Origin of the sequence: Butyricicoccus sp. AM32-19, from assembly GCF_003480365.1 — a bacterium.
In the GTDB taxonomy this organism is placed as follows: Bacteria; Bacillota; Clostridia; order Oscillospirales; family Butyricicoccaceae; genus Agathobaculum; species Agathobaculum butyriciproducens.
Genome location: NZ_QUIX01000003.1, coordinates 1 through 115,343, shown reverse-complemented (window position 1 = coordinate 115,343; position 115,343 = coordinate 1). Strand labels below are relative to the sequence as shown.

Sequence of the window (115,343 nt, the reverse complement as noted above, 5' to 3'; positions counted from 1 at the left end):
TTTTACTGGCTGATGGTCTGACGCAGCGCGTCGATCGAGGTGTTGACACCTGCATCAACGGTCATGGTCAGGTCCTCCATCTCGAGGGAAACGTCTCCGTCGTAGCCCATCATGTGGCAAACGGAGAAGAATTCCTTCCACCACTGCAAATCCTTGCCGCAGCCGACTGCAACGTAGTTCCAAACGCGGTCAGCGGACTCGGTAACGGGGCGAGGCTCGAGCAGACCGTCGGTGTCAGCCAGACCGCGCTCGATGCGGGCATCCTTGCCGTGAACGTGGAAAATGCAGCCCTTGAGAGCACGAGCAGCCGCGATCGGGTCCGCACCCAGAACCATCATGTGGGACGGGTCAAGGTTGATGCCAAGCATCGGGTCGGTAGCCTCACGCAGCTTGAGCAGGGTAGAAGCCGACCATACCATTGTACCCGGAAATTCTTCGATTGCAATATGTTCAATGCCGCATTTCTTGCAGTGCACAATAAACTCGTTCCAGAACTCAATAGTCACCTTCCACTGGTACTCGTAAGCCGGAGCCATGAAATCCGGCCAAGAAACGGTAGAGGTGATCCAGTTCGGGGTCGTGTCGGTCTCGCTGCCTGCCGGCAGACCTGCCATCGCTACGATCTTCTTAACGCCTAGCAGACCGGCCAGCGTTGCGCAGTCGTACATGGACTTCTTGTATTCCTCGCCGGTCTTGGACGGCCAAAGCGGGTTGCACGAGGTGTTCAGTGCAGAAATGCGCATGCCGCGCTTCTCGAGTTCGCCCATGAACTCCTTGCGCTTGCCCTCGTCCGCGAGCAGCTCGGCGGTGTTGCAGTGCTTGCGCGCACCCCAGCCGCCGGCGGTCATCTCGACCGCGTCGATACCGAGGGACTTTACCTTGTCAAGCATGTCCGTGTAGGACAGATCAGCGAATACGTCAGTGCAAATTGCGAGTTTCATCTATAAAACCTCCGTTGTTTTGAATGATTGAGGCAGGTGCTGGGTATCAGGCGCCTGCCTCGGAGAAGAAATGAGGGATATTGGAGAGATTCAGCGTTACTTCTTATAGAAATCCGGCATTTCGTCGTACTCGACCGGAACGATGGTCTGCGTCTCGCGTGCCTTGGAAGCGGCAGCCGCTGCAACCTGACAGCAGTAGCCATCCCAAGCGGTCGGGCCGTCAACATAGCCTGCCTTGGAAGCGTTGATCCAGGTCTGAATCTCCGCGTTGTATGCATCTGCAAAGCGCTGGAAGCAGTCGGTGTACATTGCCTGACCGGTGGTTGCGTTCGCGTTGACCGAGATGTAATTCGGCTTGGGCATATTCAGTACCGCGCCGTCACATACGATTTCGCACTTGATGTCGTAGTCGTTCTTGTTGTTTACGAAGGATTCAACGTCGATGCGTACGCCGGACTTGGTGGTCAGAATCATAATCTGCGGATCGTGCAGATCCTTCGGACCGTTGTTGGTGGACTTGCCGTAACGAACCTCAGCGGTTGCGTAGTCCTCGCCAAGCAGCCAGCGCAGAACGTCAATTTCGTGAACCATGGAGTTCTCAACCGCCATGGAGTTGTCCCAGTCAGCCGGAACGGACGGGTTGCGGTGTGCACAGTGCAGCAGGAGCGCTTCGCCGTACTTGCCGCTGTCAACCGCTGCCTTGAGCTGCTTGTAGCCTTCATCATAACGGCGCATGAAGCCAACCTGAACCAGCTTCTTGCCAGCCTTCATCTCAGCCTCTACGATGCGCTTGCAGGCATCAGCCTTGGGAGCCAGCGGCTTTTCGCAGAACACATACTTGCCGGCTGCGATGGAAGCCAGAACGTATTCTTCGTGATACGGATCAGCGGTGGTACACATGACAGCGTCAATCTCAGGATCGTTGATCATGTCGATCGGGTTCTCGAAGCCCTTAATGCCGTACTTCTCTGCAACCGACAGACCGAATGCGCCTACCGGATCCGCGCAGGCTACAACCTTGCCGCCCTGCAGGGTGTTGTTGATGCGTTCAATGTGGGTGCGGCCGATACCGCCGGTGCCTACAAGACCAATTCTCAGTTCGCTCATTTTTATACCTTCCTTTTGTACTTTTCAAGTTACGATACCGGTATCGTAACTTTCTAAAAAATTTCCCGCCAGAGGCGGTTTTCTTGCGTTAGATGAATATAATGTTTCTACGATACCGGAATCGCTGTTTACGATACCGGTATCTCTTGTTTGCAAAATGATTATATCATTGTAAATCTGAATTTGTAAACAGGAATACCGCACATACTTTTTACAAATTTTTTATGCACCCTTCACAAAACAGGGCAGACGAAAAAAGCGGACACTACGAGAAGTGTCCGCTGGGGCTGCCGAAAAATTTACGCATTTTCCGCAATGATGATTTCGTTTTTGGTGTAGACCGTGCTGCATTCGGGCGTGCGGTCATAGATGATATATTCAAATAGGAAGCGCATGGCAAGCCGTCCCTGCTCCTGCAAATCACCGCTGATGGTGCAGGCGATTTTGCCCTGACGGAGCAGTTCTATAATTTCGGGATAGCGCTCAAAACACACGATGGACGGCTGAACTGGCAGCGCTGCATCTCGCACCGCACGGCATACATCAATCACACAGCCGCAGGTGATGAACAGCGCGTTTAGGTTGGCATGGCGCCTGAGCATGGCCTGTGTCTGCGCATACGCGACATCGGGCGATTCCTGCGTATCAATGGTATCTGCGATTGTCAGTTCCGGATAATTGGAAATATAGTCGGCAAATGCCTGTTCACGCAGTTCGACCGAGTGCAGCCTGTTGCGGCTGGTGACAACGCCGACCTTGCCGCTGTCGGTCAGCAGGTGCAGCATACGCGCCGCGACCTGACCGGCCTGCTGCATATCCTGTCCGACAAAGCACAGGCAGGGTGCGTTTCCCAAATCGGAATGAACCACGACCACCGGAATCTGCGCATCGTGCAGGGAATTCAGTTCGGACAGAACGGCTTCGCTTTCCATCGGGCTGACTACTACGCCGGCGACACCGGCCGCACGGAATTCCCTTAAACACTGCGCTTGCTCATCTGCATTAGGGTAGTCGATTTCGCGGTAGTCAATCTCAATATTGAAGCTGTTGAAGTCCTGCCGCACGATTTCAATACCGCGCCGCAGATCGGGTGTTGCATTGACGCGCGGCAGTGCAACGCCGATTGTCATTTTCTTTTTCTGATAATTGAGCGCTTTCGCCAGCGGATTGGATTCGTAGCCGTATTCCTTGAGCAGCGCGCGAATCTGCTGGCGTTTGGCGTCACTGACGCCCGGACGGTTGTGGATCACCTTATCCACGGTTGATTTATGCACACCCGCCATATCCGCAATCTGTTTAAGCGTAATTCCCATAACGATAATTCCTCGATGTGACAAATTTTATGATACGATACCGGTATCCATTTCTATTATCCATGCTTTTTAATGGTTTTGCAAGAGAAATTTGCGCGATAACGTAAACAGAACGTCGCCCGAAGGCTTGTTCAGCCAATCAAGCGGCGTTTCCGCAGTTTGTTTTCACAACAGGGGAAAGAGAGAAGGAACGAGAGCAAAACATTGGAGCGTATCAGCTATTTGAGGAAAGAGAGGTTCTGAGCGGGCGGCGGACGCGAGAGAACCTGTTTTTTGCTGCTCAAACGCGGTTTTCGCGCAGCAGACGGGCGGTTTTGCCCAGTGCTTCCATCGTATCCATGGTGTAGTCCTCGTGCTCGATGGAGAGTACGCCGTCGTAACCCATCATCTTGAGTGTGACGAGAAATTCGCGCCACCAGCGTTCATCGTGGCCGTAGCCGGGGATTACGAAATTCCACGAGCGCTTGGCAAATTCGAGCACGCCCTTGCCGTCGAGCAGGGTATTGACCGCCGCCGGCTTTTCTACGCGCACATCCTTGACATGAACATGGTAAATCGCGTCACCGAGCGCACGCGCGACCGCGACCGGGTCCGCGCCCATCCAGAACAGGTGAGAGGGATCGAGGTTGAAGCCGATGGTCTTGTCGCCGCCACATGCGTCGCGCAGTTTCTCAAAGTTCTCCACATCGTGCACGAGCTGACAACCGTGCGGCTCAAGCGCCAGCTTGGTCACGCCGTGCGCCTTTGCGACTTCTTTCAGCTCCTTCCAGTACGGAATGGCGACGGTGCTCCACTGATAATCCAGAATTTCCTGCGTTTCCGGCGGCCACGAGGTCACGACCCAGTTCGGGTATCTGTCCTCCGGACCGCCGCCCGGCAGACCGGACATCATGACAACTTTATCGAGGTCGAAATATTCGGACAGCTTGAAGCACTTGTGCGTCACCTCGTCTTCGCGCTTTCCCCAGTCGCCCGGGGCGAGCGGATTGCCCGAGCAGTTGAACGCCGAAATGCTCAGGCCGTGGTCCTTCAGCTTGCCCTTCATTTCATCGCGCTTGGCTTCGCTCTCCAACAGACCGTCCAGATCAACATGCGGCGCACTTGACCAGTTGCCCACGCCGAGCTCGACCTGTTCGATGCCGAGTTTTACGCACGAGTCGAGCAGCTCGTCGAACGACTGACCGCCGAGGCAGTCGGATACCAGACCGATTTTCATGGCAGGGACCTCCTTACTTGACCGTTACCCACTGACGGGTCTCGGCAGACTCCAGAACTGCGTCAATGACCTGCATGACCTTCATGCCGAAGCGGAAGTCGATCTCGTACGGCTTATGCTCCGCAACACACTGGAGGGTATGGTAGACCTCGATGGTTTTCTGGTCTGCGTAGCCGAGACAGATGCCGGCGCCGCCGTAGAACTTGTCATACTCGCCGTGACCCGGTGCGATAAGTACGGTCTTGAAGCCGCGCTCGGTCTTGGGATCATCGTGACGATAGATCTGCACCTGATTCTGATTTTCCTGATTGTATACGATACAGCCGTTCGTCATCTGGATCTCATAGCCGAGCGACATCTTGCGGCCCGCAGCCAGACGGTTGGAGAAGATCGTGCCGCACGCGCCGTTCGCAAAGTTGAACATGAACTGTACAACGTCGTCGTTTTCGACCGGCAGCATGCGGGAGGAGTCCTTCGGGTCGGGGCGCTCGGGCACAATGATCTTTGTCATGCCGCAGACCTCGGCAATATCGCCGATGAGGTACTGCGACAGGGAAAGCGTGTGGCTTGCCAGATCACCCAGCGCACCGGACGCGGACGCGGACTTGAACATGCGCCACTCGTGCTTCTGATCCGGATCGTTGTAGTAGTCCTGATCGTACATGCCGCGGAAGTTGACGACCTCGCCAAGCTCGCCAGACGCGATCAGCTCCTTGACATACTGCTGGATTGGGTTGCGGACGTAATTGAAGCCGACAGAAGTCACAATGCCGGCGTCCTCGACTACCTTGGTCGCATTAACCGCCTCCTGCGCGGTCATGGACAGCGGTTTTTCGCAGTAGACGTTCTTGCCGTGCTTTGCTGCCTCGACCGCAATCGGGCAGTGCGAAGCGTTCGGCGTGGTGATGTCCACCAGTTCAACTTCGGGGTCCGAAACGACCTCGTGCCAGTCGGTCGTCCAGCGCTTGAAGCCGTATTTCTCCGCAAGCGCCTTCGCGTTATCGCTGTTCACATCGGCTACAACGACCAGCTCCGGTACATAATCATCGCCGAAAATGTTGTTTACCGACTTGTATGCGGTGGAATGGGTGCGGCCCATGAAGCCTGCGCCGATCAGTCCGATCTTGATCTTCTTCATAACTATTTCAGCCTTTCTTCTTCATATTGTATCGTTTGTTGTGAAAAGAGGACCAGCATATGGCTGGTCCTCGGTCATTATGAACTCAGCCCTTCCACTCAGCGAGTTTCGCAAGGAAGTCGTCTACATTGGAGCTGTCGATGATGGTCGGGTCGGAGGGATAGAACGAATCAATGGTCTTGCCCTCGATGGCGTCGAGTGCGCGTGCTACACAGTCATAGCCCATCTGGTAAGCGCCGATATCGACCGTTGCGGTGATCGAGCCTTCCTTGACCGGCGTTGCACCCGAGATACCGCCGAAGCCGCAGACAACAACATCATCCTGCTTGCCCATGGACTGCAGCGCCTGCGCTGCGCCCATTGCAACGTCATCGGAGTGGCATACAACGGCGTCGATCTGATCCGGATACTGCTGCATTAAGCCTTCCAGCGTGGTAACTGCCTTGTCTGCTACCGCGTCGGTGTACTGCATATCCAGCACCGTGCAGCCGCCTGCTTCAATGCCTTCGGTCCAGCCCTTTACACGATCCTCAGAGGTGGTGTCACCCTGCACGCCAGCAAGAATGACAACATTGCCTGTGCCGCCCAGCTTTTCGGCAACATACTCGCCGCCGCTCTTGGCTGCGTCCTCGTTGGAGACACCAACGTAGCTGACCAGCTTATCCGAGGTAAAGGTGGTATCAACCGAAAGCACCGGAATGGTTGCATTTGCAACAGCGGTGGTCGCTACATCGGGCTGCAGCGGCGCCAGCACCAGTGCCTCTGCGTCGCTCGAGCCGAGCGTCGTTTCGATCATGTTGAGTTGCTCGTCGTAGGAGGTCTCGCTCGGAGGACCCTGCAGGTCAACGGTCACGCCAAGGTCATCGGCTGCCTGATTGATACCTGCGGAAACCGCCTGCCAGTATTCTGAATTCAGCGTCTTGAGGATGACCGAAATTTTGTGATTGCCGCCGGCTGCGTCCGAACCGGTGTCAGCCGTGCTGTCACTGCCGGATTGGGAAGCGGAGCCGCCGCAGGCGGTCATTGTCAGTGCCATTGCACTTGCCATCAACATTGCTAAGATTTTCTTTTTCATAATGAAATTGCTCCTCTCATTACGTGCCTTTTCGATATGGCAACTTCTTTTTTCTCTTCCGGGGTGTTCCCAGTTTCCATGGTTCAATTATACCTGCCTGCAACCTGCGATTCCATTCGCAAACAAAACGAACCGCAGTTTTCGTGAAATCAGTCCAAAACCGCTGCGGAAGATTGTGGTATTTCACAAGCAAACACGTGCACGCAGCAGAAAAAGCGGAAAGAAAAAAGCGTGCCTAAAAAGGCACGCTTTGAAAACACGGTTTCTATCGGCGTTTTTACCGATAGAATTGTAAAGGCACGTAGAAGGCACGGAAAGGAAAACCTAAACCTCACATGGTTTTCGCCAAGGCTTCGATGTTCTCATCAATGCCGATCAGCTGCGGCAGTTCGATGAACGCGGCAGGCTGCTTGCCCTGTGTCAGGTACGCTGTCATGGCATTCATCGCAGAAAAGCCCTGCTGATACGGCGCAAGACCGATCGCGAAATCCACAATGCCGCGCTTGACCAGCGCTACAATGTCCGGTGTCATGTTGTAACACACCATTTTAATGTGCTGCGCCTGCTGATCAATCAGTGCCTGCCCAATATCGCCGGTGCAGCCTACTGCGTTAAAGATACCGCGCAAATGCGGATATTGTCGCAACAGATATCGTGTTTTCTCATATGCAATAACACTCTGGTCACGAGAATTGATTTTCTCAACGATACATATTTTAGGAAAGCGCTCACGCATGACCTGCTCGAACCCCTGTACACGTGCACGATGTGTCGACATATCAGGCAGGCCGCTGATGATCGCCACTTCGCCCTCCTCACCAATGCTTTTCGCTAGCAGCGAGGCCGCGACACGGCTGGATGCACCGCTGTTTTCTCCGACAAAACACAGCCGTTTGGAGCCGGGAACATCCGAGTCGAACAACACGATCGGAATGCCTTTTTCCGTCAAGTGATTGATGCGGTCACACAGGCGCTGATTGCGCGTACCGCGGAGCAGAATGCCGTCAATGCCGTGCTCCTCCAGGTAATATAAAATAGAAAGCTGTTCGTTGACGTTTTCACTGTCGCAATGAAAATACTCTGCATGGACTGACTGCGCGCTTTCGCTCATCAATGCATCCTGCATGCCGCGAATGACTTTTTCAAAGAATGGATTAGTCAGCCGGGGCGAAAGCACTGCCACACGATAACTCCGTTCTGGCTCAACTTGCTGTATAATCTCTTTCGGTTTACGTGTGGGTAGCTTATAGCCGAATTCATCGATGATCTTCTGCACATGTGTACGCACTTCGTTGCTTACACCTTCACGGTCGTGTACTACTTTGTCTACCGTTCCGCGCGATACGCCTGATAGCTCTGCGATTTTACGTATGGTCATCTTCATGGCTGTGTTCCTCCGCGTTTGCTTTCCTTTCGTTTATCATATCATAAAGAAGAAAAGGAGGAAAGAGGGGACACACCCATGCAGACAGAAGAATGGCTCAGCCGAGAGAGTACAGCCGCGCCAAGATGAGAGAGAGAATAGGTATGTTCAAAAATAGAGAATGTGTAGATGAACTGCACCCCATTTGTTAGACAGTATGATATACTATCTAACAGATGGGGTGCTGTTCAGACGGCTGTGCCTTTTCTTTACTCTAATTGAGTGTTACAGACAATGAAAAAATGAAAAAAGAAACATCATTCTTCATTTTCCATCCTCAATTCTCAATTCAGAATCTTTTCCATTTCAGAGATCATTTCATCAAACAGCTTTGTTGCGTCCTCGATCGGCTTCGGGCTTGCCATATCCACGCCTGCGCCGCGCAGCAGCGTGATCGGGTCGGCAGAGCAGCCGCCGGACAGGAAGCCGAGGTAATCCTTCACCGCCGGTTCACCCTCCCGCAGAATGCGGCGCGACAGTGCGATGGCAGCGGCGTAGCCGGTCGCGTACTGGTAAACGTAGTAATCGTAGTAGAAGTGCGGGATGCGCGCCCATTCGAGCGAAATCTCCTCGTCTACGTTCATTTCCGGTCCGAAATACTGCTCGTTCAGCTTTTTGTACATCGCGCAGAGCGCTTCGGCGGTCGTGCCCTCGCCGCGCTGCGTCATCTCGTTGGCGGTCAGCTCGAACTCAGCGAACATGGTCTGACGGTACAGCGTGCCGCGGAACTGCTCGAGGAAGTGGTTGATGAGGTACGCGCGCTCCTTTTTATCGGTCGTGACGGACAGCAGGTATTCCATCAGCAGGGCCTCGTTGCAGGTGGATGCAACCTCGGCAACAAAGATAACGTAATCCTGATACGCGGTCGGCTGGGTCTTGTTGGACAGGTACGAGTGGATAGAGTGGCCCATCTCATGCACAAGCGTGAACACGTCGTCGAGCGTGCCCTTGAAGTTGAGCAGTACATACGGGTGTACGCGCGCGCCTGCCGAGTATGCGCCCGAGCGCTTGCCCTCGTTCTCGTACACATCGATCCAGCCGTTGGCAAAGCCTTCGCGGAGCAGATTCAGGTAGTCCTCGCCGAGCGGCGCAAGCGCCTTCAGTGCGATCTCCTTGGCCTCCTCGAACGTGAATTTCATCTCCACGCCGTCCACGACCGGCACATACAGGTCGTACATGTGCAGCTCGTCCACGCCGAGCAGCTTCTTTCTCAGCGCAACATAGCGGTACATGGGCGCAAACGAGCGGTGCACCGCGTCGATCAGGTTGCGGTAAATCTCGGTCGGCACCTCGTTGCCGTCGAGCGCGGCATCCAGTGTCGAGGGATATTTTCTCACGTTTGCGAAAAACAGTAGCTGCTTGAGCTGCGCGGACAGCGTTGCCGCCGAGGTGTTGCGGAACTGGCCGTACACCGAGTACAGCGAATCGAACGCGGACTTTCGCAGCACACGGTCGTAGGACTGCATCAGCGGGATGAACGTGCCGTGCGTGACCGGATGCGCGATGCCGTCCTTGTCCACTGCGTCCGGGAATTTGAGGTCAGCGTCGTTGAGCATGGAGTAAATGTCATCCGGGCTGGCGGCCATTTCGCCTGCAGCGGCGAGGATTGCCTCCTCCTTGTCGGACAGCACATGCTCTCGGCGGCGGCGAATGCGGTCGATATTCAGGCGGTACAGCTCCAGCTCGGGTGCTTCGGCGTACAGACGGTTCATGTCCTCATCGCTGATGGCGAGCAGCTCAGGGGTCTCAAACGCGGCGGCAGACTGAATTTCGACCGCGAAGCGCGTCACCTGGCTGACCATCTCCTGATAGGCGGCGACGCGGGTGTCCTCATCGCTGCGGCGCTGGGCGTAGTGTACGAGCGCGTCAAATGCAAGGCTGATTTCATCATCCAGACGGAAAAAAGACAGCAGAACAGCGCCGCTTTCGGCCAGTCTGCCGCGGAATGCAGTGATGCGCGGAATGAACTCCTTGGCCTTCGCTAACGCGGCACGCCAGTCATCGTCGGTCGCAAACAGATCCTGAATCGCCCATTTGTCCTTTGCGGGCACATCTGCGCGGGCGGGAATTTTATTGGTTTCCATGGAAATACTTCCTTTCTGGTAGAGTTTTTCTCTGATTATTATGATACCGCAACAGCAGGTTTCATGCAAGCGGATTTACGGCTAAAAAACAGACATCCCTCTCACATTTCCGTAAGAGGGATGGAGTCTATTCTTCCTCCGGCAGCGAATTGCCGTAGGTTTCGAGTGCGCGCTTGATATCATTCCACGCAAAACCGCGACGCTGGAGTGCCGCAACGGCTTTTTCGACCTCTTTTCGGTCGGAAACGTCACCGCGCAGGCGTTTTTCGAGCAGAGCCAGCATTTGCGCCTCATCCGGAGAGAAGGTCTGCATAGCCGCTTCTGCGGTGTCGCGGTCTATGCCGCGGCGGGTCAGCTCCTGCCGGATGCGTGCCGCGCCGTAGCCCTTGCGCGTGTAGCCGCGCACAACGCTTTCCGCGAAAAGCTCGTCATTGAGCATACTGCGTTCGATCAGCCACGCAAGCGCGTAATCGGCGGCTTCCTCATCGTGTCCTTTGGCAAGCAGCTTGTCGCGCAGCATTTTCGCACTCAGCGCCCGGTAAGACAGCTGTTTTACCGCCATATCGAGGGCTGCGCGGTATTTATCCTCGCTCATTATTCTTCGTCGAGGTCGTCAAAATCGTCCGCGTCGATGGAGACCGCCTTGGAGGACGACGGACGCGGTGCCTTATCCGCAGGCTTTTCGGCCTTCTCGGTCGGCACAGCGGCGGAAGGACGTGCCGCATGGCTCTGCGCCAGCTTGCTGCGCTCCTCGGCTACCTTTTCCATGATCTGCTTCTGTACGTCATCCGCGATGTCCGGATGATCCTTGAAATACTGCTTGGCAGCATCGCGGCCCTGACCCAGACGGGTATCGCCCATGGAGAACCACGCGCCGGATTTGTTGAGGATGCCGAATTCCACGCCGAGATCGACCAGCTCGCTCGTGCGGGAAATGCCTTCGCCGTACATAATATCGAACTCAGCCTGCTTGAACGGGGGAGCGACCTTGTTTTTTACAACCTTTACGCGGGTGTGGCTGCCGATCAGCTCGGTGCCGTTTTTCAGATGCTCCACGCGGCGAACCTCCATGCGGACAGACGCATAGAACTTGAGCGCACGGCCGCCGGTGGTGACCTCCGGATTGCCGTAAATGACGCCGACCTTCTCACGCAGCTGGTTGATAAAGATGGCTACGCACTGGCTCTTGGCGATCGAGCCGGCCAGCTTGCGCATCGCCTGACTCATCATGCGGGCATGCAGACCGACGAAGGAATCGCCCATTTCGCCTTCGATTTCGGCGCGCGGTGTCAGCGCGGCAACCGAGTCGATAACCACGATGTCGATCGCGCCCGAGCGTACGAGCGCCTCCGCAATGTCCAGACCCTGCTCACCGGTGTCCGGCTGGGAGACCAGCAGGCTGTCAATGTCAACGCCGAGTGCCTTGGCGTAAACCGGGTCGAGCGCGTGCTCGGCATCGATAAACGCAGCCGTGCCGCCCAGCTTCTGTGCCTCTGCAACGCTGTGCAGCGCAACCGTGGTCTTACCGGAGGATTCCGGTCCGTAGATCTCAATGATTCGGCCGCGCGGCAGACCGCCGATGCCGAGCGCGAGATCCAGACCGATCGAGCCGGTCGGGATGTGTTCGATATTCATGCCGGTGTTTTCGCCCAGACGCATAACCGAGCCTTTGCCGAACTGCTTTTCGATCTGACCGAGCGCAGCGGCAAGTGCTTTCTTCTTATCAGTCGCAGGAGCGACCGGTTCCAACTGCTTTTTGGTAGCCATGATAGCATTTCCTCCTGAAAAAGTTACAAATATGCAAGCCGCAGAGCGGCGGTGTATTCGGATTCGATACACCCATTATAACAGGGTGCTGATTTGAATGCAATGATTTTATCGAAAATTTGTTCGATAAAATTTGATATAAAAAATCCTGCCTTTTCAGGCAGGATTTTCAACGGGTCTTATTTACCCTGTGCGTCGATATACGCCTTCGCATGCTGCTTGAGCTTGTCGAAGGTTTCCTCGCTCAGCACATGCTCGATGCGGCACGCATCCTCAGCGGCGGTCTCAGCGTCCACGCCGAGAGCGGTGAGGAACGCGGTGAGCACGGTGTGGCGCTCGTAAATGCTGGTGGCGATCTGCATGCCGGATTCGGTCAGTCCCAGCAGACCGTTCTGGTCGATGGAAACGTAACCGTTATCGCGCAGCAGGCCAACGGCACGGCTGATGCTCGGCTTGGAAAAGCCGGTGTAGTGCGCAACGTCGATCGAGCGCACCTGTCCATTTTTCTGCGTCAGAACCAGGATGGCTTCCAGGTAGTTTTCCGCGCTTTCCTGAATTTTCAATGCACGGACCTCCTTTTTCTAAGATACACTTTTCTGTAGGGCAGCACATGGGTTGGTCCTGCCGCGAAATTCTATGATAGTATATCTATTTTATCATGACTTGCGTGTTTTTGCAATCTGCGTTGAACAAATTTCAAGCGGAAACAGCGGCTTGTGTTACGGCTGATCGGGCGGGAGCGGATTTTCCGGTGTATTCTGCGGCTCGGGCTGCGGTGCGGGAGCCGGCTGCTCGAACGGCTGCGGCTCGGGCATTTTGCGGTCAATGCTGCGCAGGGTGCGGTGCATGCTGAACAGCATCATAATAAATTCATAGCCGAGCCGTGCAGCAATATTTCCGACAATAAACAGCAGGATCGCCCAGAAAAAGTGGAAAAACAGCAGAATAACACTGTAAACAGCCAGCGCAGCGACCGTCATGCAGTACAGGATTTTCAGCAGACCCTCGGTGTATGCGTGCCGGAAATTGAGAAAATCATGCAGCTTTGCCGCTGTACCGTGGTAGTGATTCGGTTTGCGGACAAACAGCGTGTACAGCGCGATGCCACCCGCAAGAATCAGTAAAAGTGCCAGAATCGGCAGAATCATTGTGAAAAGCGGTGTGTATGTATAGGTGTAAGCGTAATTCATGGTATGCACCTCTCCTTTGGAAATGGGTTGATACATTTTTAGTGTACCATATTCTGCGGGGTTGATAAAGGGAAAGTTGAATAATTGAGAATGGAAAATGGAGAATGGAGAATGCAGGTGAGGGGAAAATCGGTGTATTTATCAGGTGAGAATGGCGTTATCATTAAGAAACGGCGGCAATCGTGGAATCGCAGGGGCGGCCGGCGACCGCCCGCATACCGTTCAATATTACGTTCATTTTCCATTCTCCATTCTCAATTTTTCATTTCAAACCGCCTACGACCATTGCAAATTCAATCAAAATGTTGTACTCTTGATGTACCACCGAACAGGAGAGATACCATGAAAATTTTGCACACCACACCCGCGCAGGACGGGTTTTATATGCCTGCGGAGTTTGCACCGCATGAGGGCTGCCTGATGATCTGGCCGGAACGCGCCGACAGCTGGCAGTACGGCGCCTATGCGGCCCGGAAAGCCTTTCTGCGTGTGATCGAGACGATTTCCGAAAGCGAAAGCATGACCGTGCTCTGCTCGGAAGGGCAGTATGACAACGCGCGTGCGCAGCTGCCCGACCGCGTTCGTCTGGTCGTGATGGAGACTGACGATGCGTGGGCGCGTGACGTTGGCCCGACCTTTGTTATCAACGGCAGGGGAGAGCGCCGCGGCATCGACTGGGGGTTTAACGCGTGGGGCGGCGATGTGGACGGCCTGTATCCCTCGTGGGAGAAGGACAACCGCGTGGCGCGCAAGTTCTGCGACCTGGTCAGCAACGACGTATACGACAAACGCGATTTCATTTGCGAGGGCGGCTCCATCCACTCGGACGGCGAGGGCACCGCGCTCGTCACCGAAGCCTGCCTGCTGAGCGCGGGACGCAATCCCGATCTCACAAAGACTCAAATTGAGCAGGTTTTGTGCGATTATATGGGCGTTTCCAAGGTGATCTGGCTGCCGCGCGGCATTTATAACGACGAAACCAACGAGCACGTTGACAATGTGTGCGCCTTCACGGCTCCGGGCGAGGTGGTTCTCGCGTGGACGGACGACGAGACCGACCCGCAGTATGCGCTTTCCAAGGCCAGTCTGGATGCACTGGAAGCTGCGACCGATGCCAAGGGCCGCAGGATCAAGGTGCACAAGCTGCCGCTGCCCAAGCCGGTGACCATCACCGCAGAGGAGTGCGACGGCCTTGACCTGTGTGACGGCGAGCCGACCCGTACCCCGGGAGAGCGTCTGGCGGCAAGCTACGTCAACTTCTACATTGCGAACGAGGCTGTTGTCATGCCCGCCTTCGGCGACCCGATGGATGAAAAGGCGCAGGCCATCCTGCAGGAGCTTTTCCCGACCCGTAAGGTGGTTGCGATTGCTGCCCGCGATATTCTGATTGGCGGCGGCAATATCCACTGCGTGACCCAACAAATCCCGAAAGTGTAAAAATAGAGGACGAACCAAGCGGTTCGTCCTTTATTTTGCTATTTTTACTTGAGCAGGGCGTTATCGGTGAAATAGTCGATCTTCATCGCGTGACGGACTCGATCGAGCGTACCCTGAGCGGTCTCAGCGGCGATTTCGCTGCCCTTCTTGAGAATCTCGTAGACTTCAGGCAGGCGACCCTCCCACTGCGCACGGCGCTCACGCATGGGCGACAGCAGAGACTGCATGACGTTGTTCAGGAACTTCTTTACCTTCACATCGCCGAGTCCGCCGCGCTGGTAGTGTGCTTTCAGCTCGTCGAGGCTCTGGTAGTCCGGCAGGAATTCTGCGAAGTGCTCCGGCTGGCAGAACGCATCCAGATAGGTGAATACGGTATTGCCCTCCAGCTTGCCGGGATCCTGCACGCGGATATGGTCCGGATCGGTGTACATGGACATGATCTTGTCACGAACGACCTCCTCCGGATCTGCAAGGTAGATGCAGTTACCGAGCGACTTGCTCATCTTCGCCTTGCCGTCCGTGCCGGGCAGACGCATGCAGGCGTTGTTGGACGGAAGAACAATCTGCGGCATCGTCAGCGTTTCACCGTAAATCGTGTTGAACTTGTGCACGATTTCGCGGCACTGCTCGAGCATCGGCTCCTGGTCCTCGCCGACCGGAACAGCCGTAGCGTTGAATGCGGTGATGTCCGCCGCCTGACTGATCGGATAGCAGAAAAAACCGACCGGAATGCTGGCTTCAAAGTTGCGCATCTGGATCTCTGCCTTAACGGTAGGGTTGCGCTGTACACGGGACACGGTGACAAGGTTCATATAGTAGAACGTCAGCTCGGTCAGCTGCGGCACCATGGACTGGATGAAGATATTCGTCTTTTCCGGGTCAATGCCGACCGCAAGATAGTCCAGCGCGACCTTCATAATGTTCTGGCGCACGCGCTCCGGGTGCTCGGCGTTGTCGGTCAGCGCCTGCGCGTCCGCAATCATGATGTAAATTTCGTCATATTTTCCGGAATTCTGCAGCTTCACGCGCTCGGCCAGTGAGCCGACGTAGTGGCCGACATGCAGGTTGCCGGTCGGGCGGTCGCCCGTGAGAATGATCTGTTTCATATCGTAAACGCTCCTTAAAATTCGTTTTTCAGACAGGTTTTCCAGTTTTCGGGCAGTTCCACGTTGGAGGAAATCCACATGGCGAACATGCCGTTGAGCATCGTCCAGTAGCGCAGAAGCCGCCATCGTGTCTCATCCTGCGGAATGCCTTGCTTTTCCGCGATAGCGACAGCCACACGGCGGAAAACGGAAAACGGCGGGTAGTTGCCCTCGATCGGCTCAAGCGAGAACGTCAGCTTCTGGGATGCGTTGCGGAAATACGCGCTGAAATACGTCGGGTTGCGCATGTAAAAATCCAGATAGGCGGTGCCGAGCTGCTCCATGGTCTGCGGCAGGCTTTCGTCCAGACCGCTGAGCGTCAGCTCGAGTGTGCGCGTCAGCTCCTGCATGACGTAGGCACGGCAGGCGTCGATCAGGCGCTCCTTGCTGTCAAAGTGGCGGTAGATGGCGTTGTGACTCACGCCGCACTGCGTTGCCAGCCGCCGGAGAGAAAGATTTTCGAGGCCGTCCTGCGAGATCAGCGTGACCGCTTCCTCCAACAGCTTGCTTTTGAGATTTCCGTGATGATACTGATCGGCCATTTTCTCACCTCGTTGTTTGTTGTGATGGGTTTATTATAGTCCTTGATGTTGTCGGTGTCAACATTAAAATGTCACAACGATAATCAATCGCATTTGCGAAAAATGCGTATAAAATGACGAATTCATTATCATGGTGAGAATTTATCGTTGCGGTGCAAGACAGGATGTTGATGATGTACACACTGTTTTGCGGCAAAAAAACACCGATACTCTCCGGAAAAACGGAGAATATCGGTGTTTGCAGCTGCGGTTTAGTAGATTACGACAGTCGAACCAATCGGTACGTTGTTGTAAATCCAGTTGATGTCGTTGTGCTTCATGCGTACACAGCCGTGCGAAACCGGATAGCCGCTGCTGAAGTCGTATTCGGTATCGGTGCCGGGATAGCACAGGCGGGAGTGGAACGCGTAGCCGGTGCCCGGGTAGAAGCCTACAACCGGACGAACCGTGTAAGTACCGGTGGTCCAGCCTGCCTTCAGCTTGTAGCTGACGGTGGTCACGCCGACCGGAGTCGGGGTGGAGGCAGCGCCGGTGCCGACGATAAAGCTCTTGGTCAGCTTCCAGTTGCCCTTGGAGCCGGTGAATACGTTTACATGCTGGTATGCGCGGTTGATCCAGACCAGATAATTGGTGTTGCTGGAGTAGCCCTTGGCGTTGATCCAGACCTCCTTGGTGGTGGTGGAGTAGTCGTTGTTAGCCGCGTAGGACGTGGTGTAGTTGCCGCGGTAAACCGAGGATACCTGCTTGAGGATAGCGGCAGCATCGCGCTGTGCATACCACTCGGCAGAGTAATTCTCGATCGGAACGGTCTTCTGGGCGTAAACCTGCTCGGTCTCGCCGGTGGACGGGTTGTCGTAGAGCAGCTTAAAGCCAATCGCCGTGCTGGTCTTCATATTCTTGGTGAAGGTGAAAGTGCTGGTGTGGCTGGAGGTCTTGTCGTTGGTCAGCTCGAAGCTGTTGTTCGTGCAGCCCTTGATCGCGGAGCCGTCCTGATACCAGATTGCAGTGCAGGTAACGCCTTCCTTTACGCCGGAGAAGCTGACCTTGGCAGTCAGCGAGCCGCCGGCCTTAACCTTATCCGGAACGGTCATCGTGATTTGAACGCCATCCAGACCGGGATCGATGTTGTCGATCGTGTGGTCGGCCTTAGCCGTTACCGTGCAGCCGACCATGCGGGTGTCTACGGTGCCGATCTTGCCGGTGCCGTCAACCGTGGTGTTCTTGCCGGCCAGAACCATCGTGCCGACCGTGCCGGACAGCGTGATGCGGTTGCCGGAGCCGCGCAGTACGGAAACGGTATCCGCGTCGCCCTTGAGCAGGATGGTGTTGTTGCTGCCGGTAATGGTGATGGCATCCGAGGTCATGCCTTCGAGCACGATGGTGCGGCCGGAAGCGGTGATCTCGATGTTGGAGACTGCGCCGCTGTAGCCAACGGAGCCGCCCTTGCCCGCGATAACGAGCGTGTTTATGGACGAAGTGTTGTCCATCTTCACATCAGCCGTGCCTGCCGGGTCAACAGCAAGCGTGGAAATGCTGGTCTGCTTGGTGCCGTTCAGTACAGCGCGCTCTTCGCCCTTGAGGACAATGCGGTGCGAGCTGCTGACGGAATCAAGCGAAATTTCATTCGTGGGAGCGGCAAAGATCCAGTCGCCGTCTGCGACTGCGCCGGTCAGAGCGATGCTCGGATTGGTGAGTACGGTGCCGCCGGCCAGCTCGGTCGGTGCGCTGTCTGCGTTGGTGGCAGCGGCAATGCGCACGATCATGGTGACGAACTGTGCACGGGTCAGCTTGTTCGATGGAGACAGCTTGGTAGCAGAGGTACCGTTTACAACGCCCTTGCTGATCAGAGCGGCAGCTGCCTGCTTCTGCTCGGTGGTCATAGAGGAGGTGTCGGTGAAGCTGCTCAGCTCATCGGCAGCGGTCTCTGCGCGGTCGTATGCGAACGCACGAGCCATCAGCACGAAAGCCTCAGCACGGGTAGCTGCAGTGTCAAAGTTGCGGTTGTCGTTTGCGGTAATCAGGCCGAGGTGGATGGCCTTGCCCAGATCCTTGCTGTACCATGCGGACTGCTGGCTGGCAGCCAGACCGGATACACTGTCGGCCTGCGCTGCGCCAAGTGCGCGGTTGAGGATAACGATAGCTTCAGAACGCTTGACCGAGTTATTCGGCATAATTTTGCCGTTGATGCCCTTCAGAAGACCCAGCTCAACACCCTTGCGCAGCGAAGCGGCAGCCCAGTGGCCGTCGATGTCCGGGAAATCCGTGGTTGCCGGATCGGAAGGTGTGGTCGGGTCAGTCGGAGTCGTGGGTTCGGTGGGAGTGGTTGGAGTCGTCGGCTCGGTGGTCGTCGGAACGGCGGTCTGCTCCATTGCAAACGGGAGCGGATCGAGCATCAGATACTGCGGCATGTACTTGGACGCACCGGCACGCAGCGGATCGGAATCGCCGCCGATCACCAGCTTGCTGTCGGAGAAGCTGTTGTCCACCAGCATGCGGAAGGTGGTGGTGCCCCAGTGGAAGGTGAGCCACTGCGCCTTGTCAGCGTCGTTCTTGCTGTCCGCGAGGTATGCCTTTACCTTGTTGTGGGCCTCGGTCAGCTTGGTCTTGCCGGAGTCGGTCAGGGCGATCTCAACGGCTTCTTTGCCGTTTTCGGTGGTCGCCTTGGCAGAGGCAAAATCTGCACGGTCAAACTGCCACTCCTCGTTCAGAAAGTCGGTTACACTGCACAGACGGCGGTCGCCCAGACGAGCGGCCCAGTAAGCGGCAGTGCTGCCGGTAGCTGTTTTCGGAATGGAAACGGTGATCACATCGCCGGAAACGGCGGCAGACGCGCCGGTCAGACCCTCAAGCTGCATGCGCTGCGAGATGGTCTTCTGCGCTGCTGCCAGATCGGTCTGGAGAGCGGTGCTGTCGTACTCGCTGCCGGTGATCGGCTTGAGTGCAAACGTCAGCGCGTTTGCAGCCGTGGTTGTCGCCGAATCATTTACGGCAAAAGCAGTGGTGAACAGCATCATGGCGGCCAGCAGACCGCTGAAAATGCGTTTTGTCAACTTCAAAATACTATCCCCTTTTTGACAGTTGCAGAATGCGGACATTCTGCCTTACCTTATTACCTATATTTTACGTTCCGGACCAGAGCTTGTCAAGACGAGTAAGGTTTCAGTTCCGAAACATTTCGCTGCCCGCTGGGGGCGGCGTACCCACGCCGAGAGGGCAAGAGGGTAGGCAAGCTTCCCTCGCTTCGCAAGCGGCAATCCCAATAACGGGAACAGCCATCCACGCTTTACAATCTGAATATAGCATGTTATACTATAAAATAATCACAAAAATGACCCTTTTTCAAAGGAGGAAATCACCCATGCTTTGCAAAAACTGCGGCAAGGAGCTGCCGATCGCCGGCAAATTCTGCCCCTTCTGCGGCGCAGCTGTCGAGCAGACCGGTGTCAACGACGAAACCGCTGTATTTACCACCCTGCCGGATGATATGAAGGACCCTGTCGAGACCGGTCCGATTGACACCAGCGCGTTTGACGCGGCTATGCGGGATGAAAAGCAGCAGCTTCCGGTGGACGACACGGTTGCCGATCCGCTGGCAGACACCAATCCCAATATCCCGAATTTGAACATTCCCACGCAGGATACCATGCGCCCGATCGACACGCCGCCGGTCCGCCGTACTGCGGGCACGCCCGAGCGCCGCACGACCTACTACAACGGTGAGGCCGATCCGAAGGACAGCGTTTACAAAAAGCCGTCCAAGGGAAAACGCGGCCTGATCATTGCGCTGGTGGTCATCATCGTGGCGGCTTTGATCGGCGGCGGTGTGTGGTATTTTGCAAATTCGCACAAGACCGACGAAAACCTCATCATGGCCGAAAAATACATGGATCACGGTGACTTCGACAAGGCGCTTACGTATTACCAGAAGGCGCAGGAGGAGGCCAAGGATCCGGCTGCTCTGGATGCGACCATTCAGCTGATTAAGGACTATCAGTCCGCTGAGGATTATGTGGGCAACGGCCAGTACACCGAGGCCATTGCGGCGCTCAAGCAGCTGCAGAACCGTGTCACCGACCCGGATTCCGCGATGTACAAGGCCATCGAGGATTTGCTCGATAAGGCGCAGTCTGCTCAGTCGGACGATCAGTTCAACTCCGATTTGGACGAGGCGCAGAGCTATCTGGACGATAAAAAGTACGATGCCGCCAGCGGCAAGCTGGATTCTCTGGCAAATGATGATTCGCTGACCGCTGACCAGAAAAAGCAGGTCAAGGAGCTGCAGAAGCAGCTTTCCGATGCACAGCAGCAGGAAAAGCAGCAGGAAGAGAACAGCCAGAAAAAGGCCGAGCAGCGCGATGCATTCAGCAAAAAGATGGATGAGCTGGAAAGTGACGATCTGAAAATTTCGTCGGCAGCCAACCAGGAGGATGAGCTGGCCATGACCGCAAGCTCGTTTGAGCAATGGGATAACCTGTTGGGGGAGATGTACGACTACCTTGCAACCGTGCTCAACGCCGATCAGTACGCTTCTGAGGAAGCAAGCTACAAGCAGTGGGTGCAGGAGCGGGATTCCGGTGCGGAAAATGCCGCAAAGGAGACCGAGGATGATACCGCAAAGCAGCTTGCATCCTACAGCTTTAAGCAGAGCTACACCAAAACACGCTGCTATAAGCTGCTCGATCTGATGAACTGAACACGGGAATAACGAAAAAAGGACGCATAACGCGTCCTTTTTGTTTGCTGCAAACGAGAAACAAGGGTGCAAAAAAGCGCCGCTTTCTTGCGAAAACGACGCTTTGCGTATCCTTGATTATAAAAAACGAATTGCTTACTCTGCGGTGTAGGGCAGAAGAGCAATGTGACGTGCACGCTTGATAGCCTCGGTCAGCTGACGCTGATGAGCAGCGCAGGTACCGGTCATGCGGCGGGGCAGGATCTTGCCGCGCTCGGACATGTACTTCTTCAGCTTGCCGGCATCTTTATAGTCAACGTGTGCAACCTTATCTACGCAGAATGCGCATACCTTGCGACGGCGACGGCCGCGCTGCGGGCGCTCTGCACGCTCCGGACGGGGAGTAAATTCCTTCTTGGTTTCTTCCATGATCACGTAACCTCCTTCAGTTTAGAATGGGACATCGCCGTCGTCATCAGCAAGCTCCTGAAAATCCGAATCTCCTGCGGGGAGATCGAAAGCCGGAGCAACCTGGGACGCGGCAGGCTCGGGCCGCATCTGCGATCCGTTGTCATAGCCGCCAAAACCGCCCTGATTGCCTGCATTGTAGGCATCGCGGGATTTCTTCGTTTCACCGAAGGAAACCTCGTCGCAATTTACTTCGATTGCAGTGCGGTTGTTGCCGTTCTGATCCTGCCAGCGGCGGGACTGGATACGGCCGACTACGATTGCCATAGAACCCTTCGTGAACCACTGTGCAACGAACTCTGCCTGACGGCCCCATGCGACACAGTCGATGAAGTCGGTCTGGCGTTCGCCGTTCTGATCCTTGCGACCACGGTCGATCGCAAGCGAGAACGAGCACACAGCCATGTTGGACTGGGTATGGCGCAATTCGGGATCGCGGGTCAAACGACCCATCAGAATCGCCTTATTGAGCATTGGTGTTCACCGCCTTAGTCGTCCAGGCAGACGATGATGGAACGCATGATGCCGTCCGTGATCTTGTAGATACGGTCCAGCTCAGCCGGGAAATCGGGCTTGGACTCAAAACGAACCAGCGTGTAAACGCCCTCCGTCTGATCCTCGATCGGGTACGCCAGACGGCGCTTGCCCCAGTCCTCGACCTCTACGTTCGTGCCGTTCGCCTCAACGAGAGACTTGAACTTGTCCACAACAGCGGTAGCCGCTGCCTCTTCCAGCTTGGGGTTAACGATGAAGATAGTCTCGTACTTGCCAGAAATCTTTGCCATATTCTTAGCACCTCCTTTTGGACTTTTGGCCCACATCCTTTGATGTGAGCAAGGATACTATACCATTATAACGGATACACGGAGAATGTCAAGAAAAATTTCAAAAAAATATTGACGAACTTTCAAAAGCATGATATACTGAAAACACTGTGAACGAGGCAGAGATTCGTCGCAGGACGCATAAGTGCTTGTGTGGCTCAGTTGGTAGAGCAGCGCATTCGTAATGCGCAGGTCGCCGGTTCGAGTCCGGCCACAAGCTCCAAAACCCTTCCGATTTTCGGAAGGGTTTTTGCTTTATCCGGATATCGGCGTCTGCTTTCTATATAATGGGATAGCGGTATGCCAAAACTTATTATTGACATATGCCGAAAACGTGATAGACTATAAGTAACGTTATTGGCATATGCCAGAAATGATTCGGAGGAAATGGTTATGAAGATCGCAGTTACCTATGAAAACAGAGAGGTTTTCCAGCATTTTGGCCACACGGAGCAGTTTAAGCTGTACGAGGTATCCGGCGGTAAGCTGCTGCATGCGCAGGTGGTGGATACGAACGGCAGCGGTCACGGTGCGCTGGCCGGCCTGCTGGCACAGCTTGGTGTGGATACGCTGATCTGCGGCGGCATTGGCGGCGGCGCACAGGCAGCGCTTGCGGAGGCCAATATCCGTCTGATCGGCGGCGTGCAGGGCAACGCAGATGAGGCGGTACAGGCTTTTCTGAACGGTACGCTGGCGTTTGATCCCAATGTGCACTGCGCGCACCATGATCACGGCGAAGACCATTCCTGCGGCAGCCACGGCTGCGGCGGTCACTGCCACGAATAATCCATGCCGAGACCGAGAAAGTGCCGCAGAATCTGCGGTATGCCGCCGTTCAGCGAGTTTTCTCCGCAGGAAAGTACGACAGAGTGCGTGCAAATGACGCTGGACGAATATGAAGCTATCCGTCTGCTGGATCTGGAGAATCTGCAGCAGGAGCAGGCTGCCGCGCAGATGGGGGTAGCCCGCACAACGGTGCAGCTGATCTACAACAACGCCCGCCGCAAGCTGGCGGATTGCCTTGTAAACGGCAAACGGCTGGTGATCGAGGGCGGCGATGTTGCGCTGTGCGAACGTCATGCGCAGTGCCCCGGACGCGGACATTGCTGCCGCAGCGGCTGCCCGAAACATCAAAAATAAGTGCAGAAAACGAAAAAACCGTTGCCAAAGCAACGGTTTTTTCGTTATTCTTCGTGATCGAGCACATAGCGGTACAGCGCGTTTTTCTTTACGCCGGTTTCGGCGGAAACTGCCTTGACCGCGTCCTTCTGGGTCTGGCCCTGCTCCATGCGGCGGCGGACCGCCTCGGCGGCAGAGGCAAGACGTTCGGCCTCGTCCTGCTCGGTCTCCGGCTCGTCCGGCGCACCCTCGAGGATGAGCACGAACTCGCCGCGCGGCGCGTTGGCGTCAAAGTAGGCAACCGCCTCGTCGAGCGTCATGCGGAGCGTCTGCTCATGCAGCTTGGTCAGCTCGCGCGAGAGTGACAGCCGGCGGTCGCCGCCGAAGGCGTCGCGCAAGTCGCGCAGCGTTGCACACAGCTTGTGCGGTGCTTCGTAGAAGATCATCGTGCGTTTTTCGCCCTGTAGAGTGTCCAAGTGCTCTCTGCGGGCCTTTTTGTTGACCGACAGGAAGCCTTCAAAGCACCAGCGTCCGGTCGGCAGACCGGATGCCGCCAGCGCGCAGACCGCCGCACAGCAGCCCGGAATCGGGATAACGGGCACATCGTGCTCGGCGCACAGCGCGACCAGATCCTCACCCGGATCGGAAACCGCAGGCGTGCCCGCATCGGTTACGAGCGCACAGGTCTCACCGGCGAGCAGCTTCTCCAAAACCGCTTCACCGCGTGCGCGGCGGTTGTGTTCGTAGTACGAGATCATCGGCTTTTTGGGCAATTCGCAGGCGTTAAGCAGCTTTTGCGTCACGCGGGTGTCCTCTGCCGCGATGAAATCCACTGTGCTGAGAACCTCGCGTGCCCGCGGCGATAAATCACTCAGGTTGCCGATCGGCGTTGCGACTAAGTATAATGTAGACAATTCAATCCCTCCGGAATTTCTTAAATGGAGAATGGATAATGGAAAATGAAGGTGCGGCTAAATCATCGCGCATTGCGCGTCTCAGCGCAGCGCGGACGGGACTCGCGCAAGGATAGCGCTAATTCTCAATTCCGTAAATACGGAAATATTCATCACTCTCAACGATCAGCGGCGGCTCAACAACAAGTCCTTCCGCACTGCCGCCTTTTCGGCACTCGACCATGACGACGCTTGGCGCCGCCTGCACGCTCTGGTGCACGAACCGCATTCTTTTCGGCACGAGCCGCACGCGCGAGAGCGCTTCGAGCAGTACCCACAGCCGTTCCGGCCGGAATACGAACGCGGCTTTGCCGCCGGTATGCAGCACGAACGAGGCCGCAACCGCCAGTTCCTCGACCGAGCAGGTCGCGTCCTGCCTTGCGGTGCGCTTTTCGGCGGTCGGCGCATTCGCGCCTGCGTTGCGGTCGAAATACGGCGGGTTGCAGATGACGTAATCCATACTGCCGTGCGGCAGCAGCGTACGCATCTGCCGGAGGTCGCCCTGCAGAGCGGTTACGTTTTCCAGCTCGTTTGCTGTGATGGACTGCCGGAACAGGTCGAGCGGGCCGTCCTGCAGTTCCAGTCCGGTGATCTTGAGGTCGGGCCGCCATACGAGCAGCGCCAGAGTGCCTGTGCCGCAGCCGAGGTCGAGCAGTTTGGCATTGCGTCTCGGCTTGGCGAACGCGCTGAGCAGCACGCTGTCCTGTCCGAGCTTAAAAAACCGGTCGTCCTGTAATAATTGCAGTCCGTTAGGGAGTATTTCAGTGCTTTGCGCCATGATTTCTCTCTCCTTAATAACCCTTTTCTACCGCAGCCTGCAGCACCTGCGAAGCCACCGTACCGGCAACCGACGAGCCGCCGCCGCCGTTCTCGACGAGAACGATGAAAGCATACGGCGTGGCCTCGTCGCGCAGGAAGCCGGTGAACCATGCGTTCGGTGACTTATCCGCGCCGACCTCGGCGGTGCCCGACTTGGCACAGATATCCATGCCTGGGAAACGATCCTGACCGTAGGTCTCTATGACGTTGTTGTGCATCATATCCGCAATGGTACCCGCGGTCTTTTCGTCGATCAGCTGCGCCGACTTGTGCGGATAGTAAATGCCGGTCGGCAGGCCGTAATCTGTGGTGGATTTTTCGATCAGACGCGGCACGGCAGCCTTGCCGCCGTTGGCGATCGCGCCCATATACTGGAGCATGTTGATCGGACACAGGGTATCCTGACCCTGACCGACACCCGACCATGCCAGCTGATTGTCATTGCCCGAGAAATCAAACTTGCCGACCGAGGACTGGATGCCGTCCACCTTGATGGACTTGGTCAGTCCTGCCGCATCCGCGTATTTCTGCATGGTTTCGCCGCCGAGTTCGACGGCCAGCTGACCGAACACACCGTTGCACGAGTTGGCGAGCGCTTCCTCGATGTCCTGTTCGCCGTGAGCGTGCGGGCAGGTGACTTCCTCGCCGCCGATGTTGACCGAGCCGGTGCACGTCCACTTGCGCTGGAACAGGTCAGGGATGTTCTCGATAGCGGCGTTGATGGTCACAACCTTGAAGATAGAGCCCGGAATCGAGTTCGCGGACAGCAAGCGGTTGACGTAAACGCCGTCCCACGCGGGATCGTCCGCCGCAATGTCCGGCGGATTAGCCGGATCAAACGTCGGTGTGGACACCATGCACAAAATTTCACCGGTTTTATAGTTATAAACGCCAACCGTTCCGTTCATTCCGTTCAAAGCCTGATAGGCGACATTGTTCAAATAGGCATCAATCGTCAGATACAGGCTGTTGCCGGTGCCGAGCGGAGAATATACGCCAGTGAGCAGATTGTAGCCAGACAGCTTATCCGCGAACGAGGTGAGCGCACCCGCGCCGATGTTGCCGTTTTTGTCGCCGACGGCGTGCAGTGTGGCGCGCCGGACGGCTGCGTCATCGTTGTAGATGCGGTTGCCGTCCTCATCGAGCGTGGACAGCATATCGCCGTCCCGGTCGAGGATGGTGCCGCCTTTCAGCTGACCGGAGTTGTTATAGAGATGACGGTTGTACGGGTAGGAGGCCCAGTCGCCGCCGTCTACGACAAACTGGAAGCAGAAGAACGCCAGACCCAGACCGAGCAGTGCAGCAAGGATCAGACAGAAAATACTGCGTTTTTCGATTTTCCGCATGGTTACTCCTCCCCTCTAAGCTCGCGGCGGCTGGGCAGACGAACCGCGAACGATGCATTCTGTCGGGTGTCGGTCGCCTTCAAAAAGGCGAGCATACCCCATGCCGACAGCATGGACGAACCGCCGTTGGATACGAACGGCAGCGTAACGCCGGTGAACGGCAGAATATCGACCGCACCGAATACGTTCAGACAGGTCTGGAACACCAGCAGACTGGTGGCCGCGCATGCGGCGATGGTGTAAAAGCTGGAGCGTCCGGCACGGCAGGCGCGGACAGCGAACACGGCCAGCGTAATGATGCACAGGATGGTCAGCACGGCAATGACGAGACCCCATTCCTCACACAGCATACCGAACACGATATCGGTATCCGCGGCAGGGAGATTCGAGAGCCAGCCCTTGCCGGCACCGACGCCGATCATGCCGCCGGAGGCGGCTGCGGTCAGCGTATGCGTCTGCTGGAAGCCCTTGTCGTACACGTCCTCCCAGATATGTCCCCAGGAGGCAAATCGTGCGGCAACGTGCGGCTTGATGGTCAGCATGACCATGCCCGCGCCGAAGCAGCCGGCGCACACAAGGCCGATGGTGGCGAAATCGCCTGAACGCAGGTACGCGATAACAAGGAACGTCACAAAGAACACAAGTGCGGTGCCGAAGTCGTTCTGCAGCGCGAGACAGCCTCCGCAGATAGCGGTCAGGCCGATGAACATCCACAGGTTGCGCTTGTTGAACAGGCGGTCGAGCGTTGCTGCGCCGGCAAAAATATAGCAGATTTTCGCAATTTCCGAGGTCTGCAGAGACAGAGGACCGAGACGCAGCCATGCCTTCGCGCCGCCCTGCGACGAGCCGATCAGCAGTGTAATAGCCAGCAGTCCGACTGCCGTTGCGCTCATGAACCAGCGCACCTTCTGCGCCCGGGTCAGGTCGCGCAGGAAGAAGCCGAGCACGATAAAGATGGCAAGACCCATCAAAATCGCAATCAGCTGCTTGGGCAGCTCATCCGGCACGGTCGAGCCGGTGACGGCGAGTGACAGCGTACATAGGAAGAACGCTATCGTCTCCATTTCAAAGCCGATGCGGCGGAACAGGCGCATGACGATGAAATACGCCCAGCAGATTACCGTAAAGACAAAAAAGGTGAGCGGAATGGTGGTGGTCGCCTTGTCGCCCTGCGCGATAATGAGCTGCAGACCGGTGAGGATCTGGAACAGCGTCAGCAGTACGAGCGAACCCCACATGCCGGCCGGCTTGCCCTCAATGCGGCGTTCGACCATCTGTGTGCGCTTCTCCTCAGCGGTAATGGGCTCCATGATAGCGGGAATACCCGCAAAGGTGACCGTGTCGCCGTCTTCGACGAGTGCATACTCGTCCACCGGCAGGTCGTTTACCTTGATGCCGCCCTTGGAACCGAGGTCGTATATCGTCCAGCTGCCGTCATCCTCGCGGATGAGCGCGGCGTGCTGACGCGATACCGACGGATATTCCAGCTGCACATCGCAGCTGGGGGCGCGTCCGATGATGTTCTCCCAGTGGGTGATGGGCAGGCGCACGCCGTTGCGCAGCACCAGATAGCCCCAGACCTCATCCGGGTGCTTGACCTTCCACAGCGAGCGGATCGCACCGACAAGGATCATCAGCGCCAGCAGCGGGAACACAAAGCGCACAACGGTCGTGTACCACGCCCCGATGAGCGGTTTTTCCGCCAGCAGAGCCGTCAGCCTGTCGAGAAGCTGCTGCAAAGCATCATTCATGTAAATTTCCTCCTTTCGAGGGATGCTGTTGATTACTTGGATTTACCAATAATACTACCAGTATAGCCTATCTATTATAGCATAGGTTGTCAAGAAATTTGCTGTTTTTCACAAACTTTCACGAATATCTTGATTGACATTGACAGAATGTTGTCACGGTGTTACACTGAATCCATAAACTACATACGCGACAAACGAAGTTTGCAGGAAAAAGCCGCGCGGGCAACTGCCCATGGCTTGCCGAAGGAGCAAAACTCTCAGGTGTCCGGTTTTCCGGATGAGGACTGTAAATGGATGTGGCTCTGGAGAACGTTCCTCAAGGGGACTGCCGAAGGTGCAACGCGCGCAAAGAGGTTTGCGTGCCAATCTCTCAGGCAAAAGGACAGAGATGAACCTGTTTTTATAGACGTTAGGATATAAAAATAAGTTCCGCGGAACCACAGCAAATGTTTTCTCACGGTGCAGGGTGTACCGTCTGTTTGCTGTCTTTCCGTTTCTTTGGAGCCGTAACCCGATGCTGATTGGGTTCGGCTTTTTGTTTGCCGCAAAACAAAGAAGGGGTATGTAAAATGACAATGGAAGTATTGGCAGACTGGGTAAGCAAGGTCAGCAACGTCGTATGGAACGGCCTGCTGCTGTACCTGCTGGTTGGCACCGGCATCGTGTTTACCATCCGCACGCGCTTCGTTCAGGTGCGTAAGTTCGGCGCAGGCTGGAAGCACCTGTTCGGCCATTTCTCGCTCAACGGTGAGAAGGCGGGCAAGGACGGCATGAGTCCGTTCCAGGCGCTTACCACCGCAATCGCGGCGCAGGTCGGCACCGGCAACATTGCAGGCGCGGCTACCGCACTGTATTCCGGCGGCCCGGGTGCGATTTTCTGGATGTGGCTGAGTGCGTTCTTCGGCATGTCCACCATCTACGGCGAGGCGGTTCTCGCGCAGAAGTACAAGACCACGGACGATAAGGGCCACGTTACCGGCGGTCCGATCTACTACATCCGCGCACGCTTTACCGGTAAATTCGGCAAGTTCCTCGCCGGCTTCTTCTCGGTTGCAATTATTTTCGCGCTGGGCTTCACCGGCAACATGGTACAGGCAAACTCGATCAGCGTAGCGTTCAACACCGCGTTCGGCGCACCGATGATCGTTGTCGGCATCATCTGCGCGATTATTGCAGCGTTTATCTTCCTTGGCGGCGTTGGCCGTATTGCGGCTGTTACCGAAAAGGTCGTTCCGATCATGGCGCTGTTCTACATGGCTGGCTGCGTTGTTATCCTGTGCATCAACCACGCGGCAATCATTCCGGCGTTCAAGTCCATCTTTGTTGCAGCATTTGACCCGCAGGCTATCCTCGGCGGCGCTGCAGGCATCACGGTTCGTCAGGCAATGCGCTACGGCGTTGCACGCGGTCTGTTCTCGAACGAGGCCGGCATGGGCTCCACCCCGCACGCACACGCACTGGCTAAGGTAAAGCGTCCGCAGGATCAGGGCGAAATTGCTATCGTTTCCGTATTCATCGATACCTTTGTTGTACTGACGCTGACCGCTATGGTCATCCTGACCTCGGGTATGCTCAATCCGGGCGCACCGGACGGTCTGCAGGGCACCGAGCTGGCACAGGCAGCCTTCAAGGCTTCCCTCGGCTCGGCGGGCATGATCTTTGTTGCGATCTGCATGCTGTTCTTTGCGTTCTCTACCATCATCGGCTGGTATTTCTTCGGTGAGCAGAACGTAAAGGCAATGTTCGGCAGCAAGGCAGTCAAGGTATATGCCGCTATCGTTGTTGTCTGCATCGTGATCGGCTCCGCACTGCATGTTGATCTGGTCTGGAACCTGTCCGACCTGTTCAACGGCCTGATGGTATTCCCGAACCTGATCGCGCTGTTGGCGCTGTCCGGTCTGGTTGCCAAAGCGGCCCACGATAAGGACATTATGAAGTAAGCTGTCGCGGAACGACACGGTTTGTGCAGAAATCGGTTCCGCACTGTATCGTTTGATAGAAAATGCACCGCAGTTTTGCGGTGCATTTTTTTGCAGACACCGAAAAAACACTGGTTTTCGCGTTCGCAGTACCGTATAATAGGGGAGTACCGCGGGAATGTTTGCTATTCCACCTGTTTAGAATATTAAAAAGGAGAATTTCACATGAAAAAACGTACATTTTTGCTTTTTGGCCTGTTGGCGATGCTGGTTCTGACCGCCTGCGGCGGCAAAACGGGCGCGCAGACCTCGACGGATGATGCCACCGACACGAGCGATAACTCGCAGCAGACGACCGCTGAGGAGACCGCACAGCCCATCGGTCAGCACCATGCACAAATCACCATCAAGGACCACGGCACGATTGACATCGAGCTGGACGGCGATGCAGCGCCTATCTCAGTTCAGAATTTTATGGACCTTGCAAACGACGGCTTTTATGACGGACTGACCTTTCACCGCATTATTACCGGCTTTATGATGCAGGGCGGCGACCCGCTGGGCAACGGCACCGGCGGCTCGGAGAACACCATCAAGGGCGAGTTTTCGGATAACGGTGTGGAGAACAAGCTGTCGCACACGCGCGGTGCGGTTTCGATGGCACGCTCAAGCAATCCGGACAGCGCATCCTCGCAGTTCTTCATCGTTCAGCAGGACAGCACCTATCTCGACGGCCAGTACGCCTGCTTCGGCTATGTGACCAAGGGCATGGATGTTGTGGATGAAATCTGCGATAATACGCCGGTCGAGGACGATAACGGCACGGTTAAGACGGAAAATCAGCCGGTTATTGAGAGTATTAAGATTATCGACTGACCGTGCAAAGCGTAAAGAGTTGAGGGTAAGTTTCGGTTTTCCTCTTAACATAATAAAGCACCCCCTCTGTCAGACAGTATGATATACGGTCTGACAGAGGGGGTGCAGTTCAATCCCGGACTGTACACAGGATTCGGGATGTTTTTTTTACTTCGCTGTTAATATTTCAGATGCCGTTCCGAAGGATTTCATCTTTTCGGTAAACTGGAATTTACCGAGATAACACCACTTTTTTCAGTCGGCCAGGATTTTCTGAGAGCCGTATAGGAAATCAGGAAGTTGGCAAGCCAGCCTGCCGGCACGGCAAGCCAGACAAATGCAATACCAAAACGCGGTGCACAGATCAACGCCACGGACAAGCGAATCGCAAGGTTTACCATATTGGCAATGAGGAACGGCCGCATGATTCCGAGTCCGCGAAGAACGCCATCGGTCGCCATTTTGATGCCCATAAAGACAAAGAAGAAACCAAGCCATCTCATATAATCCCCGGACACCTGATAAGCCAGGGCGGTTCCGTCTTTTCCAAGGAACAGCGAGGAAATCTGCGTGTGCAGCGTTTCAATGACAAGGAAGGCAAGAACAGCAAAACATACATCCAGCACCAATGCTGCGCGGTAGCCTTTTTTGATGCGCTGGGTTTTGTTTGCGCCAAGGTTCTGGGAAACATACGGCGAAACCGCATTGCCGATGGACACAAAAATCAGAGAAAAGACGTTCTCCACCCGCATCGTTGCCGCGTATCCTGCGAGTGCCTGTGTGCCGAAGGGATTTACCACCGCCTGTACGATCATCATACCAATAGATACGGTAGATTGCTGAAGAACCGATGGAACAGCAATCTGAAGCATCGAACGCAGCTCCTGCCCGTCAAACCAGACAAAGCTGCTCTTATACCGCCGCATCCGATAAAAGAAAATCAAAAGTGAAAACACAGCCGAAATGCCCTGCGCAATCAGCGTTGCAAGTGCCGCACCGAACACGCCAAGTCTCAGACCGGCTACCATCCAAAGATCCAGCACAATATTCAGGATTGATGAAAAGATCAGCAGTCCCAGCGGAATTTTTGATTCACCAATGGAAGTGAACATGGTAGAAAGAATATTGTACATGAACAAAAACGGAAAACCTACGAAATAGACTCGCAGATACAGTACTGCCTCCTTCAGAATATCAGCAGGGGTCTGTAATCCGCTCATCATCGCATGGGAAAAACAAAAGCCAAAGACGCCAAGGATGATACTCAGAAGTAAAAAGCTGATCAGGGAGGTAGATACAATGGTTTTCATTTTGCCATACTCTCTGGCGCCGAAATAACGGCTTACGAGTACGCCGGCACCGACACCTGCACCCAGCGCCACACAAATGAAAACATTGGTCAGGGCAGCGCAGGCGCCGACCGCCGCCAGTGCGGAGGAGCCGACAAACTGACCGACGATAATGGAGTCAGCCATATTGTATACCTGCTGAAAAAAGCTGCCGAGAATCATCGGCATAGCAAAAACCGTCAGCGCTTTCAGCGGCGCATCGGTAATCAAATACTCATCTTTTGACATGATCATTTTCCTCCACAATTTCTGGCTTTTTATTAGAAAGTACGAGCATAGCAGGTGCGATCAGTACAATGATTAGATCTGTAATCGAAAGCACCGCAGGAATTTCTCTAAACAAGAAAAAGCCAAATACCATTGCTGCAGCCGGTTCACAGGAACACAGAATGGATGCCTTTCCCGCCTCCATATAATCCGGTGTTGCCTTAAGGAATCCGCTTTGTCCGTTTTGATCTTGCGGATAGAACCGCCGTGTACCGGTCGGTTCGCACGGTGGTGTGCGAGGTCGGCTTTCTATGCAGGAGAGCCTCCTGCCCGATTGGCTATATCAAACCGGACAGCACGGCTGTCATCCAATCCGATAATACCTTTTCATAAAATCCAGAAAGTGAATAGCCTGCTCGGACATACGCCGTATGGACGGATACACAATGTACAGCCGGCGCAGGAACGCTGACCGTCCGAGGGGGAACAGCAGCAGTCGTCCCTGCTGTGCATCGGTCTGCACAGTTGCGCGCGACAGAATGGAAATGCCCATGCCAAGTGCGATGCAACGCTTGAGCGCTGCCGCGTCATCCATGACGGCGATGACATTCAGTTCATCAAGCGACAGACCGTGATTTTGAAGGAAATACAGTGTTTCCTGCTTGGTGCCCGAGTTGTCCTCGCGCAGCAGGAACGGTTCGCGCAGGAGCGCTGTCAGCGGGTCCGGCTGGCTTTGATAGGCACGGAAATGCGGTGTGTTCGGTGCGGCGATTACCAGCTCGTCCGAGGTGACCGGCAGAAATTCGCAGTTGGCCTCCGCGGTCTTTGTGCCGACCAGACCGATATCGCAGGTGCTGTCTGCGACCTTGTTTATCACATCCAGACTGTCCGAGCAGCTGGTGCGAAACCGGATCTCCGGGGCCTTCTCGTGGTACGCTGCCAGCAGCTCGGGCAGCAGATACAGCGACGGCACGGACGATACGCCGATATGCAGCATGGTTTCCTGCTCGTTGGACAGCTCCAGAATGGCTTTGTGCCGCAAATCGAGGATTTCTGCGGCATAATTATACAGCGTCTGACCGGCCGGTGTCACCGAGAGCGTTTTTGTCGTGCGCTTGAGCAACTGCGTGTGCAGCTCCTTTTCCAGATTGCAGATGTGTGCGCTGACGGTCGGCTGTGACAGGTACAGCTTCTGTGCAGCAAGTGAAAAACTGCGGTACTTCACGGTATAGACATAGGCTTCCAGCTGACGAATATCCATGGGCGGCATTCCTTTCTTTTTCTCCATTATAGCTGTATTTATAGATTATATCAATAGATTCAATCAGATTATCAATAGAATCGATTTCACATTGAAAACACCGCATGATATACTGAATACAGCATAAAATTCCCTCATTTCACAAAAAGGAGAAAATCATGAAACTGTTTGACAAGACATGGAAGCTGGCAGTGTCCGGTGCGGTAATCGGACTGCTGGTCATGCTTCTGGCAATTTACGGCAACCCTGCCAACATGGCGATCTGCGTTGCCTGCTTCATCCGCGATACAGCGGGTGCGCTCAAGCTGCACACTGCGGCTCCGGTGCAGTATTTCCGCCCGGAGGTCGTCGGCTTTGTCTGCGGCTCGTTCCTGCTGGCGCTGCTGACCAAGGAGTATAAGTCCACCGCCGGTTCCTCGCCGATGGTGCGTTTTATTCTGGGCGCTGCGATGATGATCGGCGCCCTCGTGTTCCTCGGCTGTCCGCTCCGCATGGTACTTCGCATGGCCGCCGGTGACTTGAATGCGTGGGTCGCGCTTATCGGCTTTGCAGGCGGTGTGGCGACCGGCTCGTTCTTCCTTAAGAAGGGTTTCTCGCTCGGCCGTGCGTATGAGGCCAAGCCGGTCGGCGGCGCCGTTCTGCTGGTTCTGCTGGCGGCGCTGCTCGTAATCGGCGTGGCGACCGGCGCTTATGCGGTCAGCACCGAGGGCCCAGGCAGCAAGCATGCGCCGATCATTCTTTCTCTGGTCGTTGCGCTCATCATCGGTGCGCTCGCGCAGAAGAGCCGTATGTGCTTTGCGGGCAGCATCCGCGACATCATTCTGATGAAGAATTTCGACCTGATCAGCATTATCGCGGCTCTGTTTGCCGTGATGGCAGTCTACAATGCGGCAACCGGCAGCTTCCACCTCGGTTTTTCCGGTCAGCCGATCGCGCATTCCCAGCACCTGTGGAACATTCTTGGTATGTATGTTGTAGGATTTGCGGCTGTGCTGGCTGGCGGCTGCCCGCTGCGTCAGCTTATTCTGGCCGGCCAGGGCTCGTCTGACAGTGCGGTTACCTTCCTCGGCATGCTGATCGGCGCGGCATTCGCGCATAACTTCGGTCTGGTCGGTGTGGCTGCCAAGGCGGCAACCGAAACCGAGCCTGCAGTTGCCGGCGGCCCGGCGGCAGCCGGCAAAATCGCCGTGATCGTCTGCATTGTCGTGCTGTTTGTCATTGCGGGCACCAATCTGCGCCGCAAAAAGACGGCAAAGTAAGTCGGAAAAGGAGAATGTGCAATGGCTGAATATGTTGAAGTAGATGTTCGCGGTCTGTCCTGTCCGGAGCCGGTTCTGTTGGCGATGGACGCGATGCAGGATCACCCGGGGAAGCTGATCCGTGTGCTCGGTGACGAGGCGCACACCCGCAAGAATATCGAGAAAATGCTCGAGTATGAGAACAAGTCCGGTCAGACGACCGTGCGTCCGGACGGGTGCTTCGAGATCGTTTTTCAGGCGTAATGCGAGAGAAAAAGCCGTATCAGGTGCTCACCTTCCACACCACCGATGCCGCCATGGAGATGGAGTCATTCTGCAAGCAGAACGGTATTGCCGGCCGGCTGGTGCCGGTGCCGCGCAGATTGTCCGCCGGATGCGGCATCGCGTGGCGCATGGAAGCCGAAGTTTACGCGCAGTATCAGACGGTTATCGCGGACTGCGGGATTGAGATCGAGCAGAGCGAGGCGTTTGTGTTTTAAGTAACCATAAAGCGGCATGACTTTGATGCAAGTCATGCCGCTTTTCTGTTTATTTGTTTTCGGTTTTCACGATTTTCTTTATAAAATGACATTGAGGAAATCCTGTGCAGCCCCAGAATTTTTCGCCGACATGCGCACCGCGTCTGGCCTCCCGCATGACAAGCGGCTTGCCGCACTTCGGACAGCATTTCCCCTCCGACGGCGCAGGTGCAGGCCGCTCGGCGGCAGGCTGGTCTTCCAGCTCCTCCTGCTTGAATTTTTCGATATAGGTGATTGGCTTTTCAATGTGCATTTTGTTCAGATAATACTCACCATCTTCTTTCAAATCCTTCATGGAAGATTTCAGTTCACTTGATTCTCTGTTCATCCGCTTAATCGTTTCCACCAACTGATCCGCACGGATAACCTGTTTTTTTACTTCCTGTGGAGCATCTTGGTCATTGATAATCGTTTTAGGATTAGAAAGCACGACCAATCCCTTGAAAAAGTTACTAAACCAGTGATTTCGAAGTGCTGCCATCACCTTACCATGATTTTCGTTTCGACATTCATTCAGCACCTGCAAATGCCGCTGATTCTGCGTAATCGGCGAATAAATTCCCTCTTTATAGTACCGACCGCCGCAGCGAATTGTGCGGATAAAATCGCCCTTGCTGTTGATCTCGATATTGCCGAACAGATTTTTGCACTCCAACACAAAGTTAATCTTTGGAGTCAGTACCAGAAAGTCAATCTGTGCCGAGGCACCGGACACGCTTTCAATATACAAATCGTGCAGCACAACCATATCCATACCGCTGTTTTTCAGCTCAAACAGAATATTATCCTCACCGATAATACCGGCTTTCACCACGGCAATCTCTTTTGCGATTTTTTTCGCGTTTTCTCCGGCTGCCTTTTCCGCCAGCTCCTCCAGCTGGCGCAGATACTCCTTTGCGTTGCTGGATTCCTTCGCAATCACAACCTCCGGTTTTGAAAACAGTCCCATGTTTATCCCTCGTGTTTCTCTTTTTCCTGAGATTTTCGCTTGTATAATTTTAGTATACCATATAGGAGAAACAAGGAAAAGTTCCGTCCTCAAATTTATCCACAGGTTTGTGCATATCTTCGTGGATATTTCTGCAGGCGCGTAGAAGCCGCAGACTTTCGTCTGCGGCTTCGTTTACGTTTACCTGGCCCTGCTAATCTCCGTTGCCTTTCTCGGCACAATCTGCGCTGTGTATATTTATGATGCAGATTGCAGCGGCAATCACACTCGGGTATTATTTTCCGTCGTTTGCAATCGCGGTGTCAATATTCTCCTGCAGCTGCTTCATGCTGTTTTCGTTCGTGATGCCGCCGAGTACTGGTTCACCGACGATTTTTCCGTTCCGGTCGATAACATAGGTGGTCGGGAATGACATGATGTTCAGTGCAAACTGGCCTGCCTCGCTGCCGGATGCAAAGGTAATGTTGCGGTAGGATGCCCCCTTGGTCTGCAGAATCTGTTTAGCGGTAGCAATGGCATCCGCATTGTCATCGAGCGTTTCCGTATTGATACCAATAACCTCGCCGCCCTGAGCCTTGACGGTCTGGTTCAGCTTGTCCAGATCACCAAGTTCAGCCACGCACGGCTTGCAGCCGCTGAACCAGAAATTCACGACCGTAAACGCGTTGTCAGCGAACAAGCTGCTGTCCACAGCGTTGCCGTCCAGGTCTTTGCCTTCGAAAGCGGGGAACGCGTCGCTAGCGGGTGTGGTGGTGCCTTCCTCGGGCGGAAGTGCCTGCAGCTGGTCCTCCAGCTTGCGGACCTTGGCGGCATCGTCGGTCAGCGTCTTGTAGTCCTCGTCCGAGAGCTGGTCCTTGACGTTTTTAATCGCAAGATCGAGTACATCAGCGTAGTTGGTGCTCTGGGTGCTCTGCGACAGATTGTCCTTGTCGAGCGAATTCAGAGCCGTTGTCCACAGTTCCTGGTGCTGGTCGAGGATGGCGTTTTCCTCCGCTATCAGTTCGGAGACGGTTTTTGCCGGTTTGCCGCAGGCGGATGCGCCGAGCAGCAGGCTTATGGACAGGGCAAATGCGATCAGTCGATTTCGTTTCATTAGATGGTCTCTCCTTTGTCAGTCGTTTGGGTTTTATCGCCCAGACCGTAGCGGTAGCAGATAGCACCGGTCGGGCAGGCTTTCATGCACATACCGCAGCGGATGCACTCGGCATGATCGGGATTTTTCGTAATATCCACATCCATTTTGCAGGCTTTGGCGCATGCGCCGCACGATACACATTTGTGCGTATCCACCTGCATCCGGAACAGCGAAACGCGGTTCAGCAGCGCATAAAACGCGCCGAGCGGGCACAGCCACTTGCAGAACGGACGGTAAAACAGCACGCTGCACACGATAACGGTCAGCAGAACGGCTGCTTTCCAGGTAAACAGTGCGCCGAGCGCGGCGCGGATGCCGGAGTTGACCGCCGCCAGCGGCAGCGCACCCTCGAGCACGCCCTGCGGGCACAGGTACTTGCAGAAGAACGGGTCGCCCATGCCGAGCTCGTTTGTGACAAGTACGGGCAGCAGCACCACCATGATCAGCAGCACCGCATATTTCACATAGCGGAGCGGCTTCAGCCTTTTGGTGGACAGCTTAGGCGAGGGGATTTTGTGCAGCAGCTCCTGAAACCAGCCGAACGGGCACAGAAAGCCGCAGATAAACCGTCCGAGCAGCACGCCGAGCAGGATCAAGATACCGGTGATGTAATACGAAAACCGGAATTTCGACGAGCCGACGACCGCCTGAAATGCGCCGATCGGGCACGCGCCCGCCGCGCCGGGACAGGAATAGCAGTTCAGGCCGGGCACGCAGACCGCCTTGCCGCCGCCCTGATATAATTTGCCCTGCAAAAAATTCGGCAGGTGGATATTGGTCAGCAGAGCCGCTGCTGCCTGTATCCAGCCGCGAAAGCGGGCTAAAACCGGAATATTTCTCTTATCCAATCCCAACACACTCCATACACAGGCGGATCGCCTTTGATAATACCGTATCGGCTTCGCCTCTCCACAGGCCGAACCCGATCATTGCAATGCCGACTGCCAGCAGGAAAAGCTGGGCGGCGGTTCTGTGCTTCAGCATTGTTATGCCCCTTTCGAAGTTGTTGGCACTAGTATACTGCACGGGAGATAAAATCTGTGTTAAGGTGCTAAAAAAACAAAAATTTTTTGCAACAGATTTCGTTAACACAAATTTTATCCCTGTCTGGTATAATAAAGGTATGAAAATGCAAAGGAGGAAAGCTCATGCGTCTTTTGGTGATAGAGGATGAGCGCGATCTGTGTGAGGACATTGCAAAAAAACTGCGTCTGTCCGGCTATGAGGCGGATATCTGCTTTGACGGAGAAGCGGCGCTGGAGCTGCTGGCGGTAGAAAAATACGATCTGGTGCTGCTCGACCTGAATCTGCCTAAGGTGGACGGTATGACGGTGCTGCGAACCCTGCGGGAGCATGATCAGGAGACCGGCGTGCTCATCCTGTCGGCACGCAGTGAAATATCCGACAAGGTTGACGGACTGGATGCCGGCGCGAACGATTATCTGTCCAAACCGTTCCATTTAGAGGAACTGGAAGCGCGTGTGCGCAGTCTGACGCGCCGCCGATTTGTGCAGCAGGATGTATGCCTGCGGTGCGGCGGGCTGACGTTTGATACCCGCAGCCGCACGGCTACGGCAGACGGACAAACGCTTTCGCTCACGCGCAAGGAGAGCGGCATTCTGGAATATCTGCTGCTTAACCGCGGCAGACCCATCAGCCAGGAAGAACTCATCGAGCATGTGTGGGACAGCAGCGTGGACAGCTTCAGCAACTCCATCCGTGTGCATATCTCCATGCTGCGAAAAAAACTGCGTGCAGCACTGGGATACGACCCGATCCGCAACAAGATCGGTCAGGGCTACGAGATAGGAGCGGACGAATGAGCAAACGAATTTCTGTCCAGTGGCGCATTACGATATTGACCGCGCTGCTTATCGCGGCGGCGTGTGTGAGCCTGAATTTACTGCTGTTTTACTCAGGCTCGGGCAGCATGGATGCGCTGAACGGCTTTGTGGTGGAATACAAGACGGAAAACCAGCAGGAAATGACCATTCAGATACCCAAAGAGAATATGCAGGCATTTTTCAGTGACTTTTCGCAGCAGGTCAATGAAGAAAAGGTGCGTTTTGAGCGCATAGGCTGGTACATCACCGCGCTGGTGACACTGCTGAGTGCCATTATCGCGTATTTCTTCAGCGGAAAGGCTTTGAAGCCGCTGAAGGATTTTGCACAGCAGACCGAACAGATCAATGAAGAAAGCCTGACGGACACCCGTCTGCCGGAGGATACGACTGCCGAGTTCCGGCAGCTGAGCGAGTCGGTGAACAGTATGCTGGACCGGCTGGCGCAGGCGTTCGATGCACAGCGGCAGTTTACGGGAAACGCCGCCCATGAGCTGCGGACACCGCTGGCGCTGATGCAGACAAGGCTGGAGCTCTTTGCGGCGGAACATCGGCAGATGAGCGAAGAAACCGCGAAATTGCTGCATTTTCAGCAGGAGCAGGTCGAGCGCCTGAGTGCGCTTGTGCGCACCCTGCTTGAGATGAGCGACCTGCGATCGGTGCCGCGCACCGACCGTATCGACCTTGCACCGATGGTCGAGGAGGTGCTGGTCGATCTGACACCGCTGGCACAGAAAAACGGTATTACACTGACGCAGGCAGGCGAAAACGTGCAGCTTGTCGGCAGTGATGTGCTGCTGTACCGGCTGCTGTTCAATTTGACAGAGAACGCGATCAAGTATAACCGCACGGGCGGCTCGGTGGAAGTGTCTGTCGAGCGGGAAGGAGGTCAGGCGGCAATCCGCGTGCGGGATACCGGTCCGGGCATTGCCGAGGAGTACCGGGACAGCATCTTTCAGCCGTTTTTCCGCGTGGATAAGTCGCGCAGCCGCGCAATGGGCGGCGTGGGACTGGGACTGGCGCTCGTGCAGGAGATTGTCCGCCTGCATGGCGGCACAGTGCGCGTTGAACAGAGCGCGGATACGGGAACGACTATTCTGGTAACACTGCCGGTTGGAAAAGCGGCTTGACGCTCAAATTGAGGGCATATATACGCACGGCTGTTCAGCATGCTCTGCTGGCGGTACGCTGCTGCACCGTATATTTAAGGTATAAAAGCATCAGCTGCAGGGGAGCTGCCGGAAGGCGGCTCCCTTATTTATGCACGCTGCCTTAACAGCATACACGGTTTACACCCGCTCTGAAATCCCGTATAATTTAGACAGTATAACGGACAGGAGAGCACATTACAGTATTCGGAGGTGCGCCATGCCAAAACCGAAATGGAATCTGAACACGATCTACATATCCGAGCGACTGCAGGAGAGCCTGCGGCCAATCTCGCGCTGTGCCATGACGACCGTGGTTGCACCCATGGGCTACGGCAAAACGACGGCGGTGGAGTGGTATCTCGCGGAACGTGCCAGAGCCGAAGCGCCGTACATTGTGCGCATCAGTGTGTACTCGGGCAATCTTGCGATTTTCTGGAAAAGTGTGCAGGACGCCTTTGCGCGTGCAGGCTTTGCCTTTCTGCGGGAGTACGACTGTCCGACCGACGGAGCCAGCGGCGGACTTCTGATCGACGATCTGTGTCATGCGCTGACCGGTGAGAAGTCCTGCTATATTTTTATTGACGATTTTCACCTGCTGACCGACAAGCGCGCACCGGGATTCCTGTGTGCGCTGGCCGGACGGCTGCCGCCCAATGTTCATCTGATTTTAGCCAGCCGCGACCTGTTCCTGCCGGCGGCAGAGCTTGTCCGGCTGGGTGGAAAGGTGTACCAGATCGGCACGGCGCAGCTTCGGCTTAACCATACCGAGCTGGCGGTCTATACCAAGCGGTGCGGAACCGCGCTTTCCGATGAGCAGATAGATACGCTGTTGTATTACAGCGAGGGCTGGTTTTCGGCGGTTTATCTGAATCTGCGGATGTTTTCCGAGCACGGTGTGCTGCCGGACCCGAATTCGGATATTTCATCCATCTTTACGGCTGCGATGATTGATCCGCTGCCCGAAAAGCAGCGGGAATTCCTTGCGGTGATGGGACTTGCCGACGAATTTACGGTCGAAATGGCGCAGTTCGTCATGGCAGACGCGCATGCCGAGGACCTGCTTGCCGCGCTGACCGGGCAGAATGCGTTTGTCAAGCGTCTGCCGGACGGCGTGACCTACCGGTTTCATCACATGATGAAGGAATGCGCGCTGCACACCTTCCTGTCCATGCCGAAGGAGCGGCAGACCGTCTACCGCGGGCGGCTCGGCATCTGGTATGAGGATCATCGGCTGTATCTGCATGCCATGATCGAGTACCGGCAAAACGGCGATTACGATGCGATGCTGCGCACGCTGCAGAAGGATGCAGGCATTCTGCTTTCCTCGCTGCACCCGAAGGCAGTGCTGGCAGCACTGGACGAATGCCCGGCAGCGGTGCTCGCAAGCCATCCGCTGGCGATTCTGGTGCTTATGCGGAGTATGTTCAACTGGCGCAATATCCCGAAAATGCTGGAGCTGAAGGAGCTGCTGCTGACGGCGATTTCCGAAAATACAGCGCTTTCCGCACAGGAAAAAGGCGATTTGCGGGGAGAATGCGACCTGATCATGAGTTTTCTCTGCTACAACGATATCAGCGCCATGAGCCGCCTGCACCGGAGTGCCAGCGCGCAGATGTCGCGGAAGGCGATCAGCATCCAGTCCGGCGGCGGCTGGACCTTCGGCTCGCCGTCTGTGCTGATGATGTTTTACCGCGCACCGGGTGAGCTGCAGAGCGAGCTTGCCGAGATGGATGAGTGCATGCCGCACTATTATAAAATCACCGGCAATCACGGTCAGGGTGCCGAGACCATCATGCGTGCCGAGGCGGCGTTCCTGCAGGGACGCTTGACGGATGCACATATCGAACTCGAAAGCGCGTGCGCCCGGATTCAGGACAACGGGCAGGCCAATATGGCGCTGTGCTGTGATTTTCTGGCGTGGCGGCTGTCGCTGTTTGCGGAGATGAAGTATCACTGCACGCTTGCCGAGCGGCACGCGGAGCTGCTGCGGCATCACAATGCTTCCTGGCTGAACCTGTGGAACGCGATTGCGGCGTATTATTACGCTTTGCTTGGAAAAACCGATAAAATTCCGGAGGTTTTTCGTGCGCACAGGCTTTCAACTGTGCATACACTGGCACCGGGCAAGCCGATGATCGAGATGATCGAAAATCAGGTCGGTCTGGCACAGGGTGACTACGCCCGTGTCGTCGGCCGGAGCGAAAGGATGCTCGCTGTGTGCGAAGGCATGCACTACGCACTGGTCGCGCTGCATATCCGTATCCAGACGGCAGCGGCATATGAAATGCTGGGTAAGCACGCGGAGGCACAGGCGCAGCTCGATCGGGCACTGACCGACGCGGAACCGGACGGCTTTGTCATCCCGTTTGCGGAGAATTATCGCTATCTCAAGCCATTGCTGGCAGAGCGGCTGCAAACCGGAACGGTTGCACAGATCATCGAACTGGGAGAAGCCGCAGAGCGGCGAAAGGCCGGATTTGACCGTCCGGAAGCCCTGTCTGCGCTGACCGAGCGGGAATATGAGATTGTCCGGCTGATGGCACAGCGGCTGAACAACCGTGAGATCGCGGAAAAGCTGTATCTGTCCGAGGGCAGTATCCGGCAGTATGTGAATCAAATTTACACCAAACTGCAAATAGCAGGAGAGCCGCGCGCGAAGCGCAAGCTGCTGCTCGACCTGCTTGCGGATAAAAACTAACAACTTGTGAATGGTTTTTTTGAAAGGTTCACCGTATCCTATAGGTACGGTGAACCTTTCATTTTGTGTAAGCGAGAGGAGGTACGCATTTGGACCGGAAATACATTCAGTCAGTCAAACCGCTGACCGACCACGTTCTGCAGGTCGATTTTATCTCCGGCAGCCGCCTGCTGCTGGATATGAAGCCCTATCTGGATAAATTCCGATTCCGGTCACTTTCTGACCCGCAGGTGTGGAACAGCGCGGTGACAAACGGCATTTTTGTCCGCTTCGGCGATGTGGAGATGAGCCATAACGAGCTGTTTTCCATGGCCGAGCAGGAGCACTGAAACAGAAAAGAAGGAGAATGGCATGAGTAAAAAGCAGATAATACGACGGCGAGGGTTGTGCGGCCTGCTGGCGGTGGTGATGTGTATAGGGGTGCTGCCCCCAACAGCCGGGGCAGCCGTGACGGCAGAAAACGACTGGGAGATCTTTGATGCCTCGGACACCTACAATCTGCCGGGCACACAGGAGCAGATTTTGCAGGAGATGATCAAGAGCCCCGAATTTGCGGAGCAGTGGGCGGGCATTGCAAACAATGTTTTGCCAAAAACGTACTATAATGACAACAATGAACACGGCTATCATGAGCCGTATACCGCTCTGACTGCGGCAGATTACGCAAAGGTACAGTATACATCCAAGGGCCTGCGGGATGCTGTCAGCAGCGTCGTTGACCAGAGTGCGATTTTGAGCGGCTCGGGTGTTTTGAACAGCCTTCCGGAAGGAGAAACCCCGGTTTATTATGTCTCTACCAGAGCGGAGAAGGAACGCGATGACCATCACTCTTATGTAAGTACCGGCTACGGCTACTATGTGCAGGCGTTCTACGACTTTGAAATTCAGGGTATTGCGAATCGGTTTGAAACGCCTTCTATCGAGACGGATGACACAACGGCATCGCTCGAACAGAAGGGCTACCGGTTTAATCTGGGCGGCAGCTCGGACAGCTACAAGGTAACGGCGGAAAACCGCAACGACTTTGAAAATACGGTCGAAAAAAGCTATACCTATGAAAAGAGCACCACTACCTCGACCACGGTCTCCAATACCTATTCGCAGAACTGGACCGAGGAGACCACGGTAGGAGTTGAATTCAGCGTGCCCGTGCTGGCCGCGCTTTCGCCCACTGCCAAGGTAGAGCAGAGCTTTTCCTACTCCTACGGCATGGAAAAGACCTACGAGAGCAGCAAGGAGGAGTCCTACGCGCAGTCCATTACGGATACCATCTCCGTACCGCTGCCGGCACATACGGGCATTGACATCAATGTCGATGTGACCGACCTGCAAACGACCATCCCCTATACCGGCGCGGTGTACATCAAGTATAAGACCATGCTCCTCTCGGTTACCGGTTATCATCGAACCAAGGGGTCAATAGACAGTTGGAAGGGCCGGGAGTTCAGGCAGTATACCTTCGGTCGGAACGGCAGAAGTGCAATCGAGGATCTGGATGCACGCATCCAGAACCGGGATGTCTCCGGCTACGACCCCGATGGTCTGGATATGAACACCCTGTATCAGGGCGCATTCAAGACGGCCGCCGATCAGCTGCGCTCCGGTCAGCCGGTCGCGCCGTACTTCGGTTCGTTCCACTACACCTCCAAGAACACCGTCATCACCCCGCAGAAGGTGTATCCGATCTATGCGCTCGATCGTCTGGCGCCTGATACCGAACAGGTCTCGCTGTACGAGCAGCAAAGCCTGCGTCTGGACAGCATCAAGGTTGCGGCGAAGAATGAATACGATGTGGACTGGTACGGTTTCAATCCACGCCTGAGCGGCGAATGGACGGTTGTGGACGAAGGTTTGAACGACGCTTCGGAGTATGCCGAGGTCACGACAAACCGCAACGGCTACCCTGTTCTCAAGGCGCTCAAGCCGAATGACGGAGCACAGCTGTTCCTGCGCTATCAGCCGAAGGATACGATCGAAACAACGGATGATTTCAACAGCGATCGGATTGAACTGACCATCCTGCCCGTTGTGCTTTCCTCGGTTACGGTAGAGGGCAGCTTTGAGCCGTTCTACTTCAACGACGGCAGCAACACCGCCGACGTTAAGGGTCTGACCGTGGCCGCTAAGGACGAGGACGGCAACGATTTTGATGTAACCGGCAAGGTCAAGTGGTATGCAGAAGCAAACGATGACATTACGGTTGACGAAACCACGGGCAGCATCAGGTTTACCGCACCGGGAACCTATCAGATCTATGCCGTAGTGAACGGCACGGAATCCAACCGTGTACCGCTGCAGGTTCTGCCCGAGCGGCAGCTCGATACGCTGACCGTGAACGGCACGATTCCCGATCTGATCTATAACGACGATACGGCGAACACCTTTGACCTGAGCACGCTCGATGTGGAGGCCAAGGATCAGTACGGCGAGGACATGACGCTCCAAAATGACCGGTTCGAGTGGCGGCTTGCCTCGGATAAGGGCTATGCCGCAATCAGCGGCAGCACAATTACCGGCCTTGTAGTCGGCACGGATACGGTTACCCTGTATTATCCGGTCGGACAGGACGAGCAGGGCGAAAAGGTCTATCGGACGGCACAGCCGCTGCCCGTACAGGTGACGGCAAAGCCGTATCTGAATGAGCTGTATTATAATGACGGCGCTCCCGCCGCAGTAGAGGGCGCAGAGTATGATCTGTCCCGCATTCCGCTGCTGGCGCGCGATCAGCACGGCAATCCCTGTGGAATTCCGTCGGACATCGAGTGGACGCTGGCAGACACCAATCAGACCAATGCCACGATTGAAAACGGAAAACTGCTCGTTGCGGTTGGCAGTGTCCCGGATGCCTCCTATGCGGATGTGATTCTGGAAGCCTCCTCTGCCTCTGCCGGCAAGACTGCAAAGAATGTCGTTGTTAAGGTCGAGCAGCAGCCGATCCTCAAGACAATTCGCGCCGACATGAAGGACGGTTTTGTCCTGCGGCTGGATGAAAATGCGGTTCTTGCAGATCAGTTTACCGCTGCCGGCTACGATCAGTATGGCAGAGAAATGACCGGCGGCAGCTTTGAATGGGTTAGCTCCAAGCCGGATGTGGTTTCACTCGAAAACGGAACACTCAAGGCACTGAAAGAAGATTCTACCGAGATCTATGCCCGTTCCGGCGACATCGAGAGTAACCACATTACGCTGACGGTCAATGCCCCGAGACGGCTGACTGCAATCACCGCAGACGGAATTCCGTCGTCCGTTCGGAAAAACACGACGCTGGATCTGTCTGCAGTTAAGGCAACGACGCTCGATCAGTTCGGCAAGGCCTTTACTCCGGAAGAGCTGGCGGCCTATCCGGCTTCTGTACGATGGACGCTGGAAAAGAATGATACGCATGCCGTTATCAGCGGAAATACACTCAGCTTTGGTGATCAGGATGGCACGATGACCCTGATCTGTGCTGCGGTCAACGCAGACACCAATGTGATCGTGGAAAAGAAGATTATCATTCGCATCACAGACTCTACCTCCGGCGGCGGCTCGTCCGGCGGCGGTGGTGGCGGCGGAGGCGGCGGCTTCTCAGCACCCAGCTATTCGGTATCTGTAGATGATGTAAAGCACGGCACTGTCACCGTATCTCCCAAATCCGCATCCAAGGGCGACACTGTGACCATCACGGCAACCCCCGACAAGGGCTACGTCCTCGAAAGCCTGACCGTGCTGGACAAGGACGGCAAGGCGCTTGCGCTGACCGACAAGGGCAGCGGCAAGTACACCTTCGTCATGCCTGCGGGCAAGGTCACGGTGAAGGCAGTCTTTATGGACGACAACACCATGCTCAACTTCTTCACCGATGTGCACGCGGAGGATTATTACTATGACGCAGTCCTCTGGGCGGCGCAGAAGGGCATTACCGGCGGCATGAGCGACACGCTGTTCGCTCCAAACGCTGCCTGCACCAGAGCGCAGATTGTAACCTTCCTGTGGCGTACGGCGGGCTCGCCTGAACCGAGTGCATTGAGCAGCTTTAACGATGTGCCTTCTGACAAGTATTACGCTAAGGCAGTCGCGTGGGCAGTCGAGAATGGCATCACGGTAGGCACTACAGCTGCTACGTTCAGCCCGGATGACATCTGCACCCGTGCTCACGGCGTTACCTTCCTGTATCGTGCGGCCAAGGCGACGGCTTCGGTCGGTGCATCGGCATTTACCGATGTGACCGACAGCGCCTACTACGCCGATGCGGTCAAGTGGGCAACCGAGCAGGGCATTACCAAGGGCATCAGCAGCACGCTGTTTGGTCCGGATGAGACCTGCACTCGTGCACAGATTGTCACGTTCCTGTACAGACTGTACGGCAGAAAATAAGCAAATCAACCGATAGAAAGCGGCGGCAGGGGAATCCCCCTGCCGCCGTCTGTTTACCGATTTTTTGCCGCCATCTCACGCTTTGGAGCGAGCTGCATTCCCGGACAAACCGCTGCAATATGAGCGAAAGAGACGGAAAAATGTCATAGTTTCGGTAACTCTGCGGCAATGTGTCATAATTTTTCTTTTTTTGTAAAACCCTGTTGACAAAACACGACAGATGCGCTATAGTGTGGATAAAAGAAGATGATGCAGTCGCTTTGACCGCATCTCAAACGATAATGGCAAACCCACCGAAAGGTGGCGACGCAAAGCTATAGGGCCTTACCCCTCATCGAGAGGGCTGGCAGCCAGTTACCGAAAGGAGATCGCCGGATATGAAGCGGCTTTTTCGTATTGCATGCGCAGTTTTTGCAGCAGCTGCCCTCTCGATGGGCGTTACCGCAGCAGCAGTAAATGATGTTGTGGATATGAGTAATTCCACTCACGGTTATGTTACCGTAAACTACTCCTCGAGTGCAAGGCTCAAGGTTGGTATTCAGTACAACGGCGGCAAGACTGTATTCTATGATTGCCCGAGCGGCAAGGATGCTTCCTTCTCTCTCGATAAGGGCAACGGCAAGTACACCGTAACGCTGTACCGCAACGTTTCTGGTACGTCCTATCAGCAGGTCGAGTCCAAGTCCATGAACGTAACCGTTAAGGACAGCTACACTCCGTATCTGGTCTCCACTTCCGAGGTTCAGTTCTCCAAGGGTGATACGGTATCCGCTAAGGCTGCTGAGCTCTGCAGGAACGCCAAGACCGATGAGGCTAAGGTTATCGCCATCTACAACTATATGGCAAGCCGTTATACTTATGATAACAAGCTGGCGAATGAGATCACCAGCGGCACGATCACCAAGTACATCCCGGATACCGCCGCTACCCTGAAGGGCACCACCGGTATCTGCTACGATTTTTCCTCGCTGTTTGCAGCAATGTGCCGCAGCCAGGGCATCCCGTGTGCACTGACCAAGGGTTACGCCGGCTCTAGCTACCACGCTTGGAACAAGGTAAACCTGAATGGCAAGTGGTATCAGATTGACCTGACCTACGCGGTTACCCGCAGCGTGAAGAACGCAAAAACCCTGCATGACTGTGTATCTCCGCTGACCTACACCAGCACTAGCGATGCGCTTGCAGTAGCTGCGGCTTAACACTTTTTCATTTCATTTTGTATGCAAATGGTCCTGATGGGATATGTTTATGCCCAATCAGCGGCGATTTCTTGCATAAAAAACGATTCCGGATTGAAACTCTTCTTCGTTTTTACAGTATTTGCTTGTTGTTCGCGGGCATTTATGGTATACTAAAGAAGAGGATCCGGAGGATTTCTGTCCTGCGCAGGCAAAGGGCTGTGTATGCAGTCCGGCGTGTCTGCCGACAGAAAAGATCGTAAAATTCTGTGCATGACTTCCGTAAAGGGGTACAGGTACAGACAAAGGCACAGCCGGTGAAAACCGGTGTCGCAAAGCTAAATGGGCCTAAACGGAAGACTTTCTTCCGCATGGCAGCCGGCTGCCAAAGGTGCTTTATACCCCCTTGCAGAGCTATGCGCGCTGTAAAGGGGGTATTTTATTTGGAGGTTGAAACTGCATTGCATTCTGAGATTATCGCAAACCCACAAACACATGATCTGTGCGGCTCGTTGAGGAGCAAGTTGTACAGACAAAGGCACCATCGGTGAAAGCCGGTCTCGCAAAGCCAGGGGCCTAAACGGAAAGTCTCTTTCCGCATGGCAGCCGGTTGCCAGAAATACATTTGCAATCCCTCTCGATCAGCATGCACGCTGACCAAGGAGGTATTCCTATGTTAAAAAAGAATATGCGTAAACGTCTGCTCGCAGGAGCACTTGCGACTATCATGGCGCTGACCATGTGCCCGACCTGGGCGCTGGCCGGCGATGAAGGCATCACCACCCTTCCGTCACCGGAAGACCAGATGCCGGTTGTTGACAGTACTCCCGCAGAAGACACCATTCAAAAAACTCCCGATGCTGAGACCCAAGGACAGACTGAGCCTCAGGATACTGCACAGGCAGGACAGATTGAGAATCCGGATCCTGCACAGGCACCGTCCGGCGGTACGGACATCGAGGAGACTGGCAATAATAGCAGTTCCAATGAAAATGATTCTCAGAATAATGATGCAGTAAGCAATTCTCCGGCAAATGAAATTGCAACGACGAGCGGTAATAGCGATAACGCAGTTGATGTTTATGCCAATAAGGTTCAGACCATCGAGGCTGAATATTGGCTGACCAACCGTCGGGCAGTCGGTGACGATGGCAACTCGATGACCATCAACGAAGCTGTTGTCGGCAATGGCAAGGCTGTTACCGACCTCGCACCCGCTGAGCGCGAAGCAACTGCAGACGCGGCCTACAACACCGTTTTCTGGCAGGCTCGTGTGCATGCCAGCAACAAAAAGCAGACTGACTAGGGTGGCGATGACAAGACCGCTAAGGGTACCGAAATCACCAATATTCGCTACAACGACGGTCAGCTTGAGTATCAGGCAAAGAATTCGCCTAAGTGGACTGCATTTGCTGAAGGCTCTCAGCTTGTATTCTACTATCTGATTCGCACTGAGTATTCTCAGATGGTTCAGATTGACGTGTCCGACTGGACTGTTAATGCTGAACCGAACTGGATACAGTATCCTGAACGCCGCAGCGTAACTTATCAGGTTATTATTAAGGATGGTCTCGATGCTGGTAAAGAGCTCCGCAGTGAGACGTTCTGGTACAATTCGGCCGTTAATGTTTCTGCGGTACGTGTTCGTCAGACGGAGACTGCGGATTACATGATTGATAGTGTAGTACTTGACCCGGAGGGTCTCGGAAAGCCTGAGAAGGTAAATGGTGAGTATCAGTTTAGCCTTGATCTTGCTAAGGTTACGAATGACGAGCGCAATGCTACCGTTAAGATTTATGTTTCCGCAACTTCTCATAATTTGACTTATGATGCGAACGGCGGTACGCTTGCTGACGGCAGCTACAGCAAGGATAAGGTTTACCCCAAGATGGAGCTGACGCTTCCGACTGATGCAGAAATTACTCGTGAAGGCTATAGGTTCGACGGTTGGTACGATGAAGCAAACAATAAGCCGTACCAGACTGGCGATCGGATGCCGAATGCAGACCTGACTCTGTACGCAAAGTGGACGCCGAAGTCCTACAAGGTAATCTACCAGAATGAAGATGAAACCACGTATGAAGAAGAGTCTCACGATGTTAATTCTGAGGTATCTGTAAAGAAAGACTATCCTGAAAAGGACGGCTTCACCTTTACTGGTTGGACGCTTGAGACGGAGGGTGTAAAGATTACTGACGGCAAGTTCACCATGCCTGCACATGATGTTATCTTTACTCCGAACTACGTGAAGAATCCGGATCCGGAGTATAAGTACACCATTAACCAGCATTTCTACGATGAAAATGGTGACGAGATTGCCGACATGGCTTTCTCGAAGAAGGGTACTGCTGTTAAGGGTACGTCGATTGCGTCTCTCTACGCGGACTATGCGAAGAACCAGCAGAACTACGTTTATGTTCCGTCTATGACCACGATTACCCCTGCTTCGCAGGACGGTAGGCTGGTAGAAGTTGTAACCATTAACCTCCACTACTACCTTGACGCCAAGGGCGACCGGGAGAAGCCGGAAGAGAAGGGTGACGGCATCCCGGACGCATGGGAATACCGTCTGACCTTCAAGGTTGTAAACGGCAACTGGAACAATGACACTAACGCTGGCGTTATCGTTTACGTTCCGTTCAATGACGCAAACGGCAACGCAATCGAAAAAGTCGTTATTCCGGACGGTATTCCGACTGCTGGCGAAAAGCCGGCTGCTGGTTACTGCGAAGGCAAATGGGATACGACCCCTGTTGTTGGTGCGACGGTTGCAAACGACACCGTATTCACCTACACCTACGCTACTGTACCGAAGTACGCGTACGCCATCGAGCACTACAAGTACAATCCGACGACTGAGAGATATGAAATTGTCGAAGCTGATACCGAAACCGGTACTGCAGCATTGAATGAGACCATTACTGCCAAGTCGAAGGGTTACACTGGTTATGTGCTGAATCTGCATGCAGATGGTTACCTTGCAAGCGGTACGGTGACTAAAAATGCAGATGGCACTGTTCCGAAGCTGACGCTCAAGCTGTTCTATGATCCTGACACCAAGGGCGATTCCAAGGATCCCGAAAACAAGGGTGACGGCATTCCCGATCGTTACCAGTACAAGGTAACCGAAAAGGTAGTAAACGGCAAGTGGGACAGCCACACGAAGGATAACAAGGACATTATCTTCTACGTTTCCACGATTAACATGGAAACTGGCAAAACGGTTCAGCCGAAGCTGGTTGAATCCAACATCGCACAGGCAGGCAATACCCCGGACGCTGACTATCGTGCTGGCAGCTGGAATGTTGAGCCGAAGGTTGACATGGAAATCAAGGCTGACACCGTCTTTACCTACACCTACGCAAGAAGATCTTCTTCCGGCGGCGGTGGCGGCGGCGGCCGCAAGCCCACCGTTACCATTCCGGATGATGTACCGACCGGTCTGAACGGCGATGACCACTATGCTTACATCGTAGGCTATCCGGACAGCACCGTTCGTCCTCAGAACGGCATTACCCGTGCTGAGGTAGCAACCATCTTCTTCCGTTTGCTCACCGATGAGACCCGCAATGCAAACTCCACCAAGTCCAACAGCTACTCCGATGTAGCAGCCGGCGCATGGTACAACCACGCTGTTTCTACGCTGAGCGCTATGGGCATCGTGAAGGGCGACAGCCAGGGCAAGTTCAATCCGAATGCGCCGATCACCCGTGCGGAGTTCGCTGCGATCGCAGCTCGTTTTGACGACAAGGCCAACACGACCGCTGTTGACTTCAGCGACATTGCATCCCACTGGGCAAAGAACGAAATCAGCGCCGCTGCCAACAACGGCTGGATCAACGGTTATACCGACGGCACCTTCCGTCCGAATAACAAGATCACCCGTGCTGAGGCGATGATGCTCGTAAACCGCGTCCTCAAGCGCCTTCCGGAGACTGCAAAGGATCTGCACAACGACATGATCAAGTGGAGCGACAACTCCGATACTTCCGCATGGTATTACCTGGCCGTACAGGAGGCTACGAACAGCCACTATTACGACATCAAGGGAAACAAGCACGAGAAGTGGAGCAAGCTGCGCGAAACTCGTGATTGGACCGAACTGGAAAAGTAAATACTTTCCTATAAGGGCGAACGAATCCCCCGGCCATTGGTCGGGGGATTTTATTGCGCTGATAGTTTTTTCTAAAGGAAACAAATTTCGGCAAATTTTTCTTGTTAAAATTATAACATATTGTCCTTGTGGTTTTTATATCATAGGTTCATAATAGGGATTGCCGAAAGGGAAAAAGAGGAATTCCAAAAGTAGGCTTTTCGGTGATTTTTATGCGAAAGTCATGCTTTCGCAGCCGGTATAGAGGAGGAGATAATATGATCAGCTTTATCGTATGCTTATTATTATTGATCACCGGCTATCTTACTTATGGTAAAATTGTGGACAAAACCTTTGGCCCGGATGACCGGGAAACGCCGGCAGTTCGCATTAACGATGGCGTTGACTACGTTGTCATGCCGCAGTGGAAGCTGTTTCTGGTACAGCTGCTGAACATCGCCGGCCTTGGCCCGATCTTCGGTGCCCTGCAGGGCGCCCTCTGGGGCCCGGTCGTATTCCTGTGGATCACATTCGGTACCATTTTTGCCGGCGGCGTACACGATTACTTCTCCGGCATGATCAGTGAGCGAAACGACGGTGCCTCCATCGCAGAGGTTACCGGCAAGTACCTCGGTCACACCATGCAGAATATCATGCGTGTGTTCTCAGTTGTACTGTTGATCATGGTCGGTACGGTATTTGCAGTCGGCCCGGCCGGTCTGATCGTTACGCTGTGCAAGAGCAACGGTGTGTCCGGTGTGCTTTCGACCACGCTGTTCTGGCTGATCCTCATCCTGGTTTACTATTTTATTGCAACTTTTATTTCGATCGATAAGATCATCGGTAAGGTATACCCGCTGTTCGGCATGTGCCTGATCATCATGGCGGTCGGTGTTATCATCGGTATCTTCACCAACCCGAATTACACCATTCCGGAGATTTGGTCTCACCTGTACAATATGCACCCGTCCGGCACGCCGATTTGGAGCTTTATGTTCATCACGGTTGCATGCGGTGCAATTTCCGGCTTCCATTCCACGCAGTCGCCGCTGATGGCGCGCTGCATGAAGAACGAGAAGCAGGGTCACTTCGTATTCTACGGCGCAATGGTAGCCGAAGGCATTATCGCACTGATCTGGGCGGCAGCCGGCTGTGCTCTGTATGAGGTCACCGGCGGTCTCAACACCGGTCTGGCGGAAGCGCTGGCAGGCGGTCAGTCCGCAGCGATCTATGATGTATGCTCCAAGACTATGGGCGGCGTTGGTATTGCTCTGGCCATGATCGGCGTTGTTATCTGCCCGATCACTTCCGGTGATACCGCATTCCGTTCCGCTCGTCTGACGCTGTCCGACTGGTTCCACATGGATCAGAGTTCGTACGCAAACCGCCTGAAGCTGTGCATCCCGGTACTCGGTATCGGCGCTATCCTCGGCATCGGCAATGCAACCGGTCTGATCGACTACACGGTTATCTGGCGTTACTTCAGCTGGACCAACCAGACGCTCGCTATGATCGTTCTGTGGGCAGCAGCTATGTACCTGTTTACCGAAAAGAAGAACTTCTGGATTGCAGCTGTTCCGGCTACGTTCATGAGTGCAGTTTCCTGCACCTACTTCATCCTCGCACCGGAGTGCCTCGGCAGCCTGTTGAACAGCAAGACAGCGGACGGCACGGTAATTTACAATACCGCAGTGGCGTACCCGATCGGTATTGTATTCGCGGCACTGCTGCTCGCACTGTTCATCCGTGCGACCAAGAAGCGCGGCGCAAAGAAATCTGCTTGAATATAATAGCATTGCTGCAGCCGGCCGTTCCTTTGTGCGGTCGGCTGCGGCCATCCATAACGATAATTGCGGGGTGACGGAAAATGTTGAAACCTTATCCGCTCAGCGCGGGACGTATTGATGACGCGTCGCTTGCCGAGGATAAAAAAACCTGTCGGAAAATCGGTCCGTGCGGCATCGGCAGGCATGCCCTCTATTTGAACAGCTTTTTTATTGACCGGCGGTATTATGTTCCGTTTTCCATGGTAACGCGTGTGTACAAGCGCGTTGCGATGAGCAAGGGCGGCTTTTCCGGCAAGGGCATTTTCGCCACGCTGTCCTATCTGGTCGTGGAGTTCGACGGCGGACAGAAGGTGTGCAATTTCAAGTACGAGCAGCAGGTCGATGATTTCCTGAGCGTTATCCGAGCTGAGCACCCGTCTATTCCGTGTGTCAGCGCGGCGGCCGAGCGGCGCATTACCGAGGAGAAGACCCGCCGGGAGGAAGAGGAGCGCAATCGTCCGCCGATGAGCGCACAGGCGGAGGAAACCGTGCAGGCACTCAATAACGCAATCGACTATCTGGAGCGCCGTCCTGAGCTGACCGAACGACTGAGCGCAGCCGCAAAACGCCGCCGGAACTTTCAGTGCACGAACGGCAGCTACCGCTGGGCCGCTATGGCGATCACACTGCTTGGATTTGCGGCGCTGGCTTACGGTATCGTTTCCTTCGTGCGTCACGGCTCGTTTTCGATTTATTTTACGCTGTTCGGCCTTGCCGCGATATTTACGTTTGCAGGCTTCAGCGTCCTGCCGACAGCACGCAACAACCGTACCTCCATCATGCAAAATGATGCACAGGCACAGGAGAAAATGCAGGCTTACCTTGCGGACTATCTGAATTTCCCGCTGCCGGCCCGCTATGCACATCCGGTTGTGCTGCGCCGCATGCAGCGTGCCGTCATGGATGGCCGCGCAGTGACCGCTGCGCAGGCGCTCGACGTTGTGAAGGTTGACCTGAAGGCGCTGAATGCGGATGTCACCGTCTCGCAGGAGGAATACGATGAGGTTGTCGCCATCAAGTCCATGTTCCTCAATGCGGAGTATCAGTAACAATCAGATGATACAACTATCCCTCCCGGTTACTGCCCGGGAGGGATAGTTCGATTTGGGCGGTTCTGCTTTCATGATAAGAGCTTATTCTGTAAGCGAAAAGGACATTCCCGAGGGGTGGGAATGTCCTGCGAAAAAGAGTATCGATATGATCTGATTTACGAGCACAGTCCGCATTTTGCACATGCAGACGGTGTGGCAGCGCAGCCGCCGAGGGCTGTCTCGCGCAGCTCGATGGGGATGCGGCGGCCGACCGCATACATGGTATCGAGCATTTCATCGAACGGGATAAACTGGTGAATGCCCGCGAGCGAGAGCTCAGCGGCAACGAGTGCGTTGGCTACACCTGCCGCGTTGCGGTTCTGGCACGGATACTCGACCAGTCCGCCGACCGGGTCGCAGACCAGACCGAGCATGTTCATCAGCACGGTGGAGGCCGCGTCAAGGCACTGTTCAGGCTTGCCGCCCATGAGCTCGACAGCTGCGCTGGCCGCCATTGCGGAAGCGATGCCGACCTCAGCCTGACAGCCGCCGACCGCGCCTGCAACGGTTGCGTTGCGCATGGCGAGGTAGCCGATCGCACCGGCGTTGAACAGGGCGTCAATCAGCCGTTCGTCCGAGATGTTGTAGCGGTCCTGCAGGGCAAACAGCATACCCGGCAGAACACCGGCGCTGCCTGCGGTCGGTGCTGCGACAATCAGACCCATAGAAGCATTTACCTCAAGTACTGCCATCGCGTACTGCGCCGCTTTGTGCAGCACATCCCCGCAGATGGAGCGGCCTTTGGCCGCGTGCTGCGCCAGTTTTTTTGCTTCGCCGCCAATCAGGCCGCCCATGGACTTGACCGGCGTTTTGAGCGGTGTCAGCGCGGATGAGCGCATGATTTCAAGCGCCCTCTTCATACGGTGCGTGACCTCATCACGCGTGGTTTCGCCCAGCTGGCACTCGCGGCGGCGCATGATCTCGGAGATGGGGAGCTGCTGCTGCGTGCAGAGTGCAAGCAGCTCGGATGCGTTTTTGAAATCCATAATCTGCTCTCCTCCTTACGGTTCGATGATCATGACGTCGTGGACGTTGGGATTGTTTTTGAGCGGTTCCTCAATGCCCTCGGGGAAATGACCGTCCGACTCGACGATGGTGTAGGCGGTGTTGCCCTTGGACTCGCGGAACAGGCGCATGAATGCAATGTTTACACCCTTGTCGCTGAGCACCTTGGTGATGTGCGCCACGACGCCCGGCTTGTCCTGCTGAACGACGATGACCGTGCTGTATTCACCGGTAAAGTCAACCTCAACGCCGTTAATGCGCGCGATGCGGCACTTGCCGCCGCCGAGCGACTCACCGCGGATGGTCATTACCTGACCAGCGGCATTCTCCATGCGGATGTCCACGGTGTTCGGATGAACATCGGTCTCGGTCTCACACGGCGTGAATGAGTAGGACAGACCGCGCTCGGTCGCAATCGAAAACGAATTGCGGATGCGGGTGTCATCGGTCGAAAAGCCCATGATGCCGCCGAGCAGTGCGCGGTCAGTGCCGTGGCCGTGGTAGGTCTTGGCGAACGAGCCGTACAGGGTGAAATCCACCTTTTTAAGCGGCGGCGCGATCATCTTATGCGCCAGATACGCGATAACGGCGGCACCGGCGGTATGCGAGCTGGAGGGGCCGATCATATTCGGTCCCAGCACATCAAAAACACTGATAAAGGACATAGGGGATTCTCCTTACTGAGCGGAGGATTTGCAGATAAACCGGCGGTAGATGGTCTCTACGATCACACCGATCGCGTTGTCGCCGGAAACATTGCAGGCGGTGCCGAACGAGTCCTGCGTGATGTACAGTGCAACCATGATGGCGCAGATCGGGCCGCTCGGGTCGCCGGCCTCGGTGCCGAAGATCATGTACAGGAAAGGCAGGGCGGTCATAATGGAGCCGCCCGGCGCACCGGGAGACGCCACCATGGCAATGCCGAGCGTCATGATGAACGGGATAACGGTGCCGATGGAGATGGGCAGCTGGTTCATCAGGCAGACTGCGGTAGCGCAGGCGGTAATGGTGATCATCGAGCCTGCCATGTGGATGTTCGCGCACAGCGGAACCGTAAAGTTGCGGATTTCCGAGGAAACGCCGTCTGCCTCAGCGCACTGCAGGTTGACCGGAATGGTAGCCGCAGAGGACTGGGTGCCCAGTGCGGTTGCGTAGCCCGGAATCTGGTTGCGGATGAGCGTGAACGGGTTCTTGTGGCTGACCAGACCTGCAATTACGAACTGGATGCAGATGCAGATCAGGTGCATGATGATAACAACGATGAATACCTTCCACAGAATACCGAGGATAGCAAAGGTCTTGCCGGACTTGGTCATATCGGTGAACGTGCCGCAGATGTAAAGCGGCAGCAGCGGAATGATGACCTTGTGCAGTACGCAGTCAATGATGCCGGAGAAGTCGGAAACGCCGTTGTACAGCGTGTCACCGATGGTCTTGCCGCGCAGGCTGGACATGCACAGACCGAGCACAAACGCCGTAACAACAGCGGACAGCGTGTTCATCAGCGCCGGGATTTCCAGGCTGAAGTACGGCTCCAGCGAGTTGCCTGCGGTTGCGGCGATCTTGTCGAGCGCATCTGCACTCATGAAGTGCGGGAACAGGGTGTCGGCTACAAAGAACGAAGCCGAGCCTGCGATCAGGGTCGAGCAGTAGGCGATGGCAACCGTGATGAGCAGCAGCTTGCCCGCGCCGCTCTTGAGGTTAGCAATGCCCATGGTAACATACGCGAGGATCATCAGCGGGATGATAAACGACAGGAACTGGCTGAAGAACGACGAGAGCGTTACCACAAAGCGGCAGAAGCCTTCCGGCAGGAACTGGCCGAACAGGATGCCGACAATAATGGCGATGATGAGCTTGGGCAGTAATCCGAGTTTGAATTTTTTCTTTTCTTCCATTTCTTTTTCCTCCTTTTTGGCGGGCAGCACCAAACAATTTGAACTGCGGCACTTTGCGGAAAGCGCACTTGTTCGGTTATGCGGTGTCACCCTTTGCGGCGCAGACCGTTTGTTTGCCCCTCTGTGGTCTGCTGCCGTGGAAGTCTGCCGAGATTTTTGCCTCCGGACACAAAAAGAACCGCCTATTTTAGGCGAAATGCAGTAAAATAGGACGCGGTTTTTGTGTAAAAAGGATAAATAAAAAATCTGTGGTAAACCTCCAATTTCTTTCTTGACCTCTTTGCAGATTTAGTATATTCTGTTTAATGGGTTAAGTCAAATTCATATATTTTATCATTTCGATTCAAAATATTGATAATATAGGGGAGAGAGGGAAATCCATGGAGCTTCGGCAGCTTGCAACCTTTATTCGAGTAGCACAGTTTAAGAGTTTTTCACGCGCAGCAGAGAGCCTCGGCTACTCACAGTCGGCGGTAACGGTGCAGATACGCCAGCTGGAGGAGGAACTGGACACGCGTCTGTTCGACCGCATGGGAAAGCGTATCGCGCTGACCGACACAGGCGAGCGTTTTCTCAGCCACGCGTGCGATGTGATGAATCAGGTCAATCAGGCGCGTATGTCGGTCACATCCACGGCAGAGCTGCGCGGTTCGCTGCATATCGGCACGATTGAGTCGCTTGCATGTCTTAAGCTGCCGACGGTGCTGCATCTGTACCGTAAATTCAACCCGAAAGTGTCTATCCGTATCACGGTCGGTGAGCCGGAAGAATTGATTGAGCATATGGAACGCGGCGAGCTGGACATGATCTATGTGCTTGATGAGCCGCTGTACAGCAACAACTGGAACAAGCTGATGGAGCAGCGCGAGGAGATCGTATTTGTGGCGTCTGCATCGCTGCGCGAGAAGCTGGGCGGAAAAGAACTGACGATTGAGGAACTGCTTACGCAGCCGTTTTTCCTCACCGAGCAGGATAACTATCGCCGTGTACTCAACCGCCGTCTTGCCGCGCGGCGGACCATCCTTACACCGTCGCTCGAGTGCGGCGATACCTCGCTGCTCATTCGCATGCTCGAGATTGACCGCGGTGTATCCTTTCTGCCGTGGTACGCGGTCGAGAACAGCGTAAAAGAGGGAAGGCTGATCCGTTTATCGGTCGAGGACTGCTATATTTCGCTCTACCGCCAGATTTTCAGCCACAAGGAAAAATGGCGCACACGCGAAATGGATGAATTTGTCCGCGTGGCAAAGCTGGCGGACGAGGAAGAATAAGGGCATATAACAACATCCCACTTGCTGAAGCACAGCAAGCGGGATGCTTTTTTATTCCATGACCGCCTGCACTACCCAGCGGGTTGCGTGCCCGTTGCCGGTGCAGGTGGAAAGTGTGAGGATATGGTCGTTTACGGTCGGTACTGCGCCGGTACGGATCACCGACAGGGAAACGCCTTCGTCAATGAAGGTTTTTTTGATCGTTTCGTCGGAAAACGCACTGTAATACGCGGTTCCGTCAAGCGATGCCTCATAGGCCGCGTAGATTCTGTACGCATGGGTTCCGCTTGCATTGGTCACATATACCTGCGGATGTGCCTGCAGGAAATCTTGCTTTTTGTAGTGCTTCAGCGCGGCAAACATCGAGCCGTTGTTCATCCGGTGACCGTACACGATGGTGTTAAAGCCGCTGAAATCGGCAGAGCAGCGGCAGTCCATGAAAATCGCGCCGACTGCGCTGCTGTTTTGGTTCCAGGTGTGTGTCAGATAATAGTCGTTGTCCGTGCCCTGCACCAGCGGATAGGAAATCTCGGTGCCCGGAATGGCAATCCAGCCGATGACATCACTGTTGACCTGCTGCAGAGCAGGCAGGTCCATCTGCTCCAGCGCCTGCGCATACGGGTCGGCAGACGGAGCGGGTTCGGGTTCGGTCTGCGTTTCCTGCTGCGGCTGTTCGGTTGGCTGCTGAACGGTTTCCGTTTCCAGCACTTCGGGTATCGCGGCAATCTCGGAAGCCTCGGCGTAGGCTTCATCACCTGCACGGTAGCTCGCCATCTGGCGCACCAGCATGAATGCGCTGACGGCAAACACCGCTGTCAGAAAAAACAGTATCATAGTCTGTATTTTGGGCTTCATGTGCTCACCTCGTTTTTTGCATAATATTATAGTATATCTGATTTAAGTTGTAAAATTGGATATATTTTATTGATTAACAGAAAAAATTATATCTGTCAGACGCATCGATACTGGATATTTCGTGCAGATTTTGATTGTTTTTACACGCCTGACCGCGCGTTTCAGCACATTGTACAATCGCATATCAATAATTTCTACGTTTTGTCGATATAGTATTGAAGGCTTTCTGCCAAAATGTATCCTTTTTTCGTACCCTCTGTATGGTAAGCTATACCATACAGAGAGAACACCTCGCCTGTCGCGGATACGGACCACCGGCGAGGAGGATATATTTCCTGATTTCATGATAAAGGACTGAGTAGTATGAGCAAAAAGTTTACAAGGCTGATGGCCATTCTGCTGTCGCTTAATCTGACGTTCAGTACGGGTACTTTTGCCGCATTTGCGGCTGAAGCGGAAGACGGCAGCACCGACACCGGTTACTCCGAGAGCGGCGATCCCGCAGCATCCGCTCCGGAAGCGGAGAACGGCGGTACAGAAAGCACACCGGACACGAGCAGCCCCGCTCCGACAGAGGGCACCGGCGAGAACGCCGAGCCGTCTGCACCGAGCGAGCCGTCTGCACCGGGCGAGTCTGCATCGCCGAGTACATCTGCATCGCCGACCGAGGCGGCACCGTCCGTACCGGCACCGTCCGCACCGGCTGAGAAAGCGCCTGCGGCTGAGATTCCGGCAGAGGAGAAGCCTGCTGAAGAAAAGCTGGTTGCGACCTATGCAGTCACCGCGTTTACGCAGGACAGCATCCGGTATGATGTTTCCTCGGGCGATGCCGTTGTTACCGGCTGCGCAGACAGCGTGACCAAGCTGGTTATTCCGGAAACCGTAACCTATGACGATAAGGAATACAAGGTTGTCGGCATTCAGGATCATGCGTTTGACTGGGCAAATCACCGCAGTCTCGCACTGGAAACCGTTGATCTGGGCGGTCTGCCGCTGGAAATCGGCGAGTATGCCTTCCGCGGTCAGAAGTCGCTGACGACTGTTGTCGGCATGGATAATATTACCGCAATCGGCAACTATATGTTCACGGCATGCTCGGCGCTGACTTCGGTCGCTGATCTGTCCAAAGTTACTTCTGTCGGTATTCAGGCATTTATGAACTGTTCTTCGCTGACTACGCTGGAAGGCCTGAATTTCTCCGCACTGACGAGCATTAGACAGGAAGCCTTCAATAATATGAAGTCCTTCTCGCTGGAGCTGGGGGAGCATACCTTTGATGCGCTCGAGTCTCTGGGTGTCCGCGCATTCGCTAACATGACGGATATTACTGGTAAGGTTGTTCTGCCGGAACGCATTACCGAAATTCCGGAAGGTGCATTTTTGAACACCGGAATTACCGGCGTTGACTGGTCTCATATCACGGCCATCGGCACGAGTGCGTTCAGCAACTGTAAGGGTCTGACCGAGCTGCATTTGCCGGATTCTGTTACGTCGATTGGAGAACGCGCATTCGATGGCAGCGGTCTGACCGGAGAATTACAGCTTCCGAATTCGGTCACTTCGATTGGAAATTATGCGTTTAGGGATGTCAAGATTGAGGGCAATCTGGTTCTGCCGAATGCGCTGACTTTTCTGGGTATCTATGCATTTCGCGGCACGGCCATCAGCAGTGTTACGTTCCCAAGCACGCTGAAAAATATTGGCAACTACGCATTTTACAGTTGCTCGAATCTTTCCGGCACGCTGATCATCCCCGAAGGGGTTGTTTCCATCGGTACGGCAGCGTTTACGGGAACCGGTATCGAAAAACTGGAGCTTGCCGATAGCGTACAGACCATCTCGGCCGGTGCATTCAGCACCTGCACCAAGCTGAATTCTGTGCAGATTGGCGAACAGGGCAAGGGCAAAAGCCAGCTGCAGACCATCGACAGAAAGGCATTTAACAACGATACCAATATCACCTACTTCTATATTGAAGCATGCTCGGCAGATGTTGCGATTGACTCGAATCCGCTGACGATTCCTGCCGGTGTTGCTGTAAAGTTTGCGGTCACTGTCGATGGCGCAAATATCCGCGAAGGCGAAGAAAGCACGCTGCAGCAGGCCGTTGACGCGGCAGAGGGAAACACCACCATTACCGCAAACAAGAGCTTCATTGTAGACAGCACGGTTACGATTCCGTCCGGCAAGACCATCACGCTGACCGATGAAGGCAAGGGCCTTTCGGTTGTGTTCAAGAACGGCTTCGCCGGTCCGGCTTTCCGCGTGGAGCAAGGCGCGGCGCTGATTCTGGACGGCAGCTTCAATTTCTCATGCTTCCGCATCGCTAACGGCTCGTTTGCCGAGGTAAACGGCGCAATGACGCTGAACGGCGGCACGATCACCCGTATGAGCCTGAGCGGCTCGAACATGGGTGCGATTACGGTGGACGGCGGCTCCTTCACCATGGGGAACGGCGAGCTCAGCAGCATTTCCGCTTCGTCCGCAAACTGCGGCGCGGTTTATGTGAAGAACGGCGGCAAATTTGCCATGAACGGCGGCAAAATCACCGGATGTATGTTCAAGAACCAGTATTCCGGCGCGGTTGCCCTCGCAGACAGCACCATGACGATGACCGAGGGCACGATTTCGGGCAATACCGCATCGGAGTATAACGCGGCAGGCGGTGTACTCGTAAACGGCACTTCGTCTCTTGCCATGAGCGGCGGCACGATTGCAGACAACACGGCAAAGCGCGGCGGCGGTGTATGCGTGCGTGAGAACGGCAAGTTCACCATGTCCGGCGGTACGATTTCCGGCAACAGCACGGCAGTCGATTCCGCTACAATTCAGCAGCCGAATGCAGGCGGCGGCGGTGTCTTCGTAGAGGACAACGCATCGTTTGAAATGACAAACGGCACGATTACCGGCAACAAGACCAACGGCATGGGCGGCGGCGTTGCAACGGCCGTTCTGAGCGAGAATGACACGGTTGGCGGCGGCTGGTTCCACATGACCGACGGCACGATTTCGGACAATACGGCATCCTGCGGCGGCGGTGTATACAGCTGGTCCGGCAGAAACCGCGTTGTACTCGAAGGCGGCAATATCGTGAACAATACGGCGTATCGACAGGGCGGCGGCGTTTACGTCAGCCATGCACCGTGGTCGATCACGATTAAGAATGCGCTGATTACCGCAAACAAGGCAGCCATTCAGGGCGGCGGCATTTGGTCCTGCCCGGTGGGCACGGTAAGCCTTGGCACGGATGCAGCTGTATTCGGCAATACGGCAGGCAAATCTGCTGATGATGCGGCATTCCTGCTTAAGTGGGACAAGACGTTTTCCACCAGCTTCAGCGGCAAGATGTACGGCGGCGGACTGGTAACCTGGTACCGCGATACCTCAATCGCCGCGGGTGATCCAAACTACGGCGCTTTCGGAGGCGACCGCTATGATGCAGCGAACCCGGGTGCCCCGGTTAAGCCGGCTTCCGGTGCGACCAATGGCTACGGTCTCAAGGCTGTTGTTTCCGCAGAGAGCAAGGCACTGGCTGAAACCGCACCGCTCAAGATTATGGGCAATACCGCAGAACGCGGCGGTGGTGTCGGCACAAACGGCGAAGTGATCATTCCGGGTGAGGACACCTTGGAAAATCCGGTTTCCCTCACCGTACACAAGGTTTGGAGCGGCGCAAGCGCGTATCCGACCGCTGTTACCGTAAACCTTATCCGCATTGCGAAGGACGGCACGCGAACCGCAATCGGTACGGTGCTTCTGAGCGAAAGATCCACCGACAAGGACGGCAAGACCTGGTCGTACACCTTTGCAAATCTGGACGGCGCTTACACCTATACCGTCGAAGAGGAGGCCGTTGACGGCTTTAATACCTCGATTTCCGGCAGCATGGCAGATGGCTTTACCATCACCAACAGCAAGAGATCCGGCGGCGGCGGTGGCGGCGGCGGTCACCACAAGCCGGACCCGAAACCGACTCCCGATCCCGATCCGAAGCCTCCGGTTGACATTCCGGATCAGCCTACACCGCTTGATCCGCTGAAGCCGACGGAGAACATCCCGGACGGCAAGGTTCCGACGACCAAGCCGGAAACACAGACCAAGACGCCGGATAAAACGAAGACAGTGAACATTCCCGACAGCAAGACTCCGACGTCCAGCGTTCCGAAAACCGGCGATATCGGCGGTCTGTGGGCGGCTCTGTGCGGTCTGTCCGCAATGGGACTGGCGTACTTCGGTATCCGCAGAAAGCATGATTAAAAGCAAAAACAGATAGCAAACACCCTCTATATCATCCGATATAGAGGGTGTTTTTTCGCTCAAACAATGTGCAAAAGCTGAATCAGCAGCAGCCATGCCAGACCGTAATAGGTTACAACGGCAACCAGATCGTTGATTGTCGTAATCAGCGGACCGGACGCAACCGCCAGGTCTATCTTGATTTTATGGAACAGGATCGGCACGAGCGTACCGACCAGACTGGAAATCACGATCGCCACAAGCAGTGATATGCCGACGCAGCCGGAGATCAGGAACGCATGTCCGACGGCATAACCCTTGAACAGCGCTATGTATGCACCGAGAAAGACAAGTGCCATAATGCCGAGCAGCGCGCCGTTGCAGGTGCCGACCTTCATTTCCTTGAAGGTGAGGTGCAGCTTGTCCTTAGCACTCAGTTTTTCATCCATCAGCACACGAATCGTAACCGCCAGCGACTGCGTACCGACGTTGCCGGCCATATCGAGAATCAGCGACTGGAAGCAGATAACGACCGGCAGCACGGCTACAACGCCTTCAAATGCACCGACAACGGTCGAAACGCCCATGCCGAGGAACAGCAGGATGATCAGCCACGGCAGGCGCTTTTTCATGCTTTCCCTGGTGGTTTCGTTGAGATCCTCCTCGGCGGACAGACCGGCGAGCTTTGCATAGTCCTCGCCGAGCTCGTCATCCACGGCCTCGACAACGTCCTGTGCGGTGATGATACCGATGATCTTTCTATCCTTATTCAGCACCGGCAGGGAGTCTTCGGCATAATCTTTGATCTTCTCGATGCTCTCTGAGATTTTCTCGTGGTCGAGCAGATACGGATACGCGTAGCTGATGATGGAATCCAGCGGAACATTCTCTCGGGCAACGATAAGATCCTTCAGATCGATTGCACCGCAGAAGCGGTTTTTATCATCGACCACATAAATCGTTCCGATGTTGTCATTTTCACCGGCCTGCTTTACCAGCTCGTGCATGGCCTGCCGAATAGTCAGGTTCTGCTTGATGCAGATGTAGTTGGTCGTGATCAGGCTGCCGACTTCGCTGTCGTCATAGGAATTGATAAGCAGGATGGCTGACTTGGTTTCGTCATCGATCATCGGGCGCAGCTTTACTTTTACGCTTTCGTCGATGTTCTCCCACAGATCGACCGCGTCGTCCGCGTCCATTTCGTTCAGAATTTCGGCCAGCTTATCAATGCCGATTTCATCAATGTATTCTGCCGGATCATCCAGATAGGAGATGATCTCCGCCAGCCATTCCGCATCAAGTGCGCTGTACAGCAGATTGCGTTCCGCGCGGTTTAGGAATTGCAGACTTTGTGCGATATCGTTGTCGTGATAATCCTGCAGCTGTTCCCGCATCTCATTGATCGAAGGGGAGGTGCGGATGATCTCAACGATTTTTTCGGCAAAAGATGTTTTTTTCCATGTTGCTTTTTTCATAATCAGCCTCCTTCTGTGCCCGGAAAAGGGCACAAAAAATCCACCGTAACAGATACAGTGACACAAACATCAGTTGTGGACTTGTTCATCACGATGGAGCAAGGCTCAGCGCTTATTTCAAAAGAGGATGCTTACGGACACTCGAAACAGCAGTATAGTCTGTATCCATCGTCATATGTACATTTCGTCTGTCACAACTGTCCATAGGGCTTGCCTCCTTTTTATTTTTTCGCAATGATTATAGCACTTTTTGTGTGGAATATGCAAGGCATTTTTCGCAGTTTTAACAATATGGATGAAATTTGAGGATAGTATCGCGCACGGGGAGACAAAAGGCTGACGATACAGGAATGGGATTGTCTTGGTGTACGAATGATTTTGGAAGATTACCCAAACCGATCTCACTGAAACGCTTCGGTGGGTAGAGCAGACGCCTTGCCGTCGAGTGCCGGCTCACTGAGCAGGATACCAACGATGTCATCTCGGATACGGCGATAGCCTTTGTCCGGATGCTGCATAGGTAGCTGTTCCACCTTCTCTGCAATCTGCAGGTTCTCCTTGTCACGTCTGCTGTACTTGCCAGACGCTCCTTTCTTTCTATTTCCTTCAATTTTTTGCAGGTAGTTTTCCATTTCTGCCATGCTCGCGGAACGAGAGTGGTACGGTATAAGCCCCCTGGGAAACTGCAGACTGCGTATTTCTGCGCGGAATAACAAAGCAAACGAGACTGGCGAAAAGCAATCCCGTGTCGATTAACGGCAGGGTTTTCGTATATTAAGGTGGCATATTGAAAGCCGGTGTGATATAGTTAGGATGAACTAACTGACGATTGACACTGGAATCCCGCAAAAGCAAAGAGATGAAGAAATTATGCAAAGCAAACAGCAAAAGCAAATTAAGGAGTTTCTGGTACAGACCTTCGGCGGGAGCAGGGGCGGCTTGCTGTTTTCACGGCAGGAAAAAACGTTGGATATGTTAATCAAAATCGCAGCAAGCAGGTCCAAAAGCCAGATGAAAGCACTGGTGCAGACCATTCTGCCGCGCATTGCGCTGTACAAGGTGCTGCAGGCAGAGCTGCCTGCAGAGGAAACCTTTGCGCATATGCGGACGTACATGATGGACTGGGTGGCGGCAGAAAAGCACGCTTTCACGGCGAAAATGGAGCTTGTGCCGGGATTTTATCGGATTTACAGCTATTGTTTTCTCAAAGTCATGCGCACCTCCGACTTGTGGGAGAGTACACAGGAACACGACAAAACGCACTTTTCCGCGTCGATTACCAAGTGTCTCTGGCACACGGCGTGCCAGGAAAACGGCTGTCCGGAGCTGTGTCCGCTGTTTTGCGACGTGGATGACGTGACCTACGGCGGACTGCGCAAGCTCGGCTTTTCGCGCACAAAAACGCTGGGCTGCGGCGGTGACTGCTGCGATTTTCGGTTTTTCAAAAGGTAGGCGAGCAGACGGAGAAGCGGACTTCGGCAGGATTTTCGGTGCAGCGGCGGAATCCGTACGGTCAGCTCCATCGCATACGCAATGCGGTTGCAGATGGTTTGGGGTTGGATTCCTCTTCCGTACCTTGCTATTTCCCCGGTTAAATGATACAATCAAACCACAAGGTTTCATTCCATCAAACGGATTCCGAAGGGGAGCCATCCCTTATCACATAAAGGAGCATCAGTGCATGAACCCAGTTTTTGTTATCGGACATCGCAATCCGGATACGGATTCCATTTGCTCTGCAATCTGCTATGCGCACCTCAAGCGCAGACTGACCGGCGGAGAATACATAGCCTGCCGCGCGGGTCACGTTAATGCGGAGACCAAATTTGTGCTCGAGCGCTTCGGCGTGGAGCCGCCGCGCTACATCAAGTCGTTTGAGCCGCGCCTGAGCGATGTGCAGTACCGCGAGGTGTCGGGCATCAGCGAGGAGCTGTCGCTGCGCCGTGCATGGGATTACATGAACGAAAATGACATTCAGACGCTGGCCGTTGTCGATGAGGATCGCCATCTGAAGGGTCTGCTGACGCTGGGCGACATCGCGCGCTTCTACATCGAGGATCAGGACGCCAATGCGCTGGCGGAGGCCAAGACCAGCTATCGCAATCTGGTCGATGTGCTTGACGGCACGCTCGAGGTTGGCGACATTGACCAGCGGTTTGAGCAGGGCAGTGTGGTCGTTGCGGCGGCTAATCCGGACGTGCTCGAGGACTACATCGGCAAAAATGATATGGTCATTCTCGGCAACCGTTACGAAAGCCAGCTGTGCGCCATTGAGATGAGCGCGGGCTGCATGGTCATCGGTCTCGGCTCCAAGGTTTCGCGCACCATCCGAAAGCTGGCCTCGGAAAACGGCGTTTCCATCATCGCCACCCCGTATGATACCTATACCTGTGTCAAGGTTATCGGTCAGGCGGTTCCGGTGCGGCATGTGATGCGGAAAAAGAGACTTATCACCTTCGAGCCGGAGGAAACGGTTGAGGATGTAAAGCGCACGGTTTCCAAGAAGCGTATCCGCTATTACCCGTTGATGGATGAACAGGGACGATATGTCGGTATGTTCTCACAGCGCAACCTGTTGGATCTGGAGCGTCCGTCGGTCATTCTGGTTGATCACAACGAGCGCGATCAGGCCGCCGAAGGCATTCGTTCGACCAATATTGTTGAAATCATCGACCACCACCGCATTGACTCGGTGGAAACCAGCGGACCGATCTACTTCCGCAATCAGCCGCTCGGCTGCACCGCGACCATCATCACGCAGATGTACCATGAGCACAACGTGGAGATCGAGCCGAAAATCGCGGGTCTGCTGTGCTCGGCAATCCTGTCGGACACGCTGATGTTCCGCTCGCCGACGTGTACGCCGCTTGACCGCATGGCTGCAGAAGAGTTGGCGAAAATCGCCGGTCTGGACATCAAGCAGTATGCAACAGAAATGTTCCGTTCCAGCTCGCGTCTGCTCGATCGCTCGATGGATGAGCTGTTCCACATGGATTTCAAGTATTTTCAGGTGCAGAATCAGAAGATTGCGATTTCGCAGGTGACGAGTGTCAGTGAGAACGAGCTGTCCGGCATCCGTGATAAAATGCTCGAGTACATGGAAAGCTGCCTGGCATCGAGCGGTCTGTCCATGCTGTTCGCTATGCTGACCAACATTATCGAGGAAAAGACAGAGCTGCTCTACGTCGGCAAGGGCGCGCAGCAGCTGGTTCGTGCGGCCTTCAAGACCGACTGCGGCGAGCATTCGGTCGTCCTGCCCGGCGTCGTCAGCCGCAAGAAGCAGATGGTAGCGCCGCTTGTCGGAGCGATGGAGCACGATGAGGAAATAGAGTAAGATTTGCAGAGTAAAAGCGGAAGAAACCTTGGTTTCTTCCGCTTTTTGTATTTAATTCAGCTTTTTCAGCTGCTCAGAGATGGTTCGTTTCATCGTCTCGGCATCAAGCGGCTTAGACAGATGCGCGTTCATGCCTGCGGCGAGACACTTCTCGCGGTCCTCCTTGAAGACGTTGGCTGTCATGGCGATAATCGGAATGGTTTTCGCGTCCGGCCGGTCGAGTGCCCGGATAGCTTTTGCAGCCTCCAGACCGTCCATCTCGGGCATCATCACGTCCATGAGAATGGCATCAAAGCTGCCCGGCTCGGAATCCCGGAAGGCTGCAAGCGCCTGCCTGCCGTTCTGCACCGGCACGGTCTGCACACCGCTGTCGTGCAGCAGGAAGATTGCAATCTCCATGTTGAGCTCATTATCCTCGGCAACGATCAGCCGCGCGCCGGAAATATCTGACGGTGTCTGCGGCGAAGCTGCTGCTGCGGTCGCGTCACAATCGAGTTCAAAAGGCAGTACGACGGTAAACCGGCTGCCTTCACCGAGTTTGCTTTCCACCGAAATGGTGCCGCCCATTTGCTCGATGAGCTGATGCACGATAGACATGCCGAGTCCGGTACCCATATAGCTTGAGCGGGGGGACTCGTCCGCCTGCTCAAACGGATTGAACAGATGGTTTTTGATGAAATCCTCGGACATGCCCAGACCGGTGTCCTCGATGATGAATTGACAGGTGATCTTCGCATCCGTCCGTTCGAGCATGTGCATCTGCATATGCTCGAACGGACGGGCTTGTTGTATTTCACGCAGTTGGTGAACAGATTCATCAGGATTTTTTTCAGATGCAGCGCACTGCTGCGGACGTAAATACCGGAAAAATCGTCATGCTCACCGATGACGGTAAGACCGGCGGCTTCCGCCTGAAACAGCACCGAATTGGTAATGCTGCCGCAGACTTCATCCAGATTCATGGATTCGCTCCGCAGAACAACGGTGCCGTTTTCCAGCTGAGCCATATCCAGAACATCGTTCACCAGAGACAGAAGCAGCTGAGAGGACAGCTCGATTTTATGCAGACAATCGCGTATGCGCGCGTGGTCGTCCTTATTTTTGCGAATGATAGTCAGCATGCCGATGATGCCGTTGATGGGTGTGCGGATATCGTGCGACATGTTGTTCAGGAACGTTGTTTTGGCGGCATTGGCAGCCTTGGCCTGCGTGAGCGCCTCCTGCAGCTCTGTCTGGCTCTGCTGCAGCTTGAGGTTCAGCTCCTGCGCCTGTTTGGCGGACTGCCGGGCCTTGCGGAACAGACCGAACAGCAGCAGAGAGAGCAGGATGAACACAGCAGAGGCAGTGGTCAGATTGTCCTTGACAAAGTCCGCAGCGGTGACCTTTTCGGGCGCACTGTCGTACATGGCAAGTGCACCGGTCAGCAGGGAAGAAGGCATGGTTTTGAGCGTTTTGTTCAGGATGGACAGCAAAGCCGTATCGCCCTGCCGTACGGCGAACGAGGTCTTGCTCGGCTGTGTGAGGAACACGCGGTACAGCGTTTTGTCCTTCATATAGCGCGGCAGCTGACCGGCACGCATTACATAGCAGTCCGCACTGCCGGTACGCATGGCTTTGATCGCGTCATTCGCTGAAGGGTATTCGAGGATCGTCCACTTGGGATAATTATAGGAAAGGTACTGCTTGAGCGAAAAATCGTTCTTGGGGATGGCAGCGGTGTTTGGCTCAAGCTCATTAAAATAGTTCTTCGTGGTAAGCGCCGCCTGACTGAAGCTCAAGACGGTGTTCGACAGTGCAAGACCGTTCTCTTCGGCGGCACGCGGGTTTTGGCTGGTGTGAAAAATCAGGTCGATCTCACCGTTCTGCAGTGCCTGCAGCTGCTCAAGCTGCGTGTCAAAGCCGTGCAGGTCGAAATGCAAGGCGTTATCCCCCAGACAATTCGTCGCATATACGACATAATCCGTGAGAACACCGGTAACATCACCGGTTCGGATATCAAAGGTGCTGATGCCGGTGTCATGATTCAGAAAACCGATGCGGATGGCGCCATGCTGCCGGAGCCAGTCCTGCTCCTCGGTTGAGAGGAGCTCGACCGACTGGGCAGACAGATAGCGCTGATACAGATCATCCTGATAGAACGGCTTGTCGTGTGCAATACGGCGCATGGTATTATCGAGCGCTTCCTTGAGGTCGGGACGGCTTTTGCTGATCACGAAGTAAACATCCGAGCTGCCGAACGAGGTGATCGCGGACAGGCCGTATTCCTGCCACTGGGGACTCTCGACCGAGATAAAACCGTCGATTTCGCGGCGGGCGATCTTGGCGGCTGCGTCCTCGTCGCTGGTGATGGTCACATGCTCGGTGTGCAGACCGTGGCGCGTCTCCCATTCGCAGAACTGCGTGGTCGCGATACTTTCGGACAGCATGCCGATGCGCTTGCCGTTCAGGGTGGTCAAATCGGATACGGAAATGTTGGCAGCGGCGAGATTTGCATACAGGTAATATTTTTCCTCGCCCATCGGCAGATCGGAAAACAGCATGGTCTGGGCACGGCCCTCGGCGTAGGATACGCCGGCCATCAGGTCGATTTCGCCCTTTTGCAGCATGTTCAGTGAATCCGGCCAGTTTGCTTCGATGTAATCATAGGTCCAGCCGGTATATGCGGCGACGGACTGCTGATATTCGTAGCCATAGCCACTGCGTTCGCCGTTTTCGCAGGTGATGTTGTAGGCGGAATCCGGATACCATGCAACTCGCACGACAGAGGAATCCTGCACAGCGGCGGCTGTGTCCTGCAGCAGCGGCATAAGCAGGCAGAGGCACAGCAGCAGACAGCCGTACCGTTTCAGTCTGGTTGTAATTTTGTTCATATACTCCTCCGTAAGCCGGAATGCGTCCGGCATTTCTCTGTAAAAGAAAAAAGATGCACTGCTGCATCGGTAATGCATCTGTGCATCTCAAACGAGGCAGCTGGCTGCCATTTTACAGGCCCTGTGAAGTCGGTTTCGCAGTCATTGCGAAAGCGGCTTCTTAGCTTTGCGCCGCAGGCGTTCGCCTGGTTTGCTGAATATTTATTCGGTTATTATATTCTATTATAGGTGAAGAACGACAGGGTTGCAAGAGAAAGACGCAAAATCGACCGCGATTTCAATAGAATGCGGTATTAAAAATTGTTTGATTGATATACAGAACAGAGGGAACCAAATCGCACGGCATCTCGTCTAATCAAGTAACAAGAGAAAATACAGCGGCCGTGCGCCGCACCGCTCAAGAAACGAGGTGTCTGTTATGAAAAAACGATTGTTCCCCCTGTTCCTTGCACTTTTGCTGCTGCTTTCCGCCTGCGGAGCAAGCGTCGGCAATTCGGCATCGGCGGCAGCCGGTGACAGCGGCAGTATGCCGGGTGACATGAACGGCTGGACCGAGGAAGCGTCGGCAGATACCGCTGAGAGCGGTGCGGACTTTTCTGCGGTGAGAAAGAATGCCAAGCTGATTTTGAACGCTAATCTGACGCTCGAAACGCAGGATTTCGACAAAGCCTCTGCAGATATTGAGAAAATGGCAGCGGATGCAGGCGGCTATCTTGAATCGAGCAGTCTTTCTGGCGATGCGGGCAGCCGGCATGCAAGCTATGTCCTGCGCATTCCGCAGGAGAAGTTTGAGGCGTTTTACGAGCAGCTCGGCAGCAGCGTGCATGTGGTGTACAGCTCGCGTTCGAGCGAGGACGTGACCGAGCAGTATACCGATATCGAAACCCGTCTGGCAACGCTGACCACCAAGCACGAGCGGCTGCTGGCGCTGCTCGATCAGGCGGATAAGATGGAGGATATCATCTCGCTCGAGAACGCGCTGGCCGACTGTGAATACGAGATCGACTCGCTGACCGGCTCTAAGCGCCATTACGATGATCTGGTCGGATTTTCGACCTTCTATGTGGATCTGGAAGAGGTGCAGACGCTGACCGCAACGCCAGAAGGCAGCGGCTTCGGCGCACAGCTCACGCAGGCGGCTAAGACCGGAACACGCGGTCTGGTTGACGCGGTTCGAGCGCTCATCGTCGGTGCGGTGATGTTCTGGCCGGTGATCCTGCTGGCTGCTGCCGGAGGCGGCACTGTTGCGGTCCTGCGCCGTCGGCGCAGGAAGGCACGTGAAGCCGAGCAGACGGAGATTCCGACAGAAAAAGAAGAACGGTAATACAGGTGCAAAAGGAGCGCAGATGTTTGCAATCTGCGCTCCTTTTGTCTTTCCTTGTGTAATCATATTATACCGCATATCAACAGCCAATGCAAGTAGATCCGACTGCGCCGGAAGATATTTCTCTGTCTAAGTGAGGAAATATGCACAATATCATGGGCGCTTATTTGGATAGTTTTTATACTATGGTTAAATACATTTGGCTCATTTCTCCAAAGTGTGATATGATTAAATCATTCAGGAGAGAACAAGAAACGGAGAGAAAACCATGAAACGATGGAAAGGGGCGGCATTGCTGCTGCTCTGCACAGTTGTGATGCTGCGGTTGCTGCAGGGATTGGCACAGCCGGAAAAAGAGAATGCCCATGTGCCGGTGCTCGGCATTGTCACCACGGCGGCAGAGGATGACCGACGCGAAGCGCAGTCCGAAGCGCTTGTACATGCGGCGGAGGAACATGGCTTCAAAGTGCTGGAAATGCCGGTCGAGCGCACGCAGGAGGCACAGATTGAAGCCGTGCGTGCGCTGATCGTGTATCAGGTGGACGCAATCGCATTTACGCCGCTGGTGGAAAGCGGCTGGGACAACGTGCTGCGCGAAGCAAAATCCGCCTCCGTGCCGCTGCTGTCGATAGACCGCGCGATACGCGGCGTGGATGATGTGCCGCTGCAGCATATTGGATTTGATTATGCGTCGCTCGCGGAGCAGGCGGCGGATGCGCTTCTGCAGCAGCGCATGCCGCGGGACGGTGTACTGGAGCTTTACGGCACGGTAAATGCTTCGGACGCAAGAGAGATTGCACGCGGCTGCCGCGAGGCTCTGGAGGAACAAGGATTGACCGTAACCTACAGCTTGTGCGGCGACGGCATGCGCTCGCGTGGCTGCGAAATACTGGAGGAGATGGAGGACCATCTGGACGAAATCGGCTATATTTTCGCCCAGAATGACGCCATGGCGCTCGGTGCAGTGGATTATCTGCACAGCCACGGCCGTAAACCGGGCAAGGATGTGCTGATTTGTGCGTTTGGCGGCGGTGCAGAGCTGCGCGCGCTGCAGAAAAAAGGGGAGGTTGCCGTAATCGGCGCACTGGATGATACGCAGCTGGCTGAACTGACCGCAGACGCAGCCCAGCAGATTGCGAAGGCACCGTGGAAGCCCTATATCGCTCTGGCGGACACCGCCGTGCTGACGGAGGAGGGAACAGCCGATGCGTAAATCCCATCACAGCCTGCACGGCTTGCTGCGGCAGTCGCTGCTGCGCAGCGTGGTCTGCATGATCCTTCCGGTGTGCGTGCTGGCCGGTCTGCTGGTTGTTCTGACACAGCGCTATGGCGCGGATATTGCATTGACGACCCGTGCCTCCGAGGTCCGCACTGTGCTGGTGCAGGATCTGCCGGATGAGGTGTGGAACGTGGTTTCCGGCCGTATTTCCTTCGAGGATGGACGGCAGCGGATGCTGATTGACAGCTCTCTGCACGAGCTGAACGACATGCTGGACAGTGCCGGAGAGGACGAGGCACAGTATCTCAACGCGGCACTGCGTGCCATCCGCACGATCGACAGCTACGTTGATCAGCTGGAAACGCAGATGGACGCCGGTGCCGCGGTCAGCCGCAACGAATCGCTGTACCGCGAGATTCACAGCGTCGGCCATCTGGCGGGCAGCATGCTTGACCGCTATATCGAGAATGAGATCGCCCGCATGGGTCGTTTCAACGCCCGCATTCAGCACGGACTGGGTGCGGCAGCGCTTGCACTCATTGTGCTGGTCGGCGTGATGATCTGGCTGACTATTCGGGCATCTGACAATCTGGAAGGTGCGATCGGCGCGTCTTTGCGGCAGCTGGAGCAGTTTGCCAACCGCATTGCCGCCGGTGAGCTGACCGAGCGCGTCCCGCCGACCGAGATCGACGAGCTGCATCTGCTGACACGCGATCTCAATACAATGGCGGAGCAGCTGGGGGCGCTCATTCATGAGCGGGTCGAGCAGGAAAAGACCATTAAAAAAGCCGAACTGCGGGCGCTGCAGGCGCAGATTACGCCGCATTTCATGTACAATACGCTGGAAACCATCGTCTGGCTGGCTGAAGAGGGCCGCAACAGCGAGGTTGTCGAGATGACGATGGCGTTCACCGGCTTTCTGCGCATCTCGCTCAGCCGCGGCGCGGATTACATCACGGTCGAGCGCGAGGAACAGCACGTTGCAAACTATCTGCAGATTCAGTCGGTGCGGTACGGCAGCATCATGCGGTATACGATTGATATTGATCCCGCGCTGCACGAGCGGTATATGCTGAAAATCGTGCTGCAGCCGCTGGTTGAAAACGCGATTTATCACGGCATTAAGCGCAGGCGCGGCAGAGGACAGATTACCGTGACCGGTCGCAGGCAGGCAGGAGGCATGTACTTCGCCGTGGAGGACAACGGCATGGGCATGACACCTGAGCGTCTTGCCGAGGTACGGACCTCGCTGCAGAATGGCGCACCGCTTGACCCGGACGGCAAGGGCGGCTACGGTCTGCGCAATGTAGAACAGCGCCTGCGGCTGTATTACGGCTGCGGACTGACGATTGAGAGTGAATACCGGAACGGCACACGCATTAGCTTCACCGTACCGGACGAACAGGAGGGGAAAACGCTATGATGCGTATATTCATTGCGGATGATGAGGAGATCATCCGGGACGGCATCCGCAACTGCATTGAAAAGGAGCAGGGACGCTTTCTATTTGCAGGTGAAGCGCCGGACGGCGAAATGGCACTGCCTATGCTGATGGAAATGAAGCCGGATGTGCTCATTACGGACATCCGCATGCCGTTTATGGATGGTCTGGAGCTGGCAAAGGTTGTACGGCGCACCATGCCATGGTTGCGTATTGTGTTCCTCAGCGGACACGATGAATTTGAGTATGCACAGAAGGCGGTTTCGCTGCACGCGGATGCGTATCTGCTCAAGCCGGTCAGCTCGGCGCAGCTGCTCGAAACGCTTGGACAGGTTGCCGAGCAGATTGAGCAGGAGCAGCAGCAGCTTCGCTCGGCAGGCGTAAACAGCCGCAGTGAGCGCGAGGAGGACGTACTGCGTGAGCATTTTCTCAACGACCTGCTCTCGGGCAGCGTGCCGACTGCGGAGGCGGCTGTACAGGGAGAACGCTGGGGGCTGCTGCTGACAGCGAAGCAGTATCTTGTGTGCATCGTGCGCCTGCCGGAAAATGCCGTGCAGGAGCAGGTGCGCGCGCTGACTGAGCGTCTGTGCGGTGAGGAAAGCGAGGTCTGCGCCTTTTTCCGCGGCAGCCGCCGGCTGGTGCTCTTGCTGCGTGGGGAGACCGAGGAAGCTGTGCGCGAAACCGCCTACGAGTTCTGTCAGAACCTGCGGCACGAGCTTTGTCAGGTGCTGGGCTGGAACGCGCTGTGCGCGATCGGCGCACCGGTTTCACGTGTCAGCGCCCTGCCGGAAAGCTACTGCACAGCGAAGGATACACTGCTGCAGGCCTCCGCATGTGCGGAGGACGGCGTATTCGGCAGCACGGACTTTGCCGGTGTGCAGCACGAGTTCGATTTCTCGGCGGGCGGCTCGCTGGCGGACAAGCTGCGGCATGCCGCTCCCGAGGATGTGCCGCGCATTGTCGAGGGCTACTTCGGCGACTCTGCGGCGCAGGACGTACAGAGCGTGCTGTACCGGTATTATCTGCTGATGAATCTGCTCGTCACAGCCTCTCAGCTGGCTGATGAGGTGCAGGCAGGCAGTATTCCGCCTCCGGAGGATCCGCAGGCGGTGCTCGGTCAGGTGGCGACGCTCGAGGGCACAAAGGCCTGTGCCGCCGAGGTGCTCGGCCGCATGACTCGTCTGTGTTATCGCCATCAGAATGTGCGATACAGCGCGGAAATCAGCCGTGCAAAGGAGTTTATCCGCGAAAATTATGCGGACAGCGGTATTTCACTGCACATGGTGGCGGCAGAGGTCGGCTTTAGTCCGAACCATTTTTCCACCGTGTTTTCGCAGGAGACCGGTCAGACCTTTGTCGAATATCTGACCGCTGTCCGCATCGAGGCGGCAAAGCATCTGCTGACCGAGGGCAACAGCCGCATGAGCGATATTGCGTTCGACGTCGGTTATCAGGATTCGCACTATTTCAGCTATCTGTTCAAAAAGCACGTCGGCGTTTCGCCACGCGAGTACCGCAGCCGGTCGGAAGAGAGATGAGGCAATACCGCACAATTAAAGCTGCGGCGCTTTGCGGAAATTTTGTGCCCTGACTTTGTTGTGATTTTGCGGTAATACATCAAGTATTACCGCAAAACCACGCCTCGTCAGTCCGTAAAATTTACTCGCAAATCGCTCTTGCTTAATTATGCGGTACTGCCTAAAATAATATCGTAAGAAATTCACCGTTCAGGAACGGCCTTCTTGAATGGTAAAATTTTATCGGATGATGGACGGTAGAGCGAAGCCGCTTAAACTGTTATAGTATAGGGGCAGAGAAAAACTGCTCCGCCTTTTGTATCGAGGTGGAAGCTATGAAAAAAATATGTTTTCTTCCTGTTGTTCTGCTGCTGACCGGACTGCTCTGCGGCTGTACGGGTCAGCAGCAGAACGATCCCTCACCGCAGGAGAACGATCATGCGATGGAGGAGGGGACAGAAACACCGAAATATGACCATCTTACCGTTTACAGTCCGCTGCCGGAGTCGGAAACGCTGCTGTACTGCAGTGCCTTCCGCAAGGATACCGGCATCACCGTGGACTGTATTCATCTTCCTGCCGGAGAAATGACCGCGCGGCTCGAGCAGGAGCGGGACAACCCGCAGGCTTCTGTGCTGCTGGGCGGCTCGGCGGATAACTATATTCAGCTGCGAGAGGCCGGTCTGCTGGAGGCGTATCAAAGTCCCGAGCTGACCGATGTGCCCGAAGCCTATCAGGATGAGCAGGGCGTGTGGAATCCGATCTACATCGGTACGCTGTGCTTCGCCTGCAACACCGACTGGTTTGCACGGACGGGAACGCCGATGCCGACCTGCTGGGACGATTTGCTGTCGCCTGCACTGGCAGGGCAGATTGTGATGGCAACTCCGAAAAGCTCGGGTACCTCGTATACCACGCTGGCAACGCTTGTGCAGATGCGCGGCGAGGACAAGGCATGGGAGTATCTTCAAAAATTAGACCAAAACGTCGGTTTGTACACCCGTTCGGGTGTGGAGCCGGCAGAGCGGGTAAAAAACGGCGAATACGCCGTCGGTATCGTGTTCTCGCATGACGCCTTCCGCGCGGCGCTGGATGGCTATCCCATTGAGGTGCGCAGTCCGGCAGACGGCACCGGCTATGAGATCGGCGCGTGCGCGCTTGTGCGTGGTGCACCGGAGCAGGAGCGCGAAAACGCCCGCACCTTTATCGACTGGCTGACCTCTTCCCGCGGAGAGGAATGCTATATCGAAGCGAAAAGCTGCCGCCTTCCGGCAAACAGCACCGCCCGCGCAGCGGACGGACTGCCGCCGCTGGACGAGGTCAAGCTCATCACCTACGATCTGGAGTGGGCAGGCGAGAACCGCACGCGGCTGATTTCGTACTTCGACACGCATATTTACAGCGCGCGAACCTTGGCTTAAAAGGTTTAACATAGACGCGGCGGTATGGCGGCAGCCGTACCGTGAAGAGAAAGGAGAAAAGAAAATGGCTAAAAAATCTTCGCGTATGCGGCGGCTGCTCAGCGGTGTGCTGTCGGCCGTGATGCTGGCAACACTGGTGCCGAGCACTGCTTTCGCAATCGGAAGGACGGATACCGGCTCCTTCCTGACGGGTCCGTACCTGATGACCCCGAAAACAAACGGCATGGTTGTCGTTTGGGAACTGGATAAACCGATGAAGTCCACCATTACCTACGGTACGAGCGATGCGGACAAGAAAACGCTCGAGGTTCCGGTAGAGGAGGGCGAAAAGTTTAAGGGTGAGAGCATGCACATGTATCGTGCCCGCCTGACCGATCTGACTCCGGGTACGACCTATACCTACAAGGTTGAGACCGAGGACGGACAGACTGTGGAAGGTCACTTCCGCACGCTGCCCGAAAATTCGGATGAGATCCGCTTTGTGGTTGTCAGCGACAGCCATCGCTTTGAAACGGCAACCAAGGTTTCCGATGTGATCGCACAGTTCGATCCGGACTTTATCCTGCATACCGGCGATATGGTAGAGGGCACCGGCTCTCAGAAGGATCAGTTCCCGTACTGGTTCCAGAATGTCGGCTCGTTCCTGCACAATGTGCCGGTTATCTACAACAGCGGCAACCACGATTACGGTGCCTACTTTGATGAGTATGTCACCAAGGTGCAGAAGGAGCAGTATAAGTCCAACGAGACCGGACGCAACGTAGCGTTTGACTGCGGTCCGGTGCATTTCGATATGCTGGACAGCAACCCGTGGTCCCTGTTCGAGCTGAACTCCACTGCGGGCGGCGGCGAGGCAGATGCGGCAACCAAGGCCGTTGTAAACGAGTCGCTCGACTGGCTCAAGGCCGATCTTGCAACCGACGATGCCAAGAAGGCTGACTTCCGCGTTGTTACCATGCACCATCCGTTCGAGGATGACCTGACCCGCAAGTACGTTCCTTCCATCGTGGAGAACGGCAACGTGAATATCATGTTCAGCGGCCATACCCATCTGTATTCCCGCTATGCTTCTGCTGATCCGAAGCGCGGCGCGGATACCCTGTATGTAACCCAGGGCGATGCCCGCATCGGCGACGGCAAGATCGACACCGGCAAGCCGGATCAGCGCCTAAACGACAACTATCCCAACCTGCTTGCAACCGGCAAGGGCGATATGCTCGAAGTAACCGTCAAGGACGGTCTGCTGACCTATAAGAACCTGGGTCTGAGCAGCGACGGCGAGAAGGTATTTGAGACGGTTACGCTGTCCAAGGACGGCACCAAGCTGGCGTACAGCGATATTTCCATCACCCCGGACACCGTTCAGTCCAACGGCACTGTTACGGTATCCGCAAAGGTGACCAATGTCGGCAAGGGTCTGGCGACCGCCTCCATGTGTGTCAAGGACAACGGCACCGACCGTTGGCTGTATGAGTTCGGCAAGAGCGGCAAGGAGCGTGTTGTCGGTCTGAATCCCGGCGAGTCCGCAACGCTGAGCGCACCGCTGACGCTTTCTGCACTCGGCACGCATACCCTCAAGCTGGACAGCTACACCAAGACTGTCAATGTTACCTTCCGCAAGGCAACCTACACCTACAGCAACCTGCGCCTGCAGCTCGGCGGCGGCACAGTAAGCGAGCCGACCAGCGATGTCATCTACGCCAAGGCGGATGTGCAGAACATCGGCAATGAGGACGGCACCGCAGAGGCAGTGCTGTACATCAACGGCGCAGCCGTTACCTCGCAGAAGACTGCGCTTAAGGCAGGCGAGACCCGCACGGTTGAGTTTGCCTACAAGGCACCGGCAGGCGGCAGCTATACCGTCAAGGTCGGCAACTCGGCAGAGAAGACCGTTGCCGTGCTCGGCTCCATGCAGGGCACCCCGATCGTAAAGGATAAGTCCGGCAAGGGCAACGACGGCATCATCCGCGGCAATCCGACGCTCGTTAAGTACAACGGCGGCTGGGGTCTGTCTCTGGACGGCGTGGACGATTATGTGGAAATTCCGGATAACAAGAACTATGTGGTAGACAACGGCGTTACCGGCATGGTTTGGGCAAACATCGACCGTCTGGCAACGGGCGATGAGTGGGACCACAACCCGCTGCTGATGAAGGGCGCTTCCATCAGCTACGGCACCAACTACCTGTTCCGCATGGCAGTCCGCAAGACCGGCATGGTTACCTATGGCATTGGCTTTAACAACGATAACGGCGAGTACTTCTGGAACGACGACGAGAATATGGGCGGCGGCGTTACCCTCGGCAAGTGGGTACAGTACACCGGCGGCTTTGACCGTGCAACCGGCGGCGACAGCTACGAGGATACCAAGGCAAGCGGTCACACCGATGCACCGAATTTTGATTCTGAGATCCGCAACTGGGAAGGCAAGTCCATGTACTCCGGCTTTGCATTCCACCGTCATCTGCTGACGGGCCGCGGCCGCGGCAAGACGCACACCATGCTGACAGGTGACATCGGTCAGCTCCGCTTCTATACCACCAAGCTGACCGCAGAGGAGAACAAGCAGATTTACGCAAATCCGACTGCAAAGGGTCCGGAAAGCGACAAGCTGGTCGTATGGCTGGATTACGCACCGGAGAATATCGTCACCAAGGGCACGCACACCACCGAGTGGCGCGCAATGACCGGCAGTGCAGCACAGTTTACCTATAACGCAGAGATTACCGGCGCGGCTTCTGCAACCGCAACCGTTGAGACCTCGGACGACGGCAAGACCGTAAAGGCTTCCCAGTCCGCAGAGTTGAAGAACGGCAAGAACACGGTTGATATTTCCGCACTGGGCAGTGCAAAGTATGTTCGCGTTACTACCGTACTGAACTCCTCTGTTGCAGAGAAGTCCACCGATATTCCGGTTATCAACGCGTACACCGTCAAGGCCGGCAATACCAATACCTGGGCAACGCTGGCAGACTGGAACGAGGGCACCTTCACCGATGCAGTAGGCTACGAATCCGATGATGTATTCAACGATTACTCTGTGGATTACGACAACTACGGCACCGTGGGCAAGAATGTTAAGGTCGTTGAGGGTACGGTAAGCACCTTTACCGACATCGCGGGCCACTGGGCAAAGGATGCCATCGAATATGTGACCGATAAGGCGCTGTTCAACGGCACGACCGCAACCACCTTCTCCCCGAACGAGGGTATGACCCGCGGCATGTTTGTCACCGTGCTTGGCCGTATGGCAGGCGCAGATATCTCCGCGTACAACACCCAGAGCCAGTTTGCCGACGTAGACAGCAAAATGTACTACAACGCATACGTCAACTGGGCAGCAGCCAACAAGATCGTTTCCGGCGTGGACGCTTCGCATTTCAATCCGAATGCGCTCATCACCCGTGAGCAGGCTGCGGTTATCATGGACAATTACCTGACCGCCACCGGCACCAAGGTAGAGGAGAACGGCAGTGCAGCCGCATTTGCCGACAGCGCAAGCATCCGCGCTTACGCGAAGGACGCTGTAACCAGAATGCAGAAGGCTGGTCTGCTGAGCGGCAAATCGGGCAACCGTTTTGACCCGCAGGGCACGGCCACCCGTGCACAGGTAGCTGTTATCATGCAGAAGCTGTGTGAAAAGACCGGTAAATAAGCCGGTAAAATGAGAAAGGGTCTCCCGCCGAATGGCGGGAGACCCTTTGCGTTCGGAACCTGAAAAAACAGGAGAGGGATAACCTCTCCTGTTTTTTCAGGTTTGATTGTGTCGAAATTCAGTTACTTGATCTCAGCGAACATCTTCTCGAGCGCAGCAGCTGCGCCGGCGGGAAGCCATGGGCGATACCTATATCAAGCCGCTGTTCGCGCTACTGCTGCATTGCAGGACAAAGGCGGTATCGGACTGCCGATTCGGCTATTTACAGGCACAGCCGCCGGTCTACGAGGCCGGAAAGATGATTATGGGGGCACTCGTGCTGCTTGCGCCGGATACCGGTGATCCGATTCCAGTGGAGGTCATGCGCATGGTGAGCGCACAGCTGATCGAGGAGCCTGAGGTGATCGAGCGCCTGCGGACCGGTCAGCGCGACGCAGCCGTGCAGTTGTTGGAAGAAAAGCTGGATCGTCTGTTCTCAGAACACAGAGATTAAGCATAAAAGGGAGCGGTAATGCGGAAAATATTCTGCATTGCCGTTCCTTTTGCACGCAGAACAGAATTTACAGGGAGAATGTGCTCTTGTAATTCCTTACAAAAACGAAAGGGATTATTTGTTGAAATAACAGATTGACGCTTATATGGACTGTTGTTATTTTGATTATAGCTTTTGTTTCAATAGTTTCAAATATCTGGAGGGAGTCATTCCATGATTTATACGGTAACACTCAACCCTGCATTGGATAAAACGGTAGAAATTCCGGGTATTGCGCTTGACACGGTCAACCGCATCACGGAAATGCGCACGGATCCCGGCGGCAAGGGCATTAACGTGAGCAAAGTGATTGCCAAGCTGGGCGGCGAGAGCCGCGCCGTCGGCATTCTGGGCGGTGAGAGCGGCAGAACGCTTGAAAAGCTGCTCGAAAACGAGAATTTCACCACGCAGTTCCGGTTCGTTGAGGGGCAGACCCGCACGAATATCAAAATCATCGACCGGGTCGGCCACACGAATACCGACATCAACGAGCCGGGTCTGACCGTTACGAACGCAGATTTAGATGCGCTGCTGAACGACCTTCTGGCTGAGGTGCACGCAGGCGACATTGTGGTGCTGGCGGGCAGCTTGCCGAAGGGCGCACCGCAGGAAACCTATCGCGTGTGGACGAGCGCATGCAAAAACGCAGGTGCGCGGGTGTTCCTCGATGCGGACGGCGCTTTACTGGCGGAAGGCTTAAAGGCCGCGCCGTACCTCATCAAGCCGAATGATGATGAACTGTCGCGTCTGGCGGGCAGAAAACTGGAAACCATCGAAGAACTGACCGCAGAAGGTCAAAAGCTGCTGGAGAGCGGTATCGAACGGGTGGTTATCTCGCTGGGCGGCCGCGGTGCGCTGTATCTGCGCAAGGGCAGCACGATTTACGCTGAGGGACTCAAGGTTCCGGTCGGCAGTACGGTCGGTGCGGGTGACAGCGTGGTGGCCGCGCTGGCCTATGCCGAGTCGCAGGATATGAGCGAGGAGAACGCGGTCCGTCTCTCGACTGCAACCGGAGCCGCGAATGTCATGTGCAGCGGCACACAGGCCGCCGAGCGCTCGGTTATCGAGGCGCTGCTTCCGAAAGTACGCTTTTCCAAGTTGTAATTGCTGAAATCTATCGTGTTTTAAGATATGGTGAAGGAGAGTTTTATTATGAAAACAAGAGCTGTACGTCTGCATGCTGCGAATGATCCTGCGTCTGGATACCTTTGAACTGCCGGAAATCCGCGATGATGAGATTCTGGTCAAGGTCGTATCTGATAGCATCTGTATGTCCACCTACAAGTGTGCCATCCTCGGCACCGAGCACAAGCGCGTGCATCCCGATGTAGCTGAGCATCCGGCCGTCATGGGGCACGAGTTTGCGGGCGATATCGTCAAGGTTGGCGCGAAGCATCAGGATAAATTCAAGCCGGGCATGAAGTTCACGCTGCAGCCCGCGCTTACTACGAGGTGTCTCTTGCGGAGACGATGAGTTGCTCGGTCGGTGCGTTTAACGCCGCTTATCACACCAAGATAGGTGTTTATCACCGCGAAATGGGTATTAAAAAGGGCGGCAAGCTGGTCATCATGGCAGGTGCCGGTCCGATGGGCCTGAGTGCGCTGACGTATGCGCTGCACCGTGACGTCCGTCCATGGTCGTTGTGACCGATGTGAACGAGGACTGTCTGGCACACGCCGAGGCGCTGTTCCCGCCCGCAGAGGTTAAGGAGAAGGACGGCATCGACCTGCACTTTGTCAACACCGGCAAGATGGAAAATTCGGCGGCAGAGCTGCGCGAAATGACCGGCGGCACCGGCTTCGACGATGTATTCTGCTATGCACCGGTCGCAGCCGTGGTAGAGCTGTGCAGCGCCGTGCTCGGCCGCGACTACGCTCAATCTGTCAAAGCTTCCGGGCGGCAAAAAAAGGTGCTGTAACAGTGAGAAAACCCTGTCTGTTGTTGGAACAGGCAGGGTTCCTTTTGGGGTTAAAGTCAGATATTCGGCTCATACGCCGATACGGCGGCAGTATCTGTATATTGCCCCTCGCAAAGCTAAATAGTACCTTATCACTATTAAGCCTTGCTCTGCGGTGTTTTCTTTTGCCGAGAAAGCGGTTGAGAATTTCTTTCTGCTCAGCGCTTCACTCTTCTTCCGAATCGGTGCCGATATCCAGAACCTTCTGCGTTTCGCTCTCGCTGAGTTCGGTAACGCCCTTCAGCTTGCGGCGGATAGCGCGCGTGCGCGTACCGACCAGCTTATCCAGCTCGCGGCTCGCCTGATCGAGTCGGTTCTGCGTCTGCGTCAGGCAGGCTTCAAACTTGTCAAACTCGGTCTTGACCGCACCCAGAACGCTCCAGACCTCACCCGAGCGCTTCTGAATCGCAATCGTGCGGAACGACATCTGCAGGCTGTTCAGCAGCGCCGCCATTGTGCTCGGACCTGCCAGATTGACATGGTAGTCCCGCTGCAGAATCTCCACCATGCCGCGGCTGACAGCTTCGGCGTACAGTCCCTCGAAGGGCAGGAACATGATGCCGAACTCGGTCGTATGCGGCGGCGCAAGGTACTTATCGTGAATGTCCTTCGCCTCGGATTTGAGGGTGGCGATCAGCTGCTTGACGCATGCGTCAATCTGCTCGCGCGAGCCTTCCTCGTACGCATCACGGAGCGCCCCGTAGGTGTCTCCCGGGAACTTGGAGTCGATCGGCAGCCAGACAAAGCTGCCGTCCTCAACGGGCAGCTTGACCGCATACTCGACCACATTGCGGCTGTTCGGCACGGTCGCCACGTTGGTCTCGTACTGCTCGGGCGCGAGAATGTCCTCGAGGATCGCGCCCAGCTGAATCTCGCCCACAATGCCGCGGGTCTTGACATTGGTGAGCACCTTCTTCAAATCACCGACACCCTGTGCCAGCGTCTGCATCTCACCGAGGCCCTTGTAAACCTGCTCCAAACGCTCGTTGACCAGCTTGAATGACTCATTCATGCGCTCAGACAGCGTTTTCTGCAGCTTTTCGTCTACAATTTGACGCATATCGTCCAGCTTTTTGTTGTTGTCCTCCTGCATGGCACGCAGGTTTTTATCCACTGTAACGCGGATGTTCTCCAAATCCTGCTTAGTCTCACCCGTGAAGGTGTGCAGATTTTTATCTACCGTTTCGCGGATAGTTTCCAAATCCTGTTTGGTTTCGCCGGTGAACGTGTGCAGATTCTTGTCCATCGTGCTGCGGATAGTTTCCAGATTCTGTTTTGTCTCACCCGTGAAGGTGTGCAGGTTTTTGTCCACGGTTTCGCGGATATTAGTCAGATTCTGCGTTGTTTCCGCCGTGAAACCCTGCAGACGCGTCTCAAACCTGCCGAGCTGATCGGTCAGACCGCTCATCTTGTCTCCAAGGCTCTTGTCCATCGCGGAAAGCTGATTGCTCTGCGCTTCCCGGCCTTCGCGCAGGTTTTGCGTCACGAGCGTGCCGAGCGCAGTAATGGATGCGGTTGGGTCGATCTGCTGCGGAAGCTCCGGCTTTTCCGGCTTGCGGGTCAGCAGAACGATGACCAGTCCCAGCAGAATAACAACCAGGACCAGGGTTATAATGGGTATGTATTGCATAATTTCTCCTTTTACAGCACTTTCAGTTCTTTTGCGATGCGCTGCATCTCCTGATCGGTCTCCGCAATAACATCCGCACACTTCTTCAAATCATCGGATACATGCTCCGGAATCTCCACATCGGATTTATAGCGCAGCTGGTGCTCCAGGCTGGCCCAGAAATCCATCGCCATCGTGCGAATCTGCAGCTCGATGCGTACCGGCTGCGTGCGTTCCGCGAGGAAAATCGGCACCTCGAGGATCAGATGCAGGCTGCGGTAGCCGTTCGGCTTGGGATTGGCAATGTAGTCCTTCTTCTCGATCAGCGTCAAGTCATCCTGCCGCATGAGCATGTCCGCTACTGTGTAAATATCCTCGATAAACGGACAGATCACGCGGATACCGCCAATATCGTTCAGATTGTCTATCATGGACTGCAGCGTGATCGGGAATCCGCGCCGCTTGAGCTTGCTGATAATGCTGCGCGGGCTTTTGATGCGGCTTTTGATGGCATCAATCGGGCTTGGCTTGCCCGAAATACGCGACTCATCGCTTAGAATATCCAGCTTGGTCTTGATCTCACGGATGCCGGATTCGTACAGCAGCATCATCTGCTGCATCTGCATCGCGGATTCGATCAGCAGTTCCTCGTCGTGCTGCGACAGCCGGTCAATTGCGAAAAAGTCAGCCAGTTCCATAGTCTTTACCCTCCTTGCGTTTCTCTTTTTTTATTTAGTATACCACATTCGACGATTGGGTACAATCCGCAGACGTCTCCCATTTTGTGGACTATCCGGCATCTGCCGATGAAGTGTTCGCTGTGCGGCAAATTTTCGGCGGCGCGTATATTTTCCGCAGCAGCCGACCATACTGTCAGCAACGGAGGTAAAGGGACATGAAGCAATATCAATCCAAACACACCGCGGCGCTCTCTACCCGCGGATTCTACACCATTCTTTCGCTGTGTGCGCTCATCATTGCCGCATCCGCATGGGTGATCTGGGGCAATGCACACCGGCAGAACGCGGTCGAGCCGGACACCGGAATGCCTATCATCGCACCGGCCGACTCGACCGCCGAAGCACCGACCGAACCGGCCACCGTTCCGCAGCAGGAGCAGGAACCTGAGCCGGTGATCGAGGAACAGCCGGTCGCGGCGGCAGAGCCGGAACCGGCTGTGACGGTCAGCGCCCCTGTGTATGTGCGGCCGGTGTCCGGAGCCGTGCTGACGCCGTTTTCGGGTGACACGCTGCTGTTCCAGCCGACCATGGGCGACTGGCGTGTTCATGCCGGCACGGACTTCTCTGCCGAAGCCGGCGAAACCGTGCTCGCACTGACCGACGGCACTGTGCAGCAGATTGCCGAGGATGGCCTGTACGGCACCTGCGTGACGCTGACGCATACTAACGGTCTGACCTCGTCGTACTGCGGCATGGACGATGTACGCGTGCAGGAAGGGCAGGCTGTCTCCGCCGGTGAGGCGCTCGGCGTGTGCGCGGACAGCATTCCTGCAGAATCCGCACTCGGCACTCATGTGCATGTGCAGGTGACGCAGAATGACGCGCCGATTGATGTACTCACGCTGCTCGATGAGGATGAGCCGGAGTAAATCGACACAGACTGTGCGTCCTCTGCTCTGAAATCCTGCTGCCATCGCATGCGCCATCGGAGTATGCAGACCGAGAAACCCTCTGGAACGCGGTGGAGAAAGCCGAATGCGGAAAGAAAGCACAGCTTGCGTACAGCTTTGACATTGCCTTGCAGAACGAGTTTTCCATGCAGGAGAACATCGCTCTGGCAAGGCAATTTTTGTTGGAGAACTTTGTGAGCCGGGGTATGGTAGTGGACTTTGCCGTTCATTCTCTCGACAAGGAGGACGTCGGCATTTTCAATCCGCACTTTCATGTCATGTGTCCCATTCGCCCTTTGGACGAACACGGCAGATAGGGCAACGAGCAGCGGCAAGGACAAGTGGATTCTGGATGAGGATGCTGCCCAGATTGTCAAGCGCGTCTTTGACCTCTGCATTGACGGCAAAGGCCCAGAGCAGATTTCGCGGATTCTTGAAAGGGACCATGTGGAAATCCCCGCACTGACAGAACTCATGATTGCAGAATCTACCCTTGGACGCAAAAAAACGGCGTGACCTTAACGGTCACACCGTTCTCTGCCCTAACCGCAGGACTTATAGTTCCTTAAAACGGTTAAGCCTTACTCTGCGGTGTTTTCTTGTTTGCAATTAGCCGAGCTTCGGGAACAAGTCCTGCTCGATAACAGCGTCGAGCGTCATGCCTGCATAGGCAATCTGCGCCAGACCGTCGATGAAGCGGGAGACTGCCGCAATCAGCACGGAAATGTTATCCGCCACAAACGGAATGATTTTCTCGAGCTCGAGAGAGCCGTCCACCAGTGTGTTGTGCTTGAGGTAAATCTGACCGGCCTCCTCAAAGAAGCCGAACGAGCCGAGCGCACAGAAGTTGTTGCAGTAATCGCACGCATGACGAAGCTGCACCTTGTTGTTTTCCGGGGCACCCTGAAACAGAGTAACGAAGAACTGCAGCAGACCCATGTCCTCTGCGGGCAGCTGCATCGGGATGAAGCAGGCTTCAATCACAACGTCCTTGGCAACCTTGCCCTGACGCATTGCCTCGCAGCGCAGAATGGTCGGTGCGCCGTCCTTCTGCATGATTTCCGCACGGAAACCGTTCTGGTTGAGAACATCGTTCATGCAGCCTAAAATCTGATTTTGCTGTTCGATTTTCATTCTTTTTTCCTTTCTTCCATTCACGCAGAATGTAGGGCGGGCTGAGGTCAGCCCGCCCTACAATAAACGTAAAATATTACTTTACGCCGATATCGGTGCGATAATGCGCCTTATCGAAGTGAATCTTCTTGACATCGGCATACGCCTTGAGGATCGCTTCGTCGAGCGTGGGGGCAACTGCCGTTACGCCGAGCACGCGGCCGCCGTTCGTTACCAGCTTGCCGTCCTTGACGGCGGTGCCGGCGTGGAATACGAACGAGTCGGTCACATCGTCCAGACCGGTGATCTCCTTGCCCTTTTCGTAGGCCTTCGGATAGCCGCCGGACGCCATGCAGACGCAGCAGGCGGCATTGTCCGCCCACTTGATGTCAATGTCCTCGAGCTTTTCGTCGATAACGGCATTGAAGATGTCGAACAGGTCGGTGTCCAGTCGGGACAGGACAGCCTGCGTCTCCGGGTCGCCGAAACGGGCGTTGTACTCGATAACGCGCGGGCCCTTTGGGGTCAGCATCAGGCCGAAATACAGCACGCCCTTGAACGGACGGCCTTCCTTCTCCATGGCCGCGACAGTCGGCTTGAAGATGGTCTCCATGCACTCGGCGGCAATGTCGTCGGTATAGAAGCGGGACGGCGAGAATGCGCCCATACCGCCGGTGTTCGGGCCTTCGTCATGGTCGTAGGCACGCTTGTGATCCTGTGCGGACGGCATGGTCTTGAGGTGTTTGCCGTCAACGAATGCCAGCACGGAAACCTCAGGGCCGGTGAGGAACTCCTCGATAACGACACGCGCACCGGCGCCGCCGAATGCGCCGCCGTCGATCGCGTCCTTGACCGCCTCGATGGCTTCTTCCTCGGTCATGGCAACGGTAACACCCTTGCCGAGCGCAAGGCCGTCCGCCTTGACAACGATTGGCGCGCCGTTCTTCTTGATGTACGCGATGGCATCCGCCGAGTTCTCAAAAACGGCGTAGCCAGCGGTCGGAATGCTGTATTTCTGCATCAGATCCTTGGCAAAGGACTTGCTGCCCTCAATAATAGCGGCGTTCTTGCGCGGACCGAAGGCACGGATGCCTGCGGCCTCGAGCGCGTCTACCATGCCGAGTGCAAGCGGGTCGTCCGGTGCGACCATAACGAGATCCGGCTTGTGCTCCTTGGCGAAAGCAACCATGCCGTCGATGTCGGTTGCCTTAATCGGTACGCACTCTGCCTCAGCGGCAATGCCGCCGTTGCCCGGCGCACACCAGATGTGGTCAACCTTGGGGCTCTTCTTCAATGTATGGACGATGGCGTGCTCACGGCCGCCGCCGCCGATAACCAAAACTTTCATTTATTGTTCCTCCGTTTGTAGGTATATGCGCTGTGCGCGGAACATTTCTACGATCAGTGCTACTGTGCCGATGGAGATGCAGGTATTGGCCAGCGTCCAGACGGTGTTAAACAGATAGTCGTTCAGCCAGCCGGGTGCGCTCACGAGCACAAGAATGTAGCCCGCGCTCCAGATCACCAGCAAAACCCATTCGGGCAGCGTGCTGTGCTCGATCTTGTGCATCTGGTCTTTGACACCCATCAGCAGCATGCAGCCGGTGAGCAGCAGCGGCACGAGCGCCGCATACTGCAGCACAATCCGCAGCAGACAGGGCGGGATGACTGCCGGACCGAGGATGAGCTTGAACGCCATCGTCACGTCCGCGGCAATGCTCGCGCGCATATACCAGCGGGACGCATTCTGCACGGACAGCGCACCGGCAGACACCAGCGCGAACGCCAGTATCTGCAGTGCCCAGTTGTGCTGCGCGGCCAGACTGAGCAGCAGTCCGCCGGATACGGCTAAGTAGGCATAATAGCCTTTCAGCAGTTTCATTAGTGATGGAACAGACGCATGCCGGTGAACGCCATCGTGATGCCGTATTTGTTCGCGGTCTCGATTACGTTGTCGTCACGGATGGAGCCGCCCGGCTGTACAATGTACTCCACGCCGGACTTGCGTGCGCGCTCTACATTGTCGCCGAACGGGAAGAATGCGTCCGAACCAACGGTTACGCCGGTGTTCTTTGCAATCCACGCCTTCTTTTCCTCAGCGGTGAGCACCTCCGGCTTTACCTTGAAGGTCTTCTGCCATACGCCTTCAGCCAGTACGTCCTCGTACTCGTCCGAGGTGTAAACGTCGATCGCGTTGTCGCGATCCGGGCGGCGGATGCCGTCAACAAACTGCAGACCGAGAACCTTCGGATGCTGACGAACGAACCAGTTGTCGGCCTTGTTGCCCGCGAGGCGCGTGCAGTGGATGCGGCTCTGCTGACCTGCGCCGACACCGATGGTCATGCCGTCCTTGACGTAGCAGACCGAGTTGGACTGGGTGTACTTCAGGGTGATGAGTGCAAGGATCATGTCGTGCTTTGCGCTCTCCGGCAGATTCTTGTTCTCGGTAACGATGTTGGTGAGCAGGCTCTCGTTAATCTCGTAGTTGTTGTAGCCCTGCTCAAAGCGGATGCCGAAAATGTCGCGCTGCTCGATCGGCTTTGGCTCGTAGTTCGGGTCGATCTTGACAACGTTGTAGCCGCCCTTGCGCTTGGTCTTGAGGATCTCGAGGGCCTCAGCGGTGAAGTCCGGTGCGATGATGCCGTCGGAAACCTCGTGTGCGAGGTAGGAAGCGGTGTCTGCGTCGCAGGTATCGGACAGCGCCGCCCAGTCACCGTAGGAGCACAGACGGTCAGCGCCGCGTGCACGGATGTAAGCGCATGCAATCGGGGACAGCTCCTTGTCGGTGTCAACAAAGTACATCTGACGCTCAACATCGGTCAGCGGCTTGCCGAGCGCGGCACCGGCCGGAGAAACGTGCTTGAAGGACGCAGCTGCGGGCAGGCCGGTCGCCTTTTTCAGCGCACGGACGAGCTGCCAAGAGTTGAATGCGTCACAGAAGTTGATATAACCCGGCTTGCCGTTGAGTACCTCAATCGGAAGCTCGCCCTCGGTCATAAAAATGCGGGCCGGCTTCTGGTTGGGGTTGCAGCCGTACTTTAAGGCTAATTCTTTCATAAATAGTCCTTTCTGCTCATCAGGCCGCAGTTATTCTGCGTTCTTGTTGCGGATTTCCTGCTCAACTTCGCCGGTCTCCAGATCGACGTAGCGCACGAACAGCGAAACCTTGTTCTGCTCGTTCAGGCTGTTCCAGAGCAGGTTGGTGAACTCGTGAATGGGCAGCTCGATGCGGATGCACTTCGGCTCGCCGCGGAACGGCGGCAGCGGATCGCCGTCGCACTGATAGGTATGGATGAAATGGCCCAGACCGGCAACCGGCTTATCGTACTCATAGAAAAAACGCTTGTTGGCGGTGCGGTCCGAGGTGAAGTTCTTGAGGATGGACAGGCTGTAGGAGCCGTCCGGATTGACAACGCCCGAAATGCGGGAGGTGTAGTTGGGGGCGTCCGGCTCAAACTGGCGGGTGCGGAGCGCCTCAAAGTAGCTCTTGCCCTGCTTGAGATAGTCCACGATGGTATCGGTCTGGTCGCCGTTGGTAACGACCAGGGTGCCGTTGTACAGGCGCACCGGATGATAGATGATCAGCGAGGGATCGACCATCTTGGACGGGTCAAATGCCTCCGTGCGGATACCGTCCTCGGTTTCGGTGAACACGCGGTTGCGGCTGTTCTCCGAGCGGCCCATGATGAAGTAGGCGATAACATTCTTTTTATTATCCGGGGTGCGGCCGAGAATAATGCCGCGGCCGGGATATGCGTTGCTCATCAGCTCCTGGCTGATGTCAAAAACATTCTTGCTCATAATGCTGTCACTCCTGTTCAGTTTTTATGGACGATAGCGCCGTCCACGCGCAGTCTGCCTGCGCAGAAGTCGGATACTGCCTGCGGCAGAAGAATCCACTCCGCGTTCTGCATGACGCGCTTCTGCAAGGTCTCCGGTGTGTCGCCATCTTCCACTTCAACGGCCTTCTGCGCGATAATTGCGCCGCCGTCTACCACTTCGGATACAAAATGTACGGTCGCACCGGTAACCTTTACCCCTTTTGCCAGCGCGGCTTCATGCACGCGCAGACCGTAGAAGCCCTCTCCGCAGAAGGAGGGGATGAGCGAGGGATGTACGTTGATAATGCGGTTTTCAAAATGGCGGCAGAAGCTGTCCGGCAGGACGGTCATGAAGCCTGCGAGCACGATCAGACCGATGTCTGCGTTCTCCAGCAGAGCGGTAAGCGCCTTGCCGTACTCTTCCGCGTCGGAAAAGTCCCTGCGGCGCAGCACCTCGGAGGGAATAGCCGCTTTTGCGGCACGCTCGAGTGCATACGCCTTCGGGTTGGACGAAATAACGAGCGAAATCTGTCCGTTTTCGATCTTGCCCGCCTGCTGTGCGTCAATGAGCGCCTGCAGGTTCGTGCCGCCGCCCGAAACCAAAACTGCAATTTTTGTCATTTATTTTTCTCCAAAAAACAAATGAAATGGAGAATTGTGGATTCGTGCAGAACGCGATTATTCAACACATCGCTTTGCACTGAACCACGCAGCGCGGACGAAACCCGCGCAAGGATAGCGCCAATTCTCAATTCTCCATTTTCAATTTACTTAAACGAGTTCTACGCCCTTTTCGGCGCCGTTTACGCACTCGCCGATAACATAAGCCTGCTCGCCTGCAGCGGAAATTGCTGCAACCGCGCGGGAAGCGTCCTCAGCGGCAACGGCCAGAACCAGACCGGCGCCCATGTTGAAGGTGTTGTACATGTCGCGCTCCGGAATCTTGCCGGTCTTTGCGATCAGGTCGAATACCGGCGGAACCGGCATAGCAGCCTTCTCGATCTTGGCAACGATGCCTGCCGGCAGCATGCGCGGTACGTTTTCATAGAAGCCGCCGCCGGTGATGTGGCTGATGCCCTTGACCTCAACCTTGCCCATCAGGGACTGGATCGCCTTAACGTAGATCTTGGTCGGGGTCAGCAGCTCTTCGCCAAGGGTCTTGCCGAATTCGTCGATGTAGCGGCGAACCGACTTCTCGTTGATGCCGAGCGTCTTGCGAACCAGAGAATAGCCGTTGGAGTGTACGCCGGAGGAGGCAACACCGATCAGCGCGTCGCCGGCCTTGATGCCGGTGCCGTCGATCATCTTTTCCTTATCGACCATGCCGACAGAGAAGCCTGCCATATCGTACTCGTTTTCCGGATAGAAGCCCGGCATTTCAGCGGTCTCGCCGCCGATCAGCGCGCAGCCTGCCTGACGGCAGCCCTCTGCGATACCGGAAACCATCTGTGCGATCTTCTCCGGGTGGTTCTTGCCGACTGCAACATAGTCGAGGAAGAACAGCGGCTGTGCACCGCAGCAGGCGATGTCGTTTACGCACATGGCAACGCAGTCGATGCCAACGGTGTCGTGCTTGTCCATCAGGAACGCCAGCTTGAGCTTGGTGCCGACGCCATCCGTACCGGAAACGAGGATCGGATCCTTCATGCCATTGAACTCCGGACGGAACAGGCCGCCGAAGCCGCCGAGCGTACCCATAACGCCCTTGGTAAAGGTGCTTTCTACCATCGGCTTCATCAGCTTGACCGCTTCATAGCCTGCGGTAACGTCAACGCCGGCAGCCTTGTAGCTTTCAGAACGGCTTACACTCATTCTTAACATCTCACTTTCATAATTAAAGATGGAAAATTGATAATGAAGGCGTGTGACCTTCATTATCAATCATCATTTTCCATTCAGGTTTAGTCTTTGTCAGAGGGGAGCGGAATCTCGGTCTCGAACATGTTCTTATCCACCTGCTCGGGTACTGGAATCGGGTACTCACCGGAGAAGCATGCATCGCAGAAGCCCAGCTTGCAGCCGACTGCAATCTTGCGGCAGGCTTCGAGCGACAGGAAGCCGAGCGAATCCACGCCGATGATCTCGCGCATTTCCTCAACCGTGCGGTTGTGTGCGAGCAGCTGGTTGCGCTCTGGAATATCCGTGCCGAAGAAGCAGGGATGACGGAACGGAGGTGCCGAAATTCTCATGTGAACCTCAGCCGCGCCTGCGTCGCGCAGCAGCTTTACCAGACGGCCGCAGGTCGTACCGCGGACGATGGAGTCATCGACCATGATGACGCGCTTGCCCTCAATAGCGGTGCGCAGGGCATTCAGCTTGAGACGCACGGAGCGCTCGCGCTTGTCCTGACCCGGCTGGATAAAGGTGCGGGCGATATAGCGGTTCTTGATGAGACCGACGCCGTACGGAATGCCGGAGAACTTCGCGTAGCCGATGGCTGCCGGGATACCGGAATCCGGTACGCCGATAACCACGTCAGCGCCGACCGGATGCTCGATGGACAGATACTTGCCGGCCTCCTGACGGGCCAGCTCAACCGATGCACCGTCGATGATGGAGTCCGGACGGGCAAAGTAAATGTACTCGAATACACACGCGGAGGACTTGCACTCGATACCGCAGTGCATGGAGCGCAGCTCACCGTTTTCGACAACGCAGACCTCACCGGGTTCTACATCGCGGATGAACTTTGCACCGAGCGCGTCCAGAGCGCAGGTCTCGGAAGCGAAAATGTAGCAGTCGTTGTCCAGCAGGCCGATACACAGCGGACGGAAGCCGTGCGGGTCGCGTGCCGCGATCAGCTTGCGCGGAGACATAACAACCAGAGAGTAGGCACCCTCGATGCGGTGCATGGTGTTCATAACGGCTTCTTCAATAGAGCCGCACTTGAGGCGTTCCTTAACAATGGTGTATACCAGCACCTCGGTGTCGTTCGAGGAGCGGAAAATGCCGCCGTCCAGCTCGATCTCGCGGCGCAGCTCGCCTGCGTTTACGAGGTTGCCGTTGTGCGCAACCGCGAGATTGCCCTTTACATGGGTGATGGAGATCGGCTGCGCATTCTCGCGGCGGGTATCGCCGGTGGTGGAGTAGCGCACATGACCGATAGCCATCGAGCCGGGCATGTTGTCCAGAATCTCCTGATTGAACACGGCGCTGACCAGACCGGTGTCCTTATGGCAGTGGATCACGCCGTTTTTGTTTACGGCGATACCGGCAGCCTCCTGACCGCGGTGCTGGAGAGCAAACAGTGCAGTATACGCGTCGTGCGCGGCGGAAATCTCCTTGCCTTCCGGCGCTGCGATACCGAATACACCGCACTCCTCATGCACCTTGTCAAACGGAGTGCTGCTTTTTCTTAAAATACGATATTTCATTCTTCAGCCTTTTCTTGTCCGAATCTTGCCTTGCGGATGGGCTTACTTGCCCATAACGCGCTTCATGATCTCCTGATATGCCTCCTCGACACCGCCCATGTCACGACGGAAGCGATCCTTGTCCAGCTTCTCCTTGGTGGTCTTGTCCCACAGGCGGCAGGTATCCGGAGAGATTTCGTCTGCGAGAACGATCTTGCCGTCCGCAGTCTTGCCGAACTCGAGCTTAAAATCAACGAGGATGACGTTCAGGGTATCGAAGTACTGCTTCATAACCTCGTTTACCTTGAAGGCCATTGCCTTGATGGTCTCGATCTCCTCACGGGTAGCAGCCTTCAGTGCGATCGCGTGGTAAGCGTTCATGAGCGGGTCGCCAAGCTCATCGTTTTTGTAGGAGAACTCGATGGTCGGCTCGTCGAATACGATGCCCTCTTCCACGCCGAAACGCTTCGCAAAGGAACCGGCGGAAATGTTGCGGATGATGACCTCCAGCGGTACAATGGAGACCTTCTTTACCAGGGTCTCACGCTCGGAGAGCTGCTCAACAAAGTGGGTCGGCACGCCCTGCTGCTCGAGCAGCTGGAACATGTGATTGCTCATTACGTTGTTGATAACGCCCTTGCCGGTAATGGTGCCCTTCTTCTCACCGTTGAATGCGGTTGCATCGTCCTTGTAGTCAACGATTACGAGATTTGCATCGTCGGTAGCGAATACCTTCTTAGCCTTGCCTTCGTACAGCTGTTCTTTCTTTTCCATGTCCAATTCCTCCATTTGTATAAGTAGTGTTAATTTGAAACAATGTTGTTTGCAGGTTGTACATCGAAGCTGCCAATGGGAGCAGCCCCAATGCCTTTACCTTGCGGGGATGCGGTATCAGAGATACCTATATAGATTACGCGAACTGAGCGCGAACCTTTTCGTCCTTTGCGGTAACTTCCGCTGCCATATCGGCCTTGAACTGCGCGAGCTTCTGTGCCAGCGCGTCATCCGACAGGGCGATCATCTGTGCTGCGAGGATGGCGGCGTTGTCTGCGCCGTCGATCGCAACGGTTGCCACCGGAATACCCTTGGGCATCTGCACGATGGAGAGCAGGCTGTCCATGCCGCCCATCACGCTGGTGGCCATCGGCACGCCGATTACCGGAAGCGTGGTGTAAGCTGCCAGTACACCGCCGAGGTGTGCGGCCTTGCCTGCCGCCGCGATGATAACGCCGAAGCCTTCGGCTGCCGCGTTCTTCGCCAGCTGCTCGGCAGCGGCCGGGGTGCGGTGCGCGGAGCAGATGCGGACCTCAGTCGGAATATCGAACGATTTCAGACGGTCAACACACTTTTCCATTACCTTGAGATCACTGTCGGATCCCATGACAACGAGAACTTTTTTCATTTGTTATTCCTCCTACAAAAACAAATGAGGGCACGGGTATACCCGTGCCCTATAATCGCTCATTTATGTGCACCGATGCCCGAGAGAATGCACGAATGCCCGAGAACGAAAAACTGTTCAGCTGCAGTCTGATTCAAAAATACGCTGCCGGTCATGTGTACACCTCTTTCTTAAAACCAACGGTGACGATACATATTTATTTTAGCTAATTTAACTTGTTAATGCAAGTATTTTACCCGCTTTTTTCGGGATTCGTGTAAATGCCCAAAGATAAATTTTACTCCTCTGCACTTTCGTGCAGAACGCCCTTTTTATAAAGCACCTCTTCCATCTGGTGCACACGCTCGGTCCACGAGCACTGCGCGCCGTAGGCAAGGCGTTTTTCCGTCCATGCCGGACGTTTTTCCTTGGCAGCGGCATCGCACAGCGGCAGGAACATCTCGGGATTGCGGGCAATGTAGACCACATCCTTGAAATCCTCGACCTGCAGCGGCTCGCGCGTGGAAACGATCGGCTTGCCGGTTGCCAGATATTCGTAGAACTTGAGCGGCGAAACGTCCTTGGAGAGCGCACCGGCACGGAATACGTTCAGGCAGACGTCCATCTGCGCCAGATATGCGGGCAGCTCGGGCTGCGGCACCAGACCGTGGAATACGATGTTCGGGTACTGCTTGAGATTTGTCAGGTCAACACCCGGCAGCGTGCGTCCGATCAGGAAAATCGTCGCGTTCGGACGGCTCTTCGCCAGCTTTTCGATCAGTGCATAGTCGATGCACTCCTGCAGCATGCCGACAAAGCCGTAGATCGGATGCGGCAGATCCTTCATGTCCTCCGGGCAGGGAAGGGTGTCCTTCTCGGTCTGTACGCGCGAGAAAATCTCGTAAGCCGCGCCGTTCGGGATCATCTGGGTGGTCGGGTTGATCTTTTCCAGTGTCTCTGCCAGTCCGACTGCGGTTGCGAATACCTGATCGGCAGGCTTGGCCAGATCGCATTCCATCTTGTCCACAACCTTGGGATTGATGTGGCCCTTGTATGCGGAATGACGGTCTACACAGTCATATACCAGCTTGGAGTGCGGCAGGTGCTCCACAATATCGCACGAGGACGGCGAGTAGCACCACAGCACGGTCTCGTCGCCGAAGCCGTGCTCGCGCATCTTTTCGCGGATGAACGCCGCCTGCCGCTTCTGGTTGATTTTGTTGATCCAGCGGAACTTGTTGAAAAACGGCAGTACCGGCGGCAGCGCGTACACGGTGATGTTTTCGTGTCCCTCGACTTTTTCGCCGGGCTGCTTGTATTTTTCGATATATGCGGAGGCTTTTTTGTCCTTGAGCGGTGCGATCATGGACACCGGAGGATCAAAATACAGGATTTCGCTGTTGCGCAGACGGCTCATCACGTTCTGCTTGCGCGTCGGCAGAGGATGGTAGTTCGTTGTCGAAAGACAGACGATGTGGTTCTTCATATCTATATAACCCCTTTAGTGGATTGTTTTATCATGTATCGTAGGGCACCCCGCCCTACGGTTTAGTTTTCGGAAATGTTCAGCAGCTTCGCTGCACCCTTCACATTCTCGGACTCTCTTTCTCTCAGCATTTCCGCGGTGCGGTGCACCTCGTTATCGAGCGCACCGGAGACGCACTCGTCGATGAGGCGGCACAACGGCTCCGCCTTGACGGACGAAAGCTGCAGGCAGGTGCGGCTTCCGATATATTTCAGAAAACCGTCCACCTTGATGTCGTAGCTCATGCCGACGACCGGAACGCCCTGACCGGCGGAGAACATCAGCGAATGCAGTCGGATGCCAACCACGGTTTTCATGCGGGAGAGGATGCCGATGGTGACTTCGATGGGCTGTCGGGTACGCACGGCGTGCCACGGACAGTGCAGCAGTGCGCCGACACGTTCTGCGGGCATGAGGTCGCTCGGGAACTCGATGGGTACGAAAACCGGCGTCAGACCGTGCTTTTCGTAGGCATAGTTGGCTGCAGCCGCGATTTCGGGCAGAGCCGTGTCCAGACCCTTCCAGTTGCGCAGACCGAAGCCGATATACTTTCCGTTCGGGTCAATGCCGCTCTGCTCGAGGGCGATATTGACGATTTCACGCGGCGCCGGCGTCAGAATGATGGTCGGGTCGGCGGAAACACGGATATCCGGCCGGGTAACGCCCATTTCGGCAAGCAGTGCGCGGGAATTGTCGTCGCGCAGCGTGATGCGGTCAACCGATGCATCAATGGTTCTGGCGGCCATCCGGCGGTTGCCCGGACGGTTGATCGGACCGATGCCGCAGCCGTACATCATTACCTTGCAGCCGCGCTTTTTGGCGGCGTACAGCGTGTAGCAGTAGTACCAGATCGAGCGGGTGGACGTAACATCCTGCATGAGTGAGCCGCCGCCGTTGATATACAGCGCGGCATGACGGAACTTGCGCAGGACGGAGAACACATTAAAGGTATAGATGGCGTTCGTGCGGTAGATCAGGCGCGTTTCCTTTGGCCTGCGCGACATAACGCAGATGGTGCGTTCGGGATCGAGCTGACGCATCTCCTGCACGATGGCCTCTAAGATGGCGTCGTCACCGGCGTTGCCGCGTCCGTACGCACCGCAGATGACAATGCTCTCGCGCTCGTTTTTCGGACGGTGGAACCGTGCCAGCAGGTGACGGTAGTTTTCCATCTGACGTTCGCACATTTTGTCGCGCGAGAAATCGCGGGAGGCTTTTTCGTACAGCGCGTCCGCGAATTTCTGCCGCAGTTCGGCATCGTTGCCCAGACGGACCAGATATTCCGCCAGCCGCTTATCGTCCCCGACCGGGAAGATATAGCCGTTTTCGCCGGTGTCGATGAGTTCGGGCATGCCGCCGACATCCGAGCAGATGGTCGCGCAGCCGGCACAAACGCCCTCGAGAATGGAGTACGGGAAGGTTTCGGACACCGAGGACAGCAGGTTGATGTCCATCGCACGGAAGAACGGCATGACCGGCGATACCCAGCCGCAGAATGTTACGCGCTCGCGCACGCCGAGCTGGTCGCACAGCTTTTTGAGCATATCCTCGTCCTCGCCGTCACCGGCGATGAACAGGCGCAGCTGCGGCGCAGATTTCAGCGCCTCGGCAAAGCCGCGAATGGTGGTCGCAATATCCTTGACAGCAGTCAGACGCGCGGCAATGCCGCATAGCACGTCGCCGTCCTCGATCTCGGCTCCGTAGGTGTCCCGCAGATAGGCAACGCGGTCAAATTCGCCCTTCGGACGGTCAAAATCCATACCGTTGTAGATTTTTACAATGCGCTCCGGGTCAAAGCCGCGCTCGATGAGCGTGCGCGCCATACGGTCTGCGACCGGCTGATAGAAGTCGAGAAAGCGCAGCGCGATGGCATTCGCCGTGCCGAGCGTGTACTGCTTGAGCGGACTGCCGAGGTAGTCCAGCCGGTAATCCGAGTGGACGGTCGTCACGATGGGAACATGACGGCTGCGGCGCACCATGGCTCCCATCAGGTTGGCACGGCCGCCGTGGCAGTGAATAATGTCGGGCTTGAACGCATCTACCAGGTCGCGCATGGTCCGTGCCGCGCGGAACGGATTGTGCCGCTCGATCACGCGCACATCAATGCCGCGCTCGCGCGCTTCATCTGCAAACGGACCTGCGCGGAACGAGATGAGCATTACATCGTTATTGCGGTTGAGTCCGGTTACAGTATTCATAATCTGGGTCTTGGCGCCGCCTACATCGCCGCCGCCCATTACATGCATGATTCGCAAAGTCAAATACCTCCACTTGACAAGTATAATCAGTATACCATGAAAACAGGGGGATTGCAAAACTCGGACGCGGTAAATGTCGTCTTTTTCGGCAGTATTTTGGCAAACGAAGTTTGTTTTTTTGCTCAGAACATGGTATACTGATTTTATCTGACGGAAAGCGAGGGTTTTTCTTTTGTCCTCTAAAAATACCATGACGCGCGATGCCATGCTGTTCCTGCCGGCCAAGGTGGTCGAGGGACTGCTCGTCATCGGGTGTTCCTCGTTGTATTCCCACATCTTTGTGGAGGGTGCGGTCAGCGCGTTCAACCTGACTAACACTACGATACAGCTGCTCTACCTCATCCTCGCGGGCTGGATGGCGAACTCCGCCACCCGTTATGTAGGTGAGGAGTATCGCGCCGATGAAGGACGCGGCCTGTTCTCCACGGTTTCTACCATCTATGTGGGATTGTGTGTGCTTGTTGCCATCGGCTGCTGCATTACGGCAGCTGTGACGCAAAGTCCGGTTTGTCTGGGCGGTGCGCTGATGTTCTGCACCTACACGGCGTTTCAGGTGCTCAATGCGGCGCTGATTCAGCTCGGCCGCGTCAAAGCATCCATCCTGTGGTCGCTGACCTCGGCGGTGCTCAAGCTCGCGGTTGCATTCGCGCTTGTCGGCGGCAAGTCGAATTATCCGTCGCCGTTCCCGGCTATCTTTGCCAATACCATTGCGGACGGTGTAGCCACCATCGGTGCGGTGTTTGCGCTCAGCCTGCCGGTTGTTGTGCGGCTGAAGTATTTCTCCAAGCCGCTGCTGAACCGGTTCCTCAAATACGGCGTACCGCTGATGGGCGTTTCTATCTCGGTGGCGCTGCTCAACCAGATCGACAAATACCTCGTTGTCGGCTTTTACGGCAACATTCTGTACGCATACTATTCGAATAACAACTCGATCGCAAGCGGTCTGTTCACGATGATCTCGGTCGGCATTATGCGCGGCGTGTATCCTGCCGTGCTGCGCGGCTGGCGTGAGGGCGGCAAAGTCGCAGCAAAGCCGCTGCTCGATCAGGGCGTGCGGCTGTATCTGCTGATCGCCGTGCCTGCGGTTGCAGGTCTGACGGCGGTTGCGCTGCCACTCAGCCGGTTCCTGTTCCCCGCGAAGTACGCCGCCGGTGCGCCGGTCATCGCGTATACTGCGCTTGCCATGCTGTTCATGGGCCTGACCGAGTACGCCAACAAGGCGTATGAGCTGGAGCAATCCACCGTACACGTTCTGCAGAACAGCGCGATCGCAGCAGTTATCAAGGTGGTTTCGAGTGTCATTCTGCTCAAAATCCTCGGATTTACGGGCGGTGCGCTCGGTTCGGTGGTCGCATTTGCGTCCTACTTTATCATTACCTGCGTGCGCGTGCGCAGCCGGTTTCTGTTCCGCGTGGCACCGGTCAGTCTGGTGCGCATCATCGTTTCGGCGCTGCTGTGCGGTGCGGCGGCTTTTGCATGCACGCTGCTGCCGGTCGGCAATCTCATTCGCCTTGGCGCGGCTGTCGTGGTCGGTGCGGGCGTTTATGCAGTGTGCATTATCGTCAGCGGTGAGGGCCGCGAGGAAGTACAGGCGGTGCTCCGCCGGCTGAAACGATAAGAAAAATTGTCGAAACAGCGTGGATTTCACTGGTAAAACCTTGTCACGGCATTAAATCCATGCTACAATAACTCTATCTGAAAATTGTAAACAGAGAGGCGTAATATTATGGAAATGATTCATGAAGCGGGTCAGTACGTTGACACCGTAAAGCGCGTCTGCGAAGCAGTCGGCAGCGAGGTCACGTTCCGCGGCACGGTTCACCGTGTACGCGATATGTCTGACTTTTCTTTTGTTGTAATGCGCGTTGAGCGCGGTCTGATCCAGTGCACCTTCCAGGGTGACGAGATCGGCGGCATCAAGCGTTCGGATGTCAAGGATGCAATGGTACTTGAGGTTACCGGTACCGTTCGTGAGGAGCCGCGTGCAGAGCATGGCGTTGAGGTCGTTCTGAGCGCACTGTCCATCCTCGGCAAGCCGTACGACCAGCTGCCGGTACCGCTCGGCAAGAAGTATATGGGCCTGTCCCTTGATGTTGATCTGCCGCTGCGTCCGATCACGCTGCGTCATCCGCGCAAGCAGGCGATCTTCCGCGTACAGGGTGCGATCGCTGACGGCTTTGCACAGTACATGCAGTCGCAGGGCTTCACCCACATCCACACCCCGAAGATCGTAGTTGCAGGCGCTGAGGGCGGCGCAAACCTGTTCAAGCTGGATTACTTCGGCACCCCGGCTTATCTGGCACAGTCCCCGCAGTTCCACAAGCAGTACCTCGCCGGTGCATTCGGCCGTGTATACGAGATCGGCTCGGTTTACCGTGCAGAGCGTCACAACACCTCTCGTCACCTGAACGAGTACATGGGTCTGGACTTCGAGATGGCCTACATTGATTCCATGTACGATGTAATGGCAATGGAGACCGGCATGCTCAAGTCCGTTATGGCTTACGTTAAGGAGCACTGCGCCGAGGAACTCGCTATGCTGAACGCCGAGGTTCCGGAGATCAAGGAAATCCCGACCATCCGCTTCCACGAGGCGAAGCAGATCATGGAGGAGAAGTACGGTCACAAGTCCAAGAACCGCTACGACCTCAACCCGGACGAAGAAGTGCTGCTGTGCCAGTGGGCAAAGGAGGAGCACGACTCTGATTTCGTATTTGTAACGCACTTCCCGTCCGCAAAGCGTCCGTTCTACGCGAAGGATGATCCGGAGGACCCGAAGCTGGCGCTGTCGTTCGACCTGCTGTTCCGCGGTCTGGAGATTACCACCGGCGGTCAGCGTATCCACGATTATCAGGAGCAGATGGACAAGCTGGAGGCCCGCAAGATGAACGCCGAGCTGTTTGAGTCCTTCACCATGCTGCACAAGTACGGTATGCCGCCGCACGGCGGTCTGGGCATCGGTCTGGAGCGCCTGACCATGCAGCTCCTTAAGCTGAACAACATCCGCGAGGCATCCATGTTCCCGCGTGATATGAACCGACTCGAGCCGTAAAAGGCTTGCGCCTTCGTTCCAAAGGGCTGTGCCCTTTGGAACGAGGGGACACCCTTGACAGGCTTGCGCCTATAAGGGCTATTGCACCAAAAAGGACTCGGAATTATCGATTCCGGGTCCTTTTTGGTGTTTGTTAAAAATGACCCGGCAGAGCCGCCTGTGTCCCTTGGTATGCGCCCGGAGAAGAAAATCTTCACTCCTCACTCTCCACTCTCTTTTCGGCTCTTTACGAGGATTTAACATTTTTTCCTCGGTTGGCTCTTGACGTTCGCGGAAATTTTCCGCATAATAAGAATGGACAAAAAGATTTCCGGCCATGCTGTTTGAGTACGGGTCGTTACCGAAAGGAGATCAGCACAATGAACGAAGAATTAAAGCTGCTTCGCGAGAAGAAAGGCTTCATCTGCGATATGGACGGTGTTATCTATCACGGCAACCGTCTGCTGCCCGGTGTAACCGAATTTGTGGACTGGTTACAACGCGAGAATAAGAGCTTCCTCTTTCTGACCAACTCCTCCGAGCGTTCGCCGCTCGAGCTTCAGCAGAAGCTGGCCCGTATGGGTCTGGAGATCGGCGAGGAGCATTTCTACACTTCCGCGCTGGCTACGGCGAAGTTCATCGCCAGCCAGAAGCCGCACGCATCTGCGTATGTTATCGGTGCGCCCGGTCTGGTCGGTGCGCTGTACGAGGCGGGCATCGTGATGAACGATGTGGACCCGGATTATGTTATCGCGGGTGAGACCAACACCTACAACTATCAGACCATCCTCAAGGCGGTCGATCTGATCAACAAGGGCGCGCGCCTGATTGCCACCAACTCCGATTTGACCGGCCCGTCCGAGCAGGGCATTATTCCGGCATGCCGCGCACTGGTTTCTCCGATTGAGCTGGCCACCGGCAAGACCGCGTACTATGTTGGCAAGCCGAACCCGCTGATGATGCGTACCGGTCTGCGCCTGCTTGGTGTGCACTCGCACGAGGCGGCTATGATCGGCGACCGCATGGATACCGATATTGTTGCCGGTATTGAAACCGGTCTGGACACCGTTCTGGTGCTCTCCGGCTGTACCACCCGCAAGGATGTGGAAAATTACGCGTACCGTCCGCACTTTATTCTGGATGGTGTTGGCTGTATTCCGCCGCAGGCGTAAAGAAGCCGTCTAAATCGAACTACACAAAAGCCTTTCCGAAATTTTTTCGGAAAGGCTTTTTTCATTGGATAAAGAATGGACAATTCTATGCTATACTAAATACAGGAAAAGGATAGACCAATGACAGATAGAGAGGGGGCACCTCAAATGGCAGGACACATTCTTTTAGCAGAGGACGATAAGGCGTTATCCGCGCTGATGCAGGATTTCTTTCGGGCGGCGGGCGTGGCGGTAACACCGGCGTATGACGGCGAGCAGGCGCTCGTGCTGGCACAGGCGCAGCCGTTCGACCTGCTGGTGCTGGATGTGATGATGCCGCATCTGAACGGGCTGGAGGTCTGCGAAGCGGTGCGGCAGGAGAGCGATGTTCCGGTCATTTTCGTCACAGCACTTGGGCAGGAGGGTGACACGCTGGCAGGATTCCGCGCGGGCGCGGACGATTATATCACCAAGCCGTTTTCGTTTCCGGTGCTGGTGGCAAAGGCACAGGCGCTCATGCGGCGGGCCCGCGGGCTGCGGCTGGGCGCGAGTGAGCTCGGCTACGCGAATATCCTGATGGATACGGCTTCGGGCACGGTAACGGTGGACGGCAACCCGGTAAATCTGCGTCCCAAGGAGGCGAAGATACTCGAGCTGCTGCTGCGCGAACAGGGACGCACGGTGTCGCGCGACCTGCTCATCGAGCGGGTATGGGGCACGGATTTCGACGGGGACGAGCGCATGATCGACCGGCACATTGCCAGCCTGCGTAAAGCGCTCGGTACAGCGTCGCAGCATATCCGTGCGGTGTACGGCAAGGGCTACCGATTGGGGGGATCAACATGACAAAGCGGATTCGTAAAATCGGCATCGCGGCAAGGTTGACCGCGGTTGTGGCAGTGATTCTGGCGGTGTTTGTTGGACTGTGGACATTCAAATTGATTGAAAACGCACAGGTTGTCGCAGCGTACAGGGCAGGTATGGAAGTTAACGATATTTGCTGGCGTGTTGAACACACGTTGGTAGAAAAAGGGTATGACCCTGATGATATGCCGTCGGCCAATACGCCGGAATACGATAAAATGCGTTGTGATTTGGCATATTCCATCTGGGATAGTGAAAAAGCGTATGTCGTGCAGTATTATGATGGACAGGAAAACTGGGTCACGATGCGTTCGCCGCTGCTGCTGTATGGTAAGAATGCCGATGCCGATATTGACATCAGCAATTTTGCCGAGCAGGATATTCGTGAGATGCGTGAGGTATACGGGCCGAAAAAAGGCTTTTCAGATGACGTGGGATACATTGCAATGATATATGGCAAAAAAATCGAAAACAATGGTCATACGATATATATTCCGAACCGAATCTGCGTAGGTGCGTATGATTATGAATGGACGGCACAGACACCGGTTGAAGAGGTCGGTCAATGGGAAGAAATGCCGCAGTGGTGCTTTGACAAGGATTCGAATATGGAAGTATACTTTGCGGAAAAAAAGTATCTGGAAACCAAACTGCGGTGCATAAACGGAGAAAATGTGAAAGTGGATCATACAGGGGGATATTTTACTATCTTTTTGTCCCTGTCCAGCACGATCGGATATGGACATGGAATGGTCATGGCCACTGCGCCGATTGACAAGGAAGCTGCATATGAGGATCTCTTTTGGGGTATGCCGTTCATCACGATTGCATTGTATCTGATTTTCCTGTTTATTTTCTATAAAATCGTGCGCCGCATGGTGTCCGACCCACTGGTTGACACGGCGCGAGAAGCAAATCTGGTTGCAAACCTTGCATTCGACGAGTTCAAGCCCGACCTGAAACGCGGAGACGAAATCGGCGAGCTAAACCGTGCGCTGAGCGAAATGGCGGCGACTCTGCACACCCGCTGGGACAGCGAACGCGACCTCGAGGACAAACGACAGCAGTTTGTCTCGGCGGCAAGCCACGACCTGAAAACGCCGCTTGCGCTCATCGGCGGGTACGCCGAGGCCATCGCGCAGGACATTTCGCCAGAGGAAAACGCGAGGTATCTTGCCGCTATCGAGCAGGAAACCGACCGTATGAACGGTCTGGTGCGCGAAATGCTGGATTACACCCGTCTGGACCGCACGGACGAGCTGAAAAACCGCAAAACGCTCAATCTGACCGCACTTGTGCGTGATATGCTGACCGAATACGCGCCATTGTTTGAGAAACGCCGCCTGACCGCCGATATTGCGGATGGTGTGCGTATCCGCGGCGACGAAACGCTGCTGCGGCGTGCCGTCGGCTGTCTGTTGGAGAATGCCGCCAAGTATTCGCCGGAAAACGGGCGCGTGTCCGTTCGGCTGACGAACAGCCGCAATCATCTGCTGACCGTCGAGAACGACTGTGAGCCCATTCCGGAGGACGAGCTGCCGCGCCTGTTCGAGATGTTCTATCGCGGCGATAAGGCGCGCGACCGCGCAGGCGGACACGGACTGGGACTGGCCATTCTGCAGAAAATACTCGCGCTGCACGGCCTGACCTGCAAAGCGGAAAATATAAAGGGCGGCGTGCGGTTCGTTGTCTGCAATAAAGATTAAAAGCTGAAAAAGGGCATAAAAATACCCCGCAAGAGAATCTCTTGCGGGGTATGATTTTACTTACTTTGCGTAGTCGATCGCACGCGTTTCGCGTACCATGTTGACCTTGATCTGGCCGGGATAATCCAGCTCGTTCTCGATCTTCTTGGCGATTTCGCGGGCGAGAAGCACCATCTTGTCGTCCGAAACCTTCTCCGGATTGACGATGATGCGAATCTCGCGGCCTGCCTGAATGGCAAACGAACCGGAAACACCGGGCGTCTCGTTGGCGATGCTCTCGAGCTTCTCCAGACGCTTGATATAGTTCTCCAGGTTCTCGCGGCGAGCGCCCGGACGTGCAGCGGAGATGGCATCGGCTGCCTGAACCAGACATGCAACGATGGTCTTTGCCTCTACATCGCCGTGGTGTGCCTCGATGGCATGGATGATCGGCTGGGATTCCTTGTACTTCTTGGCAAGGTCTACGCCGATCTGAACGTGGCTGCCCTCAACCTCGTGGTCGATGGCCTTGCCGATATCATGCAGCAGGCCTGCGCGGCGTGCCGGAACCGGATCGAGACCCAGTTCGCTGGCCATCATGCCGGCAATGTGAGCCACCTCGATGGAGTGCTGCAGGACGTTCTGACCGTAGCTGGTGCGGTAGCGCAGGCGGCCGAGGATCTTGACCAGCTCGGGGTGAATGCCGTGAATGCCGGTTTCGAAGGTAGCACGCTCGCCTTCGCTCTTGATGATCTGCTCAACCTCGCGGCGAGCCTTGTCAACCATTTCCTCAATGCGAGCCGGATGAATACGACCGTCAACGATCAGCTTTTCGAGGGCCAGACGTGCGATCTCACGGCGAACCGGATCGAACGAGGACAGAGTGATAGCTTCGGGCGTATCGTCGATGATGAGGTCTACGCCGGTAAGGGTTTCCAGCGTGCGGATGTTGCGGCCCTCTCGGCCGATAATGCGGCCCTTCATCTCGTCGTTCGGCAGCGGAACGACCGAAACGGTCGCCTCGGATACCTGATCGGCGGCACAGCGCTGAATTGCGGTCGAGATGATCTCGCGGGCGGTCTGCTCGCTTTCGTCCTTCAGGCGCTGATTGATCTCGCGCAGCTTGACGGCTGCATCGTGGGTTGCTTCGTTTTCAATGGACTGGACGAGCATATCGCGTGCTTCGTCGCGGGTCATGCTGGCAATCTGCTCCAGCTTTTCTACCTGCTCGAGCTTGATGCGCTCGAGTTCTTCCTTTTCCTTCTGGCTTGCGTCCAGCTGGCGGTTAAGGTCATCATTTTTGCGGTCGAGCATGTCGCTCTTCTTGTCCAGTGCTTCCTCGCGCTGAATCAGGCGGCGCTCAAGCTGCTGGGTCTCATTGCGGCGTTCCTTCAGCTCGCGGTCGGCTTCGACGCGCTGCTTGTGGATTTCGTCCTTTGCCTCGAGTATGGATTCGCGTTTTTTGGTCTCGCCGGCCTTGATCGCTTCGTTGATGATGCGGGTGGCCTCGGTCTCGGCAGAGCCGATCTCTTTTTCCGCAACGCTCTTGCGATACAGGAATCCGATGATTACGCCTACTGCGAGACACACGATACCGGTGATGATCGGTATGATGATGTTGCTCATGTCTGTTGGTGTGTCCTCCTATTTACGAATTTTGGGAGACGGCACAAAACCAAGACAATACCGCAGATCTGCGGTGCTGTTTCTCAATAGAGCGGCAGTTCGGCAGAAAACAAGCTGATTCCACGGTGAAACACGCGCAGCACGCATGAGCACTGCACGAAGAATAAAGGCAGAATACGCCGAAAAAGCGAAGATTCGCTCGAAAAAATCAGGGTTTTGCGCTGTCAAAAGAAAAATGCGATTCCGTCAATTCGCATCGGAATTGGCGGTTCATGATAATGCCTTTGAAAAAAGCCGTGCTCACCATTGGCACCGGCTCTGTTACAGCAGGTATTATACTATGTTTAATTGTAAAGCCTATTCGTCAAACTGTCAAGAAAAAGACAAGCTGACATACGCGGTTTTTGGTGTTTTTTGAAAACGGCTGGTGTGCGCTCTTGTGAACAGCAGGGCGATTTGCTATAATAATTCTGTATTCCCTCATGGAAGAGACGAGGAGGAACGACTATGAACGAGTCTATGTGCCGCGTACAGCGCGGTTCTTTCGTATATTATACCTGCCGACGGATTCCGGTTCGGCATGCCTTCACCACCAAATTCGGCGGTGTGAGCACAGGCGCGTGCGAAAGCCTGAATTTAGGCTTCAACCGCGGTGACGAGTTGGAGAATGTGCGCGAAAACTATCGCCTGCTGGGCGAGGCGCTCGGCGTGGATGAGACGCGCATGACGCTCACCAAGCAGATCCACGACACGCAGGTGTCGGTTGTGACTGAGGACAAGGTCGGCATGGGTCTGCACCGCCCGATGGAATGGCAGTCGGATGCGATCGTGACCGCACTCGCGGACACGCCCATCATCGGCTTTTACGCGGACTGCGTTGTCACCTTATTATATGATCCGGCGACGCATACCGCAGGCGTGTGTCATTCCGGCTGGCGCGGCATGGCGGCAGGCATTCTGCCGAAAACCGTTGATGTGATGGCGGAGCAGCTCGGCACAAAACGCGAAAGCCTGATCGCCGTGCTCGGTCCGTCTATCCGGCAGGAGTGCTTCGAGACTGATGCGGATGTGCCGGAAGCGATGGAAGAGCTGCTCGGTGCACAGGTGCATCCGTTCATCATGGAGAAAGGTCCGAAATTCCATGTGGACCTGCAGGGCATTGGCGTAAAGCTGCTGCAGGATGCCGGACTTTCGGCGGAAAATGTGATCGACAGCGGCATCTGCACCATGTGTCATTCGGATGAGTTCTGGTCGCACCGCGTAACGCACGGCGTGCGCGGCGTGCAGGGCGGCATGATCTGTCTGTAAGCGAAAGGATCAATACAATGAAAAGTTGGAAAAAACGTGCGCTGGCGCTGACAATGGCGGCTTTGGTCGTGCTCAGTGGCTGCACGTTCCCATTTGGACAGGGAAACGACGGCGACGGCGCACCGGTAGACAACGTGGATGTGTCGGACGCGTATTTCGGTCTGGCGTGGTATCGCTCGGGCACAACGCTCAATCCGGTTATGGACGGCACCGAGGTCAACAGCATGCTGCGTGAGGCGCTTTACGAGGGCCTTTTTGAGATAAAAAGCGATTTTACACTCGAAAACGAGCTGTGCGAGGACTATACGAGCGATGGAACCACGTTCAGCTTTACGATAAAAAAGGGCATCAAGTTCTGGTCGGGTGCGGAGCTGACGGCAAGTGATGTTGCCGAAAGTCTCAAGACTGTGCTGGAAAACGAAAGTTCGCCGTACCACAACCGACTGACCGAGGTGTCCTCGATCGAAGCGGTGACAAAGCGCATGGTTCGCATTACGCTTGCGTCGCCGAACGTCAACTTCCCGAAACTGCTGGATATTCCGATCTATCGGGCGGGTACGACGGACGAAGGAGAGTTCGCCGAGGGCACCGGACCGTACAAGCCGGTTCAGAACGGCGCTGCATGGACGCTGGAGGCCAACGAGAACTGGCACGGCGGCTTTCTCGGCACTATTCGGCACATTACGCTGGTCAAAATGACGCGCGCGGATGCGGCGGACACCAGCTTCCGCACCGGCGATGTATCCATCATGCGCAGCGCCCGTATTGCGCCGGACGACCAGAATATTGCGTTCACCGGCGAGGTCGATACTGTTCCGGTGAGCAGTGCTATGCTGCATTATATCGGTTTGAATTACAATAACAGCCAGTTCGCAAATGCAAAAGTGCGGCAGGCGCTTTCCATGGCGATCAGCCGTCAGGGACTGTGCGCAACCCAGCTGCAGGATTATGCCGATCCGGCGGTGCTGCCGATCAATCCGCAGCCGGCAGATACCGGCGTGTCGTACAGCCTGTCGGCAGATTTGATGACTGCGGCGCAGCTGCTGCGCGAGGCGGCACAGGAAGGTGCATCTTCTGCAGGCAGCAGTGACAGCAGCACCGATTCTTCGGACGGAGGTTCGGATTCTACAGACAGTTCCGATGATGACTCGGACTCTTCTGAGGAGGACGGCTACTACGACGAGGACGGCGACTTTATCTATTATACGAGCGGCCGGGCAAGCGATACCGATTACAAGGTGGATTTTCTGACCGTGCGCACGTCGAAAAACCGAACCGATTCGACGGTTTCGGACGAGGAAGCTGTGCTTCTGGACAATGAGAACACGGACTCCGGTGATTCGACCGATTCTGCAGACAATTCCGGCTCGACCGATACCACAGTAACCGATACGATAGTGACAGACGCGGCGACCGTGCAGCTTTCGTTCCGCCTGCTCGTCAACTCGGACAACGCGTTTAAAGTAGCGGCGGCAAAACAGGTTGCGGCATCGTGGAATTCGCTGAACGGCGTCAATGTCACGGTGGATGAGGAGCCGTATGATACCTATGTTTCCATGCTGCAGAGCGGTTCGTTTGATGCGTACTACGGCGAAACCCAGCTGACGCCGGACTTCGATCTGCGCCCGCTGCTGTCTCCGCAGGGCGGACTGAACTATGGATCGTACTCGAGTGAGGACATGAGCAATGCCATCACGGCGTACCGCAGCGGCGAGAATACGGAGGGTCTGTACACGACGTTCCTGAATGAAATGCCGCTTATTCCGCTGGCATTTGAGCGACAGCAGGTTGTGCTCAGAAGTGGTCTGATCAATCATTTCAATCCGGCACCGTATAACGCATTCGCAGGACAGGAGAACTGGGTCAAGCCGTAACCGCCCGTTTTCGCTGAAAAGGAGAATATCATGCAGGAAAATCACAGAATGCAGGGGCATTTGTTCGGCGCGTTCAGCGTGCTTGTCTGGGGTACGACGTTTGTCTCAACGAAAGTACTGCTGCGCGCCTTCACGCCGCTGGAGATTATGGTAGCGCGGTTCACGCTCGGCTTTCTGGCACTGCTCATCGTGGGCAAGGGCCTCATGCGTCCGCAGAAAAGATGGCATGAGGGATTGTTTGCGCTGGCCGGTCTTTCGGGCGTTACGCTTTATTTTTTGATGGAAAATATCGCGCTGACGTACATCTCTGCGTCACTGGTCGGCGTTATCGTAGCGGCAGCGCCGCTGTTTACCGCACTGATCGCAGCGGCGGTGCTGCACGAAAAACTCAGCAAATGGTTCTTTTTCGGCTTCGTTTGTGCGATGGCGGGTGTCGCGCTTGTGTCGCTTGCGGGCGTCAGCGAGTTGCATTTCAGCCCGGTTGGCGCACTGCTCGGCGTAGGCGCGGCTCTGGTCTGGGGTGTGTACTCGGTGCTCGTGCGCCAGCTTGGTCACATGGGCTACCGTACCATTCCGCTTACCTGCCGCATTTTTGGATACGGTTTGCTGTTTTTGCTCGTTCCTGCGGTGATTGAAGGGTTTCCGTCCGGTTTGAGCGTGTGGACGCAGCCGGTTCATCTGGCAAATCTGCTGTTTCTGGGTCTTTGTGCGTCTGCAACGTGCTTTGTGACGTGGAATCGCGCGGTTTTCCTGCTCGGTCCGGTGAAAACCAGCGTGTACATTTATGCAACGCCGGTTATTACAATAGTAAGCTCAGCGTTGATTCTACACGAAACCATGACGCCGATCATGTGGCTGGGCACGGTTTTGGCGCTCGGCGGTCTGATTTTGTCCGAACATCGGGAGAAAGAGAAAACGACGGCGTGAGCCGCCGTTTTTTGTTTGCAGCAAAATTCTTTGCAAAAAACGAAAAAAAGTATTTGACAAATGCTCCGGGATTTGGTATTCTATTAAAGCTGTCTCTCAGAGGCAGGCTCAAAACCGAGAAGTTTGGTTTAGAACCGATTGAGGTTCTGAAAAAGAATTT

General features: G+C 55.4%; 93 protein-coding genes, 1 tRNA gene, 2 pseudogenes and 4 riboswitches. Of the genes and pseudogenes, 45 read left to right on the top strand and 51 right to left on the bottom strand.

Translation table 11 applies throughout. The annotated features are described in order from the left end of the window. Positions 1-2: 2 nt before the first annotated feature. The 12 genes from DW806_RS04315 to DW806_RS04260 all read right to left on the bottom strand — a co-directional run bounded on the left by DW806_RS04315 (position 3) and on the right by DW806_RS04260 (position 13,254). Positions 3-941: a sugar phosphate isomerase/epimerase family protein gene (locus DW806_RS04315; protein ID WP_118729219.1), complete on the bottom strand. Its 939-nt coding sequence runs from the start codon at positions 939-941 to the stop codon at positions 3-5. A 96-nt stretch (positions 942-1,037) separates the two neighbouring features. Then, on the bottom strand, positions 1,038-2,048 hold the full coding sequence (locus tag DW806_RS04310) for a Gfo/Idh/MocA family protein (RefSeq protein ID WP_118729218.1): 1,011 nt from the start codon (positions 2,046-2,048) through the stop codon (positions 1,038-1,040). A gap of 299 nt (positions 2,049-2,347) precedes the next feature. After that, on the bottom strand, positions 2,348-3,361 hold the full coding sequence (locus DW806_RS04305; RefSeq protein ID WP_118729217.1) for a LacI family DNA-binding transcriptional regulator: 1,014 nt from the start codon (positions 3,359-3,361) through the stop codon (positions 2,348-2,350). 280 nt (positions 3,362-3,641) lie between these two features. Continuing rightward, positions 3,642-4,577 carry a sugar phosphate isomerase/epimerase family protein gene (locus DW806_RS04300; RefSeq protein WP_118729216.1) on the bottom strand — a complete coding sequence of 312 codons (936 nt, stop codon included), beginning with the start codon at positions 4,575-4,577 and terminating at the stop codon, positions 3,642-3,644. Positions 4,578-4,590: 13 nt separating this feature from the next. Then, positions 4,591-5,715, bottom strand: a complete 1,125-nt coding sequence (locus DW806_RS04295; protein ID WP_118729215.1) for a Gfo/Idh/MocA family protein — start codon at positions 5,713-5,715, stop codon at positions 4,591-4,593. 85 nt (positions 5,716-5,800) lie between these two features. Beyond that, complete coding sequence (locus tag DW806_RS04290; RefSeq protein WP_118729214.1) at positions 5,801-6,790, bottom strand: sugar ABC transporter substrate-binding protein; 990 nt, start codon at positions 6,788-6,790, stop codon at positions 5,801-5,803. 331 nt (positions 6,791-7,121) lie between these two features. Then, positions 7,122-8,174, bottom strand: coding sequence for a LacI family DNA-binding transcriptional regulator (locus DW806_RS04285; protein ID WP_118729213.1), 1,053 nt, complete (start codon positions 8,172-8,174; stop codon positions 7,122-7,124). A 323-nt stretch (positions 8,175-8,497) separates the two neighbouring features. Beyond that, a complete protein-coding gene (pepF, locus tag DW806_RS04280) occupies positions 8,498-10,297 on the bottom strand; it encodes an oligoendopeptidase F (protein ID WP_118729212.1) in 1,800 nt (599 codons plus the stop codon). A 127-nt stretch (positions 10,298-10,424) separates the two neighbouring features. Further along, a complete protein-coding gene (locus tag DW806_RS04275) occupies positions 10,425-10,892 on the bottom strand; it encodes a regulatory protein RecX (RefSeq protein ID WP_118729211.1) in 468 nt (155 codons plus the stop codon). Next, on the bottom strand, positions 10,892-12,064 hold the full coding sequence (recA, locus tag DW806_RS04270) for a recombinase RecA (protein WP_118729210.1): 1,173 nt from the start codon (positions 12,062-12,064) through the stop codon (positions 10,892-10,894). Before recA ends, DW806_RS04275 begins: the two co-directional genes overlap by 1 nt. A 179-nt stretch (positions 12,065-12,243) precedes the next feature. After that, positions 12,244-12,627, bottom strand: a complete 384-nt coding sequence (locus DW806_RS04265) for a metal-dependent transcriptional regulator (protein ID WP_110435666.1) — start codon at positions 12,625-12,627, stop codon at positions 12,244-12,246. A gap of 156 nt (positions 12,628-12,783) precedes the next feature. Then, on the bottom strand, positions 12,784-13,254 hold the full coding sequence (locus DW806_RS04260) for a DUF4282 domain-containing protein (RefSeq protein WP_118729209.1): 471 nt from the start codon (positions 13,252-13,254) through the stop codon (positions 12,784-12,786). A 342-nt stretch (positions 13,255-13,596) separates the two neighbouring features. Between DW806_RS04260 and aguA the strand changes: the two genes are divergently transcribed. Beyond that, on the top strand, positions 13,597-14,691 hold the full coding sequence (gene aguA / locus DW806_RS04255) for an agmatine deiminase (RefSeq protein WP_118729208.1): 1,095 nt from the start codon (positions 13,597-13,599) through the stop codon (positions 14,689-14,691). A gap of 44 nt (positions 14,692-14,735) precedes the next feature. Here the strand turns inward: aguA and trpS are convergent, their stop codons facing one another. The 3 genes from trpS to DW806_RS04240 form a co-directional block, all read right to left on the bottom strand. Next, complete coding sequence (trpS, locus tag DW806_RS04250) at positions 14,736-15,797, bottom strand: tryptophan--tRNA ligase (RefSeq protein WP_118729207.1); 1,062 nt, start codon at positions 15,795-15,797, stop codon at positions 14,736-14,738. Positions 15,798-15,811: 14 nt separating this feature from the next. Continuing rightward, positions 15,812-16,378 carry a TetR/AcrR family transcriptional regulator gene (locus DW806_RS04245; protein ID WP_110435644.1) on the bottom strand — a complete coding sequence of 189 codons (567 nt, stop codon included), beginning with the start codon at positions 16,376-16,378 and terminating at the stop codon, positions 15,812-15,814. Between the two features lie 251 nt (positions 16,379-16,629). Next, positions 16,630-19,434, bottom strand: a complete 2,805-nt coding sequence (locus DW806_RS04240) for a L,D-transpeptidase family protein (RefSeq protein ID WP_158578285.1) — start codon at positions 19,432-19,434, stop codon at positions 16,630-16,632. Positions 19,435-19,736: 302 nt separating this feature from the next. Between DW806_RS04240 and DW806_RS04235 the strand changes: the two genes are divergently transcribed. Continuing rightward, positions 19,737-21,071: a zinc ribbon domain-containing protein gene (locus DW806_RS04235; protein WP_118729205.1), complete on the top strand. Its 1,335-nt coding sequence runs from the start codon at positions 19,737-19,739 to the stop codon at positions 21,069-21,071. A 135-nt stretch (positions 21,072-21,206) separates the two neighbouring features. Here the strand turns inward: DW806_RS04235 and rpsR are convergent, their stop codons facing one another. From rpsR to rpsF, 3 genes are read right to left on the bottom strand one after another with little or no spacing between them, the layout of a single operon-like run. Continuing rightward, complete coding sequence (rpsR, locus tag DW806_RS04230) at positions 21,207-21,479, bottom strand: 30S ribosomal protein S18 (RefSeq protein WP_110435641.1); 273 nt, start codon at positions 21,477-21,479, stop codon at positions 21,207-21,209. A 21-nt stretch (positions 21,480-21,500) separates the two neighbouring features. Continuing rightward, entirely contained in the window at positions 21,501-21,992 is a 492-nt protein-coding gene (locus DW806_RS04225; protein WP_110435640.1) for a single-stranded DNA-binding protein, read from the bottom strand. Positions 21,993-22,006: 14 nt separating this feature from the next. Further along, complete coding sequence (rpsF, locus tag DW806_RS04220) at positions 22,007-22,303, bottom strand: 30S ribosomal protein S6 (RefSeq protein ID WP_110435639.1); 297 nt, start codon at positions 22,301-22,303, stop codon at positions 22,007-22,009. A 186-nt stretch (positions 22,304-22,489) separates the two neighbouring features. Here rpsF and DW806_RS04215 point away from each other — a divergent pair. The 3 genes from DW806_RS04215 (at position 22,490) to DW806_RS04205 (ending at position 23,482) form a co-directional block, all read left to right on the top strand. Next, a tRNA-Thr gene (locus DW806_RS04215) sits at positions 22,490-22,565 on the top strand. A gap of 170 nt (positions 22,566-22,735) precedes the next feature. Continuing rightward, entirely contained in the window at positions 22,736-23,128 is a 393-nt protein-coding gene (locus DW806_RS04210) for a NifB/NifX family molybdenum-iron cluster-binding protein (protein ID WP_118729204.1), read from the top strand. A gap of 3 nt (positions 23,129-23,131) precedes the next feature. After that, positions 23,132-23,482: a DUF134 domain-containing protein gene (locus DW806_RS04205; protein WP_118729203.1), complete on the top strand. Its 351-nt coding sequence runs from the start codon at positions 23,132-23,134 to the stop codon at positions 23,480-23,482. Between the two features lie 44 nt (positions 23,483-23,526). On the opposite strand, the gene rsmI is transcribed toward DW806_RS04205, so the two are convergent. The 4 genes from rsmI to DW806_RS04185 all read right to left on the bottom strand — a co-directional run bounded on the left by rsmI (position 23,527) and on the right by DW806_RS04185 (position 28,330). After that, positions 23,527-24,375 carry a 16S rRNA (cytidine(1402)-2'-O)-methyltransferase gene (rsmI, locus tag DW806_RS04200; protein WP_110435630.1) on the bottom strand — a complete coding sequence of 283 codons (849 nt, stop codon included), beginning with the start codon at positions 24,373-24,375 and terminating at the stop codon, positions 23,527-23,529. A 118-nt stretch (positions 24,376-24,493) separates the two neighbouring features. Continuing rightward, positions 24,494-25,192: a tRNA1(Val) (adenine(37)-N6)-methyltransferase gene (locus DW806_RS04195; RefSeq protein WP_118729202.1), complete on the bottom strand. Its 699-nt coding sequence runs from the start codon at positions 25,190-25,192 to the stop codon at positions 24,494-24,496. 13 nt (positions 25,193-25,205) lie between these two features. Next, positions 25,206-26,579: a penicillin-binding transpeptidase domain-containing protein gene (locus tag DW806_RS04190; RefSeq protein ID WP_118729201.1), complete on the bottom strand. Its 1,374-nt coding sequence runs from the start codon at positions 26,577-26,579 to the stop codon at positions 25,206-25,208. A 2-nt stretch (positions 26,580-26,581) separates the two neighbouring features. After that, complete coding sequence (locus DW806_RS04185) at positions 26,582-28,330, bottom strand: FtsW/RodA/SpoVE family cell cycle protein (protein WP_117490171.1); 1,749 nt, start codon at positions 28,328-28,330, stop codon at positions 26,582-26,584. 292 nt (positions 28,331-28,622) lie between these two features. After that, positions 28,623-28,726, top strand: a riboswitch (glycine riboswitch). 179 nt (positions 28,727-28,905) lie between these two features. Between DW806_RS04185 and DW806_RS04180 the strand changes: the two genes are divergently transcribed. Further along, positions 28,906-30,270 carry an alanine/glycine:cation symporter family protein gene (locus DW806_RS04180; RefSeq protein ID WP_117490260.1) on the top strand — a complete coding sequence of 455 codons (1,365 nt, stop codon included), beginning with the start codon at positions 28,906-28,908 and terminating at the stop codon, positions 30,268-30,270. Between the two features lie 204 nt (positions 30,271-30,474). Beyond that, the gene (locus DW806_RS04175) at positions 30,475-31,125 is read left to right on the top strand and encodes a peptidylprolyl isomerase (RefSeq protein WP_117490169.1); all 651 of its coding nucleotides are present in this window, start codon (positions 30,475-30,477) and stop codon (positions 31,123-31,125) included. Positions 31,126-31,313: 188 nt separating this feature from the next. On the opposite strand, the gene DW806_RS04170 is transcribed toward DW806_RS04175, so the two are convergent. Both DW806_RS04170 and DW806_RS04160 read right to left on the bottom strand, forming a co-directional pair. Next, positions 31,314-32,687 carry an MATE family efflux transporter gene (locus DW806_RS04170; RefSeq protein WP_442861140.1) on the bottom strand — a complete coding sequence of 458 codons (1,374 nt, stop codon included), beginning with the start codon at positions 32,685-32,687 and terminating at the stop codon, positions 31,314-31,316. A gap of 337 nt (positions 32,688-33,024) precedes the next feature. Continuing rightward, entirely contained in the window at positions 33,025-33,921 is an 897-nt protein-coding gene (locus tag DW806_RS04160) for a selenium metabolism-associated LysR family transcriptional regulator (RefSeq protein WP_158578284.1), read from the bottom strand. A gap of 158 nt (positions 33,922-34,079) precedes the next feature. Between DW806_RS04160 and yedE the strand changes: the two genes are divergently transcribed. From yedE to DW806_RS04145, 3 genes are read left to right on the top strand one after another with little or no spacing between them, the layout of a single operon-like run. Next, positions 34,080-35,180, top strand: coding sequence for a YedE family putative selenium transporter (gene yedE / locus DW806_RS04155; protein ID WP_118729198.1), 1,101 nt, complete (start codon positions 34,080-34,082; stop codon positions 35,178-35,180). Positions 35,181-35,201: 21 nt separating this feature from the next. After that, complete coding sequence (locus DW806_RS04150) at positions 35,202-35,423, top strand: sulfurtransferase TusA family protein (protein WP_118284744.1); 222 nt, start codon at positions 35,202-35,204, stop codon at positions 35,421-35,423. Next, positions 35,423-35,659 (top strand): DUF3343 domain-containing protein, encoded by a 237-nt coding sequence (locus tag DW806_RS04145; RefSeq protein WP_110435623.1) that lies wholly within the window; start codon positions 35,423-35,425, stop codon positions 35,657-35,659. The genes DW806_RS04150 and DW806_RS04145 overlap by 1 nt, the downstream gene beginning before the upstream one ends. A gap of 49 nt (positions 35,660-35,708) precedes the next feature. Here the strand turns inward: DW806_RS04145 and DW806_RS04140 are convergent, their stop codons facing one another. From DW806_RS04140 to DW806_RS04125, 4 genes are all read right to left on the bottom strand, one after another. Then, positions 35,709-36,647 (bottom strand): nuclease-related domain-containing protein, encoded by a 939-nt coding sequence (locus DW806_RS04140; RefSeq protein ID WP_118729197.1) that lies wholly within the window; start codon positions 36,645-36,647, stop codon positions 35,709-35,711. 274 nt (positions 36,648-36,921) lie between these two features. After that, positions 36,922-37,740 carry a TlpA family protein disulfide reductase gene (locus tag DW806_RS04135; RefSeq protein ID WP_118729196.1) on the bottom strand — a complete coding sequence of 273 codons (819 nt, stop codon included), beginning with the start codon at positions 37,738-37,740 and terminating at the stop codon, positions 36,922-36,924. Next, entirely contained in the window at positions 37,740-38,630 is an 891-nt protein-coding gene (locus DW806_RS04130) for a 4Fe-4S binding protein (RefSeq protein ID WP_118729195.1), read from the bottom strand. The genes DW806_RS04135 and DW806_RS04130 overlap by 1 nt, the downstream gene beginning before the upstream one ends. After that, the gene (locus DW806_RS04125; RefSeq protein ID WP_110435619.1) at positions 38,623-38,766 is read right to left on the bottom strand and encodes a CD1871A family CXXC motif-containing protein; all 144 of its coding nucleotides are present in this window, start codon (positions 38,764-38,766) and stop codon (positions 38,623-38,625) included. Before DW806_RS04125 ends, DW806_RS04130 begins: the two co-directional genes overlap by 8 nt. Before the next feature lie 164 nt (positions 38,767-38,930). Here DW806_RS04125 and DW806_RS04120 point away from each other — a divergent pair, with 164 nt between their 5' ends. The 10 genes from DW806_RS04120 (at position 38,931) to DW806_RS04075 (ending at position 55,974) form a co-directional block, all read left to right on the top strand. After that, complete coding sequence (locus tag DW806_RS04120) at positions 38,931-39,605, top strand: response regulator transcription factor (protein WP_118729194.1); 675 nt, start codon at positions 38,931-38,933, stop codon at positions 39,603-39,605. Then, positions 39,602-40,753, top strand: a complete 1,152-nt coding sequence (locus DW806_RS04115) for a sensor histidine kinase (RefSeq protein WP_118729193.1) — start codon at positions 39,602-39,604, stop codon at positions 40,751-40,753. The genes DW806_RS04120 and DW806_RS04115 overlap by 4 nt, the downstream gene beginning before the upstream one ends. A gap of 238 nt (positions 40,754-40,991) precedes the next feature. Further along, the gene (locus DW806_RS04110) at positions 40,992-43,472 is read left to right on the top strand and encodes a helix-turn-helix transcriptional regulator (protein WP_118729192.1); all 2,481 of its coding nucleotides are present in this window, start codon (positions 40,992-40,994) and stop codon (positions 43,470-43,472) included. Positions 43,473-43,561: 89 nt separating this feature from the next. Continuing rightward, positions 43,562-43,801: a DUF2442 domain-containing protein gene (locus DW806_RS04105; protein WP_110435615.1), complete on the top strand. Its 240-nt coding sequence runs from the start codon at positions 43,562-43,564 to the stop codon at positions 43,799-43,801. 22 nt (positions 43,802-43,823) lie between these two features. Continuing rightward, on the top strand, positions 43,824-47,828 hold the full coding sequence (locus DW806_RS04100) for an S-layer homology domain-containing protein (RefSeq protein ID WP_118729191.1): 4,005 nt from the start codon (positions 43,824-43,826) through the stop codon (positions 47,826-47,828). Positions 47,829-48,101: 273 nt separating this feature from the next. Continuing rightward, positions 48,102-48,190, top strand: a riboswitch (cyclic di-GMP riboswitch). A 15-nt stretch (positions 48,191-48,205) separates the two neighbouring features. Beyond that, entirely contained in the window at positions 48,206-49,027 is an 822-nt protein-coding gene (locus tag DW806_RS04095) for a transglutaminase-like domain-containing protein (protein WP_118729190.1), read from the top strand. A gap of 276 nt (positions 49,028-49,303) precedes the next feature. Further along, positions 49,304-49,396, top strand: a riboswitch (cyclic di-GMP riboswitch). 137 nt (positions 49,397-49,533) lie between these two features. Then, a riboswitch (cyclic di-GMP riboswitch) is annotated at positions 49,534-49,624 on the top strand. A 55-nt stretch (positions 49,625-49,679) separates the two neighbouring features. Next, the gene (locus tag DW806_RS04090) at positions 49,680-50,312 is read left to right on the top strand and encodes a hypothetical protein (protein WP_118729189.1); all 633 of its coding nucleotides are present in this window, start codon (positions 49,680-49,682) and stop codon (positions 50,310-50,312) included. 159 nt (positions 50,313-50,471) lie between these two features. Continuing rightward, positions 50,472-53,120 (top strand): S-layer homology domain-containing protein, encoded by a 2,649-nt coding sequence (locus tag DW806_RS04085; protein WP_118729188.1) that lies wholly within the window; start codon positions 50,472-50,474, stop codon positions 53,118-53,120. 257 nt (positions 53,121-53,377) lie between these two features. Continuing rightward, on the top strand, positions 53,378-54,883 hold the full coding sequence (locus DW806_RS04080) for a carbon starvation CstA family protein (RefSeq protein WP_118729187.1): 1,506 nt from the start codon (positions 53,378-53,380) through the stop codon (positions 54,881-54,883). 83 nt (positions 54,884-54,966) lie between these two features. Beyond that, complete coding sequence (locus tag DW806_RS04075; protein WP_118729186.1) at positions 54,967-55,974, top strand: ATPase P; 1,008 nt, start codon at positions 54,967-54,969, stop codon at positions 55,972-55,974. A 158-nt stretch (positions 55,975-56,132) separates the two neighbouring features. On the opposite strand, the gene sdaAA is transcribed toward DW806_RS04075, so the two are convergent. Genes sdaAA through DW806_RS04060 form a run of 3 tightly spaced genes read right to left on the bottom strand, consistent with a single transcriptional unit; the run spans position 56,133 to position 58,919 of the window. Further along, positions 56,133-57,002, bottom strand: coding sequence for an L-serine ammonia-lyase, iron-sulfur-dependent, subunit alpha (gene sdaAA, locus DW806_RS04070; protein WP_117492018.1), 870 nt, complete (start codon positions 57,000-57,002; stop codon positions 56,133-56,135). A gap of 15 nt (positions 57,003-57,017) precedes the next feature. Next, entirely contained in the window at positions 57,018-57,686 is a 669-nt protein-coding gene (gene sdaAB / locus DW806_RS04065) for an L-serine ammonia-lyase, iron-sulfur-dependent subunit beta (RefSeq protein ID WP_110435608.1), read from the bottom strand. Between the two features lie 12 nt (positions 57,687-57,698). Then, positions 57,699-58,919: a dicarboxylate/amino acid:cation symporter gene (locus DW806_RS04060; protein ID WP_118479883.1), complete on the bottom strand. Its 1,221-nt coding sequence runs from the start codon at positions 58,917-58,919 to the stop codon at positions 57,699-57,701. 380 nt (positions 58,920-59,299) lie between these two features. Between DW806_RS04060 and DW806_RS04055 the strand changes: the two genes are divergently transcribed. Continuing rightward, positions 59,300-60,190, top strand: a complete 891-nt coding sequence (locus DW806_RS04055; protein WP_118729185.1) for a LysR family transcriptional regulator — start codon at positions 59,300-59,302, stop codon at positions 60,188-60,190. Between the two features lie 51 nt (positions 60,191-60,241). On the opposite strand, the gene srtB is transcribed toward DW806_RS04055, so the two are convergent. Continuing rightward, positions 60,242-61,045, bottom strand: coding sequence for a class B sortase (gene srtB, locus DW806_RS04050; protein ID WP_118729184.1), 804 nt, complete (start codon positions 61,043-61,045; stop codon positions 60,242-60,244). A 363-nt stretch (positions 61,046-61,408) separates the two neighbouring features. On the opposite strand from srtB, the gene DW806_RS04045 reads away from it, so the two are divergent. Continuing rightward, a complete protein-coding gene (locus DW806_RS04045; protein ID WP_118729183.1) occupies positions 61,409-65,302 on the top strand; it encodes a leucine-rich repeat protein in 3,894 nt (1,297 codons plus the stop codon). Between the two features lie 59 nt (positions 65,303-65,361). Here the strand turns inward: DW806_RS04045 and mgtE are convergent, their stop codons facing one another. Beyond that, the gene (gene mgtE, locus DW806_RS04040) at positions 65,362-66,756 is read right to left on the bottom strand and encodes a magnesium transporter (RefSeq protein WP_118729182.1); all 1,395 of its coding nucleotides are present in this window, start codon (positions 66,754-66,756) and stop codon (positions 65,362-65,364) included. 401 nt (positions 66,757-67,157) lie between these two features. Further along, entirely contained in the window at positions 67,158-67,388 is a 231-nt protein-coding gene (locus DW806_RS04035; RefSeq protein WP_147359198.1) for a hypothetical protein, read from the bottom strand. Between the two features lie 340 nt (positions 67,389-67,728). Here DW806_RS04035 and DW806_RS04030 point away from each other — a divergent pair, with 340 nt between their 5' ends. Continuing rightward, positions 67,729-68,208, top strand: a complete 480-nt coding sequence (locus tag DW806_RS04030) for an L-2-amino-thiazoline-4-carboxylic acid hydrolase (RefSeq protein ID WP_158578283.1) — start codon at positions 67,729-67,731, stop codon at positions 68,206-68,208. A 229-nt stretch (positions 68,209-68,437) separates the two neighbouring features. Next, on the top strand, positions 68,438-70,090 hold the full coding sequence (locus tag DW806_RS04025) for a putative manganese-dependent inorganic diphosphatase (protein WP_118729179.1): 1,653 nt from the start codon (positions 68,438-68,440) through the stop codon (positions 70,088-70,090). Positions 70,091-70,141: 51 nt separating this feature from the next. Here DW806_RS04025 and DW806_RS16020 read toward each other — a convergent pair whose 3' ends face one another. Together DW806_RS16020 and DW806_RS15645 are read right to left on the bottom strand one after the other, a co-directional pair. After that, positions 70,142-70,780, bottom strand: coding sequence for an ATP-binding response regulator (locus DW806_RS16020; RefSeq protein ID WP_158578282.1), 639 nt, complete (start codon positions 70,778-70,780; stop codon positions 70,142-70,144). A 308-nt stretch (positions 70,781-71,088) separates the two neighbouring features. Next, a pseudogene (locus DW806_RS15645) lies at positions 71,089-72,897 on the bottom strand (transporter substrate-binding domain-containing protein); the annotation flags it as partial. Positions 72,898-73,378: 481 nt separating this feature from the next. Between DW806_RS15645 and DW806_RS04010 the strand changes: the two are divergent. From DW806_RS04010 to DW806_RS15630, 11 genes are all read left to right on the top strand, one after another. Continuing rightward, a complete protein-coding gene (locus DW806_RS04010; RefSeq protein WP_118729176.1) occupies positions 73,379-74,284 on the top strand; it encodes a DUF4349 domain-containing protein in 906 nt (301 codons plus the stop codon). 268 nt (positions 74,285-74,552) lie between these two features. Further along, positions 74,553-75,497, top strand: coding sequence for a substrate-binding domain-containing protein (locus tag DW806_RS04005; protein WP_118729175.1), 945 nt, complete (start codon positions 74,553-74,555; stop codon positions 75,495-75,497). Then, entirely contained in the window at positions 75,490-76,926 is a 1,437-nt protein-coding gene (locus DW806_RS04000) for a sensor histidine kinase (protein WP_118729174.1), read from the top strand. The genes DW806_RS04005 and DW806_RS04000 overlap by 8 nt, the downstream gene beginning before the upstream one ends. Further along, on the top strand, positions 76,923-78,482 hold the full coding sequence (locus tag DW806_RS03995; RefSeq protein ID WP_118729173.1) for a response regulator: 1,560 nt from the start codon (positions 76,923-76,925) through the stop codon (positions 78,480-78,482). The genes DW806_RS04000 and DW806_RS03995 overlap by 4 nt, the downstream gene beginning before the upstream one ends. Positions 78,483-78,796: 314 nt before the next feature. Then, positions 78,797-79,882, top strand: a complete 1,086-nt coding sequence (locus tag DW806_RS03990) for an ABC transporter substrate-binding protein (RefSeq protein ID WP_118729172.1) — start codon at positions 78,797-78,799, stop codon at positions 79,880-79,882. Positions 79,883-79,946: 64 nt separating this feature from the next. After that, positions 79,947-83,537, top strand: a complete 3,591-nt coding sequence (locus DW806_RS03985) for an S-layer homology domain-containing protein (protein ID WP_118729171.1) — start codon at positions 79,947-79,949, stop codon at positions 83,535-83,537. A 160-nt stretch (positions 83,538-83,697) separates the two neighbouring features. Beyond that, the gene (locus DW806_RS03980; RefSeq protein WP_279220770.1) at positions 83,698-84,030 is read left to right on the top strand and encodes a PTS sugar transporter subunit IIA; all 333 of its coding nucleotides are present in this window, start codon (positions 83,698-83,700) and stop codon (positions 84,028-84,030) included. Positions 84,031-84,243: 213 nt separating this feature from the next. Beyond that, the gene (pfkB, locus tag DW806_RS03975) at positions 84,244-85,173 is read left to right on the top strand and encodes a 1-phosphofructokinase (RefSeq protein WP_118729169.1); all 930 of its coding nucleotides are present in this window, start codon (positions 84,244-84,246) and stop codon (positions 85,171-85,173) included. A 73-nt stretch (positions 85,174-85,246) separates the two neighbouring features. Then, positions 85,247-85,543, top strand: coding sequence for an alcohol dehydrogenase catalytic domain-containing protein (locus tag DW806_RS15640; protein ID WP_243022626.1), 297 nt, complete (start codon positions 85,247-85,249; stop codon positions 85,541-85,543). Next, positions 85,540-85,716: a hypothetical protein gene (locus DW806_RS15635; protein ID WP_243022625.1), complete on the top strand. Its 177-nt coding sequence runs from the start codon at positions 85,540-85,542 to the stop codon at positions 85,714-85,716. The genes DW806_RS15640 and DW806_RS15635 overlap by 4 nt, the downstream gene beginning before the upstream one ends. Further along, the gene (locus tag DW806_RS15630) at positions 85,704-85,988 is read left to right on the top strand and encodes a hypothetical protein (RefSeq protein ID WP_243022624.1); all 285 of its coding nucleotides are present in this window, start codon (positions 85,704-85,706) and stop codon (positions 85,986-85,988) included. Before DW806_RS15635 ends, DW806_RS15630 begins: the two co-directional genes overlap by 13 nt. A gap of 205 nt (positions 85,989-86,193) precedes the next feature. Here DW806_RS15630 and rmuC read toward each other — a convergent pair whose 3' ends face one another. After that, entirely contained in the window at positions 86,194-87,657 is a 1,464-nt protein-coding gene (gene rmuC / locus DW806_RS03965) for a DNA recombination protein RmuC (RefSeq protein WP_242994927.1), read from the bottom strand. An 11-nt stretch (positions 87,658-87,668) separates the two neighbouring features. Next, on the bottom strand, positions 87,669-88,334 hold the full coding sequence (locus DW806_RS03960; protein WP_117492072.1) for a GTP pyrophosphokinase: 666 nt from the start codon (positions 88,332-88,334) through the stop codon (positions 87,669-87,671). 197 nt (positions 88,335-88,531) lie between these two features. Here DW806_RS03960 and DW806_RS03955 point away from each other — a divergent pair, with 197 nt between their 5' ends. After that, complete coding sequence (locus tag DW806_RS03955) at positions 88,532-89,245, top strand: M23 family metallopeptidase (RefSeq protein WP_118729168.1); 714 nt, start codon at positions 88,532-88,534, stop codon at positions 89,243-89,245. Between the two features lie 17 nt (positions 89,246-89,262). Then, a pseudogene (locus DW806_RS03950) lies at positions 89,263-89,580 on the top strand (MobA/MobL family protein); the annotation flags it as partial. A 295-nt stretch (positions 89,581-89,875) separates the two neighbouring features. On the opposite strand, the gene DW806_RS03940 reads toward DW806_RS03950, so the two are convergent. From DW806_RS03940 to csaB, 12 genes are all read right to left on the bottom strand, one after another. Further along, complete coding sequence (locus DW806_RS03940) at positions 89,876-90,400, bottom strand: hypothetical protein (RefSeq protein ID WP_110435875.1); 525 nt, start codon at positions 90,398-90,400, stop codon at positions 89,876-89,878. A gap of 76 nt (positions 90,401-90,476) precedes the next feature. Then, on the bottom strand, positions 90,477-91,727 hold the full coding sequence (gene purD, locus DW806_RS03935; protein ID WP_118729166.1) for a phosphoribosylamine--glycine ligase: 1,251 nt from the start codon (positions 91,725-91,727) through the stop codon (positions 90,477-90,479). After that, the gene (locus DW806_RS03930; RefSeq protein ID WP_118360629.1) at positions 91,728-92,261 is read right to left on the bottom strand and encodes a hypothetical protein; all 534 of its coding nucleotides are present in this window, start codon (positions 92,259-92,261) and stop codon (positions 91,728-91,730) included. Beyond that, the gene (locus DW806_RS03925; protein ID WP_118360630.1) at positions 92,261-93,436 is read right to left on the bottom strand and encodes a phosphoribosylaminoimidazolecarboxamide formyltransferase; all 1,176 of its coding nucleotides are present in this window, start codon (positions 93,434-93,436) and stop codon (positions 92,261-92,263) included. The genes DW806_RS03930 and DW806_RS03925 overlap by 1 nt, the downstream gene beginning before the upstream one ends. A gap of 30 nt (positions 93,437-93,466) precedes the next feature. Further along, positions 93,467-94,180: an IMP cyclohydrolase gene (locus DW806_RS03920; RefSeq protein WP_117492078.1), complete on the bottom strand. Its 714-nt coding sequence runs from the start codon at positions 94,178-94,180 to the stop codon at positions 93,467-93,469. 17 nt (positions 94,181-94,197) lie between these two features. After that, complete coding sequence (gene purN, locus DW806_RS03915) at positions 94,198-94,821, bottom strand: phosphoribosylglycinamide formyltransferase (protein ID WP_118286178.1); 624 nt, start codon at positions 94,819-94,821, stop codon at positions 94,198-94,200. Between the two features lie 150 nt (positions 94,822-94,971). Continuing rightward, positions 94,972-96,012 (bottom strand): phosphoribosylformylglycinamidine cyclo-ligase, encoded by a 1,041-nt coding sequence (gene purM / locus DW806_RS03910; RefSeq protein ID WP_117752103.1) that lies wholly within the window; start codon positions 96,010-96,012, stop codon positions 94,972-94,974. Positions 96,013-96,101: 89 nt separating this feature from the next. Continuing rightward, positions 96,102-97,574 carry an amidophosphoribosyltransferase gene (purF, locus tag DW806_RS03905; protein ID WP_118286179.1) on the bottom strand — a complete coding sequence of 491 codons (1,473 nt, stop codon included), beginning with the start codon at positions 97,572-97,574 and terminating at the stop codon, positions 96,102-96,104. A 42-nt stretch (positions 97,575-97,616) separates the two neighbouring features. After that, positions 97,617-98,327, bottom strand: coding sequence for a phosphoribosylaminoimidazolesuccinocarboxamide synthase (gene purC, locus DW806_RS03900; RefSeq protein ID WP_110435883.1), 711 nt, complete (start codon positions 98,325-98,327; stop codon positions 97,617-97,619). A 136-nt stretch (positions 98,328-98,463) separates the two neighbouring features. Further along, positions 98,464-98,955, bottom strand: coding sequence for a 5-(carboxyamino)imidazole ribonucleotide mutase (gene purE, locus DW806_RS03895; protein ID WP_110435884.1), 492 nt, complete (start codon positions 98,953-98,955; stop codon positions 98,464-98,466). Between the two features lie 277 nt (positions 98,956-99,232). Continuing rightward, entirely contained in the window at positions 99,233-100,420 is a 1,188-nt protein-coding gene (locus DW806_RS03890; protein ID WP_118729165.1) for a glycosyltransferase, read from the bottom strand. 62 nt (positions 100,421-100,482) lie between these two features. Then, a complete protein-coding gene (gene csaB, locus DW806_RS03885) occupies positions 100,483-102,705 on the bottom strand; it encodes a polysaccharide pyruvyl transferase CsaB (protein WP_243022634.1) in 2,223 nt (740 codons plus the stop codon). 184 nt (positions 102,706-102,889) lie between these two features. Between csaB and DW806_RS03880 the strand changes: the two genes are divergently transcribed. The 5 genes from DW806_RS03880 to DW806_RS03860 all read left to right on the top strand — a co-directional run bounded on the left by DW806_RS03880 (position 102,890) and on the right by DW806_RS03860 (position 109,469). Further along, the gene (locus tag DW806_RS03880) at positions 102,890-104,335 is read left to right on the top strand and encodes a lipopolysaccharide biosynthesis protein (protein WP_147358070.1); all 1,446 of its coding nucleotides are present in this window, start codon (positions 102,890-102,892) and stop codon (positions 104,333-104,335) included. Between the two features lie 108 nt (positions 104,336-104,443). After that, positions 104,444-105,769 (top strand): aspartate--tRNA(Asn) ligase, encoded by a 1,326-nt coding sequence (aspS, locus tag DW806_RS03875; RefSeq protein ID WP_118729162.1) that lies wholly within the window; start codon positions 104,444-104,446, stop codon positions 105,767-105,769. A 359-nt stretch (positions 105,770-106,128) separates the two neighbouring features. Next, the gene (locus DW806_RS03870; protein WP_118729161.1) at positions 106,129-106,920 is read left to right on the top strand and encodes an HAD-IIA family hydrolase; all 792 of its coding nucleotides are present in this window, start codon (positions 106,129-106,131) and stop codon (positions 106,918-106,920) included. A gap of 147 nt (positions 106,921-107,067) precedes the next feature. Continuing rightward, positions 107,068-107,745: a response regulator transcription factor gene (locus tag DW806_RS03865; RefSeq protein ID WP_110435890.1), complete on the top strand. Its 678-nt coding sequence runs from the start codon at positions 107,068-107,070 to the stop codon at positions 107,743-107,745. After that, positions 107,742-109,469 (top strand): sensor histidine kinase, encoded by a 1,728-nt coding sequence (locus DW806_RS03860; protein WP_118729159.1) that lies wholly within the window; start codon positions 107,742-107,744, stop codon positions 109,467-109,469. Before DW806_RS03865 ends, DW806_RS03860 begins: the two co-directional genes overlap by 4 nt. Before the next feature lie 60 nt (positions 109,470-109,529). Here DW806_RS03860 and rny read toward each other — a convergent pair whose 3' ends face one another. Then, positions 109,530-111,074: a ribonuclease Y gene (rny, locus tag DW806_RS03855; RefSeq protein WP_117492099.1), complete on the bottom strand. Its 1,545-nt coding sequence runs from the start codon at positions 111,072-111,074 to the stop codon at positions 109,530-109,532. Between the two features lie 507 nt (positions 111,075-111,581). Here rny and pgeF point away from each other — a divergent pair. From pgeF to DW806_RS03840, 3 genes are read left to right on the top strand one after another with little or no spacing between them, the layout of a single operon-like run. Then, the gene (gene pgeF / locus DW806_RS03850) at positions 111,582-112,382 is read left to right on the top strand and encodes a peptidoglycan editing factor PgeF (RefSeq protein WP_117492101.1); all 801 of its coding nucleotides are present in this window, start codon (positions 111,582-111,584) and stop codon (positions 112,380-112,382) included. A 17-nt stretch (positions 112,383-112,399) separates the two neighbouring features. Further along, positions 112,400-114,256: an ABC transporter substrate-binding protein gene (locus DW806_RS03845; RefSeq protein ID WP_118729158.1), complete on the top strand. Its 1,857-nt coding sequence runs from the start codon at positions 112,400-112,402 to the stop codon at positions 114,254-114,256. Between the two features lie 30 nt (positions 114,257-114,286). After that, positions 114,287-115,183, top strand: coding sequence for a DMT family transporter (locus DW806_RS03840; RefSeq protein ID WP_118729157.1), 897 nt, complete (start codon positions 114,287-114,289; stop codon positions 115,181-115,183). Positions 115,184-115,343: the final 160 nt, after the last annotated feature.

Bases quoted from the DNA above. Each gene is read 5' to 3' on its own strand.
- DW806_RS04315 (WP_118729219.1), bottom strand. From the start codon at position 941: ATGAAACTCGCAATTTGCACTGACGTATTCGCTGATCTGTCCTACACG.
- DW806_RS04310 (WP_118729218.1), bottom strand. From the start codon at position 2,048: ATGAGCGAACTGAGAATTGGTCTTGTAGGCACCGGCGGTATCGGCCGC.
- DW806_RS04305 (WP_118729217.1), bottom strand. From the start codon at position 3,361: ATGGGAATTACGCTTAAACAGATTGCGGATATGGCGGGTGTGCATAAA.
- DW806_RS04300 (WP_118729216.1), bottom strand. From the start codon at position 4,577: ATGAAAATCGGTCTGGTATCCGACTGCCTCGGCGGTCAGTCGTTCGAC.
- DW806_RS04295 (WP_118729215.1), bottom strand. From the start codon at position 5,715: ATGAAGAAGATCAAGATCGGACTGATCGGCGCAGGCTTCATGGGCCGC.
- DW806_RS04290 (WP_118729214.1), bottom strand. From the start codon at position 6,790: ATGAAAAAGAAAATCTTAGCAATGTTGATGGCAAGTGCAATGGCACTG.
- DW806_RS04285 (WP_118729213.1), bottom strand. From the start codon at position 8,174: ATGAAGATGACCATACGTAAAATCGCAGAGCTATCAGGCGTATCGCGC.
- pepF (WP_118729212.1), bottom strand. From the start codon at position 10,297: ATGGAAACCAATAAAATTCCCGCCCGCGCAGATGTGCCCGCAAAGGAC.
- DW806_RS04275 (WP_118729211.1), bottom strand. From the start codon at position 10,892: ATGAGCGAGGATAAATACCGCGCAGCCCTCGATATGGCGGTAAAACAG.
- recA (WP_118729210.1), bottom strand. From the start codon at position 12,064: ATGGCTACCAAAAAGCAGTTGGAACCGGTCGCTCCTGCGACTGATAAG.
- DW806_RS04260 (WP_118729209.1), bottom strand. From the start codon at position 13,254: ATGAATTACGCTTACACCTATACATACACACCGCTTTTCACAATGATT.
- aguA (WP_118729208.1), top strand. From the start codon at position 13,597: ATGAAAATTTTGCACACCACACCCGCGCAGGACGGGTTTTATATGCCT.
- trpS (WP_118729207.1), bottom strand. From the start codon at position 15,797: ATGAAACAGATCATTCTCACGGGCGACCGCCCGACCGGCAACCTGCAT.
- DW806_RS04245 (WP_110435644.1), bottom strand. From the start codon at position 16,378: ATGGCCGATCAGTATCATCACGGAAATCTCAAAAGCAAGCTGTTGGAG.
- DW806_RS04235 (WP_118729205.1), top strand. From the start codon at position 19,737: ATGCTTTGCAAAAACTGCGGCAAGGAGCTGCCGATCGCCGGCAAATTC.
- rpsR (WP_110435641.1), bottom strand. From the start codon at position 21,479: ATGGAAGAAACCAAGAAGGAATTTACTCCCCGTCCGGAGCGTGCAGAG.
- DW806_RS04225 (WP_110435640.1), bottom strand. From the start codon at position 21,992: ATGCTCAATAAGGCGATTCTGATGGGTCGTTTGACCCGCGATCCCGAA.
- rpsF (WP_110435639.1), bottom strand. From the start codon at position 22,303: ATGGCAAAGATTTCTGGCAAGTACGAGACTATCTTCATCGTTAACCCC.
- DW806_RS04210 (WP_118729204.1), top strand. From the start codon at position 22,736: ATGAAGATCGCAGTTACCTATGAAAACAGAGAGGTTTTCCAGCATTTT.
- DW806_RS04205 (WP_118729203.1), top strand. From the start codon at position 23,132: ATGCCGAGACCGAGAAAGTGCCGCAGAATCTGCGGTATGCCGCCGTTC.
- DW806_RS04195 (WP_118729202.1), bottom strand. From the start codon at position 25,192: ATGGCGCAAAGCACTGAAATACTCCCTAACGGACTGCAATTATTACAG.
- DW806_RS04190 (WP_118729201.1), bottom strand. From the start codon at position 26,579: ATGCGGAAAATCGAAAAACGCAGTATTTTCTGTCTGATCCTTGCTGCA.
- DW806_RS04185 (WP_117490171.1), bottom strand. From the start codon at position 28,330: ATGAATGATGCTTTGCAGCAGCTTCTCGACAGGCTGACGGCTCTGCTG.
- DW806_RS04180 (WP_117490260.1), top strand. From the start codon at position 28,906: ATGGAAGTATTGGCAGACTGGGTAAGCAAGGTCAGCAACGTCGTATGG.
- DW806_RS04175 (WP_117490169.1), top strand. From the start codon at position 30,475: ATGAAAAAACGTACATTTTTGCTTTTTGGCCTGTTGGCGATGCTGGTT.
- DW806_RS04170 (WP_442861140.1), bottom strand. From the start codon at position 32,687: ATGATCATGTCAAAAGATGAGTATTTGATTACCGATGCGCCGCTGAAA.
- DW806_RS04160 (WP_158578284.1), bottom strand. From the start codon at position 33,921: ATGGATATTCGTCAGCTGGAAGCCTATGTCTATACCGTGAAGTACCGC.
- yedE (WP_118729198.1), top strand. From the start codon at position 34,080: ATGAAACTGTTTGACAAGACATGGAAGCTGGCAGTGTCCGGTGCGGTA.
- DW806_RS04150 (WP_118284744.1), top strand. From the start codon at position 35,202: ATGGCTGAATATGTTGAAGTAGATGTTCGCGGTCTGTCCTGTCCGGAG.
- DW806_RS04145 (WP_110435623.1), top strand. From the start codon at position 35,423: ATGCGAGAGAAAAAGCCGTATCAGGTGCTCACCTTCCACACCACCGAT.
- DW806_RS04140 (WP_118729197.1), bottom strand. From the start codon at position 36,647: ATGGGACTGTTTTCAAAACCGGAGGTTGTGATTGCGAAGGAATCCAGC.
- DW806_RS04135 (WP_118729196.1), bottom strand. From the start codon at position 37,740: ATGAAACGAAATCGACTGATCGCATTTGCCCTGTCCATAAGCCTGCTG.
- DW806_RS04125 (WP_110435619.1), bottom strand. From the start codon at position 38,766: ATGCTGAAGCACAGAACCGCCGCCCAGCTTTTCCTGCTGGCAGTCGGC.
- DW806_RS04120 (WP_118729194.1), top strand. From the start codon at position 38,931: ATGCGTCTTTTGGTGATAGAGGATGAGCGCGATCTGTGTGAGGACATT.
- DW806_RS04115 (WP_118729193.1), top strand. From the start codon at position 39,602: ATGAGCAAACGAATTTCTGTCCAGTGGCGCATTACGATATTGACCGCG.
- DW806_RS04110 (WP_118729192.1), top strand. From the start codon at position 40,992: ATGCCAAAACCGAAATGGAATCTGAACACGATCTACATATCCGAGCGA.
- DW806_RS04100 (WP_118729191.1), top strand. From the start codon at position 43,824: ATGAGTAAAAAGCAGATAATACGACGGCGAGGGTTGTGCGGCCTGCTG.
- DW806_RS04095 (WP_118729190.1), top strand. From the start codon at position 48,206: ATGAAGCGGCTTTTTCGTATTGCATGCGCAGTTTTTGCAGCAGCTGCC.
- DW806_RS04090 (WP_118729189.1), top strand. From the start codon at position 49,680: ATGTTAAAAAAGAATATGCGTAAACGTCTGCTCGCAGGAGCACTTGCG.
- DW806_RS04085 (WP_118729188.1), top strand. From the start codon at position 50,472: ATGGTTCAGATTGACGTGTCCGACTGGACTGTTAATGCTGAACCGAAC.
- DW806_RS04080 (WP_118729187.1), top strand. From the start codon at position 53,378: ATGATCAGCTTTATCGTATGCTTATTATTATTGATCACCGGCTATCTT.
- DW806_RS04075 (WP_118729186.1), top strand. From the start codon at position 54,967: ATGTTGAAACCTTATCCGCTCAGCGCGGGACGTATTGATGACGCGTCG.
- sdaAA (WP_117492018.1), bottom strand. From the start codon at position 57,002: ATGGATTTCAAAAACGCATCCGAGCTGCTTGCACTCTGCACGCAGCAG.
- sdaAB (WP_110435608.1), bottom strand. From the start codon at position 57,686: ATGTCCTTTATCAGTGTTTTTGATGTGCTGGGACCGAATATGATCGGC.
- DW806_RS04060 (WP_118479883.1), bottom strand. From the start codon at position 58,919: ATGGAAGAAAAGAAAAAATTCAAACTCGGATTACTGCCCAAGCTCATC.
- DW806_RS04055 (WP_118729185.1), top strand. From the start codon at position 59,300: ATGGAGCTTCGGCAGCTTGCAACCTTTATTCGAGTAGCACAGTTTAAG.
- srtB (WP_118729184.1), bottom strand. From the start codon at position 61,045: ATGAAGCCCAAAATACAGACTATGATACTGTTTTTTCTGACAGCGGTG.
- DW806_RS04045 (WP_118729183.1), top strand. From the start codon at position 61,409: ATGAGCAAAAAGTTTACAAGGCTGATGGCCATTCTGCTGTCGCTTAAT.
- mgtE (WP_118729182.1), bottom strand. From the start codon at position 66,756: ATGAAAAAAGCAACATGGAAAAAAACATCTTTTGCCGAAAAAATCGTT.
- DW806_RS04035 (WP_147359198.1), bottom strand. From the start codon at position 67,388: ATGGAAAACTACCTGCAAAAAATTGAAGGAAATAGAAAGAAAGGAGCG.
- DW806_RS04030 (WP_158578283.1), top strand. From the start codon at position 67,729: ATGTTAATCAAAATCGCAGCAAGCAGGTCCAAAAGCCAGATGAAAGCA.
- DW806_RS04025 (WP_118729179.1), top strand. From the start codon at position 68,438: ATGAACCCAGTTTTTGTTATCGGACATCGCAATCCGGATACGGATTCC.
- DW806_RS16020 (WP_158578282.1), bottom strand. From the start codon at position 70,780: ATGTCCGAGGATTTCATCAAAAACCATCTGTTCAATCCGTTTGAGCAG.
- DW806_RS04010 (WP_118729176.1), top strand. From the start codon at position 73,379: ATGAAAAAACGATTGTTCCCCCTGTTCCTTGCACTTTTGCTGCTGCTT.
- DW806_RS04005 (WP_118729175.1), top strand. From the start codon at position 74,553: ATGAAACGATGGAAAGGGGCGGCATTGCTGCTGCTCTGCACAGTTGTG.
- DW806_RS04000 (WP_118729174.1), top strand. From the start codon at position 75,490: ATGCGTAAATCCCATCACAGCCTGCACGGCTTGCTGCGGCAGTCGCTG.
- DW806_RS03995 (WP_118729173.1), top strand. From the start codon at position 76,923: ATGATGCGTATATTCATTGCGGATGATGAGGAGATCATCCGGGACGGC.
- DW806_RS03990 (WP_118729172.1), top strand. From the start codon at position 78,797: ATGAAAAAAATATGTTTTCTTCCTGTTGTTCTGCTGCTGACCGGACTG.
- DW806_RS03985 (WP_118729171.1), top strand. From the start codon at position 79,947: ATGGCTAAAAAATCTTCGCGTATGCGGCGGCTGCTCAGCGGTGTGCTG.
- pfkB (WP_118729169.1), top strand. From the start codon at position 84,244: ATGATTTATACGGTAACACTCAACCCTGCATTGGATAAAACGGTAGAA.
- DW806_RS15640 (WP_243022626.1), top strand. From the start codon at position 85,247: ATGCTGCGAATGATCCTGCGTCTGGATACCTTTGAACTGCCGGAAATC.
- DW806_RS15635 (WP_243022625.1), top strand. From the start codon at position 85,540: ATGAGTTGCTCGGTCGGTGCGTTTAACGCCGCTTATCACACCAAGATA.
- DW806_RS15630 (WP_243022624.1), top strand. From the start codon at position 85,704: ATGGTCGTTGTGACCGATGTGAACGAGGACTGTCTGGCACACGCCGAG.
- rmuC (WP_242994927.1), bottom strand. From the start codon at position 87,657: ATGCAATACATACCCATTATAACCCTGGTCCTGGTTGTTATTCTGCTG.
- DW806_RS03960 (WP_117492072.1), bottom strand. From the start codon at position 88,334: ATGGAACTGGCTGACTTTTTCGCAATTGACCGGCTGTCGCAGCACGAC.
- DW806_RS03955 (WP_118729168.1), top strand. From the start codon at position 88,532: ATGAAGCAATATCAATCCAAACACACCGCGGCGCTCTCTACCCGCGGA.
- DW806_RS03940 (WP_110435875.1), bottom strand. From the start codon at position 90,400: ATGAAAATCGAACAGCAAAATCAGATTTTAGGCTGCATGAACGATGTT.
- purD (WP_118729166.1), bottom strand. From the start codon at position 91,727: ATGAAAGTTTTGGTTATCGGCGGCGGCGGCCGTGAGCACGCCATCGTC.
- DW806_RS03930 (WP_118360629.1), bottom strand. From the start codon at position 92,261: ATGAAACTGCTGAAAGGCTATTATGCCTACTTAGCCGTATCCGGCGGA.
- DW806_RS03925 (WP_118360630.1), bottom strand. From the start codon at position 93,436: ATGAAAGAATTAGCCTTAAAGTACGGCTGCAACCCCAACCAGAAGCCG.
- DW806_RS03920 (WP_117492078.1), bottom strand. From the start codon at position 94,180: ATGAGCAAGAATGTTTTTGACATCAGCCAGGAGCTGATGAGCAACGCA.
- purN (WP_118286178.1), bottom strand. From the start codon at position 94,821: ATGACAAAAATTGCAGTTTTGGTTTCGGGCGGCGGCACGAACCTGCAG.
- purM (WP_117752103.1), bottom strand. From the start codon at position 96,012: ATGAGTGTAAGCCGTTCTGAAAGCTACAAGGCTGCCGGCGTTGACGTT.
- purF (WP_118286179.1), bottom strand. From the start codon at position 97,574: ATGAAATATCGTATTTTAAGAAAAAGCAGCACTCCGTTTGACAAGGTG.
- purC (WP_110435883.1), bottom strand. From the start codon at position 98,327: ATGGAAAAGAAAGAACAGCTGTACGAAGGCAAGGCTAAGAAGGTATTC.
- purE (WP_110435884.1), bottom strand. From the start codon at position 98,955: ATGAAAAAAGTTCTCGTTGTCATGGGATCCGACAGTGATCTCAAGGTA.
- DW806_RS03890 (WP_118729165.1), bottom strand. From the start codon at position 100,420: ATGAAGAACCACATCGTCTGTCTTTCGACAACGAACTACCATCCTCTG.
- csaB (WP_243022634.1), bottom strand. From the start codon at position 102,705: ATGCATGTAATGGGCGGCGGCGATGTAGGCGGCGCCAAGACCCAGATT.
- aspS (WP_118729162.1), top strand. From the start codon at position 104,444: ATGGAAATGATTCATGAAGCGGGTCAGTACGTTGACACCGTAAAGCGC.
- DW806_RS03870 (WP_118729161.1), top strand. From the start codon at position 106,129: ATGAACGAAGAATTAAAGCTGCTTCGCGAGAAGAAAGGCTTCATCTGC.
- DW806_RS03865 (WP_110435890.1), top strand. From the start codon at position 107,068: ATGGCAGGACACATTCTTTTAGCAGAGGACGATAAGGCGTTATCCGCG.
- DW806_RS03860 (WP_118729159.1), top strand. From the start codon at position 107,742: ATGACAAAGCGGATTCGTAAAATCGGCATCGCGGCAAGGTTGACCGCG.
- rny (WP_117492099.1), bottom strand. From the start codon at position 111,074: ATGAGCAACATCATCATACCGATCATCACCGGTATCGTGTGTCTCGCA.
- pgeF (WP_117492101.1), top strand. From the start codon at position 111,582: ATGAACGAGTCTATGTGCCGCGTACAGCGCGGTTCTTTCGTATATTAT.
- DW806_RS03845 (WP_118729158.1), top strand. From the start codon at position 112,400: ATGAAAAGTTGGAAAAAACGTGCGCTGGCGCTGACAATGGCGGCTTTG.
- DW806_RS03840 (WP_118729157.1), top strand. From the start codon at position 114,287: ATGCAGGAAAATCACAGAATGCAGGGGCATTTGTTCGGCGCGTTCAGC.